At 71.3% G+C, this 110,827-nt stretch carries 113 protein-coding genes, 3 tRNA genes and 1 pseudogene (1 of these 117 running past the window's edge); 85 read left to right on the forward strand and 32 right to left on the reverse strand.

What is annotated here, in order from left to right; genetic code table 11:
* The coding region (locus ABD127_RS00310) for an S-layer homology domain-containing protein (protein WP_344196475.1) at positions 1-1,466 on the forward strand (1,466 nt) is incomplete at its 5' end.
* On the opposite strand, the gene ABD127_RS00315 is transcribed toward ABD127_RS00310, so the two are convergent.
* Positions 1,467-2,606 carry a polysaccharide pyruvyl transferase family protein gene (locus ABD127_RS00315; RefSeq protein WP_344196478.1) on the reverse strand — a complete coding sequence of 380 codons (1,140 nt, stop codon included), beginning with the start codon at positions 2,604-2,606 and terminating at the stop codon, positions 1,467-1,469.
* Between the two features lie 100 nt (positions 2,607-2,706).
* On the opposite strand from ABD127_RS00315, the gene ABD127_RS00320 reads away from it, so the two are divergent.
* The 4 genes from ABD127_RS00320 to ABD127_RS00335 all read left to right on the forward strand — a co-directional run bounded on the left by ABD127_RS00320 (position 2,707) and on the right by ABD127_RS00335 (position 8,290).
* Positions 2,707-4,581, forward strand: coding sequence for an S-layer homology domain-containing protein (locus tag ABD127_RS00320; RefSeq protein ID WP_344196481.1), 1,875 nt, complete (start codon positions 2,707-2,709; stop codon positions 4,579-4,581).
* Positions 4,582-4,646: 65 nt separating this feature from the next.
* Positions 4,647-5,360 (forward strand): HAD family hydrolase, encoded by a 714-nt coding sequence (locus tag ABD127_RS00325; RefSeq protein WP_344196484.1) that lies wholly within the window; start codon positions 4,647-4,649, stop codon positions 5,358-5,360.
* Complete coding sequence (locus ABD127_RS00330; RefSeq protein WP_344196486.1) at positions 5,357-7,843, forward strand: glycoside hydrolase family 65 protein; 2,487 nt, start codon at positions 5,357-5,359, stop codon at positions 7,841-7,843. Before ABD127_RS00325 ends, ABD127_RS00330 begins: the two co-directional genes overlap by 4 nt.
* A gap of 60 nt (positions 7,844-7,903) precedes the next feature.
* Complete coding sequence (locus tag ABD127_RS00335; protein WP_344196489.1) at positions 7,904-8,290, forward strand: hypothetical protein; 387 nt, start codon at positions 7,904-7,906, stop codon at positions 8,288-8,290.
* Between the two features lie 208 nt (positions 8,291-8,498).
* On the opposite strand, the gene ABD127_RS00340 is transcribed toward ABD127_RS00335, so the two are convergent.
* Positions 8,499-10,109, reverse strand: a complete 1,611-nt coding sequence (locus ABD127_RS00340; RefSeq protein WP_344196492.1) for a bifunctional phosphatase PAP2/diacylglycerol kinase family protein — start codon at positions 10,107-10,109, stop codon at positions 8,499-8,501.
* A 132-nt stretch (positions 10,110-10,241) separates the two neighbouring features.
* Here ABD127_RS00340 and ABD127_RS00345 point away from each other — a divergent pair, with 132 nt between their 5' ends.
* From ABD127_RS00345 to ABD127_RS00365, 5 genes are all read left to right on the forward strand, one after another.
* A complete protein-coding gene (locus ABD127_RS00345; protein WP_344196733.1) occupies positions 10,242-10,811 on the forward strand; it encodes an ArsR/SmtB family transcription factor in 570 nt (189 codons plus the stop codon).
* Positions 10,808-11,353: an SRPBCC domain-containing protein gene (locus tag ABD127_RS00350; protein ID WP_344196495.1), complete on the forward strand. Its 546-nt coding sequence runs from the start codon at positions 10,808-10,810 to the stop codon at positions 11,351-11,353. Before ABD127_RS00345 ends, ABD127_RS00350 begins: the two co-directional genes overlap by 4 nt.
* Positions 11,350-11,736 (forward strand): DUF6069 family protein, encoded by a 387-nt coding sequence (locus ABD127_RS00355; protein WP_344196498.1) that lies wholly within the window; start codon positions 11,350-11,352, stop codon positions 11,734-11,736. The genes ABD127_RS00350 and ABD127_RS00355 overlap by 4 nt, the downstream gene beginning before the upstream one ends.
* A gap of 154 nt (positions 11,737-11,890) precedes the next feature.
* A complete protein-coding gene (gene serS / locus ABD127_RS00360) occupies positions 11,891-13,174 on the forward strand; it encodes a serine--tRNA ligase (protein ID WP_344196500.1) in 1,284 nt (427 codons plus the stop codon).
* Positions 13,171-13,956 (forward strand): HAD family hydrolase, encoded by a 786-nt coding sequence (locus ABD127_RS00365; RefSeq protein ID WP_344196503.1) that lies wholly within the window; start codon positions 13,171-13,173, stop codon positions 13,954-13,956. Before serS ends, ABD127_RS00365 begins: the two co-directional genes overlap by 4 nt.
* 32 nt (positions 13,957-13,988) lie before the next feature.
* Here ABD127_RS00365 and ABD127_RS00370 read toward each other — a convergent pair whose 3' ends face one another.
* From ABD127_RS00370 to ABD127_RS00380, 3 genes are all read right to left on the reverse strand, one after another.
* Positions 13,989-14,447: a helix-turn-helix domain-containing protein gene (locus ABD127_RS00370; protein WP_344196506.1), complete on the reverse strand. Its 459-nt coding sequence runs from the start codon at positions 14,445-14,447 to the stop codon at positions 13,989-13,991.
* Between the two features lie 146 nt (positions 14,448-14,593).
* Entirely contained in the window at positions 14,594-15,106 is a 513-nt protein-coding gene (locus tag ABD127_RS00375) for a bacterial proteasome activator family protein (RefSeq protein ID WP_344196508.1), read from the reverse strand.
* A gap of 156 nt (positions 15,107-15,262) precedes the next feature.
* Complete coding sequence (locus ABD127_RS00380) at positions 15,263-16,234, reverse strand: NAD(P)H-quinone oxidoreductase (RefSeq protein ID WP_344196735.1); 972 nt, start codon at positions 16,232-16,234, stop codon at positions 15,263-15,265.
* 72 nt (positions 16,235-16,306) lie between these two features.
* Here ABD127_RS00380 and ABD127_RS00385 point away from each other — a divergent pair, with 72 nt between their 5' ends.
* The 5 genes from ABD127_RS00385 to ABD127_RS00405 all read left to right on the forward strand — a co-directional run bounded on the left by ABD127_RS00385 (position 16,307) and on the right by ABD127_RS00405 (position 19,119).
* Positions 16,307-17,098 (forward strand): carbon-nitrogen hydrolase family protein, encoded by a 792-nt coding sequence (locus ABD127_RS00385; RefSeq protein ID WP_344196510.1) that lies wholly within the window; start codon positions 16,307-16,309, stop codon positions 17,096-17,098.
* Positions 17,095-18,147: a hypothetical protein gene (locus tag ABD127_RS00390; protein WP_344196512.1), complete on the forward strand. Its 1,053-nt coding sequence runs from the start codon at positions 17,095-17,097 to the stop codon at positions 18,145-18,147. Before ABD127_RS00385 ends, ABD127_RS00390 begins: the two co-directional genes overlap by 4 nt.
* A 58-nt stretch (positions 18,148-18,205) precedes the next feature.
* Positions 18,206-18,298, forward strand: a tRNA-Ser gene (locus ABD127_RS00395).
* Between the two features lie 214 nt (positions 18,299-18,512).
* Positions 18,513-18,947 (forward strand): hypothetical protein, encoded by a 435-nt coding sequence (locus tag ABD127_RS00400; protein WP_344196514.1) that lies wholly within the window; start codon positions 18,513-18,515, stop codon positions 18,945-18,947.
* An 82-nt stretch (positions 18,948-19,029) separates the two neighbouring features.
* Positions 19,030-19,119 (forward strand) — tRNA-Ser (locus ABD127_RS00405).
* 583 nt (positions 19,120-19,702) lie between these two features.
* Here the strand turns inward: ABD127_RS00405 and ABD127_RS00410 are convergent.
* The 4 genes from ABD127_RS00410 to ABD127_RS00425 form a co-directional block, all read right to left on the reverse strand.
* Entirely contained in the window at positions 19,703-20,683 is a 981-nt protein-coding gene (locus ABD127_RS00410) for a hypothetical protein (RefSeq protein WP_344196516.1), read from the reverse strand.
* A gap of 214 nt (positions 20,684-20,897) precedes the next feature.
* A complete protein-coding gene (locus ABD127_RS00415) occupies positions 20,898-21,968 on the reverse strand; it encodes a CU044_5270 family protein (protein ID WP_344196519.1) in 1,071 nt (356 codons plus the stop codon).
* On the reverse strand, positions 21,955-22,473 hold the full coding sequence (locus ABD127_RS00420) for an RNA polymerase sigma factor (RefSeq protein ID WP_344196522.1): 519 nt from the start codon (positions 22,471-22,473) through the stop codon (positions 21,955-21,957). The genes ABD127_RS00415 and ABD127_RS00420 overlap by 14 nt, the downstream gene beginning before the upstream one ends.
* A 59-nt stretch (positions 22,474-22,532) precedes the next feature.
* Positions 22,533-22,994, reverse strand: coding sequence for a peptidase inhibitor family I36 protein (locus ABD127_RS00425; protein ID WP_344196737.1), 462 nt, complete (start codon positions 22,992-22,994; stop codon positions 22,533-22,535).
* A 144-nt stretch (positions 22,995-23,138) separates the two neighbouring features.
* Between ABD127_RS00425 and ABD127_RS00430 the strand changes: the two genes are divergently transcribed.
* A complete protein-coding gene (locus tag ABD127_RS00430) occupies positions 23,139-23,555 on the forward strand; it encodes a hypothetical protein (RefSeq protein WP_344196525.1) in 417 nt (138 codons plus the stop codon).
* Between the two features lie 9 nt (positions 23,556-23,564).
* Here the strand turns inward: ABD127_RS00430 and ABD127_RS00435 are convergent, their stop codons facing one another.
* Positions 23,565-23,750: a hypothetical protein gene (locus ABD127_RS00435; protein ID WP_344196527.1), complete on the reverse strand. Its 186-nt coding sequence runs from the start codon at positions 23,748-23,750 to the stop codon at positions 23,565-23,567.
* 261 nt (positions 23,751-24,011) lie between these two features.
* Between ABD127_RS00435 and ABD127_RS00440 the strand changes: the two genes are divergently transcribed.
* Both ABD127_RS00440 and ABD127_RS00445 read left to right on the forward strand, forming a co-directional pair.
* On the forward strand, positions 24,012-24,911 hold the full coding sequence (locus ABD127_RS00440) for a bestrophin family protein (protein WP_344196530.1): 900 nt from the start codon (positions 24,012-24,014) through the stop codon (positions 24,909-24,911).
* Between the two features lie 87 nt (positions 24,912-24,998).
* Entirely contained in the window at positions 24,999-25,859 is an 861-nt protein-coding gene (locus ABD127_RS00445) for a hypothetical protein (protein ID WP_344196533.1), read from the forward strand.
* A gap of 72 nt (positions 25,860-25,931) precedes the next feature.
* Here ABD127_RS00445 and ABD127_RS00450 read toward each other — a convergent pair whose 3' ends face one another.
* From ABD127_RS00450 to ABD127_RS00460, 3 genes are read right to left on the reverse strand one after another with little or no spacing between them, the layout of a single operon-like run.
* Entirely contained in the window at positions 25,932-26,666 is a 735-nt protein-coding gene (locus ABD127_RS00450) for a sugar transferase (protein WP_344196535.1), read from the reverse strand.
* A complete protein-coding gene (locus ABD127_RS00455; protein ID WP_344196538.1) occupies positions 26,663-27,382 on the reverse strand; it encodes a Rossmann-fold NAD(P)-binding domain-containing protein in 720 nt (239 codons plus the stop codon). The genes ABD127_RS00450 and ABD127_RS00455 overlap by 4 nt, the downstream gene beginning before the upstream one ends.
* On the reverse strand, positions 27,379-28,572 hold the full coding sequence (locus tag ABD127_RS00460) for a glycosyltransferase family 4 protein (RefSeq protein WP_344196541.1): 1,194 nt from the start codon (positions 28,570-28,572) through the stop codon (positions 27,379-27,381). Before ABD127_RS00460 ends, ABD127_RS00455 begins: the two co-directional genes overlap by 4 nt.
* A 171-nt stretch (positions 28,573-28,743) precedes the next feature.
* Here ABD127_RS00460 and ABD127_RS00465 point away from each other — a divergent pair, with 171 nt between their 5' ends.
* From ABD127_RS00465 to ABD127_RS00475, 3 genes are all read left to right on the forward strand, one after another.
* Positions 28,744-30,048 (forward strand): MFS transporter, encoded by a 1,305-nt coding sequence (locus ABD127_RS00465; protein WP_344196544.1) that lies wholly within the window; start codon positions 28,744-28,746, stop codon positions 30,046-30,048.
* 35 nt (positions 30,049-30,083) lie between these two features.
* A tRNA-Arg gene (locus ABD127_RS00470) sits at positions 30,084-30,156 on the forward strand.
* 148 nt (positions 30,157-30,304) lie between these two features.
* Positions 30,305-30,514, forward strand: coding sequence for a hypothetical protein (locus ABD127_RS00475; RefSeq protein ID WP_344196547.1), 210 nt, complete (start codon positions 30,305-30,307; stop codon positions 30,512-30,514).
* Positions 30,515-30,532: 18 nt separating this feature from the next.
* On the opposite strand, the gene ABD127_RS00480 is transcribed toward ABD127_RS00475, so the two are convergent.
* Together ABD127_RS00480 and ABD127_RS00485 are read right to left on the reverse strand one after the other, a co-directional pair.
* Positions 30,533-31,507, reverse strand: a complete 975-nt coding sequence (locus ABD127_RS00480; RefSeq protein ID WP_344196549.1) for an isopenicillin N synthase family dioxygenase — start codon at positions 31,505-31,507, stop codon at positions 30,533-30,535.
* Positions 31,508-31,560: 53 nt separating this feature from the next.
* The gene (locus ABD127_RS00485; protein ID WP_344196552.1) at positions 31,561-31,830 is read right to left on the reverse strand and encodes a hypothetical protein; all 270 of its coding nucleotides are present in this window, start codon (positions 31,828-31,830) and stop codon (positions 31,561-31,563) included.
* Positions 31,831-31,876: 46 nt separating this feature from the next.
* Between ABD127_RS00485 and ABD127_RS00490 the strand changes: the two genes are divergently transcribed.
* On the forward strand, positions 31,877-32,449 hold the full coding sequence (locus ABD127_RS00490; protein ID WP_344196555.1) for a GNAT family N-acetyltransferase: 573 nt from the start codon (positions 31,877-31,879) through the stop codon (positions 32,447-32,449).
* Between the two features lie 129 nt (positions 32,450-32,578).
* On the opposite strand, the gene ABD127_RS00495 is transcribed toward ABD127_RS00490, so the two are convergent.
* A complete protein-coding gene (locus tag ABD127_RS00495; protein ID WP_344196558.1) occupies positions 32,579-33,145 on the reverse strand; it encodes a TetR/AcrR family transcriptional regulator in 567 nt (188 codons plus the stop codon).
* A gap of 144 nt (positions 33,146-33,289) precedes the next feature.
* On the opposite strand from ABD127_RS00495, the gene ABD127_RS00500 reads away from it, so the two are divergent.
* The 8 genes from ABD127_RS00500 to ABD127_RS00535 are packed head-to-tail and all read left to right on the forward strand — an operon-like array spanning position 33,290 to position 41,124.
* Positions 33,290-33,694, forward strand: coding sequence for an SCP2 sterol-binding domain-containing protein (locus ABD127_RS00500; protein WP_344196561.1), 405 nt, complete (start codon positions 33,290-33,292; stop codon positions 33,692-33,694).
* Positions 33,695-33,701: 7 nt separating this feature from the next.
* Entirely contained in the window at positions 33,702-35,243 is a 1,542-nt protein-coding gene (locus ABD127_RS00505) for an acyl-CoA synthetase (RefSeq protein ID WP_344196564.1), read from the forward strand.
* Positions 35,240-36,493, forward strand: coding sequence for a cytochrome P450 (locus ABD127_RS00510; protein ID WP_344196567.1), 1,254 nt, complete (start codon positions 35,240-35,242; stop codon positions 36,491-36,493). Before ABD127_RS00505 ends, ABD127_RS00510 begins: the two co-directional genes overlap by 4 nt.
* A gap of 11 nt (positions 36,494-36,504) precedes the next feature.
* Positions 36,505-37,296 carry a coniferyl-alcohol dehydrogenase gene (locus ABD127_RS00515; protein WP_344196570.1) on the forward strand — a complete coding sequence of 264 codons (792 nt, stop codon included), beginning with the start codon at positions 36,505-36,507 and terminating at the stop codon, positions 37,294-37,296.
* Between the two features lie 9 nt (positions 37,297-37,305).
* Positions 37,306-38,721 (forward strand): aldehyde dehydrogenase family protein, encoded by a 1,416-nt coding sequence (locus tag ABD127_RS00520; protein ID WP_344196573.1) that lies wholly within the window; start codon positions 37,306-37,308, stop codon positions 38,719-38,721.
* Positions 38,721-39,713, forward strand: a complete 993-nt coding sequence (locus tag ABD127_RS00525) for an NADPH:quinone oxidoreductase family protein (RefSeq protein ID WP_344196575.1) — start codon at positions 38,721-38,723, stop codon at positions 39,711-39,713. The genes ABD127_RS00520 and ABD127_RS00525 overlap by 1 nt, the downstream gene beginning before the upstream one ends.
* Positions 39,710-39,901: a ferredoxin gene (locus ABD127_RS00530; protein ID WP_344196578.1), complete on the forward strand. Its 192-nt coding sequence runs from the start codon at positions 39,710-39,712 to the stop codon at positions 39,899-39,901. Before ABD127_RS00525 ends, ABD127_RS00530 begins: the two co-directional genes overlap by 4 nt.
* Positions 39,898-41,124: an NAD(P)/FAD-dependent oxidoreductase gene (locus tag ABD127_RS00535; RefSeq protein WP_344196581.1), complete on the forward strand. Its 1,227-nt coding sequence runs from the start codon at positions 39,898-39,900 to the stop codon at positions 41,122-41,124. The genes ABD127_RS00530 and ABD127_RS00535 overlap by 4 nt, the downstream gene beginning before the upstream one ends.
* Before the next feature lie 169 nt (positions 41,125-41,293).
* Here the strand turns inward: ABD127_RS00535 and ABD127_RS00540 are convergent, their stop codons facing one another.
* Positions 41,294-41,860, reverse strand: coding sequence for a TetR/AcrR family transcriptional regulator (locus ABD127_RS00540; RefSeq protein ID WP_344196584.1), 567 nt, complete (start codon positions 41,858-41,860; stop codon positions 41,294-41,296).
* A 76-nt stretch (positions 41,861-41,936) separates the two neighbouring features.
* Here ABD127_RS00540 and ABD127_RS00545 point away from each other — a divergent pair.
* Positions 41,937-42,476: pseudogene (locus ABD127_RS00545) on the forward strand (dihydrofolate reductase family protein); the annotation flags it as partial.
* 129 nt (positions 42,477-42,605) lie between these two features.
* Here ABD127_RS00545 and ABD127_RS00550 read toward each other — a convergent pair.
* Positions 42,606-43,196 carry a hypothetical protein gene (locus ABD127_RS00550; protein WP_344196741.1) on the reverse strand — a complete coding sequence of 197 codons (591 nt, stop codon included), beginning with the start codon at positions 43,194-43,196 and terminating at the stop codon, positions 42,606-42,608.
* Between the two features lie 309 nt (positions 43,197-43,505).
* On the opposite strand from ABD127_RS00550, the gene ABD127_RS00555 reads away from it, so the two are divergent.
* Positions 43,506-45,617, forward strand: a complete 2,112-nt coding sequence (locus ABD127_RS00555) for a DEAD/DEAH box helicase (RefSeq protein ID WP_344196586.1) — start codon at positions 43,506-43,508, stop codon at positions 45,615-45,617.
* 200 nt (positions 45,618-45,817) lie between these two features.
* Here the strand turns inward: ABD127_RS00555 and ABD127_RS00560 are convergent, their stop codons facing one another.
* Positions 45,818-46,507 carry a GAF and ANTAR domain-containing protein gene (locus tag ABD127_RS00560; protein WP_344196589.1) on the reverse strand — a complete coding sequence of 230 codons (690 nt, stop codon included), beginning with the start codon at positions 46,505-46,507 and terminating at the stop codon, positions 45,818-45,820.
* Between the two features lie 97 nt (positions 46,508-46,604).
* On the opposite strand from ABD127_RS00560, the gene ABD127_RS00565 reads away from it, so the two are divergent.
* From ABD127_RS00565 to ABD127_RS00590, 6 genes are all read left to right on the forward strand, one after another.
* On the forward strand, positions 46,605-47,807 hold the full coding sequence (locus ABD127_RS00565; RefSeq protein ID WP_344196592.1) for an NAD(P)/FAD-dependent oxidoreductase: 1,203 nt from the start codon (positions 46,605-46,607) through the stop codon (positions 47,805-47,807).
* A gap of 33 nt (positions 47,808-47,840) precedes the next feature.
* Complete coding sequence (locus ABD127_RS00570) at positions 47,841-47,963, forward strand: hypothetical protein (protein ID WP_344196594.1); 123 nt, start codon at positions 47,841-47,843, stop codon at positions 47,961-47,963.
* Positions 47,964-48,152: 189 nt separating this feature from the next.
* Positions 48,153-48,827 (forward strand): response regulator transcription factor, encoded by a 675-nt coding sequence (locus tag ABD127_RS00575; RefSeq protein ID WP_344196597.1) that lies wholly within the window; start codon positions 48,153-48,155, stop codon positions 48,825-48,827.
* A gap of 7 nt (positions 48,828-48,834) precedes the next feature.
* On the forward strand, positions 48,835-50,151 hold the full coding sequence (locus ABD127_RS00580; protein ID WP_344196599.1) for a sensor histidine kinase: 1,317 nt from the start codon (positions 48,835-48,837) through the stop codon (positions 50,149-50,151).
* Positions 50,152-50,207: 56 nt separating this feature from the next.
* The gene (locus ABD127_RS00585) at positions 50,208-50,942 is read left to right on the forward strand and encodes a PepSY domain-containing protein (protein WP_344196601.1); all 735 of its coding nucleotides are present in this window, start codon (positions 50,208-50,210) and stop codon (positions 50,940-50,942) included.
* A 141-nt stretch (positions 50,943-51,083) separates the two neighbouring features.
* The gene (locus tag ABD127_RS00590; protein WP_344196604.1) at positions 51,084-51,689 is read left to right on the forward strand and encodes a PepSY domain-containing protein; all 606 of its coding nucleotides are present in this window, start codon (positions 51,084-51,086) and stop codon (positions 51,687-51,689) included.
* A gap of 69 nt (positions 51,690-51,758) precedes the next feature.
* Here the strand turns inward: ABD127_RS00590 and ABD127_RS00595 are convergent, their stop codons facing one another.
* Positions 51,759-52,253 carry a hypothetical protein gene (locus tag ABD127_RS00595; RefSeq protein ID WP_344196607.1) on the reverse strand — a complete coding sequence of 165 codons (495 nt, stop codon included), beginning with the start codon at positions 52,251-52,253 and terminating at the stop codon, positions 51,759-51,761.
* Positions 52,254-52,386: 133 nt separating this feature from the next.
* Here ABD127_RS00595 and ABD127_RS00600 point away from each other — a divergent pair, with 133 nt between their 5' ends.
* The gene (locus ABD127_RS00600) at positions 52,387-53,634 is read left to right on the forward strand and encodes an NAD(P)/FAD-dependent oxidoreductase (protein WP_344196609.1); all 1,248 of its coding nucleotides are present in this window, start codon (positions 52,387-52,389) and stop codon (positions 53,632-53,634) included.
* Here ABD127_RS00600 and ABD127_RS00605 read toward each other — a convergent pair.
* Positions 53,582-53,956 (reverse strand): DUF3817 domain-containing protein, encoded by a 375-nt coding sequence (locus tag ABD127_RS00605; protein WP_344196612.1) that lies wholly within the window; start codon positions 53,954-53,956, stop codon positions 53,582-53,584. The two genes, ABD127_RS00600 and ABD127_RS00605, sit on opposite strands and share 53 nt — an antisense overlap.
* A gap of 55 nt (positions 53,957-54,011) precedes the next feature.
* On the opposite strand from ABD127_RS00605, the gene ABD127_RS00610 reads away from it, so the two are divergent.
* Positions 54,012-54,668 (forward strand): ACT domain-containing protein, encoded by a 657-nt coding sequence (locus tag ABD127_RS00610; protein WP_344196614.1) that lies wholly within the window; start codon positions 54,012-54,014, stop codon positions 54,666-54,668.
* 128 nt (positions 54,669-54,796) lie between these two features.
* On the opposite strand, the gene ABD127_RS00615 is transcribed toward ABD127_RS00610, so the two are convergent.
* Together ABD127_RS00615 and ABD127_RS00620 are read right to left on the reverse strand one after the other, a co-directional pair.
* Entirely contained in the window at positions 54,797-55,684 is an 888-nt protein-coding gene (locus tag ABD127_RS00615; RefSeq protein ID WP_344196616.1) for an SDR family oxidoreductase, read from the reverse strand.
* Positions 55,685-55,750: 66 nt separating this feature from the next.
* Positions 55,751-56,299, reverse strand: a complete 549-nt coding sequence (locus tag ABD127_RS00620; RefSeq protein ID WP_344196618.1) for an SRPBCC domain-containing protein — start codon at positions 56,297-56,299, stop codon at positions 55,751-55,753.
* Positions 56,300-56,373: 74 nt separating this feature from the next.
* On the opposite strand from ABD127_RS00620, the gene ABD127_RS00625 reads away from it, so the two are divergent.
* From ABD127_RS00625 to ABD127_RS00655, 7 genes are all read left to right on the forward strand, one after another.
* Positions 56,374-57,318: a 1,4-dihydroxy-2-naphthoyl-CoA synthase gene (locus ABD127_RS00625; RefSeq protein ID WP_344196620.1), complete on the forward strand. Its 945-nt coding sequence runs from the start codon at positions 56,374-56,376 to the stop codon at positions 57,316-57,318.
* A gap of 212 nt (positions 57,319-57,530) precedes the next feature.
* Positions 57,531-58,568 (forward strand): ABC transporter substrate-binding protein, encoded by a 1,038-nt coding sequence (locus ABD127_RS00630; protein WP_344196622.1) that lies wholly within the window; start codon positions 57,531-57,533, stop codon positions 58,566-58,568.
* Positions 58,569-58,644: 76 nt separating this feature from the next.
* A complete protein-coding gene (locus ABD127_RS00635) occupies positions 58,645-59,400 on the forward strand; it encodes an SDR family NAD(P)-dependent oxidoreductase (RefSeq protein ID WP_344196624.1) in 756 nt (251 codons plus the stop codon).
* 35 nt (positions 59,401-59,435) lie between these two features.
* Positions 59,436-60,599: an ABC transporter ATP-binding protein gene (locus ABD127_RS00640; RefSeq protein WP_344196626.1), complete on the forward strand. Its 1,164-nt coding sequence runs from the start codon at positions 59,436-59,438 to the stop codon at positions 60,597-60,599.
* On the forward strand, positions 60,596-62,335 hold the full coding sequence (locus ABD127_RS00645; protein WP_344196628.1) for an ABC transporter permease: 1,740 nt from the start codon (positions 60,596-60,598) through the stop codon (positions 62,333-62,335). Before ABD127_RS00640 ends, ABD127_RS00645 begins: the two co-directional genes overlap by 4 nt.
* A gap of 10 nt (positions 62,336-62,345) precedes the next feature.
* On the forward strand, positions 62,346-63,386 hold the full coding sequence (locus tag ABD127_RS00650) for an ABC transporter substrate-binding protein (RefSeq protein WP_344196630.1): 1,041 nt from the start codon (positions 62,346-62,348) through the stop codon (positions 63,384-63,386).
* Between the two features lie 22 nt (positions 63,387-63,408).
* Positions 63,409-65,364 (forward strand): oxidoreductase, encoded by a 1,956-nt coding sequence (locus ABD127_RS00655; protein WP_344196633.1) that lies wholly within the window; start codon positions 63,409-63,411, stop codon positions 65,362-65,364.
* 16 nt (positions 65,365-65,380) lie between these two features.
* On the opposite strand, the gene ABD127_RS00660 is transcribed toward ABD127_RS00655, so the two are convergent.
* Complete coding sequence (locus ABD127_RS00660; protein WP_344196635.1) at positions 65,381-65,749, reverse strand: hypothetical protein; 369 nt, start codon at positions 65,747-65,749, stop codon at positions 65,381-65,383.
* A gap of 105 nt (positions 65,750-65,854) precedes the next feature.
* Here ABD127_RS00660 and ABD127_RS00665 point away from each other — a divergent pair, with 105 nt between their 5' ends.
* Positions 65,855-66,958 (forward strand): acyl-CoA dehydrogenase family protein, encoded by a 1,104-nt coding sequence (locus ABD127_RS00665; protein ID WP_344196638.1) that lies wholly within the window; start codon positions 65,855-65,857, stop codon positions 66,956-66,958.
* A gap of 158 nt (positions 66,959-67,116) precedes the next feature.
* Here ABD127_RS00665 and ABD127_RS00670 read toward each other — a convergent pair whose 3' ends face one another.
* Complete coding sequence (locus ABD127_RS00670; protein WP_344196641.1) at positions 67,117-68,451, reverse strand: FAD-binding protein; 1,335 nt, start codon at positions 68,449-68,451, stop codon at positions 67,117-67,119.
* A gap of 152 nt (positions 68,452-68,603) precedes the next feature.
* Between ABD127_RS00670 and ABD127_RS00675 the strand changes: the two genes are divergently transcribed.
* The 17 genes from ABD127_RS00675 (at position 68,604) to ABD127_RS00755 (ending at position 84,610) form a co-directional block, all read left to right on the forward strand.
* Entirely contained in the window at positions 68,604-69,389 is a 786-nt protein-coding gene (locus tag ABD127_RS00675) for an enoyl-CoA hydratase/isomerase family protein (protein WP_344196643.1), read from the forward strand.
* Positions 69,390-69,454: 65 nt separating this feature from the next.
* Entirely contained in the window at positions 69,455-69,829 is a 375-nt protein-coding gene (locus ABD127_RS00680) for a Zn-ribbon domain-containing OB-fold protein (protein ID WP_344196645.1), read from the forward strand.
* Positions 69,829-70,977 (forward strand): thiolase family protein, encoded by a 1,149-nt coding sequence (locus tag ABD127_RS00685; protein ID WP_344196647.1) that lies wholly within the window; start codon positions 69,829-69,831, stop codon positions 70,975-70,977. Before ABD127_RS00680 ends, ABD127_RS00685 begins: the two co-directional genes overlap by 1 nt.
* 1 nt (position 70,978) lies before the next feature.
* Entirely contained in the window at positions 70,979-72,181 is a 1,203-nt protein-coding gene (locus ABD127_RS00690; protein WP_344196649.1) for an acyl-CoA dehydrogenase family protein, read from the forward strand.
* Positions 72,182-72,260: 79 nt separating this feature from the next.
* Complete coding sequence (locus ABD127_RS00695) at positions 72,261-73,247, forward strand: phosphotransferase family protein (RefSeq protein ID WP_344196651.1); 987 nt, start codon at positions 72,261-72,263, stop codon at positions 73,245-73,247.
* Positions 73,248-73,270: 23 nt separating this feature from the next.
* Positions 73,271-74,482 carry an acyl-CoA dehydrogenase family protein gene (locus ABD127_RS00700; RefSeq protein WP_344196653.1) on the forward strand — a complete coding sequence of 404 codons (1,212 nt, stop codon included), beginning with the start codon at positions 73,271-73,273 and terminating at the stop codon, positions 74,480-74,482.
* Positions 74,479-75,234 carry an SDR family NAD(P)-dependent oxidoreductase gene (locus ABD127_RS00705; RefSeq protein WP_344196655.1) on the forward strand — a complete coding sequence of 252 codons (756 nt, stop codon included), beginning with the start codon at positions 74,479-74,481 and terminating at the stop codon, positions 75,232-75,234. The genes ABD127_RS00700 and ABD127_RS00705 overlap by 4 nt, the downstream gene beginning before the upstream one ends.
* A gap of 7 nt (positions 75,235-75,241) precedes the next feature.
* A complete protein-coding gene (locus ABD127_RS00710) occupies positions 75,242-75,994 on the forward strand; it encodes an SDR family NAD(P)-dependent oxidoreductase (RefSeq protein WP_344196657.1) in 753 nt (250 codons plus the stop codon).
* Entirely contained in the window at positions 75,991-77,052 is a 1,062-nt protein-coding gene (locus tag ABD127_RS00715; RefSeq protein WP_344196659.1) for an NAD(P)-dependent alcohol dehydrogenase, read from the forward strand. Before ABD127_RS00710 ends, ABD127_RS00715 begins: the two co-directional genes overlap by 4 nt.
* Positions 77,053-77,076: 24 nt before the next feature.
* Complete coding sequence (locus ABD127_RS00720) at positions 77,077-78,588, forward strand: class I adenylate-forming enzyme family protein (protein WP_344196661.1); 1,512 nt, start codon at positions 77,077-77,079, stop codon at positions 78,586-78,588.
* Between the two features lie 45 nt (positions 78,589-78,633).
* Complete coding sequence (locus ABD127_RS00725) at positions 78,634-79,251, forward strand: TetR/AcrR family transcriptional regulator (protein WP_344196663.1); 618 nt, start codon at positions 78,634-78,636, stop codon at positions 79,249-79,251.
* Between the two features lie 72 nt (positions 79,252-79,323).
* The gene (locus ABD127_RS00730) at positions 79,324-79,641 is read left to right on the forward strand and encodes an EthD family reductase (protein WP_344196665.1); all 318 of its coding nucleotides are present in this window, start codon (positions 79,324-79,326) and stop codon (positions 79,639-79,641) included.
* Positions 79,638-80,663 carry an MBL fold metallo-hydrolase gene (locus ABD127_RS00735; protein WP_344196667.1) on the forward strand — a complete coding sequence of 342 codons (1,026 nt, stop codon included), beginning with the start codon at positions 79,638-79,640 and terminating at the stop codon, positions 80,661-80,663. Before ABD127_RS00730 ends, ABD127_RS00735 begins: the two co-directional genes overlap by 4 nt.
* A gap of 91 nt (positions 80,664-80,754) precedes the next feature.
* Positions 80,755-82,359 (forward strand): MFS transporter, encoded by a 1,605-nt coding sequence (locus ABD127_RS00740; protein WP_344196669.1) that lies wholly within the window; start codon positions 80,755-80,757, stop codon positions 82,357-82,359.
* A 25-nt stretch (positions 82,360-82,384) separates the two neighbouring features.
* On the forward strand, positions 82,385-83,179 hold the full coding sequence (locus ABD127_RS00745; RefSeq protein WP_344196671.1) for an SDR family NAD(P)-dependent oxidoreductase: 795 nt from the start codon (positions 82,385-82,387) through the stop codon (positions 83,177-83,179).
* Positions 83,179-84,204, forward strand: coding sequence for an NADP-dependent oxidoreductase (locus ABD127_RS00750; RefSeq protein WP_344196673.1), 1,026 nt, complete (start codon positions 83,179-83,181; stop codon positions 84,202-84,204). The genes ABD127_RS00745 and ABD127_RS00750 overlap by 1 nt, the downstream gene beginning before the upstream one ends.
* A gap of 40 nt (positions 84,205-84,244) precedes the next feature.
* Positions 84,245-84,610 carry a nuclear transport factor 2 family protein gene (locus ABD127_RS00755; RefSeq protein ID WP_344196675.1) on the forward strand — a complete coding sequence of 122 codons (366 nt, stop codon included), beginning with the start codon at positions 84,245-84,247 and terminating at the stop codon, positions 84,608-84,610.
* 16 nt (positions 84,611-84,626) lie between these two features.
* On the opposite strand, the gene ABD127_RS00760 is transcribed toward ABD127_RS00755, so the two are convergent.
* Complete coding sequence (locus ABD127_RS00760) at positions 84,627-85,361, reverse strand: SDR family NAD(P)-dependent oxidoreductase (RefSeq protein ID WP_344196677.1); 735 nt, start codon at positions 85,359-85,361, stop codon at positions 84,627-84,629.
* A 62-nt stretch (positions 85,362-85,423) separates the two neighbouring features.
* Between ABD127_RS00760 and ABD127_RS00765 the strand changes: the two genes are divergently transcribed.
* The 3 genes from ABD127_RS00765 (at position 85,424) to ABD127_RS00775 (ending at position 88,488) form a co-directional block, all read left to right on the forward strand.
* Complete coding sequence (locus ABD127_RS00765) at positions 85,424-86,464, forward strand: zinc-binding dehydrogenase (protein WP_344196679.1); 1,041 nt, start codon at positions 85,424-85,426, stop codon at positions 86,462-86,464.
* 25 nt (positions 86,465-86,489) lie between these two features.
* Positions 86,490-87,638, forward strand: a complete 1,149-nt coding sequence (locus tag ABD127_RS00770; RefSeq protein ID WP_344196681.1) for an acyl-CoA dehydrogenase family protein — start codon at positions 86,490-86,492, stop codon at positions 87,636-87,638.
* A gap of 73 nt (positions 87,639-87,711) precedes the next feature.
* Positions 87,712-88,488, forward strand: coding sequence for an SHOCT domain-containing protein (locus tag ABD127_RS00775; RefSeq protein ID WP_344196683.1), 777 nt, complete (start codon positions 87,712-87,714; stop codon positions 88,486-88,488).
* Positions 88,489-88,504: 16 nt separating this feature from the next.
* Here the strand turns inward: ABD127_RS00775 and ABD127_RS00780 are convergent, their stop codons facing one another.
* Positions 88,505-88,924, reverse strand: coding sequence for a hypothetical protein (locus tag ABD127_RS00780; protein WP_344196685.1), 420 nt, complete (start codon positions 88,922-88,924; stop codon positions 88,505-88,507).
* Positions 88,925-89,007: 83 nt separating this feature from the next.
* On the opposite strand from ABD127_RS00780, the gene ABD127_RS00785 reads away from it, so the two are divergent.
* A complete protein-coding gene (locus ABD127_RS00785; protein WP_344196687.1) occupies positions 89,008-89,895 on the forward strand; it encodes an enoyl-CoA hydratase-related protein in 888 nt (295 codons plus the stop codon).
* A gap of 3 nt (positions 89,896-89,898) precedes the next feature.
* On the opposite strand, the gene ABD127_RS00790 is transcribed toward ABD127_RS00785, so the two are convergent.
* Positions 89,899-90,657 carry an ABC transporter permease gene (locus ABD127_RS00790; RefSeq protein ID WP_344196689.1) on the reverse strand — a complete coding sequence of 253 codons (759 nt, stop codon included), beginning with the start codon at positions 90,655-90,657 and terminating at the stop codon, positions 89,899-89,901.
* A gap of 69 nt (positions 90,658-90,726) precedes the next feature.
* Positions 90,727-91,188 (reverse strand): SRPBCC family protein, encoded by a 462-nt coding sequence (locus ABD127_RS00795; protein ID WP_344196691.1) that lies wholly within the window; start codon positions 91,186-91,188, stop codon positions 90,727-90,729.
* 68 nt (positions 91,189-91,256) lie between these two features.
* Between ABD127_RS00795 and ABD127_RS00800 the strand changes: the two genes are divergently transcribed.
* The 3 genes from ABD127_RS00800 (at position 91,257) to ABD127_RS00810 (ending at position 94,795) form a co-directional block, all read left to right on the forward strand.
* Positions 91,257-92,051, forward strand: a complete 795-nt coding sequence (locus tag ABD127_RS00800; RefSeq protein WP_344196693.1) for an SDR family NAD(P)-dependent oxidoreductase — start codon at positions 91,257-91,259, stop codon at positions 92,049-92,051.
* Between the two features lie 87 nt (positions 92,052-92,138).
* Complete coding sequence (locus ABD127_RS00805) at positions 92,139-94,430, forward strand: SpoIIE family protein phosphatase (RefSeq protein ID WP_344196695.1); 2,292 nt, start codon at positions 92,139-92,141, stop codon at positions 94,428-94,430.
* Complete coding sequence (locus ABD127_RS00810) at positions 94,427-94,795, forward strand: STAS domain-containing protein (protein WP_344196697.1); 369 nt, start codon at positions 94,427-94,429, stop codon at positions 94,793-94,795. The genes ABD127_RS00805 and ABD127_RS00810 overlap by 4 nt, the downstream gene beginning before the upstream one ends.
* Positions 94,796-94,816: 21 nt before the next feature.
* On the opposite strand, the gene ABD127_RS00815 is transcribed toward ABD127_RS00810, so the two are convergent.
* Positions 94,817-95,470, reverse strand: a complete 654-nt coding sequence (locus ABD127_RS00815) for an alpha/beta hydrolase (protein WP_344196699.1) — start codon at positions 95,468-95,470, stop codon at positions 94,817-94,819.
* A gap of 135 nt (positions 95,471-95,605) precedes the next feature.
* On the opposite strand from ABD127_RS00815, the gene ABD127_RS00820 reads away from it, so the two are divergent.
* The 3 genes from ABD127_RS00820 (at position 95,606) to pntB (ending at position 100,529) form a co-directional block, all read left to right on the forward strand.
* Positions 95,606-97,444 carry an S-layer homology domain-containing protein gene (locus tag ABD127_RS00820; RefSeq protein ID WP_344196701.1) on the forward strand — a complete coding sequence of 613 codons (1,839 nt, stop codon included), beginning with the start codon at positions 95,606-95,608 and terminating at the stop codon, positions 97,442-97,444.
* Between the two features lie 84 nt (positions 97,445-97,528).
* Positions 97,529-99,133, forward strand: coding sequence for a Re/Si-specific NAD(P)(+) transhydrogenase subunit alpha (locus ABD127_RS00825; RefSeq protein ID WP_344196703.1), 1,605 nt, complete (start codon positions 97,529-97,531; stop codon positions 99,131-99,133).
* 7 nt (positions 99,134-99,140) lie between these two features.
* Entirely contained in the window at positions 99,141-100,529 is a 1,389-nt protein-coding gene (gene pntB / locus ABD127_RS00830; protein WP_344196705.1) for a Re/Si-specific NAD(P)(+) transhydrogenase subunit beta, read from the forward strand.
* A 124-nt stretch (positions 100,530-100,653) separates the two neighbouring features.
* Here the strand turns inward: pntB and ABD127_RS00835 are convergent, their stop codons facing one another.
* Together ABD127_RS00835 and upp are read right to left on the reverse strand one after the other, a co-directional pair.
* The gene (locus ABD127_RS00835) at positions 100,654-100,974 is read right to left on the reverse strand and encodes a putative quinol monooxygenase (RefSeq protein WP_344196707.1); all 321 of its coding nucleotides are present in this window, start codon (positions 100,972-100,974) and stop codon (positions 100,654-100,656) included.
* Between the two features lie 181 nt (positions 100,975-101,155).
* Entirely contained in the window at positions 101,156-101,797 is a 642-nt protein-coding gene (gene upp / locus ABD127_RS00840; protein WP_344196709.1) for a uracil phosphoribosyltransferase, read from the reverse strand.
* Between the two features lie 101 nt (positions 101,798-101,898).
* Between upp and ABD127_RS00845 the strand changes: the two genes are divergently transcribed.
* The 10 genes from ABD127_RS00845 to ABD127_RS00890 all read left to right on the forward strand — a co-directional run.
* Positions 101,899-102,348: a nucleoside deaminase gene (locus ABD127_RS00845; protein ID WP_344196711.1), complete on the forward strand. Its 450-nt coding sequence runs from the start codon at positions 101,899-101,901 to the stop codon at positions 102,346-102,348.
* 36 nt (positions 102,349-102,384) lie between these two features.
* Positions 102,385-103,350 carry an MsnO8 family LLM class oxidoreductase gene (locus tag ABD127_RS00850; RefSeq protein WP_344196713.1) on the forward strand — a complete coding sequence of 322 codons (966 nt, stop codon included), beginning with the start codon at positions 102,385-102,387 and terminating at the stop codon, positions 103,348-103,350.
* A 35-nt stretch (positions 103,351-103,385) separates the two neighbouring features.
* Positions 103,386-103,706, forward strand: coding sequence for a hypothetical protein (locus ABD127_RS00855; RefSeq protein ID WP_344196715.1), 321 nt, complete (start codon positions 103,386-103,388; stop codon positions 103,704-103,706).
* Positions 103,707-103,743: 37 nt separating this feature from the next.
* The gene (locus ABD127_RS00860) at positions 103,744-104,853 is read left to right on the forward strand and encodes a CE1758 family FMN-dependent luciferase-like monooxygenase (protein WP_344196739.1); all 1,110 of its coding nucleotides are present in this window, start codon (positions 103,744-103,746) and stop codon (positions 104,851-104,853) included.
* A complete protein-coding gene (locus ABD127_RS00865) occupies positions 104,850-105,461 on the forward strand; it encodes a CE1759 family FMN reductase (protein WP_344196717.1) in 612 nt (203 codons plus the stop codon). The genes ABD127_RS00860 and ABD127_RS00865 overlap by 4 nt, the downstream gene beginning before the upstream one ends.
* A 205-nt stretch (positions 105,462-105,666) precedes the next feature.
* Positions 105,667-107,550, forward strand: a complete 1,884-nt coding sequence (locus ABD127_RS00870) for an alkaline phosphatase (RefSeq protein ID WP_344196719.1) — start codon at positions 105,667-105,669, stop codon at positions 107,548-107,550.
* A gap of 96 nt (positions 107,551-107,646) precedes the next feature.
* The gene (locus ABD127_RS00875) at positions 107,647-108,654 is read left to right on the forward strand and encodes a hypothetical protein (protein ID WP_344196721.1); all 1,008 of its coding nucleotides are present in this window, start codon (positions 107,647-107,649) and stop codon (positions 108,652-108,654) included.
* A gap of 30 nt (positions 108,655-108,684) precedes the next feature.
* Complete coding sequence (locus ABD127_RS00880; protein WP_344196723.1) at positions 108,685-109,545, forward strand: aldo/keto reductase; 861 nt, start codon at positions 108,685-108,687, stop codon at positions 109,543-109,545.
* Between the two features lie 140 nt (positions 109,546-109,685).
* Positions 109,686-110,027 carry a PadR family transcriptional regulator gene (locus ABD127_RS00885; protein WP_344196725.1) on the forward strand — a complete coding sequence of 114 codons (342 nt, stop codon included), beginning with the start codon at positions 109,686-109,688 and terminating at the stop codon, positions 110,025-110,027.
* Positions 110,024-110,827, forward strand: the 5' portion of a protein-coding gene (locus ABD127_RS00890; RefSeq protein WP_344196727.1) for a permease prefix domain 1-containing protein. The gene runs 177 nt beyond the window's last position; 804 of the gene's 981 nt are visible here — the first part of the coding sequence; its start codon is at positions 110,024-110,026; the stop codon falls past the right edge of the window. The genes ABD127_RS00885 and ABD127_RS00890 overlap by 4 nt, the downstream gene beginning before the upstream one ends.

Raw genomic sequence — 110,827 nt, forward strand, 5'->3', positions numbered from 1 at the left:
AGGTGTACGGCGCCCGCGCCATCATCACGTCGCCCCAGGTGCAGGCCGACTTCCCGAGCAACTGCCCGATCACCTCGACGTGCGGCGGCCTCGCCTACGTGGGTGTGCTCGACGCCTTCGGTTCGACACGCGACGCGAACGGCAACGCGGTCGCGGCGCACCCGTACTACGAGGGCGCCTTCATCAATGCCGCAGGCATCACCAACCCGCTCGAGGTCACGACGATCGTGAGCCACGAGGTCGGCCACAACGCCGGGCTCAACCATGCCGGGCTGATCCGCCCCAATCAGCCGACGCTGGACTACTACTCCGGCACCGGCAACTGGGGCCCGATCATGGGCACGCCCTACAACCGGGCCCTGAGCCAGTGGACCCAGCACTCGTACTCGGGTGCAAACAACGACAACGGCCCGGACCTGCCGATCCTCGCGAACAACGGGATCGCCTCCCGAGCTGACGACACGGGGCAGACGCTGGGCACGGCGGTGCCGACCGGGTGGACGACGCGAGCCGGCAGCATCACGGCCCCGACCGACCAGGACCTGTGGAGCCTCGGACGATGCACCGGGACCGTGACGATCACCGCGACGCCCTCGACGTACTCGACCAACCTCGACGTGTCATTGACGCTCTACACCGAGGCTGGCGGCACGCCGATCCCCCTGGCATCGGTAGACCCGGCGTCGGGGCAGAGCGGTTCCGGTTCGTCTCTGCGGGCGACCGGAGTGTCAGCGACATTCACGCAGCCCGGGCGAGGTGCGACCTACTACGCCCTGGTCCGCGGCAGTGCCTCGGGCCCCGATGGCGGCTACGGCAATCTGGGTCCGTACACGCTGAACGCGAGCTGCGCGGGCGCGTCGTTGCCCCCGGCGACCTTCGTGCCCCCCGCCGGCCCTTCGTTCACCGATGTACCGACCTCCAGCACCTTCCACGGTCAGATCGAGTGGCTCTCGGCCCAGGGCGTCTCGACGGGCTACGACAACGGCAACGGCACCAAGCGCTTCGAGCCTTCGGCGGCAGTGCTGCGCGAGCAGATGGCGGCGTTCCTCGCGCGGTACGCGGACGCGTCGCTGTCGGTGCCTGAGACCTCGCCGTTCACCGACGTGGCGTCCTCGCACGTGTTCCTGAGCCACATCGCCTGGCTCGCCGGAACCGGAGTCTCGACCGGCTACGCCAACGGTGACGGCACGTTCTCGTTCCGACCGGGTCAGCCGGTGCTGCGCGAGCAGATGGCGGCGTTCCTGTACCGGCTTGCGGGCAGTCCGAGCGTTCCTCCGTCGAGTGCGTGTTCCTTCACCGACGTCCCCTCCAACCATGTGTTTCGGACGGCCATCTGCTGGCTCGCGGCCAACAACATCTCGACGGGCTACGCCGACGGGACCTTCCGTCCCGGTCAGCCGGTGCTGCGTGAGCAGATGGCCGCGTTCCTGTTCCGCTACGACGCGGCCGGGCTCCCGGTCCCGTAGTCAGCGGTAGATGCGGTTCGCGAGGTCGGTGACGGCCTCGGTGTGCTGGCGTGCGCGGTCGGGCAGGTCGCCCGGGCCGCCGGCGTCGACCGGCGTCGATCCGATGCCGACGACCGGCCAGGTCGAGCCCGCGGCCTCGACTGCGCGGTGCTTCACGTCGTAGTAGCCGTCCGAGACGGTGATCGCGACCCCGCTCGCGCCGCCAGCGGCCGCCAGCAGGTGCGGGTGGTACCGCGTCGAGATCCACCGCTGCCCCGGCGCGACGGGCAGGCCGCGCGCGTTGACCTCGACGAACGGGTAGAAGCGGTGCGGTCCGAAACGGTCCTCGAGCGTCTCGCGGACGTGGCCGTCGACCGGCGGGTTCGCCTCGACGACCGAGTACTGCCCGCTCTCGACACCCCACGCCTCCATCTGGGCGACGACCGTGGCGGTCAGCTGATCGTGGCGGTCGTGGCCGTCGCCCTGCGCCAGCACCATGACGTGGTGGGCCGACTCGCGCTGCGCGCCACGGCGGTCGAGGTGCTGCTCGAGCCCGCCGAGCCACACGTCGTCGGGGGCGACCACCGATCCCGGCAGCACGGTCGCGGAGTCCGGGTCGCGCACGGCGGCGACGTCCAGGAGCGGACCCAGCTCGCCGTAGAGCGTGTCCAGCTCCGGTGACGACGGGGTCAGTCCGGCGCCGGTGACGGCAGTGCGGATGTCGGGCCGGGCTGCGGCCCAGAGCATCGCCACCACGACGGACGCGGTGTTCGGGTGGCGGGCGTGCACGAAGCCGCCGCCGATCAGGTGCACCGAGTCGGCGGTGCGGAGGGCGTCGAGCCCGGCGACCCAGCGCGGGGACCGTCCGGGCTCCTCGATCACGCCGCGGGCGTGCGCGGCGACCTCGGCGACGTCCTCGGTCGGGGCCTCCCAGCCGAGCCGGTGCACGGTGTCGACCGTGACCAGGTGCGGGTGCTGGCCGTGGTGCAGCGCCGCCGCACCGCCCGGGTTGGGGACGTCGAGCCAGACCTCGTCGTGCGGCCGGTGCTTCGCCAGCCACCGGAGCCACCCACGCGTGATCGCCTCGTCACCGAAGTTCGGATGCCCCGCGACGCCGATCAGGTAGACGCGGCGAGCGCGTCGACGGAGCGGGCGGGGCATTCGCCGAGCGTATCGGGACCGCCGGGGGTGCGGGTCGGGTCGTCCCTCGATCTGGGGCATTTCCGGGACAGGCTGGTCCGCACCGTGGTCCGATCTGTGCATGTCTGTCGTCCGCCGGACCGTGGCCGTCGTGGCCGCCATCGCCGCCGTTCTCGTCGCCCCTGCCGGTGCCCAGGCCGCGTTCACTGACGTCCCGCCGGGTCACGTGTTCGCCGCCGAGATCGACTGGCTGGCGGAGCAGGGCATCACGACCGGCTACTCCGTGCCGGGCGGGACCGAGTTCCGTCCGTCCGCGCCGGTCCTGCGCGAGCAGATGGCGGCCTTCCTCTACCGCTACGCCAACGCCACGGAGACCGAGACGTCGTGCGGCCTGCTCGACGTGCCGCCGTCGCACACGTTCGCCAAGGAGATCTGCTGGCTCAAGTCCACGGGCATCACCACGGGGTATGCCGTCCCCGGCGGGACGGAGTTCCGAGGCGGGCAGCCCGTGCTGCGCGAGCAGATGGCCGCCTTCCTCGCGCGTCTCGCCGAGGTCGAGGGATCGCTCACGACGCCCGCAACGGCACCGTTCCTGGACGTGCCGACGACGCACACCTTCGCGAAGCAGATCGCCTGGCTCGCCACGACCGGCGTGACCAAGGGCTACGCCGTGCCCGGCGGCACCGAGTTCCGGGGAGCGCAGCCGGTGCTGCGCGAGCAGATGGCGGCCTTCCTCGCGAGGTACGACGGCTTCGTGGGCTGGACGGTCGACTCGTCCACGGCGATTGCCTCCAACCTGAACTTCTCAGGCGCGAACCAGTCGGTGCTCACGCCGTCGACGTCGGCCGACGGCCGCTACGTCGTGTTCTCCTCCCCAGCGACCAACCTCGTCGCAGGCGACTCCAACGGGAACTACGACGTCTTCTGGCGGGACATGACGACGGGGGAGACCCGGCTGGTCTCCCGGGCGGCGACCGCGACCGGCGTCATCGGCAACGGCGCCTCGTTCTCGCCCGACGTCTCCGACGACGGCAGGTACGTGACCTTCGAGTCGTCCTCGAACAACCTCGTCCCCGGGGACACGAACGCCACGGGCGACGTGTTCCTGCGGAACATGGTCACGAACGCGATCTCGGTCGAGTCCGTGAGCTCGAGCGAGACGGTGGCGAACGGACCGTCGACGCAGGCGCGGATCTCGGCGAACGGCCGGTTCATCACCTTCGTGAGCTATGCGGTCAACCTGGTCGCGGTCGACAGCTACGACGGTGCCGACGTGTTCGTCCGGGACACGCAGGGCGGAGGCCTGACCGAACGGGTCGGGCTGGGTCCGAACGGCACGAGCCCGAACCAGACGGCGATGTTCCCCTCGATCTCGAGCGACGGGAAGCTCGTCGCCTTCCAGTCGTCGGCGACGAACATCGTCGCGGGCAACAGCGACGGCCGACCGGACGTGTACCGGTGGAACCGTGACACGAACGTCACGACGCTCGTCTCGCCCGACCCGTTCGGCAACGGGGGCAGCAGCGCGGCGAAGTCCCCCCGGATCTCCGACGACGGCGACTCGATCGCGTTCCACGCCGAGGACCTGACGACGGGTCCGACCCCGCGCAGCGACGTGTTCGTCTGGAGCCGGTCGACCGGCGCGACCACGAAGATCTCGTCGTCGCCGACCGGTGCTGCGGCGAACGGGTCGTCGGTGGAGCCGTCGATCTCGGCCGACGGTCGCTACGTGTCGTTCGGCTCGTCGGCGTCGAACCTCGTCGTGGGCGACACCAACGCGAAGGCCGACGTGTTCTTCCACGACCGCCGCACCCGGATCACGACCTTGGTGTCGAAGAGCGGTGGCACCGGTGCCGGCAACGCCGACTCCTCGGCGGCGGCCGTCAGCGCCGACGGCACGCGCGTGGCGTTCCTGAGCGCCGCGACGAACTTCGTGCTGATCGGCACGAACAACGTGACGCAGGCCTACGTCTGGCGTCGCGACAGCGACGGCTGACCCGGATCACGAGTGTGGGACCACCGGTTCACCCCCGTGACACACGACCCGCCTACGCTCGTGTCGTGGACTGGAGCAAGTACGACGCGGCCCTCTTCGACCTCGACGGCGTCATCACGCCGACCGCCGAGGTGCACATGCGCGCGTGGGCCCAGATGTTCAACGACTTCCTGACGGCGCGGGGGGTGTCCGAGCCCTACACCGACGCCGACTACCACCGGTACGTCGACGGCAAGCCGCGCTACGACGGCGTGCGCTCGTTCCTCGCCTCGCGCGACATCGAGCTGCCCGAGGGCACCCCTGACGACCCGTCGGACGCCGAGACGATCAGCGGGCTCGGCAACCGCAAGAACGACGTCTTCTCGCAGGTCCTGCGCGACGAGGGCGTGCAGGCGTACCCGGGCTCGGTCGCGCTCGTCGCGGCGCTCAAGGAGAAGGGGGTGCGCCGGGCGATCGTCTCGAGCTCGCGCAACGCCCCCGCCGTCCTCGAGGCCGCCGGCATGACCGACGAGTTCGAGCTGATCGTGCACGGCGGGGTCGCCGCCGAGCAGGGCCTGGCGGGCAAGCCGGCTCCCGACACGTACGAGTACGCCGCCGACCAGCTCGGTGTCCCGCACGGCCGCTCGGTCGTCCTGGAGGACGCGCTCTCGGGCGTCGAGGCGGGTGCCGCCGGTGACTTCGGTCTCGTCGTGGGCGTGAACCGTGGCGCTGGTGCCGACGCACTGCGCGAGCATGGTGCCGACATCGTCGTCGACGACCTGGAAGAGCTGCTGTCATGACCCCCTCCCACGAGGCACCCCAGGTGCACGACTACCTCGACCGCACCCGGTTCCCCGTCGACGAGTGGCGCCTCGTCGAGCGTCGCTACGATCCCAGCGACCTGGGCATCACCGAGACGCTCTTCGCCGTCGGCAACGGCTACCTCGGCCTGCGCGGCAACGTCGAGGAAGGCCGCGACTCGTTCGCCCACGGCACCTTCGTCAACGGTTTCCACGAGACCTGGCCGATCCGGCACGCCGAGGAGGCGTTCGGCTTCGCCCGCGTGGGCCAGACCATCGTCAACGCCCCCGACGCGAAGGTCATCCGCCTCTACGTCGACGACGAGCCGCTGCTGCTGCCGATCGCCGACATCCTCGAGTACGAGCGCTCGATCGACTTCCGCGAGGGCACGCTGCGCCGCGAGGTCGTCTGGCGCACGCCGGCCGGCAAGCGCGTGCGCATCAGCTCGACCCGCACCGTCTCGTTCGAGCAGCGCCACCTCGCGATCATGACCTTTGAGGTCACGATGCTCGACGCCAGCGCGCCCGTCGCGATCAGCTCGCAGATCCTCAACCGCCAGGACGGCGAGGACGAGTACCACGTCCGCGCCAAGGCGATGGGCGAAGGCGTCGACCCGCGCAAGTCCGAGAACCTCGACCGTCGGGTCCTCGAGCCGCAGCACTGCCGCGGCAGCGTCGACGACGGCCGGGTGGAGCTGGGCTTCCGCACCCACGACAGCGGCATGACCCTCGCGGTCGCGGCCGACCACGTGCTCGAGACCGCCAACGCGTACTCGACCCAGGTCCGGGTCGAGGACGACCTCGCGAAGATGACGTTCCGCGTCGACGCCCAGCCGAACCAGCCCATCACGCTGACCAAGGTCGTGGCGTACCACTCCTCACGGGGCGTCCCCGTGCGCGAGCTCGTCGACCGCTGCCGCCGCACGCTCGACCGCGTGGTGGCCGAGGGCGGCATCGAGCAGCAGCTCGCCGACCAGCGGGCCTGGCTCGCCGCGTTCTGGGAGCGCTCCGACGTCGAGGTCCCGGGTCACCCCGAGATCCAGCAGGCCGTGCGCTGGAACCTGTTCCAGGTGCTGCAGGCCTCCGCGCGCGCCGAGGGCAACGGCATCCCGGCCAAGGGCGTCACGGGCTCCGGGTACAGCGGCCACTACTTCTGGGACACCGAGATCTATGCCCTGCCGTTCCTGACCTACACGACCCCGCGCATCGCGCGCTCGGCCCTGCGCTTCCGGTACACGCTGCTCGACTCGGCCCGGCGCCGTGCCACCGAGCTCGCCCAGCAGGGTGCGCTGTACGCGTGGCGCACGATCAACGGCGAGGAGGCCTCCGCCTACTACGCGGCCGGCACCGCGCAGTACCACATCGACGCCGACATCTCCTACGCGCTCGACAAGTACGTCCGGGCCACGGGCGACACCGACTTCCTGGCCCGTGAGGGCATCGACATCCTGGTGGAGACCGCCCGGATGTTCGTCGACCTCGGCTTCTGGCGCTCCGAGGAGGACGGCTCGTTCCACATCCACGGCGTCACCGGCCCCGACGAGTACACGACCGTCGTCAACGACAACCTCTTCACCAACGTGATGGCGCGCTTCAACCTTGCGCGGGCCGCGGCCTCGGTGCGCGAGCTCGCCGAGCGCGACGGTCTGCAGTACGAGCAGGTGCTGAAGCGGCTCGACCTGACCGAGGACGAGGTCGAGTCGTGGGAGCAGGCCGCCACCGACATGGCGATCCCGTTCGACGACCACCTCGGCATCCACCCGCAGGACTTCCACTTCCTCGACCGCGAGGTGTGGGACCTCGACAACACGCCCCTCGACAAGCGACCCCTGCTGCTGAACTACCACCCGCTGGTGATCTACCGGTTCCAGGTGCTCAAGCAGGCCGACGTCGTGCTGGCGCTGTTCCTGCAGGGCGACCAGTTCACCGACGAGCAGAAGCGCGCCGACTTCGAGTATTACGACCCGATCACGACGGGCGACTCCACGCTCTCGGCCGTCGTGCAGTCGATCATCGCGGCGGAGGTGGGCTACGCCGACCTGGCGTACCGCTACTTCCTCTCCGCGCTCTACGTCGACCTGGCCGACCGTCACGCCAACACCTCCGACGGCGTGCACGTCGCGTCCACGGGTGGCGTCTGGAGTGCGCTGGCCTGCGGCTTCGGCGGCTTCCGCGACCACGGCGGCGAGTTCACGATCGACCCGCGGCTGCCCGAGGCCTGGAACGAGCTGACCTACCGGATCACGCTCCACGGCACCCGGGTCCGGGTCACGGTGCGGGTCGACGAGGTCGAGCTCGTCGTCGAGGACGGCGACTCCGCCGAGCTCGCGGTGCGGGGCGAGAAGGTGACGGTGAAGGACGGCAGCCCCGTCACGGTCGCCCTCGACGGGCAGGGTCCGCGCCTCGCAGGGCAGCCCGTGCCGGTTCCCGGACGCCAGCGCGGCGACGGCTCGGTCATCACCGCCACCGTCCCCGGGACCTGAGTCCCTGCAATTTCAGTCGAAGTACCGGACACAGCGCAGGAAATCCACGAGAATCGTGGCATGTTCACGGTGTCCTGGCGTCTGGCCGACGGGACGGCCGGCGACGTCGAGGTGCGCGGTCGCGACCGCTTCAGCTTCGGCAGGCACGGCTGCACCGTCGACCTCGACGTGCCCGGACTCAGCCGAGAGGCCCTCGTCATCCGTGACACGGCACCGGGGCCGATCGTGTTCCGGGGTCAGCGCGACAACGGCGCGTTCGTCGCGCTCGTGACCCTGATCGGGTACCGCCGCTGGCTCGAGGAGGGCACGGCGGCCAACCTCACGGCCGACGCCAACCGGGTCGAGCTGCACCTGGGCGGTGAGGTCGTCTTCACCGCCGACATCTCCTTCGGCATCCGCCCGCGCCCGTTCCAGCGCCTCCTCCCCGAGTCCGCCCCGACCGTCTGAGCTTGGCTCGTGGGACGGTGGATCTGCCACCGAATGGGCGGAGTGAGGGCCCGGTCGGTGCCTCAGCCTCCGAATACGGCCACGTACGGTGGCAGATCCACCGCCCATGCCGGAACGGGCCTGTTTCGGTGGTGATCCACCGCCCCGAGGACCGTCGGCAGGCCAGCCCTCGGCCCGCTGCTCGCGTCGGTCCGGCAGGCGCGGACGGTCAGGCGGTCGCGATGGGCACGACCGGGACGCGCACGAGCACGACGCCCGGACGGATCTCGGCGGTGATCTCGGTGCCCTCGCCCACGGGGTCTCCATCGAGCTGCATCGGCGTTGACGACCCGGCCACGACGTGCACCGTGCGGCCCGTGAAGCGGGCGAAGCGGGCGGTGTTGCGCTTGCGGCGCGTGATGACCTTCCACGCGATGCCCAGCCAGCCGAGGAACCGGCGCGGCGCAAGCACCACGACGTCGAGCTCGCCGTCGTCGATCAGGGCCTCCGGCAGCAGAGGGATGCCGGCCTGCAGGAACCCGACGTTGCCGATCACGACGGTGCGGGCGCGCATCTTGACCGGCTCGGCGTCGTCGACCGTGATCGTGACCTTCATGCCCGGGAAGCGCAGGGCCTTCACGCCCGAGACGAAGTAGGCGAGGTAGCCGACGCGCTTCTTCAGGTCGTCGTCGACGCCGGTCATGATCATGGCGTCCATGCCGAGACCCGCCATGACCAGGAACGAGGTGTCGACGCCGGAGTCGGTGCGGTAGCGGGCGAGGTCGATCGCCTTGTCCTGCCCGCCGAACGCGACGTCCAGCGCGTCGCGCCAGTTGAGCGGGATGCCGAGGTTGCGCGCCAGCAGGTTGCCCGTGCCGTGCGGGATGACGCCGATCGCGACGCCCGTGCGCGCGGCCTCCTCGCACACGGCGCGCACCGTGCCGTCGCCGCCGGCGGCGATGATCAGGTCGACACCGGCCGCGAGCGCCGACAAGGACTGGCCGTAGCCCGGGTCTTCGACCGTGGTCTCGAACCACAGCGGCTCGCTCCACCCGTGGGCCGTGGCCGCCACGCGCACGCGCGCCTTGAACTCCTCGATGTCGCCGACCTTCGAGGGGTTGAGCACGACGGCTGCCTGCCGGGCGCCGGTGCCGGTCAGCATCGCGAGCTCGGACGGCAGGCGGGTCGCGTCGGTCGCGATCAGGAGCCACAGGGCCAGCGTCGCGCCCGCGCCGAAGGCCAGGCCCGCGACGACGTCGGTGGGGTAGTGGACCCCCAGGAAGACGCGGCTCGCGGCGACCGCCACGGCGAGCACCGACCAGACCGTGATGAGCAGGCGGCGCTTGAACCCGCGTCCGGTGGTGATGATCGTCAGCAGCACGGCGATGACGAGCAGGAGTCCCGCTCCGGCGGCGTGGCCTGACGGGAAGGACCAGCCGCCGATCTCGTGCAGCGTGCCGTTCCACCGGGGCCGGGGACGCTCGACGATCGCCTTGATCGCGGGGTTGCCGAGCAGCACGACCAGACCGCTCGTCGCGAGCCAGGTGGCGATGCGCCACTCGCGTCGCCAGATCGCCCAGGCCACGACGGCCAGGACCACGGCGACGACCGGGATCGTCGCGAACGCCTCGGCGAGGGCTTCGCACGCCCTCAGCAGCCAGGTGTGGTCGGAGGCCGCGGCGACGGCGTCGTCGGAGAGGGAGCGGTCGAAGTTGCCGAACGGGTCCCATCCCGAGACGACCTCGACCGTCAGCAGGACGAGCAGCAGGGCCAGGCATCCGAGCACGACCGAGAGCACGCCTCGCCGACTCGGCTCGGCTCGTCGCAGGTCGACCGACACGGTGCCCCTCCCCTGGACGCACGCCCTGCGCGCCCGGGCCAGCGTACGGTGAGCGGCTCTCGCGTCGCCACATGCGAGGCGTCACCCTTGACAGTTTTTCTTGTCAAGAGTTACGTTCGTCCGGTGGACGAGATGCTGCTGCTGACCGAGACGGCGACGATCGAGACGGCCCTCGACCCGGTGCGCGCCGCGATCCTCGACGCGCTCTCCGAGCCGGGTTCGGCCACGACGATCGCGGCGGCGATCGGCTCGACGCGCCAGAAGGTCAACTACCACCTCAAGGCGCTCGAGGCCCACGGCCTGGTCGAGCCCGCCGAGACGCGTGCGTGGGGCGGCATCACCGAGCGGTTCGTCCGTCGGACCGCGCGCCACCTCGTCGTCGCGCCGGACGTGCTGCAGTCCGCGGGCATCGATCCGGAGCAGATCGACGACCGTCTCTCGGCCGACTACCTCGTGGCGGTCAACGCCCGCGCGGTCTCCGAGCTGGGCCAGGTCGTCAGCCGCGCCGCCGAGCAGCGGGTGCCGACCCTGACCGTCGACACCGTGGTCGGGTTCCGCTCCGCCGAGGACCGGGCGGCCTTCGCCGACGAGCTGCAGGCCGCCGTGGCGACCCTCGTCGCCCGCTACCACCACGACGACGGCCGGCCCCACCGCGTGACCGTCACGTCCTACCCCCGACCGTCGACCCAGGAGTCGTCATGAGTGAGTCCGACCAGCCCGACCGCGTCGAGCACCGCATGGAGCGCACGTATTTCGTTCCGGCCACCCCCGAGCAGGCGTGGGAGGCCATCGCGACCGCGCAGGGCATCTCGGCCTGGATGATGCCGACCCGCCTGGACCCGCAGGTCGGGGGCGAGGTCGCGTTCGTGATGGACGACTTCACCTCGACCGGCGTGGTCACCGACTACACCCCGCACACCCGGTTCGCCTACGAGGAGCCGTGGCCCATCGCGGCGCGGGAGGAGGACGTGCCCGCAGGGATGCGTGCGTGGTTCGACTCGATCGGCGTCTCCCTGGCACGGGTGCACGCCGACCTCGCCTCGGTCAGCCCGATCGCCACCGAGTACCTCGTCGAGGCGGAGTCCGGCGGCAGCTGTGTCGTCCGGGTCGTCACGAGCGCCTACGGCTCCGGCGCGGACTGGGAGAACGAGTTCTTCGACCAGATGGCCGCGAGCCTCATTCCGATCCTCGACCACCTGGCCACCCACCTGGGTGCGCCCCTCACGACAGGAGCACAGCGATGACCACCACCAGCCCCACCTTCCGCAACCTCGCACCGACGGGCCTGGTCGCGGGCGTCGTCGCGGCGGTCGCCACGACCGCCGTCGCCGCGATCGCCCAGGCCGCTGACGTCGACCTCGAGGTCGACGGCACCGCGATCCCGCTGGCCGCCTTCGCCTGGTGGACCGTCGTCGGAGCGGTGCTGGGCATCGTGCTGGCCCGGGTCCTCGGGAGCGCCCGACGGTTCGCGGTCGTCGCGGCGGCGATCACGGTCGTGTCGCTCGTCCCGGCGATCGCGCTCCCGGACGACGGCGCCACGAAGGCGGTGCTCGTCGGCGTGCACCTGCTCGCCGCCGTCATCGTGATCCCCGCCCTCGCCCGCAAGCTCCCCACCACCACTGGTTGAGGTGCCCCCTTCGAGGCTCGTTCCTCGCACCTCAGGGGGCGGGAACGCGCACGCTCCGTTGGTTGAGGTGCGACGAGCTCTAGCGAGGAGCCTCGAAACCTCGGCCACCTCCACCACCGGGGGCGCGGGTTCCACCGGCCGATACGCTGGCGGGGTGATCGATCCCCGCCTTCTCCGTGACGATCCGGACCTCGTCCGCACCTCCCTGCGCCGCCGCGGCGAGTCGCCCGACAAGGTCGACGCGCTCGTCGCCGCCGACGCCGCCCGCCGCACCTCGATCGCCTCCTTCGAGGCGCTCCGCGCCGAGCAGAAGCAGATCGGCCGACAGGTCGCCCAGGCCTCGGGCGACGAGAAGACCGCGCTGCTCGAGCGCACGAAGGCCCTCAGCGCGCAGGTCAAGGAGGCCGACGCCACGCAGAGCGCCGCCGGCGCCGAGTTCGACGGCCTGCTGCGTGCACTGCCCAACCTGGTAGCCCCCGAGGCGCCCGAAGGTGGTGAGGAGGACTTCACGGTGCTCCACACGGTCGGCACGCCGCGCGACTTCGCCGCCGAGGGCTTCGAGCCCCGCGACCACCTCGAGCTCGGCACGCTGCTCGGCGCGATCGACATGGAGCGTGGCGCCAAGGTCTCCGGCTCCCGCTTCTACTACCTGACCGGCGTCGGCGCGCAGCTCGAGCTGGCCCTCGTGCAGCTCGCGATGAGCACCGCGGCGAACTGGGGCTTCACGCCGATGATCCCGCCGGCACTCGTGCGCTCGCGCGCGATGGAGGGCACCGGATTCCTCGGCCAGGCGGCCGACGACGTCTACCACCTCGAGGACGACGACCTCTACCTCGTCGGCACGTCGGAGGTGCCGCTCGCGGCGTACCACTCCGACGAGATCCTCGACGCGGCCTCGCTGCCGCGCCGGTACGCGGCGTTCAGCCCGTGCTACCGCCGCGAGGCGGGCTCGCACGGCAAGGACACCCGCGGCATCTTCCGCGTGCACTGGTTCGACAAGGTCGAGATGTTCACGTACACGACGATCGAGGAGTCCTACGCCGAGCACGAGCGACTGCTGGGCTGGGAGCGCGAGTGGCTCGACGCCCTCGAGCTGCCGTACCGCGTCATCGACGTCGCCACGGGCGACCTCGGCTCGTCGGCCATCCGCAAGTTCGACTGCGAGGCGTGGATCCCGACGCAGGAGCGCTACCGCGAGGTCAGCTCCACCTCGAACTGCACCGAGTACCAGTCGCGTCGCCTCGACATCCGCGTGCGCGGGCTCGACGGCGACAACGGCACGGTCCCGGCGGCCACGCTCAACGGCACCCTGTGCGCCATGACCCGCACGATCGTCGCGCTGTTCGAGAACGGCCAGCAGGCCGACGGCTCGGTCGTGCTCCCGAAGGCGCTGCACCCCTTCCTCGGCCCGGTCCTCAAGCCCCTGGCTTCCGCATGAGCGACTGGGTTCCGAAGCTCGTCGCGCTGGACGTCGACGGGACGCTGGTCAACGGCCGCAACGAGATGACCGATGCCGTGCGCGAGACGGTGCGGGCCGTCCGTGACGCCGGCATCGAGGTCGTGATCTCGACCGGTCGCTCGGTGCCCGGGGTCATGGACACCGCCGACAAGCTCGGCTTCGACGACGGCTACGCGATCGGCAGCAACGGCTCGCTCGTGTTCACGTACCGCCCGCTCGAGCTGCTGCGCGCGGTCACGTTCGACGCCTCCGAGGCCGTCCGCTCGATCCTCGAGCGCATGCCCGACGTGCTCGTGGCGGTCGAGGAGGTCGGCGTCGGCTACCGCGTGAACCGGGCCTTCCCGGCTGACGAGCTGGGCGGCACGATCACGGTGCAGAGCGTCGACGAGCTGATCGGCGAGCCCGTCACGCGCGTCATCGTGCGCTCGCCCGAGCACAGCACCGAGGAGTTCCGTGAGGTCGTCGCCGACCTCGGGCTCACCGACACCAACTACTACATCGGCTACACGGCCTGGCTCGACATCGCGCCGGTCGGCACGTCGAAGGCCTCGGGCCTGGACTTCCTGACCCAGCACCTCGGCATCGAGCAGGCCGACGTCCTCGCGATCGGTGACGGCAACAACGACGTCGAGATGCTCGGCTGGGCCGGCCTCGGCGTCGCGATGGGTCAGGCGCTCCCCGAGGTCGCGGCAGCGGCCGACGAGGTCACGGGCTCGATCGACGACGACGGTGTCGTCGACGTCCTCCGCCGCTACCTCTGACTCCCGCGCACCTCAACCCCCGGTGGTTGAGGTCAGCCGACCTGCATGAGGCGGCGGCCGGACTCCATCTCGCTGAACACGTCGAGCACCTCGTCGAGGCTCGGCAGGATCGTGACCTCGGCCGACGCGGCGTCGATCAGGCCCTGACGCGCGCGTCGCAGGTGGCGCTTGATCGTCGACGTCGAGCAGCCGAGGCGCTCGGCGAGCTGCTGGCACGTGTCGCCCGGGTGCGCCTGGCGGGCCGCGAGCACCGACTCGTGGTCGACCGGGCCGTTGCCCAGCCGAGCCGCGCCGAAGCTCGCGATCTCCGTGTCGGCGACCGAGATGGCCAACCGGCGACGCAGGTCGTTCCGGTCGGACTCGGTCGTGCAGGCGACGAAACCGGAGACATTGACCTCCACGACCGCCCGGTACAGGCAGTCGGTGAAGAGCGGGCACGCCGCACAGCGGCGGTGTGCCTCGGCACGCTTGCGCGTGACGTCACGGCGCATGGCCGCCGTCAGGCCGTGTCTCCCGAGTGGCGTCTCCAGCGCGTCATCGAGAAAAGTGGTCGGATCATCTGCGCACGCAGGTACGACAGAATTATCGACGATGGTCATGGGCTCCCTCTTCCCTGAACCGATCGAACGACGCGATCCTACAAGTACATTCCCCCTGGGGTGCCGTTTTGACCGGATTGCCCCTCTTCACCACTTTGGGCGTCGTTTGATGACGGCAGGGCCAGCCTCATGTTCTGGAGCTGCGACTGTGCCTGGACCTGCTGGGCGTAGAGCGCGGCCTGGATGCCGTGGAACAGTCCCTCGAGCCAGCCGACGAGCTGGGCCTGGGCGATCCGCAGCTCGCCCTCGGACGGCGACTCCGCCTCGAACGGACGGCTGAGCCGCGAGAGCTCGTCGACGAGCTCGGGCGCGAGGCCCTCCTTGAGCTCGGCGATCGACTGCTCGTGGATCTCGCGCAGGCGCGAACGGCTCGGGTCGTCGAGCGGAGCCGCCTTCACCTCCTCGAGGAGCTGGCGGATCATGCCGCCGATGCGCATGACCTTCGCGGGCTGCTCGACGAGCTCGGTCAGCGGGGTCTGACCCGCGTCCTCCGGCTCGGGCACCTCGACGGGCGTGCCGTCCGGGCCGATCGTGATGGGGCTGTCGCTCATGGGTCCAGCCTAGGAGGTCGCGCCCACACCACCGGTGGCTGAGGTTCCCCCTTCGAGGCTCGCAAGCTCGCACCTCAGGGGGCGGTCGGCTTCCGCGCCCTGAGGTGCGACGAGGAACGAGGAGCCTCGAAGGGTGTTCGCGCGCCCCCGGCCTCCTCAGGGGAGGAGGACGAGCTTGCCGATGTGGGTCGAGGCCTCCATCGTGCGGTGGGCGTCGCCGACCTGGTCGAGCGCGAACGTCTCGTGCACGATCGGGCGGAGCTGGCCGCTCTCGACCCACGGCCACACGTGCTCGACGACCTCGGCCATGATCGCGGCCTTCTCCTCGGACGGGCGGGCGCGCAGCGAGGTCGCGGCGACCGAGGCGCGCTTGGTCAGCAGTCGGCCCAGGTCGAGCTCGCCCTTCACACCGCCCTGCATGCCGATCACGACGAGGCGGCCGCCGGTCGCCAGGGCGCGCACGTTGGCGTCGAGGTACTTCGCGCCCATGTTGTCGAGGATGACGTCGGGGCTGACGCCCGCGTCCTTGAGCACGTCGACGAACTCCTGCTCGCGGTAGTTGATCGTGATCTCGGCGCCCAGCTCGCGGCAGAACTCCGCCTTCGCCTCCGACCCGACGGTCACGGCGACGCGGGCGCCGGCCGCGACCGCCATCTGGATCGCGGTGGTGCCGATGCCGCTGCTGCCGCCGTGCACCAGCAGCGTCTCGCCCTCGCGCAGGCCCGCGTGCATGAACACGTTCGACCACACGGTCGCGGCGGTCTCGACGAGTCCGCCTGCAGCCGCGTCCTCGAGCCCGGCGGGGCGGCGCACGACCTGACCCGCGGGGGCGGCGACGTGCTCGGCGTACCCGCCACCGGCGAGCAGCGCCACGACCTCCTCGCCGACGCGCGAGGCGTCGACGCCCTCCCCGACCGCGACGATCGTGCCGGCGGCCTCGAGCCCGAGCACGTCGGTCGAGCCGGGCGGCGGGTTGTAGAAGCCCTGCCGCTGCAGCACGTCGGCGCGGTTCACGCCGGCGGCGACGACCCGCACCAGCACCTCGCCCGCAGCGGGTTGGGGCACGGGGTGGTCACCCGTGATCAGAGCCTCGGGTCCTCCCGGGTCGGGGGTGGTCACGGCACGCATCGTGGAGGGAGCAGTCACCCTCGCGACGATAACGGGCCTCCGCGCGCTCGCACGCCCGCTAGCGTGGACACCATGGACGTCCGCCTGGTGCAGCTCGCGGCCGGCATCGACCCGGCCGAGAACCGTGAGCTCGTCGACGCACGCCTCGGGGCTCTCGATCCCGGGGCGCAGCTCGTCGTGCTGCCCGAGGCGACGATGACCGACTTCGGTCCGACCGACCTCGACCTCGGCCGGTTCGCGGAGCCGCTCGACGGCCCGTTCGTCGAGCTCCTCGCGGGTCACGCCCGCCGGCTCGGCAGCACGATCGTGGCCGGCACGTTCGAGCCCAGCGGCGACGACCTGCCGTTCAACACCCTCGTCGTGGTGGGTCCGTCCGGCGAGCTCACGGCCACCTACCGCAAGATCCACCTCTACGACTCCTTCGGCTACCGCGAGTCCGACCGACTCACGGCGGGCGAGCTGACGCCGGTCACGGTCGAGGTCGCGGATCGCACGATCGGCCTGATGACCTGCTACGACCTGCGGTTCCCCGAGCTCGGGCGGCTCCTGGTCGATGCCGGCGCCGACACCTTCGTGATCCCGGCGGCGTGGGTCGCGGGCGAGGGCAAGCTGCACCACTGGCGCACGCTGCTCGCGGCGCGCGCGATCGAGAACACGGTCAACGTCGTCGCCACGGCGCAGGGTGGTCGCCGCTACACGGGACACTCGCTGGTGCTCGATCCGTCGGGCTCTATCGTGGTCGAGGCGGCCGAGGGCGACGAGACGCTGTCCGCGACGCTGGACCCGGCCGAGCCGGGTCGCACGCGCGCGACCAACCCGTCGCTGGCCAACCGACGCATCGCCCCACGAGGAGCCCGGACATGAGCGGATCTGCCACCGGTCGGCGTCGTCTCGACGCCTCGGTGCCGCCGGAGTACGAGCAGCAGGTCCGCCCGCCCCGCCTGGAGTCCCGCAGGTCCGCCGCGTCGATCGGGGCGATCGTCGCGCTCGCGGCGTTGGCCGGCACGATCGGCAGCGTCCTGTCGATCGTCGCGATCGACGTGCCGAGCGCGGTCTACCGCCCGTCGGCCGCGCTGCTGACGATCGCGCTCACGACCGCACTGGTGCACCGCGCCGGTGGGCACATGCGGATCTGGGTGAGCCTCATCGCGCTGCTCAGCGTCGCGGCCGCGGTCACCGAGCTGGCGGGCCTCATCGCGGCGGCTGCTGCCACGACCGGGGTCGTGGGTGCGGTGCTCGCGGTGGTCTTCACGCTTCCGTCCGAGGGTGTCCTGCCGACGTTGCGCGAGTACGTCATCAGCGTCGCGATCGCCCTCAGCGGGGCGGCGGGCGTGGCGGCCTGGAACGCCCAGGTCAACGTCGTCACGTTCAGCGTCACGGTCGTCGGTGTCTCGCTGCTCGTCGTGCTCGGACTGGTGTGGGCGCTCGGCGAGGGCCTGCACGGCCTCGGCCGCAACCACCTCGCGATCCTGGCGGCCGTCGCGGTCGTGCTGCTCCTGCTCGTCGTCTACACGTACGCGGTGCGCAGCTACGGCTCGACGTCGGTCATCAACACGATCGACAGCGCGATCTACTGGATGCGCACGACGATCGGTGGCGTGCCGCGACCCGTGCAGGCGTTCGCCGGGTTCCCGGCCCTGGTCGTCGGTCTGCGTCTGCGCTCGCAGCGCCGTGAGGGCTGGTGGATCCTCGTCTTCGCGGTGCTCGCCACGAGCTCGGTCACGACGGCGCTCGTCTCGCCGCTGGCCTACCCGACCTACATCGGGCTCTCGATCCTCTACTCCGCGGTCATCGGCTTCGTCGTCGGCTGGCTCGTGTCGCTGTTCGTGCTCGCCCCGAGCACCAAGCGTGCGGCACGCCGCGTCGAGTCCACGCGGCGCGTCGAGCCGTCCCGCTGGGAAGGCCTGCGCTGACGCTGCGCCCTCCGAAGTGACAGACTGTCCCCGTCCTGTTGCTGCGGCACCAGGGCGAGGAGGGGTGCCGGAGCGGCCGATCGGAACCGCCTTGAAAGCGGTCGCTGGGTCTCAAGCCCAGCCGCGGGTTCGAATCCCGCCCCCTCTGCCACTCCGCCGCGAAGCGGCGCACCGTAGAGGGCGCCGGATTCGGGGAGGAGCGTGCGACGGAGTCCCGCCCCCTCTGCCACTCCGCCGCGAAGCGGCGCCACCAGATGTGCGCACTTCTTCGGGTGATTCGGCCCGAATCGGCCGAACAAGTGCGCAGATCTGGTGGGCTACGCCGGTTGGGGGGCGGCTCCGGGTGGCCTTCTATGCTGGAGCCCATGTCGTCGTCCAGCTCGGTCTACCGTCTCGGCCGTGGCCCGGCGCTCGTCGCGACGGGAGCCCTCGTGATCGCGACCGGCGTGCTCGTGTTCGCCGCGTTCCTCCTGGCCGACGACGCCACGCCTCGCCTGATCGGCGCGATCGTCGCCGGCGCGCTCGCCTTCGTGACGCTGGTCCAGGCCCTGCGGTTCGCGTTCCGTCCGCCGGTCGTCGCCCGCTTCGACGAGCGGGGCTTCATGGTCGCCCGCCCCCGCACCCGCGCCTCCTGGAAGCAGGTCGACGACGTCACGCTCGACGGGGGCCACCTGATCCTGACAGGCGAGGGCACCGCCCGCGTCGACCTCAGCATGATCGATCCGGCCTCGCGCGAGCCGTTCCTGCGTGAGGTCTACGACCGCCTGAACACGGCTCACGGCTACACCCGCTTCGGCTGAGCGCCGCCTGCCCGAGCCCGATTGGTCCTGACGCGCCCGCGCCCGGTATCGTGGCCGAGTTGCCATCTCCGGGTGGCAGCGAGGAGATGTCGCATAGTGGCCTAGTGCGCCCGCCTGCTAAGCGGGTTGAGGTTTAAACCTCTCGCGAGTTCAAATCTCGCCATCTCCGCCAAATGTGTCAGGTTGGAACCCTCGCCGTGTTTAAACGCGGCGGGGGTTCTTTCGTGTCCCGCCGTAGGGGCGGTTTTCGGACTTGTGTGGGCCCCGTCGCCCAGGACGGCGGCCAGGACGGGAGTGAGGGGCGCGTCGGCCACGATGGGCCCGGGAACGCCGTCCGTGAGCTCGGTGTCGAGGTAGAACCCTTCGAACACGGCGCTGGTGAGGATCTCGCGGGCCTCGCCCCCGCAGGAGGCGTAGAGCCGATCAGCGTGGGTCAAGAGGTCAGTGACCTGCGCCAGCCGCCCGAACAGGCTGTCGCTGTGGGTCTGGGTGCTCGCGATGAGCCGCTTGGCGTCGGTCGGTGCGCAATGGACCGCGACCACCGGGCAGGGGAGTGCTCTTGGAGGTTGCCCCTGCCCGGCGGTCGTCGGGCTCCTACCTCGCCTGGCGCCAGCGGACTACTGCGCCCACGACCGTGATCCCTACAAACATGGCACCGGCCATCACCCAATCCGCGGTACTGCGGTCGGAGAACAACAGAACGACTGCGAGCAGAGTGACCAGTACGGCCAGATCAGCGATCACGCTCGTCCGGGTCAACATGACACCACCTTCCAGCCCCGAAGGAAGGCTTGTCCAATGTAGTTGAACTTCAGCTCGACGCACCTACCCTGCGCCTTAGCGCTCTTGAAGGTTCCCTTGAGCGCGACGTAATACGCTGCAACCACCCCGGCGCACGTCATCCGGATGGGAATACCCCAACCGGCCATAGGAATCAGGCCGCACAGTGACCCGATGGCGGCACTCACGCCAGCAAGCATCGCGTCATTGACTCGGCGAGTTTCGGACTTGGAGAACTTGACGCAGATGGCGGTGCCCCAGTCGCACATCTTCAGACTGGGGTCGGCCACGATCGGGTAGGCGTAGTCGCCGCCGAGGTGGTCGACAACCTGTGTCACCGTCGCACCCTCGACCTGGAAATAGGTGGGGACGGGCTGTCCGTTGGCGTCGACCGCCCACGGGGTCTCGATGTGACCGGCGAGGAATCCGTCAGCGTCGACCAGGTCGACGCCGCCGTCCTCGGTCAGTGTGGGGGCGAAGCCCTCGGGGACGGTGAGGCCGAAGTCGTAGGTGGTCGGCGACTCCGGGCCGTCGATGCCGATGATCACCTGGGCTCCCTCATCGGTCGGGTTGACCGCGAGAGCCGAGCCGTCGGTGTTCTCGATGACGTGGCGTCCGTCGACGTCGGACGACTCGGCCGCGTCGGTGGTGGGGAGATCGATGCTGATCTCGGTCGCCTCCGGGTCGCCGAGCGTCACGGTGCCGTCAGCGCTGATCTCGGTGACCGGCGTCGCGTCGGCGGTGACTGCATCGGCGACCTCGGGAACCTGGGCGAGTTGCTCCTCGAAGGAGGGAGTGTCGGCCGGGTCCGCGCTGGCGGCCGAGATCGACCCTGATGCGACGAGTGCAAGGGTCGTCAGGGTGACGATCGACCGGGTGGCGATTCGATTCGCATTCCGGGCTCTGCGTGACGGGTCCTGATCGAGCCGAGTCGCCCGACGATGAATGAGTGGCATGTTCGGATCCCTTCTGTGACGGTTATCGAGTCGGCCGACGTCTGCCACCCCCGTGCTTCACAAGCGCCGGCCTCACCACCTGATGTCCGCCAAAGACGCGAATCTCACACCGCATCTCAGAAAAGTGCCTCCGCCACACGAGACGTCTATTCACGCGTAGATCGCGACGATGCGAGAGGGCCTGCGCAGCCCCCGTCCCAGCCATCCGATGAGGTCAGTTGACGCGTTCGCTGGTGACGATCGCGCTGTACGAGAGCACCGCTGGCGGATCGAAGCTGTACGCCGGTGAGCGACGGATCAGGATCGTCTCCTCGCCGCTGTACAAGCCCGTCTCGGGGTCGACCAGGATCACGGTCTGCGTGTCGCTCCCCGGTGCGCTGCGAGCGGTGAACGCTAGGGCGGGGCGGCCGAGCCGGTCTGTAGTTTCTCCGAGGTAGCTGATGTCGGGGGAGGTCGCGAGCACCTCCCAGAAGGCGGCGGTCACAGCCGGGGGAACGACCCAGTTCGTGTTGAGGTCGACAAGATCCTGCACGAGGCATGCGCCGCGGGCCTCCTCGCAATTGGCCGGGTCTTGCCGAGACTCCACGAGAGAGGCGAGCTCTGGAGCAGTTGTGGGCAGCGAGTCGGCCCAGCCCGGTCCCGGATCGAGTGAGGGGAAAGTGTCCTCGGACGTGATGGGTTGGCTCGACCAGTCGACCTGGGTGTCGATGCGGCCGTTCTTGTCGAGTGCCGGGCCCCGCCGCTCGACGGCTTGGACTGTGCCGTCAGGCGAGTAGAGCGCGTCCCGCTGGACGGGGACCAGCTCGCTCGACAGGTCGCCGTCGTACTCGTCGGGACCGGAGCTGGAGTACCAGGCATCGACGACGATGTGCTGCACAGCACCCGCTGACACAGGCTGGGACCGTGCGCGTGCGGCCAAGTCGGCCAGCTCGTCGTCAGGACTAGAGCCGTAGGCCGGCAGGGTGCCGGGCTCGGCGGAGTGGAACGCCAGCAGGGGGACTTCTGCCGCCTGTGCCGCGTTCTGCTCTCCGCTCAGTCCCACTACGGTCGCGGTGCCGGCGATCAGCGCGGCGACGGCTGCTGCGGCCAGCAGGAGAGGAAGCTTCCGCGTGCGACGGGGCGAGTGCGAAGGGATCTGCTCCGCACCGACGATCCGCGCGAGGTGCTCGCGTGCTCGTCTGGACTGACCGTCGAGAGGTTCAAGGTCCTTGGGCGTGACGCCGTGGAGCAGGAGGTCGCGGCGGATCTCCTCGGCGAGCTGTTCGTCGTCGTCAGGAGTCGTCATGAGTCCCCACCCTCCGATCGAACAACAGGCGAGCGTTCCGTTTGGCGCGGCGCAGCCGCATCGTCACGGCTCCCGGGCTGCAGTCCAGGATGATCGCGATCTCGGAGACGCGGTAGCCGTCGACGACGAGCTCCAGCACATCACGGTCCGAGTACGACAGCGACTCCGCCCACTCCGGCCAGCTGTCAGTGGTGACGACCTCTGCCACATCGGGATCGTGGGGCCTAGCCAGGACTTCGTCAGCGACTGCCTCGACCACCCGGGAGCGGCGGGCGGCGCCCCGAACTCCGTTGCGCAGATGCCCCTCGAGTACTCGGTAGGCGAGGCTTTGCAGTTTCCGGTGGGCCACATCGTCGGCTGGTGTGTCGACGTCCTTGTTCCAGATCGTCTCCAGTGCCGCCGCAGCCAGATCTTCAGCGGCCATGGGGTCCACGCGCCGCTGCGCATACCGGGAGAGCCTGGGGAACATCAGATGGAAGAACGCTTCGAAGCTCGGCTCGTCCACCCACCACACCCCCCTGTCCAGTCGCACCCACAAGGTAGGGGACAAGGGGAAACCTCGTCCTAACAACTCGACGATGACGACAGGAAAACCTTGGCCGGGTTGTAGTAGCTCGACCCGATCGTCGCCCGAGACTCACCCGGCGCGAAGCAGGTCGACGCCGACGACGTGCTGTTGTAGAGCCGTGCGCCTTGCGACCGGTTGTTGCTGTAGGAGCGGGCCGTCCACGACAGCGAGCGCGTGATGCCCGTGCCGGTCGTGTAGACGAAGCTTCCGGTGTAGTTCGAGCTGGACCATCCGCAGAAGCGCCCACTCGTGCACTGCGAGAGCGACAGCACGCCAGCTTCAACGGCGACGAAAGTCGTGCCATCGCGGTACCGGACCTCGTTGCCCGCCACAGTGCCTCCAGGCTGGCGCTGCAGCTGAGACGACACGATCTCTCGCTGCTCCTGAGACAGCGATGATCCGATTGGCTCGGGGCTCTTCATCTCGGCAGTGGCGGATTGCGTAGTGGTTGTGGTCATCGCCAGCACGGCAAGAAGCATCACTGCGAGGCGGCACAGGAATGGGCGCATACCTACATCTGTCCGGATACCTCGAAAATCCCACGATGCGACTAGCGTGCTGCCGGAGCGCTTCGGCGCTCCGCGCCTGGAGAGGACGACGCCGTGACCGATCAGCCCAGCGAGCGCCCCGCCGGCAGGACGTGGGTGTCCGTGCTGATCGTGCTCGCGTGGATCGCGTGGCTCGTCTCGCCGTTCTTCTACTTCAGCGGCCTGTTCGCGACGGCCAGCTTCTTCGGCGGTACCGAGCCGTCGGCGGCCGACGAGCGGGCCCAGGACACGGCGTTCCTCGTCGCTGGGCTGCTGGGCCTCGGCGGACCGGTGATCGGACTGGTCGCCGCGGCGGTGGACCGCCGTCGCGTCGCCGCGTGCTTCCTGGGCGGGGCGATCGTGCTGTCGCTGGTGCCGCTGGCCGTGCTCGCGATCGACGCGGCACAGCACGCGCCACCGCCGGAGCGGGACGACGGACCCGTGCAGTGTCAGGAGCGCAGCGGCACCGGGAACGACTGCCCGGGCGGCTGACCGCCGGACCTACTCGCGGTCCTTGCGGCGCTCGGCGATGCCCTGCGCCAGGTCGAACAGGCCGACGACCACCAGGACGATGCCGAGCGGGCGGCCCTGGAACCAGCCGAACTCGTTGTCGCCGAAGGCGAGGGCCAAGGCCGCGCCCACCACGACCAGCAGCGTTCCGGTGAAGAGGTGCATCGTGGAGCTCATGGTCCAACGGTAGGGCGCGGGTCGGCGGCGGGCATCGGTCGATGGGCTGGACGTGGGTGGGCCGAAAGGTGGGGCGGGGGTTCCGTGGCTGGCCTTCCCCCTTCGCCCTTCGAGGCTCGCTCGTGCCTCGCTCACACCTCAGGACCCGGCTCCTCGTTCCTCGTCGCACCTCAGGGCGCGGACGGTGGGAACGCGGTGACGTGGCGGGAGACACCCCGGTTCTCGCGTGCCGTCCGACGGACCAGCCAGCAGAGTTGAAGCATGATCACCTCGCGCCTGCCCCGGACCGTCACGGCCTGGCGACCGCTGCTGGTGCCGCTGGTCGTCCTGCTCGCGTGGGACGTGCTGGTGACGGTGGCCTTCAAGGCGGGCTGGATCGAGTTCCGCGGCATCACGATCCAGTACACGCTCTACGGCACGGCGATCGCGCTGTTCCTCGGCTTCATGGTCAACGCCTCGTACGCGCGCTGGTGGGAGGCCCGCACGCTGTGGGGCAGCATCGTGAACCACTCCCGCAACCTCGGCCGTCAGGCCACGACCCTCCTCGACCGGACGGTGCCCGACGCGCGAGCCGACCTGCCCGGCGAGATCGTCCGCGCCCAGGTCGCCTACGTCCACGCCCTCCGCACGTCGCTGCGCGAGCAGCCGTCGCCGCCCGAGGTCGCCGACTACCTGGCCGCCGAGCCGCTCGCGCGGGTGCGGTCGTCGACCAGCTCACCGACGGCGGTCCTGTCCCACGTCGGTCGGCTGCTGGCGGAGGCGCAGCAGCGCGGCATGGTGGGCGACATCGCCCGGGTGCAGATCGAGTCGACGCTCAGCGTCCTGACCGACGCGCAGGGCGGGCTCGAGCGCATCAAGAAGACGCCGCTGCCGGTCCAGTACCGGTTCCTGCCGTCGTTCTTCGCCCGCGCGTTCTGCCTGATCCTGCCGTTCGCGGTCTTCAAGGACCTGCAGTGGTGGACGCCCGTCGGCTCGGGCCTGATCGGCATGATGTTCCTGCTCGCGGTGCAGGTCGGCCGCGACCTCGCCGATCCGTTCCTGGACCGCGTCCACGACGTGCCGATGACCGCGATCTGCCGCTCGATCGAGATCGACCTGCTGGAGATGATCGGCGCCGACACCCCCGAGGCGGTCGGTCCGGTCAAGCAGGTCCTGTGGTGACACCATGAGCGGGTTCCCGGCAGTTCACTGCTGAGGCGGCCCCCGTCGGCTAGCCTGCGGTTCGAGGGACTGGACCGCGAGGACGAGATGACGACGCAGCGCACGTGGCGGTTGCTGGCCCTGTTCCTGCTCGTCGACGCCGTGCTGGTCGTCATCATGCTGCGGCACGTCTCCGGCGACGGGAGCTCGACGTCGCCGACGACAGCGCCCACGACGGTCGCCACCGACGAGCCGACCGAGGCGCCGGCCCCGGCCGCTGCGCTCCCGGGTCTGATCGACGTCGCCGACGGTCTGGTCGTCTGGGGCCCGCGCGGCTCGTGCGCCGACGGCGTCCCGATCACCCTCGGGCGCTCGACCGGCGACTCCCGCGCCGAGCTGGACCCCGGCGTGACCGAGCTGCTGCGGGTCGACGTCAACGCCGACGGCGACGTCTACGTGATCGGGGCCGACGCCGAGTGCGCACCGGTCGAGCGGCTGCTCGCGGCGGGTGAGGCGGAGTGGGTCGATCCGCCCGGTGGCATCCGCCGGTGGCACCTCACCCCGAGCCAGCCGACGTTGACGACGCCCGCAGGCGCGAGGGACCCCGGCTGCGCACCGGTCGGGTTCACCTCCGACGGCGCCGCCGGAGTCGTGGCGTGCGCCGACGGCACGGTGCGCACGTCCGGCGACGACGGTGCGACGTGGGAGACGCTGGCGACGGTGTCGGGACTGACCGGCGTGACGCAGACCGACGACGGCGTCGTGGTGCTCGCCTCGGCTGCGGAGTGCCCGCTGGCGGCCGAGCGGATCGAGGGTGGTGCGCCCGTCGTGCTCGGCTGCATCAGCGAGGTACCGACGCAGGGACTCGCCCTGATCGGTTCAGGCGGCGGCAGCTACGCAGCGGTGGTCGGCGACGCCGTGGTGATCTCCGGCGAGCCGATCGGCCAGGGCCCCAGCGTCAGCGGTTAGCGGGGTGAGAGGCTTCGAGGCTCAGGCGCCAGAGCGCCTTCGCACCTCAGCCAACGGTGCTGAGAGCGAGCGTCAGCTCGCCTGCTCCTGCGGGAGGTCGGCGGTGACGGGAGCCGGATCGGCCGACGTCTCGAGCACGATCGTGCGCACGCGGCTGTGGCGGTTGATCATCGCCTCGACCTCGAGGTAGCTCATCGGCTCCTTGAGGTGCAGGACGATGAAGACCGTTGAGAAAAGGATCGACAGGTCCAGGCGGATCGAGTACCCGCGCATCGCGGCCCGGCAGTACGCCGTCTCGATCGTGAGGCGCTCGTCGTCGGTCAGGGCCTGACGGCCGACCAGCTGCGCCGGACCCGTGAGGCCGGACGGCGTCAGGAACCGGTCGTCGGCGTGCGGAAACTCCTCGCGGAGCATGTTCTGCACGTTCTCGGGCAGCGGGCGGTTGCCGATCAGCGACATGCTGCCGCTGATGACGTGGACCAGCTGCGGGATCTCGGTGAGGCCGAAGCGCTCGAGGATGCGGCCGACGCGCGTGTAGAGCGGCGAGTCCGGCGGGATGTTGAGGAAGCGGACCTGGCCCTCGACGGGGACGGTGTCGCGGTTGACGAGCTTGTCGGCGTTGCGCACCATCGTGCGGAACTTCACGACCCGCATGACGCGGTCGGTCGACACGCGTCGGTTGGAGCGGTAGTAGACCGGTCGACCCTCGGTGATGAGCACGGCCAGCGTGGCCGTGAGCAGGACGGGGATCCACACGACGGCCGAGAGCGCGACCAGTGCCAGGTCGAGAATGCGCTTGCGAATCATGGGGTTGCCTCTGGTCGATGGGGGGTCGAGGTGGAGGGCGACGTCGTTGTCAGCTCAGGTGTGCGCGAGGGGCGCACGGTAAGCACAACGAGCGACAGTGCACGAAGTGCCGACCAAATTTTTGCGTCGACTCCGATGATGGCCCGGCGCGGTGAACGCGAGGTTTCACGGAGCATTTTTTTCGCGACGTTCTCGAAGGTCGAGGAGAGGCGATCGCCGAGTCCCTGACGCTCGGAGGGGGCGATGATCCGGCCCGGATAGAGGACCGAGACGGTGCAGCGATCGCCGTGGTGCAGCGCGATCCGGTCGAGGCGCTCCTCGGCGAGGTTCTTCCAGCCGCCGTACAGTCGGCGGTCGGCGGTGGGCGCCAGGGCGATGACGGTCGAGACCAGCACGATGCGGACCTGGCCGGTCGTGGCGCCGACGAGCGCGTCGATCGCGGCGAGCTCGGCCTCGAAGCGGTCGGCGTCGTCGGGCAGCGGGTCCTCGGGGTGGATCGGTCCGAGCGCGCACACGTGCAGCACGAGGTCGGCGACCGGGGCGACGACCCCGGCAGCGTCGGCGGCCAGGACGACGCGGGCGTCAGCCAGGCCGGCCAGGGCCTCGACGTCGCGCTCGTGACGGGCCACGGCCACGACGTCCTGCCCGGCGAGCAGCTCGAGGAGTGCGGACCCCACCTGCGTGCGGGGACCGATGACGACGTGGACGGGGCTCATCGGGATCCGATCCCGGTCAGCAGGGTCTCGAAGCGGTCGATGCAGCGCTCCGCCGTGAACTCCGCCTCGGCGAGCTGGCGGCTGGCCACGCCCACCTGCGCGCGACGCTCCGGGGCGGCGAGGATCTCGGCGACCCAGGCGCCCGCCGCGGGGATCGAGCCGGCCTGCGGCGTGAACACCGCGCCGCCGGCTCGCTCGACGAGCGAGGAAGCGGCGTTCTCGAGCGGCATCAGGCCGAGGATCGGACGACCGGCGCAGAGGTAGGAGAGCGTCTTGGACGGCACCGAGAAGGCGCCGGCGCGCTGGTCGAGCAGCACCAGCAGGACGTCGCCCGACCCGAGGACCTCCGGGAGGCGCTCGTAGGGCTGGTAGGGCAGGAGCTTCACGGGGACGTCGAGCCGCTGGGCCTCGGCGGCGATGACCTCGACCGCGGGACCCTCGTTGACCACGACGAGCTCGGCGTCGACGCCCGCGTCGCGGACCTGTCGCGTCAGCGCCACGAGCAGCGACGGATCGTGCTTGAGCCCGAGGGTGCCGGAGTAGAGCAGCGTGAGCGTCTCCTCGACGCCCTGCTCGACCGACCAGTCGTTCTTGCGCTCGACCGGCACGATCTCGTCCAGCGGCGCCCAGTTCGGGATGACCGTGACCTTGTCGGCGGTGCCCCACTTCGCGTGCACCGGCACGAAGGCGTCGGAGATCGCGACGATCGCGACGGCACGGCGTGAGCACCACTTCTCGGCGATCTCGAACACTGACGCGACGGCGGTGAAGCCGCGCGACAGCTTGTCGCCGGCGAAGGACCGGACCGCGACGGCGTACACGTCCTGGTGCCAGAGGACCCACGGGATCCGGACGAACAGCATCGCGAAGGCGAAGATCACCAGCGTCGGGATCTGCACGTTGGAGAGCACCGCGACGTCGGGGCGGTGCGAGCGGACGTGGCGCACGAGCTCGAACCCGAGCCGGACCTCGACGAGGAGCCTCTTGGCGAAGCGGAGCTTCTCGAACTTCAGGCCGTCGCCGATCGTCTCGAACACGATCGACTCGCCCGGCTCGGCGACGAGGGCGCCCTTGCCGGAGACGTAGGCGTCGCAGCTGGAGTGCACGACGTCGTGGCCCCTGCGGGCGAGCTCGCGGCTGAGCTGGACCTGGAACGGGTGCCCGCTGAAGTCGTGGACGAGCAGCTTCACGGTGATCGTCCTCCCAGGTGGTGTCGTCGTGGTCCGATCGGACCGGATCAACGCTAGGAGCAACGATCGTCCAGCCGCAGCGTTATGTGAACCCTGGGGCCGGTGAGACTCGTCATGTTGCGGTCCGGTCGGACGGTGGGGCCGAAGGTCCCGTCGCCGTAGGCTGTCGCGGTGGAGTCGCCGTGGGCCCGGGGGCCGTTGAAGCCGTTCCGGCACGGCCAGTACCGCTGGCTCGCTGCCGCGACCGCGCTGTCGCTGCTGGCCGACGGCATGTGGATGATCGCGACGGTCTGGCAGGTCATCGACCTCGACGGCGGTCCGAAGCAGCTCTCGTTCGTCGCCGTCGGATGGTCCGCAGGCGTCGTCGCGACGACCCTCGTCGGAGGGGTCCTGGCCGACCGGATCCCGCAGCGACGCATCATCGTCGGCGTCTCGGTGGTCCGGGTCCTGACCGCGTCGGTCGTCGGAATCGCTGCAGTGGCAGGCCTGGGCGCGATCTGGCACCTGGCCGTGGCCGGGCTCGTGTTCGGCATGACGGCCGGCGTCTTCTTCCCGGCCTACTCAGCGATCCTGCCCTCGATCGTCGACGCCGACGACCTGCTGGCCGCCAACGGCATCGAGGGCGTGCTCCGGCCGATCATGCTGCAGGCCGCAGGTCCCGCGGCCGCCAGCGTGATCGTCGCGACGATCTCCCCGGGGCACGCGATCGTGGCGGTGGCCCTGGCGGAGCTGGCGTGCCTGCTGCTCCTGATCGGCCTGCGCCCGGTCCCGCTGCGGCGTGACCTGGATGCTGCCGAAGGTCACGGCGTGGGGCACCTGCTCGGCGACCTGCGGGAGGGTTTCGGCTACGTCGCGCGCACCCCGTGGCTGCTTGCCACGCTGCTGCTCGCGACGGTCCTGGTGATGGTCTCGATGGGGCCGATCGAGGTGCTCCTGCCGTTCGTCATCAAGGACGACCTCGGCGGCGACGCGACGAGCCACGCATGGGTCATGGCGGCGTACGGCATCGGTGGCGCGATCGCGTCGCTGGTGGTCTCGTCGCTCCCCCTGGCCCGCCGCTACCTCTCGGTCATGGTGCTGATGTGGGGCGCGGGCGTCCTGCCGCTGGCCTTCGTCGGCATCGCGCCCGACGTCGTCACGCTCGCGGCGCTCCTGTTCGTCGTGGGTGGGCTCTTCAACGCCCCGAACGTCATCTGGGGCACGCTCCTGCAGCGCCGCGTCCCGCCCCCGATGCTGGGGCGTGTCTCGAGCCTGGACTTCTTCGTCTCGCTGACCTTCATGCCGGTCTCGATGGCGGTCGCCGGGCCGCTCGGCGTGGCGGTCGGGACGGACGTGGTCTTCCTCGTCGCGGCCCTGATCCCGCTGCCCCTGGCGTTCGTCGCGATCGCCTGGGCCCGCATGCGCGTCGACGAGATCGCCCACCCCCTGCGACCCTCGGACCGACCTGATTCGAGGGATGCGCACACCCTGGGCTAGACTCTCGGAGTCCTCGCGCGTGACGCGCAGGACGGGCGCCCGTAGCTCAACGGATAGAGCATCTGACTACGGATCAGAAGGTTAGGGGTTCGAATCCCTTCGGGCGCACAGCACAGCACGACGCGAAAGGCCCCCAGGACCACGTCCCGGGGGCCTTTCGCGTTCGCGGGGCGTCCGTGGCCGCGCCGTTGCCCCGTGACGACGATCACTCCCATCCAACTCGGCGGTAACTGAGAGTTACCGGTACGTTTCCGGCATGGATCGCAGCGGATGCCCCGAGCTCGAGCGGTTCTTCGCGCTCATCTCGGTGGGTATCGTCGCCGGCTCCGTCACGGAGCTGCAGTCGCGGGTCAAGTGGGAGACGGTGCGTCGCGTCCTCAAGTACGTGGAGTCCGGAGCGCTCGAGGTCGACGACGCGATCGACGACCAGCTCCGCGCCCACGGCATCGACCCGAAGACCCCGTAGGACCGCTGCCGGCTCCGCTCAGTCGAGCAGGTCGGCGTGGTGCGCGGCGGCGACGTCAGGGTGCGCCCGAAGTCTCGCCTTGAGCAGGTTCTCGCCGTAGCGCGAGCCGATGACGTTGTCGGCGTCCTGCTCGACGCCCCGAGCCTGGGCGGCGAGATCCGCCGGAAGCGCGATCCGCGGCACCTCCGCGTCCAGGCCGGGGTTGAAGAAGAACGGGATCGACAGCCGCTCGGTGCCGGGTGCGGGTGAGACGACGCGGTGGTTCGTGGCGCGGAGGTAGCCGTCCGTCGCGACCTCGAGCAGCTCGCCGATGTTGACGACGAAGGCGTCCTCGGCGGGAGGCACGTCGAACCAGCCGTCGTCGCGCTGGACCTGCAGCCCGGCGCTGCCCGGCTCGATCAGCAGGAGCGTCAGGATGCCGGGGTCCTTGTGGGCCCCGACGCCCTGGCCAGCATCCTCGCGGCCGGGGTAGCGGACGAGCTTGAGCAGCGTCGACGGCTCGGCGAACGCCGCGTCGAAGTGATCCGGACCTGCGCCGAGCGCCACGGCCCACTCGGCGAGCAGACGGTGCCCGAGGTCGGAGAGCCGTGCGGTCCAGGCCTCGATCACGGTGCGCAGCTCCGGCAGCGCGGCCGGCCACTGGTTGGGACCGTCGAGGCGGAGGTACGCCGGGTCGCGCCGGGCGCTGGGTGCACGCTCTGGGCCGACGTCGATCTGCTCCCGCCAGTCGACCGCGCCCTGGGTGCGCTCGCCGCCGACGCGGGTGTACCCGCGGAACCAGGGGCTCCGCGTCATCTCGATCGCGAGCTTGTCGGCCTCGGGGAGCGCGAAGAACCGGCGCGCCACGGTGAAGAGCTCGTCGGTCACCGCCGTCGGGATCCGGTGACGCAGGTGGAAGAAGCCCACCTCGTGCGTCGCGTCTCGGAGCGTGCGGCGGAACGCCTCGGTGCCGAGGTCGTCGAGGTCGAGCGCGGGCAGGTCGCGGGTCGTCACGCGCTCCACGCTAGGACGGTGAGCGCCACCCGGTCCCGGTTCTCACGACGTGGTCAGTCGGCGGGTCCGGGCAGCCGCTCGCGGAACCAGGTGGTGGTGCCCTCCGGAAGGTACTTGAGCTTCGGCCGCTCCGACAGCACGGATACGAGGAGGGCGGCGTCGTCCGGGAGTGACCACTTCACCTCGTGGTAGACCCGCGATAGCGACTCGGTGCTCTCGACCACGGCGAGGTCGTCGGCCAGGGGACGCAGCTCGGTCCACGGTCCGGGGAGGTCGTGGGGGATCGGCGCGGACGCCCACACCAGGTAGACGGTCGTGGCCATCGTTCCTCCTCGCGCGGTTGTCAGTGCCTGGTGCCATCGTGGACGCATGACCTGGGAGACGCATCCGGTCACGGCCGACCGCTTCGACGACCTCGCCGACGTCATCAACCCGAATCGTCGCGCGACGCACTGCTGGTGCCTGTCGCACCGCCTCGGCGCGAAGGAGATCGAGGAGCGCGGGGGCGGCAGCCGCGAGCGGGCGATGCGCAGCCTGTGCGAGCGCGACGTTCCACCGGGAGTCGTGACCTACCGCGACGGCACGCCGGTCGGATGGTGCAACATCGGCGCTCGCGACGACATCCCGCGGCTCGTGCAGAGCAAGCTCATCCGCCCGGTCGACGACGTCCCGGTGTGGAGCATCGTGTGCGCCGTGGTGCGCAGCGGCCACCGCAAGCAAGGCGTCACGCAGCAGCTCATCGAGGGCGCCGTGCAGTGGGCGAAGTCCCAGGGCGCGCCCGCGGTGGAGGTGCACCCCGTCGACCCGAAGGGCCGCATGGACCTCACGATGGCGTTCGTCGGCACCCGGGCGATGTACGAGAAGGCGGGCTTCGAGGTGATCGGCCAGACCGACGCGATGGCCTCGAAGATGCCGCGCCTCGTCATGCGCCGCACGCTCTGACCGACGGTGGTGGACGAACCCCGTTCGAGGCTCCTCCGTCGCACCTCAGGGGGCGGAAAGCTACCCGCCCCTTGAGGTGCGAGCGAGGAACGAGCGAGCCTCGAAAGGGGCACCTCGACCGCGGAGCCCTCAGGCTTGGCGGTCGGCGAAGCGCTGGGCGTAGATCGGGAGCAGGTTGAGGCCCGTCTCGAGCGCCTCGCGGTCGCGGGCTCCGGAGGCCTGCTCGTAGCCGACGAGCATGTAGAGCGCGGCGCCGGCGAGCTTCCGCGCGGCCTCCTCGTCGCCCATGACGCCGGCGAACGCGCGGGTCACGGTGTCGAGGCGCAGCCGGTCGACCTCGTCCTGCAGCTTGCGCACCTCGGGGTCGACCCCGGCCCACACCCGGATCGCGGACTCCGAGGCGTGCGGCAGCCGCAGGCTCACGTCGAGCAGCAGGTCGACCTGCTCCTGTGCCGTGGCGACGGTGTCGGTCAGCTCGACGATGCGGAGCGTGCGCTCCTGGAACCAGTGCGCCAGGAACGCCTCGGTGAAGCCCTGCCAGCCGTCGAACGCGTGGTAGAACGACCCGCTCGTCACCCCGACCTTGCGGCACAGCGGCGCGAGCTTCAGGGCGCCATAGCCGTCCTCGGCCAGGATCTCCATGGCCGCGTCGAAGAAGCGTCGCTGGACGGGACTGATCTCGGGAGTTGCGGTCACGGTCACCCCTCTCTCGACGGTCGCAGGGCCGGGCCAGTCTAGGCCTCGCCTCGGTGAACCCACGGGACTTGCATCCGACCATAACGTAACTTATGTTATGTTTCGTGACCCAGACCACATTTGCAAGATCAGCAGGAGGACACCATGGGCTTTCGTGACTCGACCGAGGTCGTGACCTACATCGGCGGCATCTTCGAGAAGGCCTACGAGGACCCGGCGCTCGCCGAGAAGCTCAAGGCCGCCGGCATCGTGCTGAAGTTCGACTTCAAGGACCCCGACGTCGTGATCGTGATCGACATGGCGAACGGCACCGTGACCGAGGGCCTCGGCGGGCTCGACCCCGACGCCGAGATGACGATGTCGTCCGACACCGGCAACGCCTACTGGCAGGGCAAGGTCAACCTCCCGCTCGCGATGGCCAAGGGCAAGATCAAGGTCGGCGGCAACGTCGCGGCGATGCTCAAGGTCGCCCCGCTCTCCAAGCAGCTCTTCGGCACCTACGTCGAGCGCCTCCAGGCCGACGGCCGCGACGACCTCCTGGTCGCCTGAGTCACGCATGTATCCCGGAACCTTCGCGGCGACCACGCCCGACAAGCCCGCCGTCATCATGAGCGGCAGCGGCGAGACCCTGACCTACGGCCAGCTCGACGACCGGTCCGCACGGCTCGCGCGCGTGCTGCACGACCGCGGCCTGCGCCGCGGCGACGTCATCGCGATGCTCGTCGACAACTCGCCGGAGGCGCTCGTCGTCTACTGGGCGGGCCTGCGCTCGGGCCTCTACGTCACGGCGATCAACCACCACCTCACGGCGGCCGAGATCGCCTACATCGTCGACGACAGCGACGCGACGGCGCTGATCGCGTCGGCGACCCTGGGCGTGGTGGCCGAGTCGATCGTCCCCGACACCCCGCGTGCCACGCACCGGCTCGCGTTCGGCGGCTCGGTCCCGGGCTACGAGTCCTATGAGGAGGCCCTGGCCGGAGCGGGCGACCGCCTGGCCGAGCAGCCGCGCGGTACCGACATGCTCTACTCCTCCGGCACGACCGGCCGGCCCAAGGGCATCAAGGCGCCGCTCCTGCCGATCCAGGTCGACGAGCCCGGCGATCCCGTCTACGGTCTGCTCGGCTCGGCGTTCCAGATGAGCACCGACACGGTCTACCTCTCGGCCGCCCCGATCTACCACGCGGCACCGCTGCGGTGGTGCGGCGTCGTGCAGGCCAACGGCGGCACCGTCGTCATGATGGAGCGCTTCGAGCCCGAGGCCGCGCTCGCCGCGATCGACCAGCACCACGTGACCCTGCTGCAGATGGTGCCGACGATGTTCGTGCGCATGCTGCAGCTGCCCGACGACGTGCGGGCCCGCTACGACATCTCAAGCCTGCGCATGGCCGTGCACGCGGCCGCCCCGTGCCCGCCGGACGTCAAGCAGGCGATGATCGACTGGTGGGGCCCGAAGCTCGTGGAGTACTACTCCTCGACCGAGGCGAACGGGCTGACGCTGATCAGTTCCCAGGAGTGGCTGACCAAGCGCGGCTCCGTCGGTCAGTCGAAGCTCGGTGTCCCCCACATCTGCGACGAGACCGGGGCCGAGCTGCCCGCGGGCGAGATCGGCACGGTCTGGTTCGAGCGTGAGCAGGTGCCGTTCCGGTACCACAAGGACGACGCCAAGACCGCCGAGGCGACCCACCCCGACCACCCGCTGTGGACCGCGGTCGGCGACCTGGGCTACCTCGACGACGACGGCTACCTGTTCCTGACCGACCGCAAGAGCTTCATGATCATCAGCGGCGGCGTGAACATCTACCCGCAGGAGGTCGAGAACGTCCTGACCCTCCACCCCGCGATCCACGACGTCGCCGTGATCGGCGTGCCGCACGCGGAGATGGGCCAGGAGGTCAAGGCCGTCGTCACGCTGCGCGAGGGCCACGAGCCGTCGCCCGACCTTGAGGCGGCGATCATCGCCCACGTCCGCGACCGCATCGCCGCGTTCAAGGCACCGCGCTCGGTCGACTTCGTCGACGAGCTGCCCCGCACCCCCACCGGAAAGCTCGTCAAGCGTCGGCTCGAGGAGCGCTACGCGCAGGAGGCCAGCGCATGACCACGATCGACGACCGCACGTTCGACCAGGAGAACCGCGTCACGAGCCTGGACTTCTGGGCCCGGAGCTTCGAGGAGCGCGAGGAGACGTTCCGGCACCTGCGCGACCACGCCCCCGTGTCGTGGCAGCCGCCGATGCAGGGCGGCATCATGCCGTCGGACTCCGAGGGCCTGTGGGTCGTGACGCGTCACGAGCACATCGCCGAGGTCAGCAAGGCCCCCGAGCGGTTCCGGTCCGGCGACGGCGTGCAGTTCGAGGACGTGCCGCAGGACCTCCTGGAGGCCTCGCACTCCTTCCTCGGCATGGACGCGCCGCGTCACCAGCAGCTGCGCCGCCTCGTCAGCGCGGCGTTCACGCCCAAGCAGGTCGCCCGCATCGACGACCAGATCCAGGCGCAGGCCGTGCGCATCGTCGACGGCCTGCTGGAGGCGGGCGAGGGCGACTTCGTCGAGCTCGTCTCCAAGCGCCTCCCCATGTGGACGGTCTACGAGATGATGGGCCTCGACGGCTCGCTGCAGGAGGAGGCCGCCCACCTCGCCGACGAGATGGTCGCGTTCAACGACCCGGACGTCGCGAACGGGCGCGAGCCCGGCGAGGTGCTGAACAACTCGCTCGTGAACCTGCTGACGATCGGGCTCGAGTTCGCCGACCTGCGTCGGCGCGAGCCGGCCAACGACCTGATGACCAACCTGGTCCAGTCCGAGGTCGACGGCGAGCGGCTGAGCGACGACGACATCGCCGCGTTCTTCGTGCTGATCTCGGTCGCCGGCAACGACACGACCCGCAACACGATCTCGCTCAACACCCACGCGCTCCAGCAGCACCCCGACCAGAAGGCGTGGCTGCTGGAGGACTACGACGCGCGCATCAAGACCGCGACGGAGGAGTTCGTGCGGTGGGCGTCGCCGGTCATGACGTTCCGGCGCACGACCGTGGTGGACACCGTGCTGGGTGGTCAGGAGATCAAGGCCGGCGAGTGGGTCGCGATGATGTACGCCTCGGGCAACCGTGACGAGCGCGTCTTCGACCGCCCCTACGCCTACGACCTGTCCCGCGACCCGAACCCTCACCAGGGATTCGGCGGCGGCGGTCCGCACTTCTGCATGGGCAACTTCGTGGCCAAGATGCAGATCCGCCACCTGTTCCGCGAGCTGCTCACGCGCGCGCCCGGCCTGGAGGTCGGCGAGCCGGAGTACCTCGTCGGCAACTTCGTCCGCGCCGTCAAGCGCATGCCCGTCACCGTTCGCTAGAGGAGAGAACCATGTCCCGCTACGCAGGCAAGCGCGTCGTCGTCACCGGCGCCGCCTCCGGCATCGGCCACGCCACGGCCGAGGCCCTGGTCGCCGAGGGTGCCGAGGTGTTCAGCCTCGACCGCAACGAGCCCACCGCGGCCGTCGCCGGCCACGTCAAGGTCGACCTGTCCGACCCCGACAGCATCGACGCCGCCGTCGCCGAGCTCGACGGCACCTTCGACGTGCTGTTCAACGTCGCGGGCCTTCCGGGCACGGCTCCGGCCGACGTCGTGTTCAAGGTCAACGCGCTCGCGGTGCGTCACCTCAGCGAGGCGTTCCTCGAGCGGCTCAACCCGGGTGGTTCGGTCGTCGTGGTCTCCTCCACCGCCGGCTTCGGCTGGCCCGACCGGCTCGAGACGATCAAGGACCTGCTCGCGACCGACACGTTCGCCGAGGGGGTGCAGTGGATCGCCGACCACCCGCAGGAGGGCAACGCCTACAACTTCTCCAAGGAGGTCGCGACGGTCTACACGATGCTGATGGCGCTCGTGTTCGCCGAGGCCGGGTTCCGCATCAACGCGGTCCTGCCGGGCCCGGTGGAGACCCCGATCCTGGCCGACTTCGAGGAGACGATGGGCCACGACAACCTTGACGGGCTCAAGGAGCTGCTGGGTCGCCACGCCCAGCCCGAGGAGATCGCGAAGGTCGCCCTGTTCCTCGGCTCCGACGACGCGAGCTGGGTCAACGGACACCCGCTGCTGGTCGAGGGTGGCGCGTTCGGAGCCGTCTACACGGGCCTGGTGCCCGCGCCCGAGATCTGAGGAGCAGCCATGACCGACACGACCTCCAGCACCCCGCCCACCCTCGCGACGCGAGACGTGACCGACCTCGGTGACCTCCTCGACCGCCTGCGCGAGGCGCACGCCTCGGGCCGGACCCGGTCGGCCAGCTGGCGGGTCACGCAGCTCAAGGCGCTGCGCCGACTCGTCGACGAGAACGAGCCGCGCATCGTGCAGGCGCTGGCCGACGACCTGGGTCGGACGCCGACCGATGCCTGGCTCGGCGACATCGTGTCGACGACGGGCGAGATCGACTACGCGATCAAGCGCGTACGCTGGTGGATGCGCAAGCGCCCGCGCCCGCTGCCGCTGAACCAGCAGCCGGCCCTCGCGTGGGTGCAGTACGAGCCGCTCGGCGTCGTGCTGGCCGTGGGGCCGTGGAACTACCCGTTCTACCTCGCGCTCGGGCCGCTCGTCGCGGCGCTGGCGGCCGGCAACTGTGCCGTCGTCAAGCCGTCGGAGCTCGCGCCGGCGACCTCCGCGCTGATCGCCGAGCTCGTGCCGCGATACCTCGACACGAGTGCCGTCGCGGTCGTCGAGGGTGACGGCGCGACGACCCAGACCCTGCTGTCGCTCGGTTTCGACCACGCCCTCTTCACGGGCGGCACGGAGGTGGGACGCAAGATCATGGCCGGCGCCGCCGCCACGCTGACGCCCGTGACGCTCGAGCTCGGCGGCAAGAGCCCCGTCTACGTCGCGGCCGACGCCGACCTCGACGTCGCCGCGCGCCGCGTCGCGTGGGTCAAGCTGCTCAACTCCGGTCAGACGTGCATCGCCCCGGACTACGTGCTGGTCGACCGCGAGGTGCGGGACGAGTTCGTGCACAAGGTCTCGGACGCGCTGCGGGCGTTCCGGGGTGCCGACGCCGAGCAGGGTCAGCCGATCGTGAACGACCGGCAGTTCGAGCGCCTCGCCGGCTACCTGCGCTCGACGAAGGGCCTGATCGTGCACGGCGGCCTCAGCAACGCGGCCGACCGCACGATCCTGCCGACCGTCGTGGTCGACCCCGGCCCGCACGACCCGGTCATGACCGACGAGATCTTCGGTCCGATCCTGCCGATCCTCGCGGTCGACTCCGTGGACGAGGCGATCGCGTTCGTGACGAGCCGGCCCAAGCCGCTCGCGCTCTACGCCTTCACGTCGTCGCGGCACACCCGCAAGCGCCTGGCCGACGAGGTGCCCGCGGGCGGCGTCGTGTTCAACCACATCGCGATGCACGTGCTGGTGCCGCAGCTGCCGTTCGGTGGCGTGGGCGACAGCGGCATGGGCGCGTACCACGGCGAGTGGGGCTTCCAGGCGCTCAGCCACCGCAAGTCCGTGCTGAGCAAGACGACCTCGCCCGACCCGCGCTTCGTCTACCCGCCCTACACCGACAAGGCGCTCAAGCTGATGCGGAAGATCTTCTGATGCGAGCCCTGCTGCTCGCCGAGCACGGCGGCGCCGAGGCGCTCCGGCTCAGCGAGCTGCCCGATCCGGACGGCGACGGTCTCGTGCACCTGGACGTGCTGACGGCCGGGCTCTCACGCCCCGACCTCCTGCTGATGCGCGGCGAGTACCAGACGCCCGTGCCGCTGCCGTTCGTCCCTGGATCGGAGCTGTGCGGTGTCGTGACGGCGGCCCCGGCGAGCGCCGGGGTGCAGGTCGGCGACCGCGTGCTGGCGCTGACGCCGGGCGGAGGGGCGTGGGCCGAGAAGGCCGTCGTTCCTGCCGGCCTGGTGGTCCCGGCGCCGCCGGAGCTCGACGACGCGGAGGCCGCTGCGCTTCCGGTCAACTTCCTGACGGCGTGGTTCGCGATCGAGGAGCGGGGCGGACTGCGCGAGGGCGAGACGGTGCTGGTGCTCGGTGCGGCGGGGGGCCTCGGCTCGGCCGCGGTCCAGGTCGCGCACGCGCTGGGCGCGAAGGTCGTCGCGGTCGTGCACCGTGACGGTGCCGACGAGACGCTGCGCGAGCTCGGTGCCGACGCGGTCGTCCGCCTGACCGAGGGCTGGGCGGCGCAGGTGCGCGAGGATCACGGCGCCGTGGGCGTGGTGATCGACCCGGTCGGCGGGCCCGCGTTCGACGACGCGGTGCGGGTGCTCGCCCCCGGCGGACGGCTCGTCGTCCTCGGCTTCAGCGGCGGCGGCATCCCGACGGTCGCCGTCAACCGCCTGCTGCTGCGCAACGTCGCCGTGGTCGGCGCCGGTTTCGCCGAGTTCCTGCGCCACGACGCTGGCGCGTTCCCGCGAGCGCTGGCCGGCATCACCGGCCTGGTCGCGGCCGGGCTGCGACCGCACGTCGGCCGGGTCGGCTCGCTCGACGAGGGCGTCGCGACCGTCGCGGCCCTCGACACCGGCGACGTGATCGGCAAGGCCGTCATCCGCGTCGCCCCCGACGCCACGACCCCCGGGAGGACCCCATGAAGATCTGCGTCGACATGAACAAGTGCACCGGACTCGGCATCTGCGAGTCGGTCGCGCCCGACTACTTCGAGGTCGGCGACGACGGCGAGCTCCGCGTGCTGCGCGAGGAGATCGCGCTCGAGGACGTCAGCGACCTGGAGGAGTCGGTCACGAGCTGCCCGACCGAGGCTCTCTGGATCGAGCCGTGACCCGACTCGTCGTCGTCGGTGCGTCGCTCGCGGGGCTGCGGGCCGTCGAGGCCGCCCGCAAGGCCGGCCACGAAGGACCGATCACCCTCGTCGGCGACGAGGCGCACGTGCCGTACGACCGGCCGCCGCTGTCGAAGGCCTACCTCGACGAGGGGGAGCCGGAGTCCACGACGTTCCGCGAGGAGTCGCACCTGACGGGCGAGCTCGGCGTCGAGCTCGTGCTCGGGCGCGGCGCGACGGGGCTCGACACGGAAGCGCGCGAGGTGCTGGTCGGAGACGACCGGGTGCCGTACGACGCGCTCGTCGTGGCGACCGGCGCGCGGGCCCGCACGCTGCCGCAGGGCGGCGACCTGGCCGGCGTCCACGCGCTGCGCACGCTCGACGACGCCGTCGCCGTGCGCCGCGAGCTCGACCGCGGGGTCAAGGTCGTCGTCGTGGGAGCGGGGTTCATCGGGTCCGAGGTCGCCTCCGGGGCCCGCAAGCGCGGCCTCGACGTCACGGTGGTCGAGGCGCTGGAGACCCCGCTGGTGCGTGCGTGCGGCGAGGCGCCGGGCCACTGGATCGCCGGGCTGCACGAGAAGCACGGCACCCGCCTGCTGTGCGGCAACGGCGTCGCGGCGCTGCACGGGTCCGGCAGGGTCGAGGCCGTCGAGCTCGCCGACGGAACGGTGCTGCCCGCCGACCTGGTCGTGGCAGGCATCGGCGCGATCCCCAACACCGAGTGGCTCGAGGGCTCCGGCGTCGAGCTGGACAACGGTGTGGTGTGCGACGCGACCCTCGCCTCGTCGGCACCGGGCGTGTACGCCGCGGGTGACGTCGCGAGCTGGATCAACCCGGTCTTCGACCGCCGCCAGCGCCTCGAGCACTGGACCAGCGCGGCCGAGCAGGGGGCGACAGCAGCGCGCAACGCCCTCGACCCGACGAACCCGACGGCCTACCGGACCGTGCCGTACTTCTGGTCCGACTGGTACGACGTGCGCATCCAGTTCGTCGGGACCCCGCAGGCCGACGAGGTCGTGCTGGTCGACGGTGACCCGGAGGCCGGCGAGCGGTGGGTCGCGCTCTACCGCGCCGGTGATCGTCTCGTCGGCGCCCTGACGGTCAACGGGCAGACCGAGGTCATGAAGTACCGCGGCAAGATCCTCAAGGGCGCCGCCTGGGACGACGCCCTCGCCTTCGCCGAGCAGCGCCAGCAGGCCCGGAGCGTCACCACCGCTGGGTGAGGTGCGAGGAGCCCCAGCGACGAGCCTCGAAACCTCGGTCGGCTCGACCCGAAGGGTCACCAGGGTTTCGAGGCTCGCGCCCTAGCGGGCACTCGCACCTCAACCACCGGTGGTTGAGGTGCGAAGGCGCTCTGGCGCCCGAGCCTCGAAACCTTCCGCACCTGAAGCCCTACGGCAGCAGGCCCGCCACGAGGTCGGCGACGACCTGGTCGAGGTCGGTATCCGGCGCGATCGAGACCGTGAGGCGGTCGAGGACCAGGCCGTCGATGGCGTAGTGGAACAGCGCGATCTCCCGCTCGCCGCCGGGCAGACCCGCCGCCGTGTTGTACGCGACGTCGCCGCGGAAGCCGGCGACCAGGACCTCCTGCATCAGCGTCGCGACCTCGGGCCGCCGTGCCGCCTCGAGTCGCATCTCGAACCAGGCGAGCGTGACGTCGCGGTCGGCCAGGAGCCGGCGCACGATGTCGCGCAGGTGCCGGGTGAACGACTCCCGCCCCGGCGGCAGTGCTGTCAGCTCGGCTAGCACCTCGGGCGACGGCGTCAGCCGCTCGACGATCCGCTGCAAGAGCCCCTCGAGCAGCTCGGCGCGCGAGCGGAAGTAGTTCGAGGCGGTGCCGGTCGGGACGTCCGCCTCGCGATCGACCGCTCGGTGCGTCAGACCTCGCGAGCCCTCGCGGGCCAGCACCGCGATGGCGGCGTCGGCCAGCTCGTCGCGGCGGGACTCGTTGCGGGCCATGACGTCACCCTAGCCGAACCACGACAGGTGTTGTACTTTAGTACAACCACAACACCTGTAGTGATCGGAGCACCTCATGCGCGAACTGACCTACTACGTCGCCGTCTCCCTCGACGGATTCATCGCCGGACCCGACCACGACGTCAGCGGCTACCTCTACGAGGGCGACCACATCGCGATGATCTTCCGCGACTACGTCGACACGATCCCCAAGGTCGGCCTCGACGCGATCGGCCTGACCGCCACGGGGGAGCGCTTCGACACGACGCTGATGGGCTGGACCACCTACGCCGCCGGATTCAGCCACACGCACGACCCCTATCCGCACACTCGGCAGCACGTGTTCTCTCGATCGCACGGGCAGGACGAGGCTCCGGCGACGATCACGGTGACGGCCGAGGACCCGGTGCAGGTCGTCCGCAGGCTCAAGGCGGAGCCCGAGGGCACCGGCATCTGGCTGTGCGGCGGCGGTGACCTGGCGGGTCAACTGGTCGACGAGATCGACCAGCTCGTGCTCAAGGTCAACCCGGTCGTGCTCGGGTCGGGCACGCCGTTGTTCGCGAACCTCGGGGCGTCGCGCCCGTGGCGGCTGACCGCCAGCACCGCCTACGAGAGCGGCGTCGTCGTGAACGAGTACGTCCCGGGCGCCGGTGGTTGGGGTTCCCGTTTCGAGGCTCCTCGTTCCTCGTCGCACCTCAAGGGGCGGGAAGGTTGCCGCCCCCCGAGGACCGAGGAGCCTCGGGGGCTACGCGGCCTTGTTCTCGACGGCGGCGCGGATCTGGTCGCACGCGGCGAACGCGACGTTCGGGTCGTCGAAGCCCCAGAAGTGGCAGCGCAGCGCACCGTCCGGGGTCAGCAGGGTGAGCCAGCTCGACGTGAGGATCTGGATGATCGGGACGGTGCTGGTCATGCCGTACGACCAGCCGTGCTCGCCCGGGCGGAACTGGTCGGCGGGGAACGGCTCCCCGCCCGTCACGTCGGCCCACTCGGCCTGCGCGTAGGCCAGCACGCCCGCCTCGGACAGGTCGGTGTTCTCGACGACCGTGACCTTGGCGCGCAGACCCACGTCGTCCGCGACGGGCTCCCACGCGCAGCCGCGGGTCGAGCCGATCGAGGCCGCGCTGGGCGGCTGCGCCGGGTCCTGGCCGCCGAAGGCGTCGAAGACCGGGCCGATGTCGATCGAGTTGCACGCCGGCACCGGATCGAGTGCCGGGCCCGCGTCGGCGGAGTCGTCGGACCCGCCGGACGCGGAGTTCTCCTCGGGCAGCAGGCCGCACGACGCGACGAGCGTGAGGGCCAGCAGCAGGGCTGCGGCGAGGGGGCGCCGAACGCGCATCGCAAACCTCCCGGGACGGGGATCGTCAGGGCCCGCGACGGACGTCGGAACCCCGGGTCAGCGTAGTCCGCTGGTGAGATCCTGCCCGGGAATCGTGCACACGGGCCCGTCTGACGTACACTCGTCTGCGGTGCTCGGCCCGTCGGGGGTCCAGCATCAGTCATGGCGCTCACGACGTGATCGCAGCCGGCTCTCGGCCCCGATCGCCTCCGTGGCGTACGTCAGCCCCTGGCGTACCAGCACCGTGACGCACGTTCCGTTCACGATGCGACGAGCACGGTGCTCATCGCATCCTCCGAGGAGGAGTCCGTGGCCAATCGAGGTCAGGGTCGCTCCGGGGGTGCACGCACCTCCGGTGGCCAGCGTCGACGCGAGATCGACAACCAAGGCATTCTGCCCGTGCTCGCGCGCGGCGTCCGTGAGGTCGAGGCCGCCGTCCAGCGTGGGCGCGGCACGTCGATCCGGTCGCGCTACCAGGCGATCGCGCTGCTCGTGCGCGTCGAGCGCCAGCGCGTCAAGGGCGACACCGAGGTCAGCGAGGGCCAGCGCGCCGAGCTGCTCAAGCGCCTCGACGGCGTGGCCACGATCCTCGCCAAGACGGCCGCCCGTGAGCCGCAGCTGTTCGACCTGCTCGCCGACGACGCCGTGCCGTCCGACGAGGTCAAGATGCTGATGCGCGAGATGACCCAGGCCGCGGGCCTCGAGGTCGCGCCGGAGCCCGAGCCCGTCGTCGACGAGGTCGCCGCCCGCACGGAGCGTCGCGTCCTGCCGCAGTCGGTCGTCGCCCGTCAGCTCGCCAACCCCTTCATGGCACCGGACTTCTCCGCGCCGCCCGCGCCGCAGCCCCAGACGCAGCGCCTGTCGACGTGGGAGCTCATCGGCCCCCTCCTGTCGGCGTTCGAGCGGGCCAGCGTCGGCTCGTCGGCCTGCATGGAGCTGCCCGAGCCCGCCTCCACCATGACCCCCGGCGGCATCCCGCTGATGCACCACCAGGCGGAGGTCGTCGAGGCCGCCCGCCAGGGCCACCGCACCTTCCTGCTTGCCGACGAGCCGGGCCTGGGCAAGACCGCGCAGTCGCTGCTGGCCGCGCACGCCGCCGACGCGTTCCCGATGCTCGCGGTCGTGCCGAACGTCGTGAAGGCGAACTGGGCGCGCGAGGCCGAGATCTGGACCCCGCACCGCAAGGCCACCGTGATCCACGGCGACGGCCAGGACATCGACGGCTTCGCCGACATCGTGATCGTCAACTACGAGGTGCTCGACCGTCACGTGGGCTGGCTGGGCGACCTCGGCTTCCGCAGCATGGTGCTCGACGAGGCGCACTTCATCAAGAACAAGTCGTCGCAGCGCTCGCAGCACGTGCTGCAGATCGCCGACCGCCTGCGCCAGCGTGTCGCCCGCCCCCTGATGCTCGCGCTGACCGGCACGCCGCTGATCAACGACATCGAGGACTTCCGCGCGATCTGGGAGTTCCTCGGCTGGATCGACGAGAAGCAGCCGCGCGCCCAGCTCATGGCCTCGCTCGAGGAGACGGGCCTGACCCCGCTCGACCCCGGCTTCTACCCCGCCGCACGCAGCCGCGTGATCGACCTCGGCATCGTGCGTCGCCGCAAGATCGACGTCGCCGCCGACATCCCCGACCGCCGCATCGCCGACATCCCGGTCGAGCTCGAGGGCGAGGCCGCCCGCTCGATCCGCGACACGCAGCGCGAGCTCATCCGTCGGCTGGTGTCGCGCTACGACCACGCGGTCGCGGCGCGCTCGGAGAAGCCCGAGGGCATCGACGAGCAGCTCGTCGAGCACGTCGCGATCCTGGTGCGCGACGAGACGCCGGCCGACGACGCCGAGAACGTCTTCACGATGATGCGCCGCATCGGCCAGGCCAAGTCGGCGCTCGCCGCCGACTACGCCGTGCAGCTCGCTCGCCAGGCCGGCAAGGTCGTGTTCTTCGCCAAGCACATCGACGTCATGGACACGGCGCAGGAGGTGTTCGAGCAGCGCGGCCTGCGCTACTCGACCGTCCGCGGCAACCAGTCGTCGACGGCCCGCCAGGAGAGCATCGACGCCTTCGTCAACGACCCCGACGTCAAGGTGATCGTCTGTTCGCTCACCGCCGCCGGCGTCGGCCTGAACCTTCAGGTCGCCTCGAACCTCGTGCTGGCCGAGCTCTCGTGGACCCACGCCGAGCAGACGCAGGCCATCGACCGGGTGCACCGCATCGGTCAGGACGAGCCGGTCACCGCGTGGCGCATCATCGCCGCGCAGACGATCGACACGAGCATCGTCGGGATCATCGACCGCAAGGCCGGCCTCGCCGCCCGCGCGCTCGACGGCCTGGACGAGGAGACCACGTCGGCCGACCTGCAGCTCGAGACGCTCACGGCTTTGCTGCGCACAGCGCTTCAGGACCGCACCGCCTGAGCACCGGTGGTTGACGTGCCCCCTTCGCCCTTCGAGGCCGCTCGTTCCTCGCGGCACCTGAGGACCCGGCTCCTTCGTCGCACTGGGGGCACCTCCCACGACGAAGTCGTAGGGGGACAGGGGACGGTCACGTCTCCGCCCCTTGAGGTGCGACGAGGAACGAGGAGCCTCGAAAGGGGTGCCGCCACCCAGCTGGACCCTCAGCCGGGGAGCTTGAAGAGCTCGGCGTCGGCGCGGTTCGCGACGAGGTCCTCGGCGAGCGACCGGAGCTTGATGTTGCGCTGCTGCGACACGCGGCTCAGCACCGCGAACGCGCGGTCGGCGTCGATGTCGAAGCGCTCCATGAGGATGCCCTGCGCCTGGCCGATCAGGTTGCGCGTGTCGGCGGCGACCTTGAGCCCGTCCTCCTGGTGAGAGGTCGCCACCGCGACGGAGGCGTGCCGGGCGAAGACGCGCGCGACGTCGACGTCGCCGTCCTCCCACGCGTGGGTGCGGTGGGAGTACAGGTTGAGCGATCCGTAGCGGCGGTTCTGGCTCGCGAGGCGGACGCTGATGACGCTGCGCAGGCCGAGCGGCGCGACCTCGGCACCCCACCGGGGCCACCGACCGTCGGCCTCCACGTCGCCGGAGACGTACACCGGGTCGCCCTCGATCGCGTCGAGGCACGGGCCCTCGTCGAGCTTGCGCTGCAGGTCGTGCGAGCGCTCCACCGCGTCGTTCGTGGCGAGCATCGTCTCGAGCCGTGACCGGCTGTGCACGAGGAGGATGCCGGCCTGGTCACACGCCAGCGCCTGCTGCGCGAACTCGACGATGCGCGCCAAGGTGTCGGCCATCGTCGCTTCGGCATGAAGCTCGAGGGCCATCTCGGCGAAGAAGGACGAGTCCGGCACGTGCCACCTCCTCAGGTGTGTCGTGGGGTGAGAATACGGCCTGCTGGTCCATCGGATGACCCGACCTCGCGGGGCGGACGCGTGATTGGATGACGGCGTGAACGCAGATCAGGCCCAGGTCCCGTCCAACCAGACCGGATCGGTCGTCGTCGTGGGTGCCGGGGTCGCCGGATGGCGCGCGGCGCGCGACCTGCGCAACGCCGGTTTTGCCGGCTCGGTGACGGTCGTCGGCGACGAGGCCCCGTACGACCGCCCGCCCCTGTCGAAGCAGTACCTCGCGGGCGAGTTCGACGACGCCCGCATCAGCCTCTACCGCGGCGAGGAGCCCGGGTCGATCGACGTGACGGTGCGGGAGGCCCGCGTCGCCTCCGTGCGGTCCGGCGTCGTGACCCTGGCCGACGGGGAGACGATCGAGGCGGACGCGATCATCGTCGCGACCGGGTCGACGGCCCGTCGCCCGGCGATGCTCGAGGGACACGACGTGCACACGCTGCGCACGCGCGAGGACTCCCAGGCGCTGCGCGCCGCGATCGCCGACGCCGGGTCGCTGCTCGTGCTGGGCGGCGGGTTCATCGGCGCGGAGGTCGCCGCGACCGCGCGGACCGCGGGTCTCGAGGTCACGATCGTGGAGCTCCAGCCGCAGCTCCTCGGCGCTGCCCTGGGTGACGCGTGCGGCGAGCGGGTCGAGCGGGTGCACCGCGAGCACGGGGTGGAGCTCGTGACCGGCGTCGGTGTCGACCGGCTGGAGGATCGCGACGGCGCGACGGTCGCGGTGCTGACCGACGGGCGCGAGCTGACCGCCGACGTCGTCGTCGCCGGGTTCGGTGCCTCGCTCAACCTCACGGTGTTCGACGGCGCTGGCCTCGACCTGTCGAACGGGGTCGTGTGCGACGCGTCGGGCCGGGTCGCCGGGCTCGACGGCGTGTTCGCCGTGGGCGACATCGCCGCCTGGCACGACCCCGTCCTCGACCGCCCGGTGCGCCGCGAGCACTGGCAGGTCGCGGGCGAGCAGGCCTCGTTCGTGGCGCGCACCATCGCTGGCACGGTCGACGAGACCACCAAGCGCAACCCGCCCTACTTCTGGTCGGACCAGTACGACGTCAAGGTGCAGGTCTTCGGCCGCCCCGAGCTCGCCGATCGTGCCGGCTGGCTCGAGGAGGACGGCGTCGACCCCGAGAGCGTGTGGGCGTACCACCGCGGTGACGCGCTGGTGGGCGTCGTGACGTTCGGCATCCCGCGACTGCTCGGTGCTTACCGGCCGCGGGTCACCGAGGGCCTCGCCACGGTGACGGCTTCGTAGACTGGGGACCCACGGCATCGAGAGGGGCACGCCATGTGTCAGAAGGTCACCTGTTCCGACTGCGGCAAGGCCACCTGGGTCGGCTGCGGCGAGCACGTCGAGGAGGCGCTCGCGGGCGTCCCGGACGACCAGCGCTGCGCGGGCCACGCCGCCTGACCCAGCCATCCCGGTAGTTGCGGTACCCCTTTCGAGGCTCCTCGTTCCTCGTCGCACCTCAAGGGGCGTCGAGGCACCCGCCCCCTAAGGTGCGAGGAACGAGCCTCGAAAGGGGCACCGCCCCCACACCTCGGTCGGTCGCGGCCCGTCTTCAGCGCGGGTTCAGGCGTCGTCCTCGATACTGAGGCGGTGCGCGTACTGGTGGTCGACGACGAGGTCCAGCTGGCCGACGGCATCCGACGTGGTCTGGAGGCCGAGGGCTGCGCCGTCGACGTCGCGCACGACGGGATCGACGGCCTCTGGTACGCGACCGAGCACCCGTACGACGTCATCGTGCTCGACGTCATGATGCCCGGTCACTCCGGCTGGACCGTCGTGAAGAAGCTCCGCGAGGAGGGCAACTGGACCCCGGTCCTCATGCTCACCGCGCGTGACACCGACGCCGACCAGGTGCAGGCGCTCGACGGCGGCGCCGACGACTACCTCACCAAGCCGTTCTCCTTCACGGTGCTCGTCGCCCGTCTGCGGGCGCTCGCCCGCCGCGGCGCCCCGGAGCGCCCGGCGGTGCTCGAGATCGGCGACGTCGTCCTCGACCCGGCGGCGCGCACGATCACCCGCGCGGGCACCCTCGTCTCGCTGACCACGCGGGAGTTCGCGGTGGCCGAGTTCCTGCTGCGCCGCGCGGGCCAGGTGGTCTCCAAGCTCGACGTGCTCGCGGGCGTGTGGGACGAGGCCTTCGACGGCGACCCCAACATCGTCGAGGTGTACGTCGGCCACGTGCGCCGCAAGCTCGACCGCCCCTTCGACCGCGCGAGCCTGCAGACCGTGCGCGGTGCGGGCTACCTGTGGAACGTCCAGGGCTGAGGCGGCGATGGCGCTCCCGCTCGTGAAGGGCCTGTCGGTGCGGGCGCGATCGGCGATCGCGTCGTCCCTGGCGATCGCCGTCGTCCTCGGTGTCGTGATCGTGGGCTTCACCTGGGTCATGCGGTGGAGCGCCGAGGGGCAGACGCGCGAGCTCGCCCAGACGACGGCCGAGGTGCTGGTCGACCGGGTCGCGATCGACGGGATCGCGGTGGTGACCCAGTACGACGGCGAGTCGCTCGTCCAGGTCCTCGACGCCTCCGACCGGGTCGCCGCGGCCAGCAGCGGCGCCGCCAACCTGACGGTGCCCAACGTCACGGGTCCCGCCACGATCGACGGCACGCGGTACTACGTCGTCGACCAGCGTGTCCCGAGCACCGACCTGCACGTCCGCGTGGCGCGGGCGTACGGCGACGACACCGAGACGCGGCGGACCGCGCAGACGGTTCTCGTCGGCGTCGCGCCGACCCTGCTGGTGCTCGTCGCGATCCTCGCCTGGGTCGCGACGTCCCGTGCCCTGCGGCCCGTCGCCGACATCCGCCGCGAGGTCGAGGCGATCGGCGCGGGCGACCTGCACCGCCGCATCGAGGTCCCGCCGACGCGCGACGAGGTCGCCGACCTGGCGGGCACGATGAACGCCCTGCTCGACCGGTTGGAGGCGGGCTCGGAGGCCCAGCGCCGCTTCGTCGCCGACGCGTCGCACGAGCTGCGTTCGCCGTTGGCGACGCTGCGGCAGTACGCCGAGCTCGCCCGCGCGCACCCCGACGACCTGCCGCCGGGCGAGCTGGCCGAGGTCGTCGACACCGCGAGCCGCCGCCTGCAGGTCCTCGTCGACGACCTCCTCGTGCTGGCCACGGTGGCCGAGGACGCCGCAGCCCCGCGCGAGGAGATCGACCTCGACGACCTGGTGCTGACCGAGCTCGCCGCGTTCCGCTCGACCGAGGTCGCGATCGACGCGTCCTCGGTGCGCCCCACGAAGATCGCCGGCCAGGAGCGACGCCTCGCGATGGTCGTGCGCAACCTGCTGGCCAACGCGATGCGGCACACGACCTCGCGGGTGCGGATCGCGACGGGCAGCGACGCCGACGGCGCCTACCTCGTGGTGGCTGACGACGGGCCGGGCGTGCCGGAGGCCCAGCGCGAGCGCATCTTCGACCGCTTCGTTCGTCTCGACGACGGGCGGGCCCGCGACGAGGGCGGCTCCGGGCTCGGTCTGGCGATCGTCGCTGCGGTCGTCGAGGAGGCCGACGGCACCGTCGTGGTCGACGAGGCGCCCGGAGGCGGTGCGCGGTTCACGGTGCGCCTGCCCGCCTGGACCGACGCCTGAACGGGGCTTCAGGTCGCTTCAGGATGCCTTCAGCGTCCGGCAGCCAGAGTGGAGTCATGAGCAACGACGACACGAACCCTACGACCCCCGAGCCCACCGACTCGACCCCCGCCTCGCAGGAGCCCGAGCAGCTGACTCCGGCCCCCGCGCCCGCCGCGCCGCCCGCCCCGGCCCCGCGCCGCCGCACGGGTCTGGTCGTCGCAGGCGTCGCCGCCGCCGTGATCCTCTCGGCCGGCGTCGGCGCAGCCTTCGCCCTGGCGCTGTCGGACGACGACGATGACGACGTCACCGGATTCAACACCTCGAGCAACGGTCAGACCAACGGCGGAGGCAACGGCTTCGACGGTCCGGACGGCGGCGGCCCGACCGCCGCGAACGACGAGACGGACCTCGACGGGATGCTCGCCGCCGCGAGCCAGGCCGTCACGGTCGCGCAGGGCGACGTCGTCAAGATCGAGGAGCGCTCGCCCGGCACCTGGAAGGTCGAGGTGCAGGGTGGCGGACGCGAGTACGAGGTCGTGGTCGACGGCTCGGGCGCCCGCGTGGTCGAGGAGGACGATGACGACGACGGCGACGACCTCCCGCTGACGGCCGACTCCGTGTCCGCGATCGTCGAGGCCGCGAACGCGAACACCGCGGGCCGCGTCGTGCAGGTCGAGTCCGACGACAACCGCTACAAGGTCGAGATCCGCACGAGCTCGGGCTCGACGGTCGGGCTGGACCTGGACACGAGCTTCCAGGTCGTCGGCAGCGACCGCGACGACGATGACGACGACGGCTTCGACGACTGAGCACCGCACCCCGCGAGCGCACGACGAAGGGCCGCACCCGCCACGGGTGCGGCCCTTCGTCGTGCGCTCACCCGGCTGTACCTGAAGGCACCTTCAGGTTGCTTCAGGGTGGCTTCAGCACCCGGACGCGAGGGTAGAGACATGAACAACGAGACCCCGAACCCCACGTCCCCGAACCCCTCCACCGAGACGGCCACGGCACCCCGCCGCCGCAAGGGCCTGGTCATCGCGGGTGTCGCCACGGCGGTCGTCCTGGCCGTCGGCGCGGGCACCGTGCTGACGCTCGCCCTGACCGGTGACGACGACCCGGTCGCCTTCCAGTCGGCCTCGAGCAACAGCGGATCGTCGAGCAGCACGGGCGACACCGACGTCGACGCCATGATCGCCGCCGCCGACGAGGCGCTGACCGTCGCGGACGGCGAGGTCGTCGGGATCGAGCAGCAGGCGGACGGGGCCTGGCGCGTCGAGATCGAGGGCGACGGCCGCGAGTACGACGTCTTCGTCGACGCGTCCGGTGCGCGCATCGCCGAGCAGGACGGCGACGGTGACAGCGACGGCCTGGGCCTGACGGCCGACTCGCTCACCGCGATCGTCGAGACCGCGACCGCCACGGTCGACGGCGAGGTCGTGCAGATCGGCTCCGACGACAACCGCTACACCGTCGAGGTGCGGCCCGCGACCGGTCCCGCGATCGAGCTCGAGCTGGACGAGTCGTTCCAGGTCGTCGGGTCCGAGACCGACGACTGACACCGACACGACACGGACACGACGAAGGGCCGCACCCATCGGGTGCGGCCCTTCGTCGTGCTCAGGTGCTTACTTGACCGCGTCGGGCGCGGCGCCGTCGGCGAGCTCGTCGACAGCGTCCGGCACCGGCGTGGGGCCGGGCTTGGTGACGTCGACCTTGGGTCCGGCCGGCGGCGGGGTGTAGGTCGGCGCCGGCGATCCGCCGCCCTTGAGCTTGGAGTAGGCGAAGCCACCGGCAGCGGCGATCAGGCCGACGATCGCGACCTTCTTGAGCTTCGACTTCTTCTTCTTGGGCTTGGCGCCCTCGGGCAGACGGTCGGTGACGTCGTCCGGCAGTCGCTCGTAGAGGCTGGCGTGCAGCTCAGGCAGGCGGGTGCGGAGCTCGTCGGCACCGTCGTGGAGCTTGGAGACGACCTGGTCGCGAACGATCGGGGCCTTGGTGCTGACCTGGTCGACGACCTGGTCACGCAGGATCGGGCCCTTCTCGGCGGCGAGCGCGCGCAGGTCCTCGTACGTGCTCTCGATCTGGTCGCGCACGGTCTTCTTCTTGCGGCGCAGCGGCATGGGTTCCTCCTCGTGGTCCTGCTTCGACCCTAACCGGACCTTCCGCATCCGCATCCGGACCGATCTCGCGGGCCGTGTCCGTCACTGCGTCCGGCTGCCCGCGCGAGTAGCCTCGCCGGAAGGGGAGGTGCTCATGACGGAACGGTCGGACCACGTCGTGGTCGTCGGTGCAGGCATGGTCGGACTGGCCACCGCGTGGTTCCTGCAGGAGCACGGCGCCCGGGTCACGGTCGTCGACCGCACCGGGGTCCTGGCGGGCTCGTCGCGTGGCAACGCGGGCTGGTTGGCACCGGCGCTGACGCTTCCTCTCCCGGACCCGGCGATCCTGGCCAGCGGCGCGCTCGCGACGCTCAAGCCGTCGTCGCCCGTGTACGTGCCGCCGACCCTGAACCCGCGCCTGCTGCGCTGGTTGCTCGACTTCACCCGGCACTGCACGCCGGGGCGGTGGCGCGCTGCGATGGAGGTGTTCGCGGTCGCGAACGCCCGTGCGCTCGAGGCGTTCGACGCGATGGCGATCGAGGAGCCCACCAAGCAGGCCGACCCCTTCCTGGCGGCGTTCCGCAGCGAGAGGGACCGGGCCGTCCTGGTCGAGGAGTTCGAGAACGTCGCGACGCTCGGCGGTGCGACCGACTTCGAGCTGCTCGACGAGTCCGGCGTGCACGGTCTGGAGCCCGCCCTGGGTGAGGCCGTCACGTGCGGGCTGCGCATCTCGGGCCAGCGGTTCATCGACCCGGTGCGGTTCGTGTCGTCCCTGGCCGCGGCGGTCGAGTCACGCGGTGCGGAGCTGGTGGTCGACTCGGTCGACCACGTCGCCTCGAACGGCCGGGGAGTCGTCGTCCGCACCGCGACCGACCACCTGCACGCCGACGCCGTGGTGCTCGCGAACGGTGCGTGGATCTCCGGGCTCGCCCGGCCGCACGGGGTCACGGCCTTCGTCCAGGCGGGGCGCGGCTACTCGTTCACGGTGCGCCCCGAGAGCCAGCCGCGCGGGCCCGTGTACTTCCCGACGCAGCGCGTGGCGTGCACGCCGCTGGGCGCGCCGGGCTCCGAGGACGCGTTCCGGGTCGCGGGGATGATGGAGTTCCGGAAGCCCGACGCGCCGCTCGACCCCCGTCGTGTCACCGCGATCGTCGACGCGGCCCGCCCGATGCTGAGCGGGGTCGACTGGGACACCCGCACCGACGAGTGGGTGGGTTCGAGGCCCTGCACCGCCGACGGGCTGCCGCTCGTCGGTCCCACGCGCACGCCGGGCGTGCACGTCGCGGGCGGTCACGGCATGTGGGGCATCGCCCTGGGTCCGCTGACGGGTCGGCTCGTGGCCGACCAGATCATGCAGGGCCGGACGGACCCGCTGCTGACGGCGTTCGATCCGCTGCGCTGACGCCCAGCTGGCCCTTGCGGTCGGCGCGGCGCTCGAACCAGATCGTGGCGAACGGCGGCACGGCGGACGCGAGCGACAGCAGCAGGGTCTTCCAGTGCCACCGGAAGGTGAAGTACGCGAAGACGCTGACGATCACGAAGAGCACGAAGACGCCACCGTGGATGGGCCCCATGATCGGCACCCCGCCCTCGGCGCCGGCGTGGGGATCCTCGGCGACGACCCACTTGAAGAACATCGCGACGAGCAGTCCCGCCCAGCTGATGGCCTCGGCCACGGCGACGAAGCGGAAGGTGGAACGGGTGGCGGCCTGAACGGGAGTCACGCCGTCACGGTACCTGCGACACACACACGTAACGGCGGTGAGTGAGAATGCGCACATGGCTTTCCTGCTCCGCGTCGAGCTCCCGGACGTGCCCGGTTCGCTGGGCGTCCTGGCGACGGCTCTCGGCTCGGCGGGTGCCGACATCGAGGCGATCGAGATCGTCGAGCACCGCGCCGACGGGAAGGCGCTCGACGACGTGCTGCTCGAGCTGCCGCCGACCGTCATGCCCGACACGCTCGTGACCGCGTGCCACGAGCTCGAGGGCGTGCGGGTGCACTGGATCTCCCGCTACAACGCGGGCGTGAACCTCAGCATGGACCTCGAGGCGGTCGAGGAGTTCACCGAGGACCCGTCGCGGGCGATCGCCCGGCTCGTCGAGGTCATGCCCGAGACGTTCCGCGTCGACTGGGCGCTCGCGCTGGGTGCCGGCGACGAGCGCCCGGAGGTGCTGGGCGCCTCGCCGACGGCGCCGCGGATCGACAACGGCGACGTCCCGCAGGCCGGCGAGTGGCTCGAGCTGGCCGAGTCGTCGACGCTCCCGGACGTCGAGGCCTGGGCCTCCACGGTCCTGGCTGCCGCGCCGGGCCGTCTGCGCGACGGCCGTGGCGTCACGATCGTCGTCGGCCGCCACGGCGGCCCCGACTTCCTCGCCTCCGAGCTGGCCCGCCTCGGCCACATGGTCTCGCTCGCCTCCAGCGTCCAGCTCCCCTGACGGACGACCGCTCGCGAGTGAATTCCCGCCCCGTCAGGAGTGGATTCCCGCCCTGCCAGGAGTGAGTTTCCGCCCCTCCGAGGGGCGGAAACTCACTCGCGGAGGGGCGGGAATCCACTCGCGAGCGGTCAGTCGGCGGGCTTGGCCTCGGTGAGGGGGACGTGCGCGTGCTGGAAGCGGCCCAGCGCAGCGACCTCGGCCTCGAGGTCCGGCACGTGCTTCTTGGCGATGCGCAGCACGATCGCCGACCCGAACGGGGAGTTCACGAGCGACTTCGTCCAGTTGGCCACGATCACGCCGCGAGGGATGTAGACGCGGGTCTTGCGCTTGGCGAACCCGCGGATGATGCCCGCGACGCAGTCGTCGAGGTCGGTCGTCGAGTTGGCCGGGTACGGCAGCTTCTTGCGGATCGTGCGAAAGGTCGGCAGGTCGTGCTCGGCACCGCGCACGATGTCGGTGTCGATCCAGCCCGGGTGCACCACGCCGACGCGCACGCCGAGGTGCGCGACCTCCTGGTTGGTCACGAGCGCGAGCGACTCGGCGCCGGCCTTCGACGCGTTGTACGAGGCGAGCCCGGCGAGGTTGCCGAACGACGCGAGCGACGCGACCACGAGGGCGTGACCCTTCGTCTCGATCAGGTGGGGGATCGACGGGTGCAGGGTGCGGAAGACGCCGTTGATGTTGATGTCGACGACGCGCTCGAACGACGCCTCGTCGATCTGGCGGACGGTGCCGTACGACGCGATGCCGGCGTTGGCGAGGACGTGGTCGATGCGACCGAAGTGCGCCGCCGCGGCGTCGATCGCAGCGGTCATGGCGGCGCCGTCGCGCGCGTCGGCCTCCCACCAGGCGGCGGCGTCACCGATCTCGCCGGCGACGGCGGCCAGCAGCTCGGGCTCCAGGCCCAGCAGCGCGACCTTGCCGCCCTCGGCCGCGTAGGCCCGGGCGACGCCGGCGCCGATGCCTCGTGCTGCTCCGGTGACGACCAGGACCTTGCCTGCGAAACGTGTGCTCATCCCGTCAAGATACCGACGGTATGTGAACGTGTCACTCCCGGTGTCACATGGGCCTCGTCACGGCCGTCATCCCTGCGGCGGTCCGAGGCGCTCGCGGATACCGGGCTCCAGCGTGTCGGCCAGGGCGACGTAGTGCTCGCGCTGGGCCGGGTAGTAGTCGTCCCACGCGGCGCCCGCGACGTCGCCGCCGGTCTCGGCCAGCACGAGCCGGTCGAGGTAGTACTCCCATCCGGGGCCGATGTTCTCGATCGCGGCGACGTCGTTGACGAGCTGGGTCATGGTCAGCGTCGTGACGCCGTCGGCCTCGGCCAGCTCGAGGCCGAGGTTCCACGTGCCCCAGTCGGAGACGCAGTCGACCTTCAGCAGACGCGGTTCGTCACATGCCGGGATGTCGTAGCGCATGGGCGTGGACCCCTCGTCGCCCTCGGCGTTCATGGAGAACATCACGAAGCCGTCGGCGGGGTCGCCGGTCCAGGTGCCGATCCAGGGTGCGAGTCGCTCCGACACGGTGATCGCCGCCCACACCTGCGATGCGGGAGCGTCGAACGTGCGGTCCCATGCGAGGTGGTCGGCGTCGCCGCGACGCGTCAGGTATCCGGTGGGGGTGGCGCTCATGCGATCTCCTCGAAGGTGGCCTGAGGTCAGGTCAGCAGTCCGGCGCCGATCTGGCAAGCACTAGGTTCAGACCCATGAGCGCGCTGCCCTTCGTGTCCGACACCTTCGACGCCGAGCAGTGGGACGAGGTGCCCGGGTTCGACGACCTGACCGACCTGACGTACCACCGCGCGAAGGCCCACGGCACGGTGCGCGTCGCCTTCGACCGCCCCGACATCCTCAACGCGTTCCGGCCGCACACGGTCGACGAGCTGCTGCGGGTCCTGGAGCACGCCCGCACGTCGGCCGACGTCGGCTGCGTCCTGCTGACGGGCAACGGCCCGAGCGAGAAGAACGGCAAGCACTCCTTCTGCACCGGTGGTGACCAGCGCATCCGCGGCAAGGTCGGCTACCAGTACGAGGACGGCTCGTCGGCGAGCAGCGACACGGGTGCCGAGGAGCCGAGCCCGATCGACAAGGCCCGCCTCGGCCGCCTGCACATCCTCGAGGTGCAGCGACTGATCCGCTTCATGCCGAAGGTCGTCATCTGCGTGGTGCCCGGCTGGGCCGCGGGCGGTGGACACAGCCTGCACGTCGTCGCCGACCTCACGCTCGCCAGCGCGGAGCAGGCCCGCTTCAAGCAGACCGACGCCGATGTCGGCAGCTTCGACGGCGGCTTCGGCTCGGCCTACCTGGCGCGCCAGGCGGGCCAGAAGTTCGCGCGCGAGATCTTCTTCCTCGGCCAGGAGTACTCGGCCGCCGCCGGCGTCGCGATGGGCGTCGTCAACCGCGCGGTGCCGCACGCCGAGCTCGAGGCGACCGCGCTCGAGTGGGGCCGACTCATCAACCGCAAGAGCCCGACCGCGCAGCGCATGCTCAAGTACTCGTTCAACATGATCGACGACGGTCTCGTGGGCCAGCAGGTGCTGATGGGCGAGACCACGCGCCTGGCCTACATGACCGACGAGGCGCAGGAGGGGCGCGACCAGTTCCTCGAGAAGCGCGAGCCCGACTGGTCCGACTACCCCTGGTACTACTGACGCGATTCTGACGCGACTGCCCGGCGCGGTTGACCGCGAGGGCCAGCACCGGCTGCGCGTGCCCGAACAGCGTGAACTGAATTCGGGTTGGGCGAGGCACCAGCGTCACGCCTCCGTTTCCGGGATCGTCCTGAGAACTCGGACGAAGTGATTGACCTCACATGAATCGTCGTCTACCTTGAACTGAGATCAGTTCAACTAAGGAGTACGGCATGGTCAAGGCAAGAGTGCGACTCGGGGCGCTTGCGACTGGCGTGGTGCTGGCACTGTCGGCGTGTGGCGGCGGTGGTGGCAGCAGCAACGAGGCGGTCGACGGCGACTGGGACGAGGTCGTCGCCGCGGCGAACGAGGAGGGCAGCGTGCTGCTGTACTCGAGCCACAACCCGGTGAACCTCGAGGCGCTCAAGGCCGCCTTCGAGGCCGAGTACCCGGACATCACGATGGAGTTCGTGCGCGGTACGGACGCCGAGCTCAACCCCAAGGTCGAGGTCGAGAACCAGACCGGCCAGGGTGCCGCCGACGTCCACATGGTCACCGACCGCGCGTGGATCAACTCCGCGATCGAGACCGGCGCGTACTCCGAGAAGCTCCGCGGACCGGAGTTCGAGACGGAGAACTACCAGAGCGAGGACATGGTCCTGGACGACACGTTCGCGCTGATGAGCATCGCCGTCTTCGGCCTCGGCTGGAACACCAACGGGTACCCGGCAGGGCTGGAGGACGTCCCCGACGTCCTGGACCCGAAGCTCGACGGCAAGATCGGCATCGTCAACCCGGCGGGCATCGCGGTCTACGTCGACCTGTACCGGTACCTCGAGGACACCTACGGCGAGGACTTCCTCACCGACCTGGCGGACCTGAACCCGCGCATCTACCCGAGCGCGCTCGGCATCGCGCAGGCCCTGACGTCGGGCGAGATTGCTGCTGCACCGATCGTCAGCCCTCTGGTCAACGACATCGCGGCCGGAGCGCCGGTCGACTTCCAGCTCGCTCCGAAGCCGTGGGGCGCGCCCTGGTACACCCACGTGCTCTCGGCGGCGGCGCACCCGAACGCGGCGCAGGTCCTGGCCAACTTCATGGCGACCGAGGCCGGACAGACCGCCCTCAGCGCCGGCTACGGATCGACGCTGCCGGACATCGAGGGTGCGATTGCGACCGCCGACGACGTGACGCTGGCCGACTCGGCCGACCTCTCACCGGAGGACGTCGCGGAGTACACGGCGAAGTTCGAAGAGCTGTTCGTCAACTGACACGTCGCTGCGGGCGCCCGGCCGTGCCGGGTGCCCGCAGCGATTCCCCCACCCGTCCACGAGACACGAGGTCGACATGAGCACGCAGTTCGAGGGGCGCCGGGCCCTCGTCACCGGCGCCGGCAGCGGGATCGGTGCCGCGACGGCACGGCTCCTCCACCGTCGAGGTGGCGAGGTCGTGCTGAGCGACCTCGACCTCGAGTCCGCGACCGCCGTGGCGACCGACCTCGGTGAGCGTGCGTCCGCCGTGCGTCTCGACGTCACCGACGAGAACGGCTGGGAGCAGCTGTCCTCGTCGGCTCCGTTCGACCTCCTCGTGCACTCCGCCGGCGCGGCAGCGTCGTCGCACCTCGCCGACACCTCGCTCGACGACTTCCGCCGCATGGTCGACGTCAACCTGACGTCGACCTTCCTGGCCCTCCGCTTCGCGGCCCGGCACCTGAACGACGGCGGGTCGATCGTGACCCTCTCGTCGCTGCGCGGTGTGCTGGCCACCGAGGGCCTCGGGTCCTACGGCGCGGCGAAGTTCGGCGTCCGGGCGCTCTCCCGGGTCGCCGCGCTGGAGCTCGCCGCTCGCGGCATCCGCGTCAACTCGGTCTGCCCCGGCAGCATCGACACCCCGATCACGCAGACCGGATCGGGCTTCGAGCAGGTGGACATCACGGCCTACGTCCGCTCGATCCCGCTGCAGCGCCGCGGCGGTCCCGACGAGGTGGCCGCCTCGATCGCCTTCCTCCTCAGCCAGGATGCCGCGTACGTCACCGGCACCGACTTCCTGATCGACGGCGGGACCGCGGCCGGCCGGCTCGCACCCGCCTCCACGACCTCCTGACCACCTTCCCTCCCCCCGTTACCCGAGGTGACCGCATGTCCCAGATCCGCGTCGACCAGCTGACCAAGCGCTTCGGCTCGAACACGATCGTCGACGAGCTCGACCTGACCATCGAGGAGGGCGAGTTCGTCGTCCTCCTCGGCCCCAGCGGCTGTGGCAAGACCACGACGCTGCGCTGCCTGGCCGGCCTCGAGTCGCCTGAGGGCGGCACGATCTCCTTCGGCGACAAGGTCATGTACGGCGGGCCCAAGCACGCCGACGTGCCGAGCCACAAGCGCAACATCGGCATGGTCTTCCAGTCCTACGCCCTGTGGCCGCACATGAAGGTGCGCGACAACATCGCCTACCCCCTGAAGGTGCGTCGACAGAAGGACGCCCTGCGGTCCGGGGCGGTCGAGAAGGCCGCCGAGATGGTCGACTGCGGGGCCCTGCTCGACCGGTACCCCTCACAGCTCAGCGGTGGCCAGCAGCAGCGCGTCGCGGTGGCCCGCGGTCTGGTCTCCGAGCCCGACCTCGTGCTGTTCGACGAGCCGCTCAGCAACCTCGACGCGCGTCTGCGCGACCAGGTGCGCACGCAGATCCACCAGCTGCACCAGCGGCTCGGGTTCAGCGCCGTGTTCGTGACGCACGACCAGTCCGAGGCGTTCGCGCTCGGCGATCGGCTCGCCATCATGAAGGGTGGCAAGCTCGAGCAGTTCGAGACGCCGCAGAGGGTCTTCGACGAGCCGGCCTCCGACTACGTCGCGGCCTTCATCGGCATGGGCAACAAGCTCGAGCTGACCCGGCACGCCGACGGCTGGCGCACCTCGAACGGCGACCGCATCGACCTCGGCACGCGCTCCCCGGAGCGCGGCGGGGTCGAGAAGGTCACGGCCCGCCTGCGGGCGGCCGACCTGCGGCTGCACCGGGCCGCCGAGGAGGTGCCGCAGGGCTCGGTCCTGCTGCACGCCACGGTCGTCACGACCGAGTTCGGTGGACGTCACCACGACGTGCTGGTCGACGTCGACGGCGAGAAGCTGACGCTGCAGGCCGACACCCGCGAGCACGGCTCGTGGCTGCCGACGGCTCCCGAGGGGACCCCCGTCGTGGTGAGCCTGCGCCCCTCCGACGTCCGCGTGTTCGGCGAGGACGGCTGGGCGATCGCCGACAGCCAGTCACCGCTGCAGGTCGGCGACACGGCGGGGGCGAACGCCCGATGAGCACGACACTCGAGCGTCCCGCCACCGAGCCGAGCGGCTCGGGCCCGAGCCTGCGTGACCGCACCTTCGGTCGGGTCACCGCCCGCGGCTGGCGGGCGCGGCTCGGCTACGGTCTGGTCGTCGCGGCGCTGGTCTACCTCATCGTGATGCCGCTGTACCGGTTGCAGTCGCGCGCGTTCGAGGACGGTGCCCGCGGCTACCAGGCTCAGTACGGCCGCGCCGACACCGGTGACGTCATCTGGACCACGGTCCAGCTCGCGGTCATCTCGCTGGTCATCGCGCTGGTGCTCGGCACGATCCTGGCCTACGCGACGAGCCGGCTCCCCGCGCGCTGGTCGTTCCTGCGGGTCGTGCCGGTCCTGCCGATCGTGATGCCCGCGGTCGCGAACGTGGTCGGCTGGGCCTTCCTGCTCTCGCCGGGCCCTGGCTACCTGAATGCGGCGATGCGCAAGCTGCCGTGGTGGGACCACCTGGAGTCCGGCCCCATCGACATCTACACGCCGACCTGGATCATCATCCTGACCGGCTTCGGCCTCACGTCGTTCGTCTACCTCTTCGTCAGCGCGGGCATGTCCGCCATCAGTGCCGAGCACCTCGAGGCCGCGCAGATGAGTGGCTCGTCCCAGCTCGGCGTGTTCTTCCGGGTCGTGCTGCCGCTGCTGCGTCCGTCGCTGATCTACGGAGGCGGCGTCGCGCTGCTGCTGGGGCTCGGTCAGTTCACCGGGCCGCTGCTGCTGGGCTCGAACACCGGGGTCAAGGTGCTCACGACCGAGATGTACCGGCGGGTCTCGGAGTCGCCGGCCGACTTCGGCGCCGCCGCGGCGGCGGGCGCTCCGCTCGTGATCCTCGGTCTCGTCGTGGTGCTGAGCCAGAAGCTGCTGCTGGGCGACCAGAAGCGCTTCGTGACGCACGGCGGCAAGGCCTTCAAGTCGCCGCCGAAGCGCTCGTGGTGGGCCGTCACGACCGTCGTGGTCTACGGCTTCGTCGCGCTGCTGCTGCCGCTCATCGGCCTGATCCTCGTCTCGTTGTCGCCGTTCTGGTCGTCGACGATCAGCTGGGACCTGCTGACGTTCGACAACTTCCGGACGCTGTTCCAGACCCGCGACATCGTCGACTCGATCATCACGAGCCTCGTGACCGCGTCGATCGCGGTGGCGTTCTGCGTGCCGATCGGTTTCGTGCTGGCGACGCTGCTGGTGCGGGGTCGCCGGTACCCGGTCATCCGACTGGTCGGCGACCTGGTCTCGGCCCTGCCGCTCGGCATCCCGGCCGTCATCTTCGGCGTGGGCTTCCTGCTGACGTACACGCAGCCGCCGTTCATCCTCTACGGCACGCGGACCGTCATCATCCTGGTCTACATCGTGCTGATGATCCCCTTCGCGACGCGGCTGCAGATGACGGCGCTGCTCGCGCTGGGCGAGACGTACGCGGAGGCCTCGGCGACCAGCGGGGCGAACTCGCTGGTCACGAACCTGCGCATCATCCTGCCGCTCATGCGACCGGCGGTGCTGAGTGCCGTCGCGCTGATGTTCATCCTGCTGACCCACGAGTTCGCGGCATCGCTGCTCGTCAGATCGGCGACGACCCAGGTGATGGGCACCCGTCTGTTCGACCTGTGGGCGAACGGGTCGTACCCGCTCGTCGCCGCCATGGCCATCGTCATGACGGTCGTGACGGGCCTGGGCGTCGTCGTCGCGATGATCATCGGCGGCCGCAACGTGCTCGACAACCTCTGAGGAGATCGTGATGACGAGACGACGCACGGCGATCGGTGCGGCCGCCCTGGCCCTGCTCCTGGCCGCGGCCGGCTGCGGCTCGGGGTCGACCTCCGGGTCCGCCCCGGTCGACGGCACGTGGGACGAGGTCCTGGCGGCGGCGAACGAGGAGGGCGAGGTGCTCCTCTACTCGACGCAGCACCCGGAGAACCTCGCGGCGCTCAAGACGGCCTTCGAGGCGGAGTACCCCGAGATCACGATGGAGTTCGTGCGCGGCACCGACGTCGAGATGACGCCGCGCGTCGAGACCGAGCAGCAGACGGGTCGCGGCGAGGGCGACGTGCACATGCTGTCCGACCCCAGGTGGGCCCTCGACGCCGCCGCGTCGGGCACGTTCTCGACCGAGGTCGTCGGTCCGGCGTTCGACCAGCCGGCCTACGACCGCGCGAGCAGTGTCGTCGAGGACCGCATGTTCCTGACCAGCGGCGCCGTGGGCGTGCTCGCCTGGAACGAGGACCAGGTTCCCGAGGGTCTCGAGACGCCCGAGGACCTGCTGGACGAGCGCTTCCGGGGCAAGATCGGCATCACCGATCCCGCCGGGTTCTTCGCGGTCGTCGACCAGTACCTGTTCCTCGACGAGAACTGGGCGGGCGGGGACGAGTTCCTCGACGAGCTCGCCGAGCTCGAGCCCCGCGTGTACCCGGGGTCGCTCGCGATCGCGCAGGCGCTCGCGTCCGGGGAGATCTCCGTGACGCCCATGACCCACCCGCTCGTGCGCGAGCAGGCAACCGGGGCGCCCGTCGGCTGGGCGCTGCCCGAGCAGGCCTGGGGCACGCCCTGGTACTCCCACGTCCTGCAGACCGCGCCGCACCCCAACGCCGCGCAGGTGCTGGCGAACTTCATGGTCACGCCGGCCGGCCAGGAGGCGCTCTCGACCGGGTACGCGAGCGTCCTGCCCGACACCGAGTCGGCCGTCTACCAGGCCCAGGACATCGCGACGCCCAACGTCGAGGGCCTGACGCCGGAGCGCATCGCCGAGTTCCAGGCGCGCTGGGAGTCCCTCTACCGCTGAGCCGTTCCCCCAGGAGGCCGCCATGTCCGAGCACTTCCCCCACGCGTTCTCCGGGTTCACGCTGGGACGTCACGAGCTGAAGAACCGGCTCGTGGCGCTCCCGGCGGGCACGAGCATGGCCGACGACGGGATCCCCACCCACGCCGACGTCGACCACTTCGACCGGCTCGCTGCCGGTGGCGTCGGCATGATCGTGGCAGGCGCCTCGATCGTGGACCCGTCGTCGTGGCCGCGCAGCGGCAAGCTCGTCGCGGCGTTCCGGGAGGAGGTCGTGCCGGCCATGGCCGACAAGGCGGAGGTGGTGCACCGGCACGGAGCGCTGCTCGTCGGGCAGCTGGCGCACCTCGGGCGCGAGACGATCGGGTCCGAGTACGACGTGCCGGCCCTCGCCGCCGCCGCCTCACGGACGCCGCGCGACGCCCACCCGCCGCACGTCGCCAGCACGGACGAGGTCACGGCCCAGCTCGCCTGGTGGGGCCGCTCGGCGCGCCACTTCGACCTGGCCGGGCTCGACGGCGTCGAGGTGCACGCGGCCCACGGCTACCTCGTCGCGCAGTTCCTGTCGCCGACCGTCAACACCCGGACCGACCGCTACGGCGGCGACCTGGTGGGCCGCCTGCGCTACCTCGACGGCGTGGTCGACGCGATGCGTGCGGCGACCCGCGACGACTTCCTCGTGGGGGTGCGCCTGACGGCCGAGGAGGAGATCCCCGGCGGCATGGGGATCGAGTCGTGCCTGCAGGTCGCCGAGCACCTCGCGGCCCGGGGGGACGTGGACTACCTGAGCATCACGCACGGCGTGCGCGGTGCCTACGTCAAGGACGCGACGAACCCGGACGCCGTGGCCGTGCCGTCGGCCGCGCGCGTGCGTGAGGTCAGTGGGCTGCCGGTGCTGGTCGGGCAGCGCATCCGCGACGTCGCGACCGCCGACCACGTCGTGCGCACGGGCAAGGCGGACCTCGTCGGCATGGCCCGCGCCCTGATCGCGGACCCGGAGCTTCCGAACAAGTCGCGCGACGGCCGGGTCGAGCAGGTCCGGGGGTGCCTCGGCGTCAACCAGGACTGCCGGGCCTTCGACCCCCACCTGCACTGCGCGGTCAACGCGGAGGTCGGGCGAGGACGCCACCCGGGTCTGGCCGCGAAGGTCGCGCGGGGGCGTGAGGTCTACGTCGTGGGCGGCGGGCCCGCAGGCCTCGAGACGGCGCGGGTCGCGGCCGAGCGCGGACACCGGGTCACGCTGTTCGAGCGGGCTGGTGAGCTCGGGGGAGCCGTGCGGGTCGCGGCGCGGTCGCCGCACCGCTCGACCCTGGTCGACGTGGTCGACTACCTCTCGCGGGAGGCCAGGCGCCTCAAGGTCGACGTCAACCTCGGCGCCGAGATCGCGGTCGACGACCTGACCGACGTGCTCGGTGTCGCCGACGTGCTGGTGCTGGCCACCGGGTCCCGGCCCGGAGCGGTCGACGTGGCGTCGGCCGTGCCGGTGCTCTCCGTCGACGACGTCCTGCTGGGTCACGGCCTTCCCGCGACGCCGGGCACGGTCGTGGTGCACGACGAGTCCGACGGCTTCTGGCCCGCCTACAGCGCGGCCGAGGCGCTCGCCGCTGCCGGCTGGGACGTGCGGATGACGACCGCGATGGCCGGGCTCGCCGCACGGGTCCCGCACGAGAGCGTGGGCCCGCTTCTTCGCCGCCTGGGAAGCGCCGGCGTTCGTCTCGACGTCGCACAGCGACTCACGTCCGAGGCGGGTGGTTGGACGCTGCGTCCGGTCTTCGGTGGGGCGGACGAGCCGGTCGCCCCGGACCTGGTGGTGATGCATCGCGACCGCGTCGCGGTCGACGAGCTGCACCGAGCGGCGCCCGACGGTGTCGCCCTGGTCGCGTCACCGACCGCACGCGTCCTGGCGGTGGGCGACAGCGTCGCGCCGCGTCGCATCAGCCACGCGATCGCCGAGGGCTACCGGCTGGGTGCCGAGATCTGAGGCGGCGCCGCGGCCGTCAGGCGAAGCTGATCTCGGGCGTGCGGCAGATCAGGAGGCGACGGACCTTGCCGCTCGCCTCGTCGATCTGGGCGACGGCCGTGAACTGCGCCTCGAACTCGCCGTCGCGGGTCGTGCGCCCCAGGCACAGCTCGTGGCCCTCGGACGTGGAGGAGACCTGCACCTCGTGGACCAGCGCACCCTTCTCGCGCTGGGCCAGGTAGCCCTCGAGCCCGGCGCGGTCGCCGCGGAACTCGGCGCTGTCTCCGCCGCCCTTGGAGAACTGCACCGACATCACGAAGTCGTCGGTGATCTGGTTCAGGACGTCGTCGGGGTCGTCGGAGTCCATCGAGGCGAACCAGCGGTCGAGGTGCGGGGTGGCGCTCACGGGGTCCTTCTTTCCGATCGAGGCTTGTGACCCACGACACTAGCAGTTAAATTGAAGTCAGTTCAATATGCTGGACGTCCTGCCCCACCCCCGAGAGGTGTCTCCGTGAGCTCCATCGTCGTCGACCCGTGGCCCGCGGGCGACCCCGCCCTGCTGGCCCCCTCCGCCGAGCACGAGGAGCTGCGCGCGATCGTCCGCTCGCTGCTCGAGCGCGCGGGCGGGACCGAGGGGGTGCGGGGGGTGCTCGACGGCGACCTCGGCTACTCGACGGACCTCTGGACGCGCCTGCACCGCGAGCTCGAGGTGAGCTCGATGGTGGTGCCGGAGACGCTCGGCGGTGCCGGGTTCGCGCTCGCCGACGTCGCGGTGGTGCTGGAGGAGGCCGGTGCGGTGCTGCGGCCCGAGCCGCTGCTCGCGTCGTCGGTGCTCGCGGCCGCGGCGCTCGGCGCGGCAGACGACCCGGACGCGATCGCCGGTGAGCTGCGTGGCGTGATGGCGGGCGAGCTCGTCGGCACGCTCGCGCTGGCGGTCGAGGGGCTCGAGGTCGTGGATGGTCGCGCCTCCGGCGTGCTCCACCGCGTCCTCGCCGGAGCCACGGCCCACCTCGTCGTGCTGGGGGACGACCGCGGCCTCTGGCTGCTCGACACGGCCGGCGACGGCGTCGAGGTGCGGGCGCTCGAGGTGCTCGACGAGACGCGTCGCCAGGCCGACCTGGTGCTGACGGGTGCCGCCGTGACGGCGCTGGTCGGCGTGAGCGGCGCGGCTGCGGCCTGGTCGCGCCTGCGACGCGCTGCCGCCGTCGGCGTGGCCGCCGAGCACGTCGGCATGATGGCCCGGCTGCTCGACGACACCGTCGCGTACGTGTCGACGCGCGAGCAGTTCGGTCGGAAGATCGGGTCGTTCCAGGCGGTCAAGCACCGCCTGGCCGACGTGCTGGTGGACCTCGAGCGGTCCCGCTCGGCCGTCGCCTACGCCGCTGCCCTGCACGACGCCGATCCGGCCGACGAGCTGGCTGCCGCCGTGGCCGCGTCCGTCGCGACCGACGCCGTCGTCCGCACCGTGCACGAGGCCGTGCAGCTGCACGGCGGCATCGGGTTCACGTGGGAGCACCCCGCGCACCTGTACGTGAAGCGCGCGCTGGGCGACGAGGGCCTGTTCGGCTCCGCCGCCGCCCACCGCCGACGCATCGCCGACCTCGTCGGCCTCTGACCCGCGGGCGGTGAGCTAGGGACCTGTCGGGCCGGTGGGCGGTGAGTGAGGGACGTGTCGAGCAGCTCGACACGTCCCTCACTCACCCCTCGGGCCTGGGACACGTCCCTCACTCACCGCTCGGGCGGGGGACAGGTCCCTAGCTCACCGCCCGGCGGTCAGGTGAGCGACGTGCGGGCGGCGGCGAGACCGAAGACGGTCGCGGAGGCGAGGCCGCCGGCGTAGGCGCGGTTCCACAGCCCGCCGGTGTCGGAGCCGGCCGCCAGGAGGCCGGCGATCGGGGCGCCGCCCTCGTCGAGCACCCGCGCCTGGGCGTCGATGCGCACGCCCGTGAAGGGGAACGTGATCGCCGGGATCGTCTCGATGACGTAGTACGGCGGATCCAGCAGTGGCGCCGGATCGAGGCGGCGTCCGGGGGTCGCGCCCTCGTCCGTCACGGTGGCGGCGTTGAACTCCTCGACCGCGCGCCGGATCGTGGCGCCGTCGTAGCCCCACTCCTCCGGCAGGTACTCGAGCTCCTCGAGCGACTCCGCCAGGCCCACGCGGCCGCCGCGCCGGCTCGCGATCGCGAACTTGTCGGCCCCGATCGCACCCTCGACGTACGCCGGCACGATCCAGTCGCGGTGCACGCGGGCGTCGGCGATCAGCAGGCCGCGGGCCTCCGGCTGCTCGGCCAGCGCGAGGGTCGTGAGGTGGTCGCCAAGGGTCTCGTCGACGAAGCGCTCGCCGTGCAGGTTGAAGAGCAGCGCGTGCTCGCTGTAGTACAGCGACAGCTCGACGAAGTCGGAGGAGTCGGCGAACGGCACGCCGCTGGGGATCAGGTGACCGTAGAAGCCAGCGCCCTCGGCGCCGACGGCCGCACCGACGGCACGAGCGAGGCGCAGCCCTGCGCCCTGGCTGTGCGGGTTGGACCGCAGGGGCAGCGTTCCGACGAGCGGCCCGATCAGCTCCTCGCGCAGCTCGGGGTCGCCCTGGAAGCCGCCGGTCGCCAGGAGCGTGTGGTCGGCACGAATCTCGCGCGACTCGCCCCCACCCGTGCGCACGCGCGCCCCGACGACGACGCCCTCCTCGAGGAGGAGCTCCTCGGTCTGCGTCTCGAGCAGGACCGTTCCGCCGTGCTGCACGACGAGGGCGCGACACGTGTCGAGGTAGTGGTTCGTGTCGAACTGGTGGCCCCGGCCGAACGGCAGGATGCGCTGCGCGTCGCCGACCTCGACACCGGTGCTGCGGATCCACTCCACCGCATCGGCGAACCCGTCGACCAGGGCGTCGCGCAGGACGGGATCGCCGTCGGGGTTCTCCGTCGCCATCACCTCGCGGGTCGGGGCGGTCCAGATGTAGCCGGCGAATCGCGCCGAGCCGCCGGGCTCGCGGCTGACCTCGAGGACCGTGACCTCGGCGCCGCCGACCGCCGCCCGCGCAGCGGCCGTCAGGCCGGCCTGTCCGCCGCCGATGACGAGCAGGCGGGGGCGAGGGGTGCGGGTGTCGGTCATGAGGTCCTCATTCGAAAGGCATCGGGGTTGTGATGTGGGTCTCAGCGAGTCTAAACTAAACTCACTTCAGTTCAATGGTTGACACGGGCACACGTCCTCCGCATACTGAACTGAATCCAGTTCAACTCATGCTTCTGCGAAAGGACCACACCATGGTCTCCGATCACGTACTCCTCGAGAAGGACGGCGACGTCGCCCGTGTGTGGCTCAACCGCCCGCACAAGATGAACTCCGTCACGGTCGAGCTGCTGCACCGCCTGGACGAGATCATCAAGGAGGTCGACGAGGACCCCAACCTCAAGGTCCTGGTCCTGCGTGGCGTCGAGAACCAGTTCTGCTCGGGCTTCGACCTCGACGAGCTGCTCTCGGACTTCATCGGCACGACCACCGCGATGGACGTCGCCGTCCTGTCGGCCGAGGTCTGCGACCGCCTGTACTCGATGAAGACCCCGTCGGTCGCCGTGCTCGAGGGCTACGTCACCGCCGGCGGCTTCGAGCTGATGATCTCGTGCGACTTCGCGATCGCGTCCGACGACGCCAAGATCGGCGACTTTCACATCCGTCGCGCGCTCTTCGGTGGCGCCGGCCCGATCTACCGCCTGCCCCGCATGATCGGTCTGCGCAAGACCAAGGAGCTCATGCTCACCGGCAAGCTGCTGTCCGGCCAGGAGGCCAAGGACTTCGACCTCATCAACGAGTCGGCCCCGGCCGACCAGCTCGACCAGGCCGTCGCCGACTTCATCGCGCCGCTGATCGACAAGAGCCCGTACATGATGCGCCTCACCAAGATGGCCATCAACCAGGGTCTCGACGCCGACGTCCGCTCGCTCATGGTCATGGAGCACCTCGCGGTCGGCAACGCGCTGCAGTCCGAGGACGGCAAGGAGGGCGTCCAGGCGTTCCTCGAGAAGCGTGAGCCCAAGTGGGTCGGTCGCTGAGCGACCCCCACCCAGCGCCAACGACCGGCGCTGACCTGAGCCGCCGACCGGACGAGGAGCCCGACGTGACCGAGGTGCCTACGCAGACCCCCCTGCTGCAGGGGAGTCGCTGCACGAGCTGCGAGAACGTGGCGTACCCGGTGGCCCGCGGCTGCCAGCGCTGCGGCGCCGAGGCGATGACGACCATCGACCTCGGCCGCCGCGGCACGGTCTGGGGCTTCACGGTCCAGCGCTTCGCCCCCAAGTCGCCGCCGTACGTGCCGCCCGCGGACGGGTTCGTCCCGTTCGCGGTCGGCTACGTCGAGCTGCCCGAGGGCGTCAAGGTCGAGGCGGTCCTCGACTGCGACGACCCGATCAACCTCGAGGACCACGCCGAGGTCGAGCTCGTCGCGAGCCGACCCGTGCCGCGGTTCGTCCGCGTCGTCCCCCAGGAGTCCTGATGTCCGACGTCTCGATCATCGGGGCCGGTCTGTCCCCGTTCGGCCGCCAGCCCGGAATCACCGGACGCGACATGGCCCTCACGGCGATCCGCACCGCGCTCGCCGACGCCCGGCTGGCCTGGGAGGACGTGCAGGTCGCCTTCGGCGGCAGCGACGGTGCCGGCCTGGCCGACACGCTCGTCGCCGACCTCGGTCTGACGGGCATCCCCTTCACCAACGTCAAGAACGGCTGCGCGACCGGCGGCAGCGCCCTGGTCTCCGCGATCAACGCGATCCGCTCCGGGCAGGCCGAGGTCGCCCTCGCGGTCGGCTTCGACAAGCACCCGCGCGGTGCCTTCGACCCGCGCCCGGAGGACTGGGGCCTGGACGCCGGCTTCGGCGAGGCGGGCCTCATGGTCACCACTCAGTTCTTCGGCATCAAGATCGCGCGCTACATGCGCGAGCACGGCATCACCGACCGCACGCTCGCCCGCGTGGCCGCCAAGGCCTACCGCAACGGCGTGCTGAACCCCAACGCCTGGCGCCGCGAGGCGATCGACGAGGACACGATCCTCGCGGCCGACATGGTCAACGACCCGCTCACGCGCTTCATGTTCTGCTCGCCCGGCGAGGGCGGCGCAGCCGTCATCGTCGCGAGCGAGGCCGTGGCTCGTGAAGCAGGTCGCCGCCCGGTGCGGCTGCTCTCCGTCGCCGCGCGCACGCGTCGCTTCGGCTCGTTCGAGGTCTTCGCCCCGGCGATCCAGGGCACGGGCGTGCCGTCGAGCGTGAGTGCCGACGCCGCTGCAGCGGCCTTCGCCACGGCCGGGGTGCGCCCCGACGAGATCGACGTCGCCCAGCTGCAGGACACCGAGAGCGGCGCCGAGGTCATGCACCTCGCCGAGTGCGGGTTCGTCGAGCACGGTGCCCAGGAGGAGCTCATCGCCGCGGGCGAGACCGAGATCGGTGGCCGCCTCCCGGTCAACACCGACGGCGGGTGCATCGCCAACGGCGAGCCCATCGGCGCGTCCGGCCTGCGCCAGGTCCACGAGGTCGTGACGCAGCTCCGCGGCGAGGCCGGGGACCGGCAGGTCCCGGGCGGCCCGCGCCTCGGCTTCACCCACGTCTACGGTGCGCCCGGCATCAGCGCCTGCACCGTCCTGGGGGTCTGAGATGACGGGAGTGCTGTCGCTGGACGACTTCGTGACCGAGGCGCGCGCCTGGCTCGCGACCGTGGCGAAGCCCCGCACCGAGACGGTCTGGGGCGAGGGCGACGACTCCGTGGCGGTCTTCGAGAACTGGACCGAAGACGAGGAACGCGCCGAGACGGACCGCATCCGCGCCTACGAGCAGGCCAAGTTCGACGCCGGCTTCGGCCCGATCACGTGGCCGGCCGAGCACGGCGGCCGCGGCCTGCCGACGGCCCACCTCCTGGCGTTCCGCCGGGTCGAGGCCGAGTTCGACGTCCCGCGCCGCACCGAGATGTTCCCGGTCACGCAGCAGCTCATCGCCCCGACGGTCGCTCAGTGGGGCACGCCGGAGCAGAAGGACCAGTACGTCCGCGCGATGCTGCGGACCGACCTGATCGCCTGCCAGCTCTTCTCCGAGACCGAGGCCGGCTCCGACCTGGCTGCCGTGCGGACCAAGGCGACTCGCCGTGAGGACGGCCGGTGGGTGCTCGACGGGCACAAGGTCTGGACCTCGGGCGCCCGCATCGCCGATCTCGGCGTGGCCGTGACCCGGACCGAGCCGGGCTCGGTCAAGCACGCGGGACTCACGGTCTTCCTCGTGCCGATGGGCGCCGAGGGCGTCACGGTGCGACCGATCCGCCAGATGACCGGCGGCAGCTCGTTCAACGAGGTGTACCTCGACGGCGTGGTCCTGGACGACGCCTACCGTCTCGGGCCGGAGGGGGCCGGTTGGAAGGTCGCGCTCACGGTGCTCGCCTCGGAGCGGCTCGACTCGGGCAACCTCGGCCTGGAGAACGCCGACCACGCTGTGGAGCTGGCCCGCAACCTGGGCCGCCCGCTCGGCGAGCTCGAGCGGGACCGCGTCGCGGACCTCGTGACGCGCAGCTACGTGCAGCGCCTCACGGGCATGCGCGTCGCCGCGGCCGTCGTCGCCGGGGAGGACCCCGGTCCGGAGGCCTCGCTGGGCAAGCTGCTCGCGACCGACACGATGGCCCGCACGTCCGAGGTCGCTCGCGAGCTCCTCGGCCCGACCCTCACGACCCGCACCGGCGGCTGGGGCACCTGGGCCTGGACCGAGCACGTCCTCGGCGCACCCGGCTACCGCATCGCCGGCGGCACCGACGAGATCCAGCACAACATCGTCGCCGAGCGGGTCCTCGGCCTTCCGCGGGAGCCCAGGGCATGAGTGAGCGCAGCGAGCGAACGACGAGGGTCGTCTCGTGCCGCCGTCGACCTACCGTGTTCTTCCTTGAGGTGGCGGCGGCATGAGTGATGCGACCGACGACCTCCCGTACGAGGCGGAGCTCGGGCCGCGCGTCGCTGCGGGCCTGCGCGCCGCGCTCGGCGAACAGACCCGCGTGGGCGAGCTCGTCGTGCTCCCGGGCGGCCACTCGGGTCTGACGTACCGCGTCGCCGTCGACGACCGCGAGGTCGTGGTCAAGGCCGTGCCGCGCGGACAGCGCTCGGTCGGCCGCCACGACATGCTCAAGCAGGCCCGCATCATGGCGGCGCTCGCCGGCACGGACGTCCCCGTGCCCGCCGTGGTCGCGGTCGACGAGGTGGAGCCCGCGTGGTTCGCCGTCGAGTTCGTGAAGGGCGAGTCGCTGGAGCCGGTCCTGGACGACCCGGAGGTCGATCCCGACCTGGCCGCGGCCCGCATGCGTCGCGCCGCCGAGATCCTGCCCCGCCTGCACGCCGTGCCGGTCGACGCCCTGCCCGCCGGCGCCGAGACGCTCTCGCCCGCCGAGGAGCTCGCCCGCTGGTCGCGCACGATGGGGGCGGTTCCGCCCGAGCTCGTGCCCGGCGCGGAGGACCTGCGCTCGGCGCTCGAGGCGTCGGTGCCGGACGCGTCGGAGCCGACGCTCGTGCACGGTGACTACCGGCTCGGCAACATCATGTCCGACGGCGTCGACCCGCTCGCGGTCATCGACTGGGAGATCTGGAGCATCGGCGACCCACGGGTCGAGCTCGGCTGGTTCCTGGTCTTCGCCGACGGCGCGAACTTCCCCGGTGTGGGCCGCGAGGTGCCCGGTCTGCCGACCGAGGACGAGCTGCTCGCGCTGTACGCGGCGGGTGGACCCCTGCCTGTGGAGATGGCCTGGTTCAACGCGCTGGGCCGCTACAAGATGGCCGCGATCATGGGCCACAACCTGCGTCGGCACCGTGAGGGACGCCACGAGGACCCGGACCAGGAACGCCTGCCCGAGACCATCATCCGCCTGATCACCTCAGGACTCGCGCGGCTCGGCTGAGCCCCGCCCGACGAAGGAGAGACATGGACTTCGCCCTGTCGCCCCGCACCGAGAAGCTGCGGATCGAGCTCGAGGCCTTCATGGACGAGCACGTCTACCCGGCCGAGGCCGTCTACGACGCCCAGATCGCCGCGAACGAGAACCCGCACGAGCAGCCGCAGGTCATGCGCGACCTGCAGGCGATCGCGCGTGAGCGGGGGCTGTGGAACCTCTTCATGACCCACGGCGACCGTGGCGCCGGGCTGACCAACCTCGAGTACGCGTCGCTGGCCGAGGTCGTCGGGCGCTCGATGATCGGCAACGAGGCCATCAACTGCTCCGCGCCGGACACCGGCAACATGGAGATCCTGGCGATGTTCGGCACACCCGAGCAGCAGGCGCAGTGGCTGGACCCGCTGCTCGACTGCCAGATCCGGTCGGCCTTCGCGATGACGGAGCCCGACGTCGCGAGCTCGGACGCCACCAACATCACCTCGACCATCACGCGCGACGGCGACGAGTACGTCCTCAACGGCCGCAAGTGGTACACCTCGGGCATCCTCGACCCGGACTGCAAGCTCATCATCTTCATGGGCAAGTCCGACCCCGACGGCCCCACGTACCGGCAGCAGAGCATGATCCTGGTCCCGGCCGACGCCCCCGGCATCGAGGTGCTGCGCGACCTGCCGATGTTCGGCTTCAAGGACCGCCTCGGTCACGGTGAGGTGCAGTTCACGGACGTGCGCGTGCCCGTCACGAACATGCTGGGCGAGGAGGGCGGGGGATTCGCGATCGCCCAGGGTCGCCTCGGCCCCGGCCGCATGCACTACGCGATGCGCGCGATCGGCTTCGCCGAGCGAGCGCTGCAGCTGCTGTGCGAGCGCGCGGCCACCCGCGTCGCGTTCGGCGAGCCGCTCGCCAAGCGCGGCGTGGTGCGCGAGGCGATCGCGCGCAGCCGGATGGAGATCGACCAGATCCGCCTGCTGACGCTGCGCGCCTCGTGGCTCATGGACACGCAGGGCAACCACGCCGCCCGCTCCGACGTCGCCGCGATCAAGGTCGCCGCGATGGAGGTCGCGCACGACGTCGTGAACCGCGCCGTGCAGGTGCACGGCGCGGCGGGTGTCAGCGACGACACCGTGCTCGCGCGCCTCTTCGCGATCACGCGCGCGCTGCAGATCGCCGACGGTCCCACGGAGGTCCACCTGCGCACGATGGCCCGTCTCGAGATGAAGAAGTACGAGGTGAGGGCATGAGCCAGGAGCTGACCGGCAAGGTCGCGCTGGTCACGGGCGCGACCCGCGGACTGGGCCGGGCCATCGCGCACGCGCTGGCCGCCGAGGGCGCCACGGTCGTCGTCTCGAGCCGCAAGCTCGAGCAGTGCGTCGAGGTCGCCGACGCGATCACGGCCGAGACCGGGGCCGAGACGATGCCGCTCGCGCTGCACGTCGGCCGCTGGGACGACATCGACGGCGCGGTCGACGCGATCTACGAGCGCTTCGGGCGCCTGGACGTCGTGGTCAACAACGCCGGCATCGCGCCGCTTGCGCCCTCGCTGATGGAGGTTTCCGAGGGCCTGTTCGACAAGACCGTCGAGGTCAACCTCAAGGGCCCGTTCCGCCTCATGGTCGTGGCGGGCGCGCGGATGGCCGAGGCCGGATCCGGCTCGATCATCAACATCTCCAGCATCGGTGCCGTGCGCCCGAGTCCGGCCGAGGCGATGTACGCCGGGGCCAAGAACGGGCTCAACGCCGTGACCCAGGCCGTGGCGCAGGAGTATGCGCCGCACGTGCGCGTCAACGTGATCATGCCGGGCGCGTTCGCGACCGACATGGCCGAGGACTGGGACGAGGACTTCCTCCACCTGGTGACCCGGGGCCTGCCCGCGGGCCGCCTCGGTCGCCCCGACGAGCTGACCGGCATGGTGGTGCACCTGGCGAGCGACCGCTCGACCTACACGACCGGTGCCTTGATCGCGGTCGACGGCGGCCGGACGGCGGTGTACTGAGGTGAGTGTGCGCGACAGCTTCGACCTGACCGGACGGACGGCGATCGTCACCGGGGCCTCCTCCGGCCTCGGTGAGGGCTTCGCGCGCACGCTGGCCGAGGCCGGCGCGACCGTCTACGCCGCGGCCCGACGGGTCGACCGGCTCGAGGCGCTCGCGGACGAGGTGCGCGGCGTCGTCCCCGTCGTCTGCGACGTCACCGATGCCGACGCTCGGGCCCGACTCGTCGAGCGGGCCTCGGCCACGGGCCCGATCGACGTGCTGGTCAACAACGCCGGCCGGCCCGGCCCGCCGGACGCGCTGACCGAGACGAGCGAGGAGTTCGACGGTCTGATCGAGCTCAACCTCGCCGCCGGGTTCCACCTGGCCGTCGCGGTCGTCTCGTCCCTCCCGGAGGGACACCGCGCCTCGGTCGTCAACGTCGCCTCGGTCATCGGTCTGGTCTCGACCGCGCCGATCGGGGGAGCCGGGTACGCCGCCTCCAAGGCCGGCACGCTGGGCCTGACCCGCGAGCTCGCGGGGCAGTGGGGCCGGCGCGGGGTGCGGGTCAACGCGCTCGTCCCGGGGTGGTTCGACACCGAGATGACCGACGGCCTGTTCACGAACGAGAAGTCGGCCACCTGGGTGCGTCGCAACACGATGCTCAACCGGGGCGGGACGGCTGGCGAGGTCGACGCGCCTCTGCTGTTCCTGGCCTCGGACGCCTCGTCGTACATGACCGGCCAGGCGCTCGTGGTCGACGGCGGGTGGACGGCCCGATGAGCGGCACGATGCTGGCCGTCGTGCTCGAGGCCTGGGGCACCGAACCGGTGCTGCGCGAGCTCTCCGTGCCCGAGCCGCCGCCGGGTGGGGTGCTGCTGCAGGTCACCGCTGCGGGCATGTGCCACTCCGACCTCCACGTCGCCGACGCTCCCGCGGGACGGCTGCCGTTCGAGCCGCCGTTCGTGCTGGGGCACGAGGTCGCCGGCACCGTCGTCGCGACCGGCGCCGGCGTCGACCCGGCCTGGGAGGGGCGGCCCGTCGTCGTCCACGGGGTGTGGGGCTGCGGCGACTGCCGCCGCTGCCGACAGGGGCGGGAGAACTACTGCCTGCTGCGCGGCGCGCGGATCGGGTGCGGGCTCGGGTTCGACGGGGGGCTGGCCGAGTACATGGTCGTCCCCGCGACCCGGCACCTCGTCCCTGCGGACGGCCTCGACCCCGTGCTCGCGGCTCCGCTCACCGACGCGGCCCTGACGGCGTTCCACGCCACCGCGCCCTACCTGGCCGACCTCGACGCGGAGTCGCGCGTGCTCGTGGTGGGCGCGGGCGGCCTCGGCCACTTCGCGGTGCAGCTCCTCGCGCCGACTCCCGCGACGGTGGTCGTGGTCGACCCCAAGACGGAGGCGCGCGACCTCGCGGCGAGCCTCGGGGCGGACTCGGTCCTGCCCGACCTGGACGCTGCGGTCGCCGGGGCTCAGGACCCGGAGCAGCGCTTCGACCTCGTGCTCGACTTCGTGGGAGCGACCCCGACCATGACCGGTGCTCTCGACGTGCTCGCCCACGGTGGCGACGCGGTGGTGGTCGGCGGCGCGGGTGGGGAGCTGATGGTCGGCAAGCTGCTCGGGTTCCCGCACGGCTGGTCGGTGGCGGCTCCGTTCTGGGGCTCCCACCGCGACCTCCAGGCCGTCGTGGACCTCGCGCGCCGTGGTTCGCTGCACGCCCACACCCAGACCTTCGCACTGACGGACACGCTCGACGCCTACGCCCGCCTGCGGGCCGGCGAGATCAGCGGCCGAGCCGTCGTGGTGCCGACACCGGCCGGCGCCACTGCCGGCGCCTGACCAGGAACCAAGGAGACAACGACGATGCGACTGCTCGCCCAGGAGTTCGAGGCCCGCGCGGCGGACCGTCCGTGGGAGGAGGCCGTCATCGATGCCGACGGCACCCACTCGACCGGTGCGATCTGGTCGGCTGCCGTCGAGCTCGCGCACACGATCGGTGGTCTCGTCGACGGTGCTCCGACCGTCGTGGTGCAGGCCGACAACTCGTGGCGCACGCTCGTCACGGCGCTCGCGGTCGGCCGCCTCGGCGGTTTCGTCACGGTCCTGAGCGGTCATGCGACCGAGCAGGAGATCGACCTCGCGCTCGAGGACGTCGAGCCGGAGGTGGTCCTCGCCTCACCGCACGCCCTCGGGACCTGGCGCCTCGCGAGCAAGGGGTTCACGGCCGAGGTGACGGTGCTGGACGGCTGGACCGTCGTGGCGCGGCCCGGCACGACCCGCGGCGTCGAGCGCTGGAACGGCGGCGCCGCGATCGCGATGACGTCCGGCTCGACGGGGCGGCCCAAGTGCGTGGTCCAGTCCGAGGAGGCGATCCGCTTCGCCGGCCAGGCCACGATCACGGCCGTCGGGCTCGAGCCCGGCGACCGGGTCGGTGCGTTCGTGCCGCTGTCGTCCGTCGCCGCGTTCTGCTTCGGCCTGTACCTCCCGGCGATGCTCGGCGGAGTCATGGTCTGCCTGCCCCGCTGGGATCCGGCCCAGGCGCTCGCCCTGATCCGGGAGCGCCAGGTGCGCTGGACGATGCTCGTGCCGACGATGGCCCTGCAGTTCGCCCTCGTGGACGACGCCGAGGGCGGTCTCGCCTCGATGCGCGCGATGACGGTCGGCGGTGGTCCGATGGACGCTGGGGCCCTCGGCCGCGCGGAGCAGCTGCTCGGCACGAAGATCCTGCGGGTCTTCGGCATGTCGGAGTGCCTCGGCCACACGACGCCGCTGCCGTCCGACCCGCCCGAGATCCGTCTCGGTCGTGACGGTCGTCCGTTCCCCGGCATCGAGGTCCGGGTCGTCGGCGAGGACGGCGCGCCGCTGCCGGTCGGCGCGCTGGGTCGTGCGCAGGTCAAGGGACCGTCGCTGTTCACCGGGTACGCCCGCGGTGGCGCTCCGACGCCACCGGACCTGACCCCCGACGGCTACCTCGTGACCGGCGACCTCGCGCGCCTCAACGAGGACGGCACGATCAGCATCACGGGCCGCGAGAAGCAGATCATCATCCGCGGCGGTCGCAACATCGACGTCAACGAGGTCGAGGCCGCGGTGGCGGCCGTCCCCGACGTCGTGCAGGTGTGCGTGGTGCCGGTCCCGGACGAGATCCTGGGCGAGCGGGCAGCTGCGCTCGTGGTCTCGACCGACCCGGGGCTGGATCTGGCGCGGGTCAAGGCGCAGCTCGCTCAGGACGGCGTGCCGAAGCACCAGTGGCCCGAGTTCGTGTTCGCCGTGCCGAGCCTCCCGCAGAACCGCGTCGGAAAGCTGGCGCGCAACGATGCGATCCGGCTCGCCGAGGACCTGGCACGGACTTCGGGCTCGACCGCCCTGAACTGACGTCAGGTCGACTACGATGTCGGGAAATCGCAGGTGAGGGGAATCATGGCGCGACAGGTGACGACGACCGAGGGTCCGCGATCCAAGCGGGGGCTCATCCTCAGCGCGGCCATCGAGAGCTTCGGCGACGACGGCTTCGAGCTCACCAAGTGGGCCTCCGTGGCCGACAAGGTCGGCATCGGACAGACCGCGCTCTACCACTACTTCGAGTCCAAGGTGCACTGCCTGCTGACGATCATGAGCACCGAGCTGGAGCGCTCGATCGCCCTGTTCGAGGAGGCGGTCGCCGACCAGGAGTCGCCGGCCGACGAGCTGCGGGCCGCCGTGCGCGCGGCCTACGACGTCGGTCCGCGGGAGGTCCTGCAGATGCACATCCTGCAGAGCCACATGGACCTGCTGGCCACCCCGCGCCAGTCCGAGCGCGAGGAGGCGGAGCGTCAGCACGCCCGCGAGCTCGTGCGGGGTGTCGAGGAGCGCTGGACGAGCCTGGTCGAGCGGGGCATGGCCTCGGGCGACTTCGCCCGGCGCGACCCCGTGCAGACCAGTCGCATGCTCCTGGCCATGGTCGTCAGCGTCTGGCGCTGGTACCGCCACGGCGGCCCCACCTCGCTCGAGGACATCCGCGACTTCGTCTCGGCGTCCGCCCTGCGCGTCGTGGCCTGACCTCGTTCTCGCGGGTGCCCCCGGCACCCGTTCGTCCTGCTTAACCGAACCGAACTCAGATTGGTAGGTCCGATGTACAACCTGATCCTGATGGCCTCGCGGCCCGACGACTGGACGCACGAGCAGTTCATCACCTGGTGGCGTGGCGAGCACGCCGACCAGACCTACGGCCTCCCGGGTCTGCGCCGCTGGCTCCACACCGACGTCCAGGGCGCGTTCGAGGAGCGCTCGGAGGGCTGGGACGGCGTCTCGATCCTGAGCTTCGACGACAAGGCCGCGCTCGATGCCGCGCTGGCGAGCGAGGAGTGGGCCGCTGCGGTCAAGCACGTCGGTCGCATGCGTGGCAGTCGCATCGCGGTGACCGGCGAGGAGATGGTCATGGTCGGATGACCGCCCCTGACGCCTGGTGGGGCGATCTCGGGTGCCACCAGGCGGCGCGAGGCGTGCACCGCATCCCGCTCACGATGCCGAACGACGGGCTGCGCGCCGTCAACGTCTACGCGATCGAGGTCGCGGACGGGCTGGTGCTGGTCGACGGCGGCTGGGCCGTCGACTCGGCGTTCGAGGAGCTGCGCGCGGCCCTCGCCCGGATCGATCGCACGCCGCGGGAGATCTCCGACGTCTACGTGACCCACGTGCACCGCGATCACTACACGTTCGCGGTGCGCCTGCGGGAGCGCTACGGCACCCGGGTGCACCTCGGCGCTCCCGAGGCGCCGGGGCTGGCCGCCGTGCGACGGCTCGCGAGCAACGTGCCGGCCAGCTCCCTGCGCGAGCTCGCGCGCTCCGGCGCCGCCGACCTCGGCGCGCGCGTCGAGGCGGCGACGGCGCCGCTGCCGTTCGACACGGGTGACTGGAGCGACCCCGACGGCTGGGTCGAGCCGGGGCCGATCGACCTGGGCGGTCGGGTGCTCGAGGCCGTCGCGACGCCAGGGCACACCAAGGGGCACGTGGTCTACCACGACCTGGAGCACGGTCTCCTGTTCTCCGGCGACCACGTGCTGCCGACCATCACGCCGTCGATCGGCTTCGAGCTGGGTCCGTGGGACCTTCCGCTCAAGCACTTCCTGACCTCGCTGGAGCTGCTGCTCGGCCGGCCGGACGCGCGTCTCCTCCCGGCCCACGGGTACCCGACCGACAGCGTCCACGAGCGCGTGCGAGCGCTGCTCGAGCACCACCGCGCGCGGTTCGACGAGGTGCAGGCCGCCGTGCGCGAGGCGGGCGGTCGCGCGTCGGCGCTGGAGGTCGCCCAACGGCTCCGGTGGACGCGACGCCTGACGCCGTTCCAGGACCTCGACGACTTCAACTCGATGATCGCGGTGTGCGAGACGATCGCCCACCTCGACGTGCTGGTCGACCGCGACGAGCTGGACTCCGGGCTCACCGGCGGCGTCGAGATCTTCCGCGCCTGACGCGAGTCCGAGGGTCTTGGCGGAACGTGTGATCCACGCTACATTGACATGAATTCAGTTTGTTAGCGCGAGCACGGACCAGGAGGCGGCGGTGCCGAACGCCTTTCCCGCCCTGACGTCGCGGTGGTTCCGCTTCATGCTGCTCCTGCAGCTGGGCAACGCGCTGGGCGTGTGGTCGCAGGTCGTCGCCGGCCAGTGGGTGCTGGTCGAGGGCGGGTCCTCGGCGCTCGTGGTCTCGCTCGTGCCCGCGGCCGTCAGCCTGCCCTTCGTGCTCCTGGCCGTGCCGATGGGATCGGTCGTCTCCCATCGGCGTCGCGAGCACCTGATGGCCACGGCGATGACGGCGTCCGCCCTCGCCAGCGGCGGGGTCGCCGTGCTCCTCCGCCTCGACGGCGGCGGGCCCGTGGTGCTGGTGGCCTCCACGGCCGTCGTCGGCGTAGCACTCGTCGTGATCGGCATCAGCTGGCAGACCATGCTCCCCGAGACGGTCGAGCGGACCCACATCTCCTCGGCCACCGTGCTGGACGGAGCCATCTTCAACGCGGCGCGTGCCCTCGGGCCCGTCCTGGCCGGCGTCGGGCTCGTCGCAGTGGGGCCGCAGTGGGTCTTCACGCTCAACGCGGCTCTCTTCGGTGGAGCGGCCGTCGCCGTGCTGGTCAGTGGTCGCCGGTGGCCGAGCCAGGTCGGCACGCGCGAGCCGCTGTGGCGCTCGATGCGTTCGGGCCTGTGGTTCGTCCGCCACTCGCCGTGGACCCGGCGCATCCTGTTCCGGATGGCGGCGTTCGGCATCCCCGCGGCGAGCCTGTGGGCCCTGCTCCCCGTCGTCGTCCACGACCGCCTGCAGCTGACCTCGGTCGGACTCGGCGTCGCGACCGGCATGCTCGGTCTCGGTGCCGTGGTCGGCACGGTCGTGATCGCCCCCCTGCGCGACCGGCTCACGGTCAACGTGTTCGTGGCCGGCGGGTCGGCGGTCTACGGGATCGCGCTGCTGGTGCTCGCCTCGTCCACCTGGCCGCCGCTGGTGATCGCCGCGATGGTGCCGGCCGGCATGGCGTGGGTCGGGGTCCAGAGCACGTGGATGATGCTCGCGAACCAGGCGCTGCCCGGCTGGATCAGGCCGCGTGTCATCGCGCTGATGCTCTGCGTGTTCCAGGGGACGCAGGCCATCGGGGCGATCGCGTGGGGGGTGCTGGCCGACTGGATCAGCCCGTCGGGCTCGCTCGCCGTCGCGGCCGGGTGCCTCGCGCTGACCGTGCTCGGGTTCCGTCGCCGCGGGCTGCCGCCCGTCGACGGGCTCACTCCCGACCCGGCGAACCGTGCCGGTCCCGCGCTCGTCGACATCGAGGGACCCGTGCAGGTCGAGCACTCGTACGTCGTGGCCAAGGAGAACCGAGAGGCCTTCGTCGCGGCGGCGCGCGACCTGCGGATGTCCCGGCTCCGGCTCGGCGCGCAGGCATGGGTGCTGCTCAACGACCCCGCGTCACCCGAGCTCTACGTGGAGCGGTTCCGGTTGGCGGTCGCCGCCGACCTCGCCGCCCACGGGGGCGAGCGGCTGACGGTGCCGGAGGACCGCGTGCGCCGCCGGCTCGAGGACCTGGCCGAGGTGGTCTCGGCCGCTCAGGTGCTGTCCGTCGTCGATGTCGGCACGAACCCCCGCACGACCGCGGCGCGGCCGTGGACCACGAGGACGCCGTGAGGCGCCGAGACGAAGGAGACGCAGGATGACGCAGCACGTGACCGACCGGTTCGCCGGACAGGTGGCCGTGGTGGTCGGGGCAGGCTCCGGGATCGGCGCCGCCGTCGCCCGTCGGGTCGCCGCCGAGGGTGCGACGACGGTCGTCGTCGACGTGGTCGCCGAGAACGTGGCCTCCGTCGCGGACTCGATCGGCGGCGCCTCGGGACACGCGGTCGACGTCGCGGACCCGGCAGCGGTCGAGGCCCTGTTCGACGCGGTCGTCGCGCAGCACGGGCGGGTCGACGTCGTGGTCAACACCGCAGGCGTGGACGACCCGGTGGCCAAGGACAGCATCCGCGCGGCGGGCGAGAGCGGACAGCCGGTCGACGTCCTGCGCGAGCTCGACGACGCCCGCTGGCGCCGGGTCATGGCGATCAACCTCGACGGCACCTTCCACGTGGTGCGGGCCGCGGCCCGACGCATGGTGCCGCAGGGCTCCGGCAGCATCGTGCTGATCGGGTCGTCGGCCGCCTTCGATACGCTCGTCGGCTACCCGCACTACGCCGCCTCGAAGGCGGGCGTGCACGCCCTGGCGCAGGCGGCGGCCAAGGAGCTCGCGCCGCACGGCATCCGGGTCAACGTGGTGGCCCCGGGCCCGGTGGACACCCCGATGGCGGGACGCACCCCCGCGTCGGTGCGCGAGGCGATGGCGGCCTCCGGCGCCGTGGGCTACGCCAGCCCGGAGGAGCTCGCCGACAACATCCTGTACCTCGCGTCGCCGGGGGCGTCCAACGTCATCGGCGCCGTGCTGCTCAGCAACGGTGGAAGGTTCACGGTCTGATGGTCGACAGCCACGCCTGGCAGGTCCGCCAGTACCCCGACCCCCACGTGACCGAGGACTGCTTCGAGCTCATCCCCGTGGCGCTTCCCGACCCGGGCCCTGGGCAGGTGCTGGTGCGCAACACGTGGACCTCGGTCGACCCGGGCCTGCGCCTGCGGCTGCGACCGGACGCGCCCTCGGGCTACTTCGCGGCGTTCCCGCTCGGGCGGCCGATGGACGGCATCTTCACGGTCGGCGAGATCGAGCACAGCGACGACCCGGACTTCGGTGTCGGCACGACCGTGTGGCACTCCCAAGGCTGGCGGACGCACTCCGTGGTCGATGTCGCGGAGGAGGCCATGAACGGCGTGGCGCGGCTGCGCGCCCTCGACGTCAGCGCGATGACGCCGCAGTCGTACCTCGGTCCACTGGGCGCCATGGGGCTCACGGCCTACGCGGGCCTGCACGTCGTCGACGGACTCTCGGGCGGCGAGACGATCTGGGTCTCAGCAGCGGCCGGTGCGGTGGGCTCGCTCGTCTGCCAGGTCGCGAAGCTGCTGGGCCACCGGGTCGTCGCCAGTGCCGGCACCGACGACAAGGTGCGGTGGCTGCTCGACGACCTCGGGGTCGACGCGGCGTTCAGCTGGCGCGACGGACCGGTCGTGGAGTCGCTGCGGCGCGCCGCCCCGGACGGCATCGACCTCTACTTCGACGGCGTCGGTGGCGACCATCTCGAGGCTGCGCTGGAGGTCGCCAACCCGTTCGCGCGCATCGCACTCTGCGGCGCGATCTCCGACTACGAGCGCGAGCCGACCGGTCCGCGCAACCTCTTCCTCGCCACGTCGAAGAACCTCACGCTCCGCGGCTTCCGTGGCAGCGCGCACGTGTCGCTGCTCGACGAGATGCAGACGAGGCTGGGGGCGTGGCTCGCCGACGGAAGCCTGCAGTCGCGCGAGGCCGTCTTCGACGGGCTCGCCTCCGCGCCCACCGCGCTGGCGGACATGCTGGCGGGGCGCACGGTGGGCAAGACGATCGTCCGACTCTGAGTGCTGGACCACCGACATGAACTGAACTAAGGTCGGTTGGGTGACTGACTCGATCCTGACCCGCTACTACGGCCACGTCGACGCGGGCGACGACGCCGGCGCGCTGGCGCTCGTGGCCGATGACGCCGCGCTGTCGATGACGATCTTCGACTCGACCACGCAGGGCGAGGGCAAGCAGGCCTTCGTCGACTACCTGGCCGGGCGGGGAGCCGTCTCGCGCACGCACGAGGTGGCCCGGGTGCAGGTCGACGGCGACGTGGAGTTCGTGGCCGGTGCGGTCGTGAACGAGGACGACAGCGTGCCGGGCTACTTCCTGGCGGCCGCCACCGTGCGCGACGGCCTGATCGTGCGCTACCAGGTCATCATGGACGCGACCTTCCAGCTCGCGCCTCGCCCCGGCCTCTGACGCGGCCGGGCGCCGGTCAGCGGGCGGTGTACCCGCCGTCGGCGTAGACCTCGGAGCCCGTCATGAAGCTCGACTCCTCGCTGGCCATGAAGGCCACGACCGCGGCGATCTCGGCGGCCGTGCCGAGCCGGCCCATCGGGGTGTGCGCGAGCATGGACTGGTGACGCTCGGACCCTTCGTGACGCTCGAGCAGCTGGCGGGTGCCGATGAACCCCGGGTGCACCGAGTTCACCCGGACCCCGCGCTCGGCCCAGTGCAGCGCGGCGTTCTTGGTCAGCGTGCGGACCGCGCCCTTGGCCGCGTGATAGGCCGCGCTGTTGCCGAAGCCGCCGACGGTGCCGAGGATCGAGCTGATGTTGACGATCGACCCGCCGCCGGCAGCCTCGATGACGGGTCCGACGTGCTTCATGCCGAGCCACACTCCGGTGACGTCGATGTCCATGACCCGATTCCAGTGCTCGACGTTCTCGTCCTCGACCGTCGCGAGGCTGCCGATGCCGGCGTTGTTGACGAGGGCGTGCACCGTGCCGGCCTCGGCGACGACGCGGGTCCAGGCGTTCTCGTCCGCGACGTCCAGCGCGAGCGCGACGTGGTCGCCCTCGGGGAGCTCGGCGACGAGCTCGCGGCACGACGTGGCGTCGACGTCGGTGACGACGAGGCGGGCGCCCTCCGCGGCGAGCCGGCGGCAGATCTCGTCACCGAGGCCTCCCGTGGAACCCGTGACGAGGACGGTGCGGTGGGCGAAGCGCATGGAGGACCTCCGGGTTCGGACGCGTCTTGTCGCATCGGCTCGACCATCGTAGGGTAACTGAAATGAACTCAATTCGTGAGGACCACCATGAGGTCCGGCTCGTCCGGCACCCGGACGGCGGTCTGCGCGAGTCCGACCTGGAGGTCGTCGGCGCTCCGATGCCGGTGATGCGACCCGGGTGCGTGCTGGTGCGCACGACCCACCTCTCGATCGACGCGGCCGTCCGTCTGCGTCTCGACCCGGTGTCACCGCCCGGCTACCTGCCGGCGTTCGCACCGGGCGACGTCCTGGCGGGCCTCGCGGTCGGGGTCGTGGTCGAGTCCGACGCCGCCGGGTTCGCCCCCGGCGACGTGGTCCAGCACGCCCAGGGCTACCGCACGTTCGCCGTGGTCGACCCGTCCGACGCCGCGCTCGGCGGCGCTGGCTCGCTCACCCTCCTGGACCCCGCGCTCGCCCCGCCCGAGGTCCACCTCGGACTCCTCGGCGGGACCGGCCTCACGGCGTGGGCCGGTCTGCACGCCGTCGCCGCGATCCGACCCGACGACACGGTCTGGGTCTCGGCCGCCGCCGGCGCCGTCGGCAGCGTCGCGGCTCAGCTCGCTCGTCTGCACGGCTGCCGGGTGATCGGCAGTGCCGGTGGCCCCGAGAAGGCGGCCCACCTGGTCGACCGGCTGGGACTCGCTGCCGGGGTCGACCGCCGCGGAGACCTCGCCGCCGCGATGGCCGCGGCGGCACCTGACGGCATCGACGTGTACTTCGACAACGTCGGCGGCGACCACCTGCGGGTCGCGCTGGACCTGATGCGCCCCTTCGGCCGGATCGCCTTGTGTGGCGCGATCGACGGCTACGACGACGGCGCCGCCGCGACGCCCGACAACCTGTTCCTCGCGACGTCGAAGAACCTCACGCTGCGAGGGTTCCGGGCCGGCGCGTTCGCCGACCGGTTCGACGAGGCGCGCGCCGAGCTCGCTGCCCTCTGGCGCTCCGGCGACCTGGAGCTCGAGCTCGCGGTGCACCACGGGCTGGACGCCGCACCGCGGGCGATCGTCGACCTGCTGGCCGGTCGCAACACCGGCAAGTGCGTCGTGACCCTCGACGCCTGACCCCTTCCCCTCCCAGGAGACCTCCATGACGCAGGACCTCGTCGCGCGCACGCGCGACTTCATCGCCGAGCACGTGATCCCGGTCGAGGAGGAGTTCCGCGGCGACGTCACCGCCGCGGGCGGCGACGCCGCGCGCATCCGGCTGCAGGCGCTGGCACGGGACGCCGGAGTCTTCGCGCCGCACGTGCCGGTGGAGCTCGGTGGCCACGGGCTCGGGATGGTGGACCGTGCCCCGGTCTTCGAGGAGGCGGGGTACTCGGTGCTCGGGCCCGTCGCCCTCCACATCGGCGCGCCCGACGAGGGCAACGTGCACCTCCTGAACGAGGTGGCGACGGCCGAGCAGCGCCTCAGGTTCCTCGAGCCGCTGGCGCGCGGCGACGTGCGCTCCGGGTTCGCGATGACCGAGCCCGCGCCCGGAGCCGGCTCGGACCCCGCGGCCCTGCGCACCGAGGCGCGTCAGGTCGAGGGTGGGTGGGTCGTCAACGGCGAGAAGAAGTTCATCACGGGTGCGGACGGTGCCGGCTTCTTCATCGTCATGGCCCGCACCCCCGGCGGAGCCACGATGTTCCTGACCGACGCCGACGCCGAGGGCGTCGAGGTGGGTCGTCACGTCCCCACGATGGATCGCTCCATGGTGGGCGGGCACTGCGAGATGACGTTCCGCGACGTCTTCGTGCCCGACGCCGGCGTGCTCGGGGCGGTCGACGAGGGTTTCCGCTACGCGCAGGTGCGGCTCGGTCCGGCGCGGATGACGCACGTGATGCGGTGGCTCGGCGCTGCGCGGCGCGCCCATGAGGTCGCGGTCCGGTACGCCGCCGGGCGGGAGGCCTTCGGCACGACGCTGAGCGAGCTCGGCATGGCGCAGCAGGCCATCGCGGACAACGAGATCGACCTCGAGGCCTCGCGGGCGCTGCTGATGCGTGCCTGCACCCTGCTCGACGCGGGGGAACGCGCGTCGCGCGAGACGTCGATCGCCAAGACGTTCGCCGCGGAGGCGATCGACCGCGTCGTCGACCGGTCGATGCAGCTGTGCGGCGGCATGGGGGTCAGCGACGACCTGCCGATCGCCTGGATCGCTCGCGAGGTGCGGCCGTTCCGGGTCTACGACGGGCCGTCCGAGGTGCACCGGTGGTCCATCGCCCGCCGCGCGGTCCGCCGCATCACAGCTGGCTGACGGGCGCGTCGGCCAGCCCGGTCCCCGCCGCGGTGCCGAGACAGGCGCGGCCGCCGGTGAGTACGCTCCGCAGATGAAGCTGGCTGCTCTCGGCGCCGTCACCGTCGTGATCGGCCTGTGGCTGGGGATCGCCGGCCTGATCGGCACCGGCCTGTACTGGGTCCTGCTGGGCCCGCTCGTGCGCCGGCACCGCGCCCGTCTTCTGGCAGCGGTGTCGGCCGGAGACGGGGCGACGCCGGCCGTGGACGGACGCACCTTCGCGCACGGGTCGCTGATCTGGGCCCTCATCGGCGTGCCGTCCCTGGTGGTCGGCACCCTCCAGATCGGCATCGCTGCGGAGGACGAGAGCTGGAGGTGGCTGCCGATCGCGATCGGCGGCACGGCGACGGCCATCGGACTCGTCGCCGGTGTGCTCTACCTGCTCGGCAGTGCGGCACGTGCGGGCACGAGCGGGGGCGGCGCGGCGAAGACGCCGGCGACCATCTGGATCCGAGCGGTCCGCGAGACCGGCACGTTCATCAACGAGCGGCCGCGCCTGGAGTTCGAGCTGCAGGTCGAGCCGGACGCGTCAACCGCGATGGAACCCTACGGCGTCACGAAGAAGGCGACCGTCCCGTTCACGGCCATCGGCGCGCTCCGCGTGGGCGACGGGTTCCGCGCCCTCGTCGTCGGCCCGCAGGACCCGACCGCGATGGAGATCCTGTGGTCCGAGCCCGTGAGCACCCCTGGCGCCGGTGGTGCAGAGGGCGTGACGGCGCGACTGGCGACGCTCGACGAGCTCCGGGCAACCGGCGCGGTCGACGACCAGGAGTACGCCGAGCAGCGCAGGCGGATCCTCGACTCGCTGTGACCCCGCTGACCTCCGGTCAGCAGACGCCGGCGAGGTCCTCGGCGGCGGCGTCGTACTCCGCCTGGGCAGACTGCACGACCTGCTCGTCGACGGTCGTCCCGTCGGCGGCGGCCTCGGCCTGGGTGCGCAGCTCGTCGACGGCGTCCGAGGCCCGGGCGACCAGGTCGCGCACCTCGCCGCTGAGTCCCTGCTCGGCGATGCCGAGCGCCTCGCCGGCGGCGGCCAGCTCGGTCCGGACCGACTGCGGGTCGGCGTCGATGCGCGCGGTCACGTCGTCGACGAGGGTGCGGCCCTGGTCGATCGCGGGCTGTGCGAGCTCGCAGGCCACGCGGGACCCGGCGTCCGACGCCGCGTCGCTCGCGGCGTCCTCGACCGCGGAGCACGCGCCGAGCGCGAGGACGGGGAGCAGCAGGAGAAGCGGCAGTCGGCGGGTCATGCTGGTGATCGTGCCAGCCCGTCACAAGCGCTACGGTCATCACTGACTGTGCCGTGACCGGCGACCGAACCCGAGGAGCCCCCATGAGCGAGAGCCTGCGTCTGGCGAACCTGGACTACGATGTGGCCGACCACGTCGCGACAGTGCGGTTCAACCGGCCCGAGAAGCGCAACACCTTCACCAAGCAGATGGCGCTCGACATCGTGCAGGCGATCGCCGCCGCCGATGCCGACGACGACGTGCGGGTCGTGGTCGTCGCCGGGAGCGGGGGGCACTTCTGCGCGGGCGCCGACCTGGAGGCCGCGATGTCGGGCGAGCTCGGCGGCACCGACGAGTTCGCCGAGGCGGCCGGTGACATCACCGGGGTCGAGCGCGACTCCGGCGGCTACGCGGCCCTCGCGATCGCGGCGTCGCTCAAGCCCGTCATCGCCGCGGTCTCGGGGTCGGCCGTCGGCATCGGTGCGACGCTGACCCTGCCGATGGACGTACGCGTCGTGGGGGAGTCGGCGCGCTACGGCTTCGTGTTCAACCGCCGGGCCCTCGTGCCCGAGGCGGCGTCCACCTGGTTCCTGCCGCGCGTCGTCGCGCCGGGCAAGGCGCTCGAGTGGGTCCTCACCGGTCGGCTCGTGGGCTCGGCCGAGGCACTGGCCTCCGGGCTCGCGAACCACGTGGTCGCCGACGACGAGGTCGAGACGAAGGCGTTCGAGATCGCCCGCGAGATCGCGGAGAACACCTCGCCCGTCTCCGTCTCGCTGTCGCGTCAGATGCTGTGGCGCGGCCTCGAGGTCGACTCCCCGTGGCACGCGCACGCGGCCGAGTCGCGCGCCCTGGCCGAGCGGTTCCAGAGCACCGACCTCGTCGAGGGCATCACGTCGTTCTTCGAGAAGCGCACGCCGAGCTTCCCGATGGGCGTGCCCTCGCAGCTGCCCGACACCGTCGAGCGCCCGGCGCAGCGCCCCTCGGACGTCTGATCCTCAGCCTGTCGCGGCGTCCTCCGGTCGGTGGGCACCGAGGACGGGCCCGAGTCCACGGGCCGTGACGACCCCCGCGACGCACTCGGCGACGAGCAGCCCGACCAGCACGAGGACCTGCACGAACGCGGCCTCGGCCGGGGTCGCTCCGCCGAGCAGCAGGCCGACGAACGCGCCGGGCAGCGTGACGAGCCCGGCGCTGCGCGTCTGGTCCACCGGCGGCGCGAGGGCTGCCCCGATGGCGGTCCTGCCGTACGGGGCGACGGCCTGTGCCGGCGTCGCGCCGAGCGACAACCACGCCTCGACCTGGTCCCATCCGGAGCGGACGTCGTCGCGCAGGCGGGCGCCCGTCAGTGACGAGCCGATCATCGCGCCGCCGACGATCTGTGCCGCGAACGGCACGAGCGCCTCGGGCGTCGTCTCGAGCGCGCCCGACAGCCACACCGGCACCACCGTGACGACGGCGCCGGCGGCGATCGCAGTCCCGATGACCGGCACCGTCGCGCGCCCGCAGGCGACGCGGCGGGTCGCCGTCGCCGTGGCCGCGACCAGCATCACGACGACGTAGACGACGATCCCCTCGGGGTGTCGGAACACCCACGCGATGACGAGCGCGACGACGGCCAGCTGCGCTCCCGCACGCGCCGTGGCGACCAGTGCGTCACGGCGGATCCGCACCCCGGCGACCGTGAGCACGACGACGAGGATCACCAGCAGCACCGCGATCGCCGCGACCACGCGCCACGGGTCGAGGGACGTCATCCCAGCAGTGTCGCCCATCGGACGTGCGAGACCCCCGCGCGAACGGCGCGGGGGTCGAGCGTGGCGACGTCAGGCGACGGCGGCGGCGAGGAGGTTGAGCGACTGCTCGAGGCCTTCCTGCGGCACGAGCGGGAAGGAGACCTGCTTCAGCAGGTCGGGGTCGTCGACCTTGCCCCAGTCGTACGTGAGACGGACCTCGGTCTGGTCGGGCCCCTGGGCGTCGAGCTCCCAGACCCACTCCCAGCCGGGCGGCTCGGCGCCGGCGGGCGCGGTCTTCCACGCGAGCAGGTGGTTCTTGTCGTAGCCCGTCACGTGGTTGTCGGTCTGGTACTCACCGCCCATGTGGTCGCCGGCCATGTTCATCGTGAACACCTGCCCGGTCGCGGTGATGCGGTCGGAGACGGCGTCGCCTCGGACGAAACCGGAGCCGTCGAGCTCGGCGTGACGCTCCGGGTTGGACAGGACGTCGAACACGGCGTCCGCCGAGGCGTCGATCGTGCGGGTCACGGTCAGCTGTGTCGTGTCAGTCATGCTTCCACCGTGCGTCGGCCGTGGTGAGCCCGCAAGCCGAGTCGCACCCGAGGGCTACCGTGGCGAGCATGCAGATCGACCTCAGCGGACGCACCGCGCTCGTGACCGGATCGACCCAGGGCATCGGCCTGGCGATCGCGATCGGCCTCGCTCGCGCGGGCGCCGTGGTCGCGGTCAACGGTCGCACCCCCGAGAAGGTCGCCGAGGCTGCTGAGACGGTGCGCAGGGAGAGCGGCGCGACGGCCGTCATCGAGGCTCCGGCCGACGTCACGACCGACGAGGGCACGGCCGCCCTGCTCGCCTCCGTGCCGGACGTCGACGTGCTGATCAACAACCTCGGCATCTTCGAGGCGCGCCCCGCGCTCGAGATCGACGACGCCGAGTGGCGCCGGTTTCTCGAGGTCAACGTGCTCACCGCGGTCCGCCTGATCCGCAGCTACCTGCCGGGCATGATCGAGCGCGGCTGGGGCCGCGTGCAGAACATCGCCAGCGACTCCGCCGTCGCGATCCCGGCCGAGATGATCCACTACGGCACCAGCAAGACGGCGCTCCTCGCGGTGTCGCGGGGCTTCGCCAAGGAGGCCGCCGGCACGGGGGTCACGGTCAACTCGGTCATCGCAGGACCCACGCACACCGGCGGCGTCGAGGAGTTCGTGCGTCAGCTCGTCGGCGACGACCTGCCGTGGGACGAGGCGCAGCGCGAGTTCATGCGCACGCATCGTCCGGCGTCGCTCCTGCAGCGCCTCATCGAGCCGGAAGAGATCGCCAACCTGGTCACCTACCTGGCCTCGCCGCTCGCGTCGGCCACCACCGGAGCGGCCGTGCGAGTCGACGGCGGGTACGTCGACGCGATCCTGCCGTAGGCGCGTCGCTGGTCCCTGATCCGCGTTTGGCTAGAATTGGGACGAACCGGTCGAGCATGCGGGCGGATCCGCTCGTGAAGGGACCCCGTGACGCTGTCCGCGCCTGATCACACGCCTGCTTATGAGACCCCCAGTCTCAGCACGTGCGACCGCGAGCCGATCCACGTGCCGGGCGCGATCCAGCCGCACGGACTCCTCCTGGCCACGTCGATCGACGAGCGCGTCGAGGTCGTCTCGGCGAACGCCCCCCGGATGCTCGGCACCTCGGTCGAGGAGATCCGCGGTCGCCTCCTGCACGACGTGATCGGCCGCGAGGCAGCCGCCGCCGTGCGTCAGGCGGTCGCCGACGACGACCTCTTCGTCGCCCGCCGCGTCCGCGTCCCGGGCGAGGGTCTGCTGGGCCGCTCCCCGGTCGACGTCGTCGTGCACCACTCCGGTGACCGGGTCGTCGTCGAGCTCGAGCCGGTCGGCGGCGCGGGGCAGGTCGTCTCGTACCGCACGGCGCGCACCGCGGTGGGCCGCCTGACGCAGGCCGGCTCGGTCACCGAGCTGTGCGACCAGCTCGCGACCGAGATCCGCACGCTGACGGGCTTCGACCGCGTCATGGTCTACCGCTTCGACGAGCTGTGGAACGGCGAGGTCGTGGCCGAGGACCGCCGCCCCGACCTCAACTCCTTCCTCGGTCTGCACTACCCGGCGACCGACATCCCGGCCCAGGCGCGGCGCCTCTACACCGTCAACTGGACCCGCCTCATCGCCGACATCGGGTACACGCCGGTCGCCCTGGACCCCGTGCTCGACCCGGACACCGGGCAGCCGCTCGACCTGTCGCACTCGACGCTGCGCAGCGTGTCGCCGATCCACGTCGAGTACCTGACCAACATGGGCGTCACGGCGTCGATGTCGGTCTCGATGATCGCGGACGGCCAGCTCTGGGGGCTCGTCGCGTGCCACCACTACTCCGGCCCGCACCACGTCTCCTTCGACGTCCGCAGCGCGACCGAGTTCCTCGGCCAGACCGGGTCGCAGCTCATCGTCGACCGCCAGCGCGCCGACAGCCAGCTCGACGAGCTGCGCGCGACGACCGCCCTCTCCGCGCTCGTCACCCGACTGGGCGCCGACAGTGGCCCGGTGCACGACGCGATGATGGCCGACCCCGCGACCCTTCAGCTCGTGGGCGCCGGCGGTGCCGCGGTGTGGGTCAACGACCGGCTCCTCACGGCGGGCTCCGTGCCCGAGCCGGAGGTGCTGCACCGCATCGCAGGCCTGCTCCGTTCCGCCGACGGCACGGCCACCGCCTCGCACCACCTGGCCGACCTCGACCCCGAGCTGGCCACCGCGGCGGAGACCGCCGCGGGAGCGCTGGTCATCAGCAACAGCGTCGACCGCTGGATGATGTGGGTCCGTCCGGCGCAGCTGCACGTCGTCGACTGGGGCGGGGACCCGCGCAACAAGGAGCTCGCCGCGGCGGAGGGTCCTGATGTCCGGCTCAGCCCGCGCAAGTCCTTCGACCGCTGGCGCGAGGTCGTGCGCGACCACAGCCAGCCGTGGGAGCCGTGGCAGCTGAGCGTCGCCAACCAGCTGCGCAGCAGCGTGTCGCACGAGCTCGTGCGTCGCTCCCGCGAGCACGCGGCGGTGGCCGAGTCGCTGCAGCAGGCGCTCGTGCCCGACGAGGCGCCCTCCGTGCGCGGGCTCGACCTGCTCGCGCGGTACCGCCCCGCAGCCGACATCCAGCTGGGTGGCGACTGGTGGGACGTATTCGACCTGCCCGACGGCCGCGTGGGCGTGACCGTCGGCGACGTCGCCGGACACGGGGTCGAGGCGGCGACGGCGATGGCGCAGGTGCGCACCGCGCTGCGCGCCTACGCGATCGACGGCCACGCACCGGGCACGACCCTCGACCGCCTCGACCATTTCGTCGCGGAGGTGCTCCCCGGGCGCACCGCGACCGTCGTGATGGCGGTCGTCGACCCGACCACCGGCGAGGTCGAGGTGGCCAACGCCGGTCACCCACCGCCGCTGGTCGTGACCGCAGCGGGCGCCGCGGAGCAGCCGCTCGCCGGTCGACCGCTGCTGGGCGCGGACATCGGTCACGCGCGCACCGACCGCGTGGCCCTCGGGCCCGGCGACCTGGTGCTCCTCTACACCGACGGCCTCGTCGAGCGCCGCGGCGTCGTGCTGGACGAGTCCGTCGACCAGCTGCGCGCCGCTGCCGCCGCCCTCCCGCTCGACCGCCCCCTCGGCGATTGGATCGCTGGACTCCTCGAAGCCGTACCCGGCACGATGGACGACGACCTCACGCTCGTCGCCCTGCGTCGCGCCCCCGCACCACCCGACCGCACCACGCCTGACACGCCCGACCTGAAGGACCGCTCATGAGCTCGACACCCTCCGACGACACACGTCGGTCCCCCCTGTCCGTCTCGCGCGAGGACCGGGAGGGCCGGGTGGTGTTCAGCCTCGTCGGCGACATCGACCTGGAGACGTCGCGCCGCCTGCGCACCGAGCTGCTCGAGAGCCTGCCGACCGGTGGCGAGGACGTCGTGATCGACATGACCCGCGTCGACTTCATGGACTCCTCCGGCCTCGCGGCCCTCGTCGGGGCCTGGAAGGTCGTGCGCGACGCCGGCTCGTTCCGGGTGGCCGGCCCCAACTCGGTCGTGCACCGCGTGCTGACGATCACCGGCATGGAGGACGTCTTCGAGATCTTCCCGGACGTCGAGTCGGCCCTGCGCCCCGCCTGACCCGGGTCGCGCCTCGGGCGGTCAGTCCTGGTCGGCGAGCAGGCTCGTGAGCCAGCTCGCCAGGACGTCGATCGTGTCGGGCGTGAGCCCGTGCCCACCTGGCGTGCGGTGGGCCGTGACCTCCGCGCCGGACCCTGCGTGCAGGTACGACCAGGTGCGCCCGAGGAGCTCGGCCGGGATGACGTGGTCCTGGTCGCCCTGGGCCACGAGGACGGGCAGACCCGTCAGGCGCTCGTCGGTGACGGGAACGCCCGCCTCGAACGGGAGCGTGCCGAACATGACGGCGGCGCCGGCGTAGCGCTGCGGCTCGGCCAGCACGAGCCCGCCCGCGAACGCGGCGCCACCGCTGAAGCCGATCAGGACGACGGGTCGACCCGCGGGCGCCTGGGTGTCGAGCCACGACCTGAACCACGCCATCGTCTCGGCGAGCGACTCCGCGACCGGACGTCCGATGCCGCGGTTCGCGAACCACGCGAACCCGCCGCCCTCGGCGATCGGCGCGCGGACCGCGACGTAGGACGCTCCGGCCGGGAGGTGGGCAGCGAGCGGGAGGATCTCGCGCTCGTTCGAACCACGCCCGTGCAGCAGCACGACGAGCGGGGAGGCGTCGTCGTCACCACCGAACGTCGCGGTGACGGGAAGGGTGGTCGCGGCCCAGGAGGGGGTCGTGGTCATGAAGGTCCTGCCGGGACGAAGGTAGTTGAGGAGTCAACCATAGCTGCGAAGAGTGATTTCTCGGAAACGGCCCCGGGTGACCTCGTCGTCGCCTAATCTCGCCGCGTCACTCGGGACACACAACGGAGGCACAGCATGCGTCGACTCATCGCTCTTGGCGCGGCGGTGGTGCTGCTCGCCGCCGGGACACCGGCGCCGACGTCTGCCGCGAGTGCCACGTTCGTTGACGTCCCCCGCTCGCACGTCTTTCTCGACGAGATCACGTGGCTGGCCGACGAAGGCATCAGCCGCGGGTATCCCGGCCCTGGAGGCACGCGGTTCGACCCCTCGGCCCCGGTACTGCGCGAGCAGATGGCGGCCTTCCTCTACCGCGTCGCCGGCGAGCCGGAGGTCGAGGTGCCAGTGGTGTCGCCCTTCGTCGACGTCTCGCCGCAGCACGTCTTCTTCAAGCCCATCGTGTGGCTGGCGTCGACCGGCGTGTCGACGGGGTACACCGAGCCTGGCGGCAAGAAGAGCTTCCGCCCGTCGCAGCCCGTGCTGCGCGAGCAGATGGCCGCGTTCCTGTATCGCCTGCGAGATGCCGACATCGGCGTGACCGATGTTCCGCCGCTGTCGAGCGACCTCGAGCTGTTCACCGACGTCGCGGGAAGCCACGTCTTCTTCGACCAGATCCTCTGGCTCGCCTACGTCGGCATCACCACGGGGTATGAGGAGGAGGACGGGATCTCCTTCCGCCCGTCGCAGCCGGTGCTGCGCGAGCAGATGGCCGCGTTCCTGCACCGCTACGAGCGACCCGTCTTCGGGGGCACCTTCCGACTCGTTGCTCCCACGGAGACCATGCTGTCGATGTCCGACGACGGCCGAACCGTCGTGCACGGGGCCAGCTACACCCTCCCGGACACGTCGGTCGTCGGCGGGGTGAGCGTCTGGGACCGAGATGCCGGCGAGTCGACGCCGGTCGTGGACCTCGACGGCGAGGCCCACTACGTCGACGGCGGGCTCCTGTCGGGCGACGGACGGTGGCTCGCGGTCACCTCCGCGAGCGCACGGATGGCTCCGGGCGATGTCCAGGACGACGACATCGACGTGTTCCTGATCGACCGCGCCACCGACGAGCGCGTCAAGGTGAGCCAGGGATCGACGAGCCGGTGGTCCAGCACCGATGCCGGACTTGCGAGCCTCTCGGCGGACGGACGCTACGTCGTGTTCTCGTCGTGGGCGAACGACGTCGTCGATCACGACCTGCCCTCGGGCGTCAACCTCTATCGATGGGACCGCGAGACGGGCGAGACGATCGCGATCAACCACGCTCCGTGGCCGCAGTTCACGAGCGGTGTCGGGGGCGGTCAGGCCTCCGCTGACGGATCGCGCATCGTCTTCTGGTCCGCCGGCGCGGAGGTCCCCGAGGACGACAACGGCCTGGCGGACGCCTACCTCTGGGACGACGGCGACATCACCCTCCTGTCGCGCGCTGTGGGCGGAGGACCCGGCAACGCCGCATCGTACGTCGACCTCATCTCGCCGGACGGTCGGTTCGTCAAGGTCCGGTCGTCGGCGACGGACCTCGTGGCCGAGCACGACCCCTACGTCGACGAGTATCTGTGGGACGCCGAGAGCGGCTCGCTCGAGAAGGGCCCACGGGCCACGCACTTCGGTGGCACCGGTGAGGAGATCGTCGGCTTCCAGCGGCTGTTCTCCTCGCACCCCGACTACTTCGCCTTCGCGTGGGATCGCAGCGACCTCATCCCCGACGCGAACGGAGGCACCCAGGTCCTGATGCTCGACGAGACCACGGGATCGATCGACGTCATCACCCGCATGCCCGACGGCAGCCTGCCGTTCAACGGGTTCCACAGCTCGCCTCGGATGTCGGCCGACGGACGGTACGTCGTCTTCTCGGCGCGGAGTTCGGCGCTGATCGACGGACACGAGCAGGACGGGCTGTTCTCCTGGGACCGCTTCGGGATCGACTGACGTCAGGCAGTGCTCGTGACCTCGGTGTGTGACGCGCGTCGCACCGCCGTCCAGGCCGGATTACAAACGGGTAACGTTCGCCGAATGACAGACGAGATCGAGTCGCAGGAGACCGTGCTCGACACGGCACCTAGCGCAGCACCCGATTCCGGTCCTGGCTCCGTGATCGGCGTCGTGACCGAGACCGCCCCCGGCGAGACCCGCGTGGCTGGGACGCCCGCCACGGTCGCCCAGCTGATCAAGCTCGGCTACCGCGTGGTCGTGGAGTCCGGGGCCGGCGCCAAGTCCGCCTTCACCGACGAGGCGTACGCCGAGGCCGGGGCCGAGGTCGCGGACACCGCCACGGCGTGGGGCGCCGACGTCGTCCTGAAGGTCAACGCGCCGAGCTCGGGCGAGATCCCGCAGCTCACCGACGACGCGGTCGTCGCCAGCTTCGTGTCCCCCGCGCTCAACCCGGACCTGTTGGCCGAGCTCTCGCAGCGCAACCTCACGGTGCTCGCGATGGACGCCGTCCCGCGCATCTCGCGGGCGCAGTCGATGGACGTGCTGAGCTCGATGGCCAACATCGCCGGCTACCGCGCCGTCGTCGAGGCCGCACACGAGTTCGGTCGCTTCTTCACGGGTCAGGTCACGGCCGCCGGCAAGGTGCCGCCGGCCAAGGTCCTGGTCGCCGGAGCCGGTGTCGCCGGCCTCGCCGCGATCGGTGCGGCCTCGAGCCTCGGCGCCGTCGTGCGCGCGACCGACCCGCGCCCCGAGGTCGCCGACCAGGTCAAGTCGATCGGCGGCGAGTACCTCAAGGTCGACGTCGAGGTCGAGGAGTCGACCGACGGCTACGCCAAGGCCACGAGCGAGGACTACGACCGCCGCGCCGCGGAGATCTACTCCGAGCAGGCCGCGGACGTCGACATCATCATCACGACCGCGCTCATCCCGGGCCGCGCTGCGCCGGTGCTCATCACCGAGGCTGACGTCGCGAGCATGAAGGCCGGCAGTGTGTTGGTCGACATGGCGGCGTCGAACGGCGGCAACATCGCCGGATCGGTCGCGGGCGAGAAGGTCGTCACCGCGAACGGCGTGACGATCATCGGCTACACCGACCTCGCCGGCCGTCTGCCCACGCAGGCGTCGCAGCTGTACGGCACGAACCTCGTGAACCTGCTCAAGCTGCTGACCCCCGAGAAGGACGGACACCTCGTCCTGGACTTCGAGGACGTCGTCCAGCGAGGCGTCACGGTCGTGCGGGACGGACAGACCACCTGGCCGCCGCCCGCCGTGCAGGTCTCCGCCGCCCCGGCCGCTCCCGCGAAGGCCCCCGAGCCCGCGCCGGAGCCGAAGGCCAAGGCGACCCCGCTCGCCAAGGGCCTGCTCATCGCGGCCGGCATCGCCGCCCTGTTCCTCGTCAACGCGTTCGCGCCGGACCCGCTGCCGCAGCACTTCACGGTGCTCGTGCTGGCGATCGTGATCGGCTACTACGTGATCGGCAAGGTCCACCACGCGCTGCACACGCCGCTCATGAGCGTCACCAACGCGATCAGCGGCATCATCGTCGTCGGCGCGCTCCTGCAGGTCGCCACCGACGACGTGGCCATCCAGCTGCTCTCGTTCGTCGCGATCCTGCTCGCGAGCATCAACATCTTCGGCGGATTCGCCGTGACCCGTCGCATGCTCGCGATGTTCTCGAAGGGCTGATCACCACATGACCACCGAATCCGCCGCTGGCGCGGCGTACATCGTCGCTGCCCTCCTGTTCATCCTCAGCCTCGCGGGGCTGAGCAAGCACGAGACCGCCAAGTCGGGTGTCGTCTACGGCATCGCCGGCATGGTGATCGCGCTCGTCGCGACGATCACGCTCTCGGTCGAGAACGCCGACACCCTGGGCATCATCCTGCTGTTCGTCGCCGTCGCGATCGGCGGTGCGATCGGGCTCTGGCGTGCGCGCATCGTCGAGATGACCGGCATGCCCGAGCTCATCGCCCTTTTGCACAGCTTCGTCGGCCTCGCCGCGGTGCTGGTCGGCTGGAACGGCTACCTCGAGCACCCGGACTTCGCGCTGCAGTCGCTCGAGGACATCCACAACGCCGAGGTCTTCATCGGCGTGTTCATCGGTGGCGTCACGTTCACCGGCTCGATCGTCGCGAACCTCAAGCTCAGCGCCAAGATCAGCTCGGCGCCGCTCGTGCTGCCGGGCAAGAACCTGCTCAACCTCGGGGCGCTCGCGCTGTTCGCGATCCTCACGACCTGGTTCGTCATCTCGCCCGCACTGTGGCTGCTGATCCTCGTCACGCTCGTCGCCCTGGCGCTCGGCTGGCACCTGGTGGCCTCGATCGGCGGCGGCGACATGCCCGTCGTCGTGTCGATGCTCAACAGCTACTCGGGCTGGGCCGCGGCTGCGGCGGGCTTCCTGCTGAACAACGACCTGCTGATCGTGACCGGCGCGCTCGTCGGCTCGTCGGGTGCGTACCTGAGCTACATCATGTGCAAGGCGATGAACCGTTCGTTCATCTCCGTCATCGCCGGCGGCTTCGGCATCGCGCCCACGGGTGGCGACGACACCGAGTACGGCGAGCACCGCGAGATCAACGCCCCGGACACCGCCGAGCTGTTGAAGAACGCGACCAGCGTCATCATCACCCCGGGCTACGGCATGGCCGTCGCGCAGGCGCAGTACCCGGTCGCGGACCTCACCAAGAAGCTGCGCGAGCGCGGCGTCGAGGTGCGGTTCGGCATCCACCCCGTCGCGGGTCGCCTGCCGGGCCACATGAACGTGCTGCTGGCCGAGGCCAAGGTCCCGTACGACATCGTCCTCGAGATGGACGAGATCAACGACGACTTCGCGTCGACGTCGGTCGTGCTCGTGATCGGCGCCAACGACACGGTCAACCCGGCCGCGGCGGACGACCCGAGCAGCCCCATCGCGGGCATGCCCGTGCTGCACGTGTGGGAGGCCGAGAACGTCATCGTGTTCAAGCGCTCGATGGCCGCCGGCTACGCGGGCGTGCAGAACCCGCTGTTCTTCCGCGAGAACACGCAGATGCTGTTCGGCGACGCAAAGGACCGCGTCGAGGACATCATCCGCGCCCTCTAGCCCCGGTTCTGGGCCGGCAGGGTTTCGAGGCTCGTCGCGAGAGCTCCTCGCACCTCAACCACCGGTGGTTGAGGTGCGAGGCCACCCGCGGCCGAGCCTCGAAACCTCGAGTCAGCCAGCGGGGTCAGTCGACGGCGAGCTCGCCGAGCTCGGACCAGCCGTCGATCGGCAGGACGCCGTTGATGATGCGGGGCGTCTCCTCCAGGTGCGGCGGCAGGTCGGCCTGCGCCTGACGGAAGTGGTCGGAGTTCACGTGCGCGCCGGCCGCGTCGTCGTCGAACGCCTCGAGGAGCACGTACTCCTGCGGGTCGTCGAGACTGCGCGACCACTCGTACCAGTGGTTGCCGGGCTCGGCGCGGGTCGCCTCGGTGAACGCGCGGGTGATCTCGGGCCAGGCGTCGACCGACTCGGCCTTGACGCGGAACTTGGCGGTGATGACGATCATGGGGAGCCTTTCGTCGGAGGGATGTCCGTCCTCAGACTCTCAGGCGGTTGGTGCGGCGGCACGCGGGGCTGGTGGGGTGCCGTGGCCGGTGGGTCCCGTCAGGTGCGGGGGTCTCGACGACGGCGCGACTTCGTCGCGGGACGCTCGACCTGCCGTCGACGTACGCGCCCTAGAGGGCGCTTTAGTCGACGACACCGTACAGGCGATCGCCGGCGTCGCCGAGGCCCGGGACGATGTAGCCGTTCTCGTCGAGGCGGTCGTCGACACCCGCGACGACGAGCGTGACCGGCACGCCGATGCTCTCGAGCTCGCGCTCGATCCGCTCGATGCCCTCAGGCGCGGCCAGCAGGCAGACCGCCGTGATGTGGTCGGCACCGCGCTTGACCAGGAAGCCGATCGCGGCCGCGAGCGAGCCACCCGTGGCGAGCATCGGGTCGAGCACGTAGCACTGGCGGCCCGACAGGTCGTCCGGCAGACGCTCGGCGTAGGTGTCGGCCTCGAGCGTCTCCTCGTTGCGGATCATGCCGAGGAAGCCGACCTCGGCGGTCGGCAGCAGCCGCTGCATCCCCTCGAGCATGCCCAGCCCGGCGCGCAGGATCGGGACGACGAGCGGTCGCGGCTCGGAGAGCCTGACCCCGGTCGCCGCAGCGACCGGCGTGCGCACCTCGACCGGCTCCACGCGCACGTCGCGGGTCGCCTCGTAGGCGAGCAGCGTCACGAGCTCCTCGGCCAGGCGGCGGAAGGTGGGGGAGTCGGTGCGCTCGTCGCGCAGCACGGTGAGCTTGTGCGAGATGAGCGGATGGTCGGCGACGTGGACCTGCATGGGTCCGAGGGTAGTGGCTGGCGAGGCTTCGAGGCTCGCGCCGCAGGCGGCACTCGCACCTCAGCCACCGGACAGGCCGGGGTTCTGGGACGATCGAGGGCATGGACCACCTCGCGGCGATGCGCCTCGCGCTCGACGAGGCGCGCGCCGCGCTGGCGACGGGTGACGTGCCCGTGGGGGCCGTGGTGCTCGATCCGTCGGGCGAGGTCGTCGGCCGAGGACGCAACACGCGCGAGCGCGACGCCGACCCGACCGGGCACGCCGAGGTCGTGGCGATCCGCGAGGCCGCGGCCACGCGGGGGCGGTGGCGGCTCGAGGACTGCACGCTCGTCGTCACGCTGGAGCCGTGCACGATGTGCGCCGGCGCCGTCGTCACGTCCCGCGTCGGCACGCTGGTGTTCGGGGCGTGGGACGACAAGGCGGGCGCGGTGGGCTCGCTGTGGGACGTCGTGCGTGACCGGCGCCTCAACCACCGGCCGGAGGTCGTGTCCGGTGTCCTCGCCGACGAGTCGGGCGCGATGCTGCGCGCGTTCTTCGCCACCCATCGCTGAGGGAACAGTCGCCGACCGGGGGCCGTTGGACCTGACGTGAGGCTCTCGCTGCTCGACCGCTCGCGCACCCGCGACGGACTCCCGGAGTCCGAGGGGCTGACCGGTTCGGTCGAGCGGGCCGTGCACGCCGAGCAGGTCGGGTACCAGCGCTTCTGGGTCGCCGAGCACCACGCGGTGCCCGGCATCGCCAGCGGCTCGCCCGCGGTCCTGCTCGCCGCGATCGGTGCGGCGACCTCTCGCATCCGTCTCGGCTCCGGCGGCGTGATGCTGCCCAACCACCAGCCGCTCGTGGTGGCCGAGCAGTTCGCGATGCTGCAGGCGCTCAACCCGGGACGCGTCGACCTCGGCATTGGTCGCTCCCTCGGCTTCACGGCTCCCGTGCGCACCGCGCTGCGGGCCACCGGCTCCGACACGTACGAGGACGACCTGGCGGAGCTGCGCGACCTGCTCGACGGCACGGCAGCGGTCACGCCGCACCCGGTCGTCGACCCGCCGGTGCGCCTGTCGCTGCTCGCGACGGGTCGCGGGACCGAGGTCGCCGCACGCTTCGGTCTGCCCCTCGTGATCGGCGGGCCCGTGCTCCACGGGGAGGAGATCGGCGAGCTGCTCGCGGCCTACCGACGCGAGTTCCGTCCGAGCCGGCACGCTGCGGACCCGTACGTCACGATCTCGCTCGACGTGACGGTCGCGGACGACGCCGCGACGGCCCGCGAGCTCGCGCTGCCCGAGGCCTGGGCGATGGCGCGATCGCGGCAGTCGGGGGAGTTCCCGCCGCTGGAGTCGGTCGCGGCGATTCGGGCGCAGTCGTGGCCCGACCAGGTGCGCCGCCGGGTCGAGAGGTCGCTCGACGGCGCCGTCGCCGGCACCCCCGCTACGGTCGGCGCCGCGCTCGAGGAGCTGCAGGCCCGCACAGGCGCCGATGAGCTCATGGCCTCGACCTCGACCTACGACCGCGCGGCGCTGCTCGCGTCGGACCGGCTGCTGCGCGACCTCGTCGTCTGACGGCCGGGGTCAGCCTGCGCGCGGGCACCCAGGCTGTGCTCGAGCTGGTCGATGCGGGCGCCGAGGCTCTGCTCGACCTGGTCGATGCGGGTCTCGACCTCGACATGGGCGCGAACCCAGGCATCTCCCCGGCCGAAAGTGAGACACTGGCGTTGCAGACCATCGCCGACGACGGAAGTCGAGGAGTCGTGACACCGCTGATCCGGCCGGTCGAGCCGTCGGCTGCTGCGGGCTCCGCCGTCGTGACCGTGACGTGGGACCGAAAGCCCGGAAGCAGGGCGCGATCGGTCTCGGCGGATGCTGGCCGAGACACCGGGAATGAATGGGCCTCGCGCCCGGTTGCACCAATTAATTGAACGGTAAACTAGTGCGAGAGGCGACGACATGAGCAGCATGCAGTTCGGCATCTTCACCGTCGGCGACGTGACCCACAACCCGGTCGACGGCGTCACGATCAGCGAGCACGAGCGCATCAAGAACACCGTCGAGATCGCGAAGAAGGCCGAGGAGGTGGGCCTCGACGTCTTCGCGACCGGCGAGCACCACAACCCGCCGTTCGTCCCGTCGAGCCCCACCACGACGCTCGCCTACATCGGCGCCCAGACCGAGAAGATCATCCTCTCGACGTCGACCACGCTGATCACGACCAACGACCCGGTCAAGCTCGCCGAGGACTACGCGACGCTGCAGCACCTCGTCGACGGCCGCATGGACCTGATGCTCGGCCGCGGCAACACCGCGCCCGTCTACCCGTGGTTCGGCTACGACGGCAGCAAGGCCGTCGAGCTGACCATCGAGCACTACCAGCTGCTGCGCCGCCTCTGGGAGGAGGACGTCGTGACGTGGGAGGGCAAGTTCCGCACGCCGCTGCAGAGCTTCACCGCGACCCCCCGCCCGCTCGACGGCGTCGCGCCGTTCGTGTGGCACGGCTCGATCCGCACGCCCGAGGTCGCCGAGCTCGCGGCGTACTACGGCGACGGTTACTTCGCGAACAACATCTTCTGGCCGAAGGAGCACTACATCCGGCTGATCAACTTCTACCGCCAGCGCTACGCCCACTACGGGCACGGCGAGCCGCAGCAGGCGGTCGTCGGTCTGGGTGGTCAGTTCTTCATGCGCAAGAACAGCCAGGACGCGGTCAAGGAGTTCCGCCCGTACTTCGACGTCGCGCCGGTCTACGGCCACGGCCCCTCCCTCGAGGAGTTCTCGGCGCAGACGCCGCTGACGGTCGGCAGCCCGCAGCAGTTCATCGAGAAGACCCTGACGTTCGCCGATTTCTTCGGCGACTACCAGCGCCAGCTGTTCCTCGTCGACCACGCGGGCCTGCCGCAGAAGGTCGTGCTGGAGCAGCTCGACCTGCTCGGTGAGGTCCTGCCGACCCTGCGCGCCGAGTTCGACGCGCGACGGCCGGCCGACGTGCCGGACGCCCCCACGCACGCCGCTCGTGTGGCCGCTCGCGACGCGGCGAACGCGACCGAGGGTGCGGAGCAGGTGTCCGCGTGAGCCGTGTCGTGGTGGTCTCGGCGGGGGTGAGCGACGCGTCGAGCAGCACGTTGCTCGCGCAGCAGATCTCGGCGGCCATCCGCCGCTCGGACCCGTCGGTGTCGATCGAGACCGTCGAGCTGCGCCCGTTCGCGCACGACGTCATCGACGCCTCGGTGACGGGCTTCGTGTCGCCGCGGCTGCAGCACGTGCACGACCTGCTGGTGCACGCCGACGGCGTCGTGGCGGTCACGCCGATCTACAAGGCCTCGTACACCGGGTTGTTCAAGGCGTTCTTCGACGCGATCGAGCAGGACGTCCTGGTCGGGAAGACCGTCCTGCTCGCCGCCACCGGCGGCACCGCGCGGCACTCCCTCGCGCTGGACTACGCGATGCGTCCGCTCTTCGCGTACCTCCAGGCGGTCGTCGTCCCGACCGGGGTCTTCGCCTCCCCGCACGACTGGGGCAGTGAGGGTGCCGGCGCGCTGACCTCGCGCGTCGAGCGTGCAGTGCGCGAGCTGCTCTCGCTCGTGCAGGGCTCCGGCTCCGGCCGGTCCGCCAGCGACGAGATCGACCTGTTCAGCGAGACGATGCTCAGCATCTCCGACCCGCTGCGCCAGCAGGACTGACACCCCCGCCACTGGTGCCGCGCCGATGGTTGCGTGCTGGTTCACAGGTGACAGCCGCTACCCACAGGTAGTTCACCCCTCGGTCACCGACCGGGGGGTTCTGCTTTGCCGTTCCTCGACAGCGTCGGACGTGCGCGTTTCGGGGGAAGTGCGGTTGGGAGGCCCCGGAGTCGTGCCGGAAGCCAACCCCACAGAAGAGGACAAGATGAACCACAGCGCGTTCGGGCGGAACACCCGCCGGATCGTCCTGACCAGCATCGCCGGGCTCGCCGTCGGCGCCGCCCCGCTGGTCTCCGCCACCGCCCAGGAGGCGCCCGTCGCCCCCGCCGCACCCAAGAACGTCATCGTGCTGATCTCCGACGGCGCCGGCTACAACCAGTTCGACGCCGCCCGTCTGTACGAGACCGGTCAGGGCTACCAGCAGGTCGCCGTCGACCCGTCGACCGGCTCGATCGAGCACGTCGAGGGTCAGGCCAGCCAGGTCTACGACTCCTACCCCGTCCAGGTCGGCCAGTCGCACTTCGCGGCCAACGGTCGTGCCGACTACGTCACCGAGTCGGCGTGGGGCGACTTCACGTGGGTCGCCTCCGGCGCCACGGACTCCGCGGCCGCTGCCACGGCACTCGGCACCGGCGTCAAGACCAACAACGGCGTCATCGGCTTCGACCCGCAGGCCAACCGCCTGACCACGCTCGGGGAGCAGGCCAAGGCCGTCGGCAAGAAGGTCGGCGTCGTCACGGACGTGCCGTTCAACCACGCCACGCCCGCCGGGTTCATCGCCCACAACTCCAACCGCAACGACTACCACGGTCTCGCGACCGAGATGATCGACAGCGGCATCGACGTCATCATCGGCGGCGGCCACCCGAACTTCACCGACGCGGGCACCTCGCGCTCGTCGCACTTCGGCTCCGGCTCGTGGATCTCGCAGAACGACTTCAACCGGGTGTCCGGCGGACAGACGCCGTTCAGCTACGTCGAGTCGAAGTCGCAGTTCGAGCAGATCGCGGCCGGCCAGAACGTGCCCGACAAGCTGTTCGGCCTCGCGCAGGTCTCGCAGACGTTCCAGTACAACCGTCCGGGCCTGGCCAACACGCAGGTCACGCCGTTCACCGACCCGCAGCTCACCGGCGTCCCGGCGCTGTCCACGGCGGCCGAGGCTGCGCTGAACGTGCTCGAGACCGACGAGGACGGCTTCTTCCTGATGGTCGAGGCCGGTGCCGTCGACTGGGCGGGGCACGCGAACCAGACCTCGCGCGTCGTCGAGGAGCAGGTCGCCTTCAACCAGGCGGTCGAGTCCGTCAACGCGTGGGTCGAGGAGAACAGCAGCTGGGACGAGACGCTCGTCGTTGTCACGGCCGACCACGAGACCGGCTACCTGGCCGGCCCCGGCGCAGGACCCGGCACGGGCTGGACGCCGCTGACGGGTGAGGCCGGCGAGCTGCCGAACGTCTCGTGGCACTCGGGCAACCACACCAACGCGCTCGTGCCGCTGTACGCCAAGGGCGCGGGGTCGGAGGTCCTGCAGGACCGGGCGTCGAGCTGGGACGTCGTGCGCGGCGCCTACCTCGACAACACCGACGTGGGCCAGACGGTCTTCGACCTGCTCGGCCACGCGAGCTCGACGAACCCCGCGGGCTACGGCCTCGAGGCGACGATCCCGCTCACGCCGGCAGGCCAGCTGAGCCTCGCGCTCCCGGGTGCCGGCTCGACGATCGCGTTCGAGGGTGACGGCACCCAGCAGAGCGCCAAGCTGCCCGAGGTCCTCGTCAACGACTCGCGGAACGAGGCGCAGGCGCAGGGCAAGGGCTGGACGCTCTCCGGATCGGCCACGTCGTTCGTCGCCGGCAACCGGGAGTTCGGTGCCGAGGCGCTCTCGTGGCTGCCGCGCGTGCTCGCGTCGCAGGGCGGCGCCACCGCCGGTGGCACCGCGACCCTCGAGGCGCCGGCCACGCTGGCCGAGTCCGATCGTCTGACCCGCGTGGGCTCCACGTCGGTCGAGGCCGACCTCGACCTGTCGGTCCCGGCCGACGCCGAGGCCGGTCGCTACGGCAGCGAGATCACGCTGACGCTGTTCGCGAAGGACTGACCCAGAAGGTCTCGTCCCTCGGGGCGCCGGGGTGGAGCCGCACACGGCTCCGCTCCGGCGTCCGCCCCGTTCCGCCCTCCTCGTGAAGGACCCCTGATGACCCGCACGACCTCGACCGCCCTGGCCCTCCTGCTCGCCCTCGTCGGCGTCGGGTGGAGCGCCGCGCCGTCCCACGCCGACACCGAGTGGAGCGTCGGACCCGCCACCGCAGCGGGTCCCGACCAGCGGATCTCGTTGCGTCACGTCGTCGACCCGGGCGCGTCGGTCCAGGACCACGTCGCGGTGACGAACCTCGGGTCCGAGGCGGCGACCTTCACGGTGGTCGCGGGCGACGGGCTCCTCGGCGACAACGGCGCCTTCGACATCGCTCCTGGCGAGCCGGTCGACTCAGGTGACTGGATCACGATCGACGGGCTCGCCGCCGACGGCACCGTCGCGGTCGCCGCCGGTGAGACCCGGGTCCTGCCCGTCACGGTCACGGTGCCGGCGGACGCCGTTCCGGGCGACCACCCCGCCGGGATCGCGGTCGCCCTCAGCGCCGGGGGCGACGACCTGACCGTGACGCACCGGGTCGGCGTGCGGCTGCACCTGCAGGTCGCGGGAGAGATCGAGCCCGCGCTGACGGTCGACGTGACCGAGACGGACTACCGCTCGTCGTGGATCCCGTTCGGTCCGGGGACGCTGACGGTGCGCTACGAGATCGAGAACACCGGCAACACGCGGGTCGGCGCCGGCACGCGGGTCGAGGCGGCCGGTCTGCTCGGCGTCGGCGGCTCGGAGGAGCTCGTGACGGTCGACGAGCTGCTGCCGGGCGACACGACGACGGGCGTCGTCGAGCTCGACGCCTGGCCCGTGATGGTGCTCTCAGGGAAGGTCGAGACGGCTGGGCTCGTCGTCGGGGAGGACCAGATCACGGCTCCCGGGGCGACCACGGCCGACTTCCGCAGCCCTGCGATCCCGTGGACCGGCCTGCTGCTCGTGGCCCTCGTCGTCGCCGCGGTGGTGTGGCGGCGGCGCGGGGCTGCGCCGGCGGAGGCACCGGCCGTCGAGGCCGAGCCTGAGAAGGTCCTGACCGGGGAAGGTTCGCCGCCTGCGGCTCGTTGACCCAGAGGTACCCCAGACACAGGAGTGTTCATGAACCAGCCCACCGCGTCCGCCGCAGGAACCTTCGCCCTGGGAGGAGACCTCCCGGTCCACCGTCTCGGTTACGGCGCCATGCAGATCACGGGCGACGGGGTGTGGGGGTGGCCGAAGGATCGCGACGGTGCCGTCGCCGTGCTGCGCCGCGCCGTCGAGCTCGGCGTGACCCTTGTCGACACCGCCGACTCGTACGGGCCGACGGTCTCCGAGGAGCTCATCCGCGAGGCCCTCCACCCCTATGCCGACGACGTCGTCATCGCGACCAAGGCCGGCCTGACGCGCACGGGCCCGGGCGAGTGGATCCCCGTCGGCCGCCCGGCCTACCTCAAGCAGCAGGTCGAGCTGAGCCTGCGCCGCCTCGGCCTGGAGCGGATCGACCTGATCCAGCTGCACCGCATCGACCCGGAGGTGCCGATCGCCGACCAGGTCGGCGCGTTCAAGGAGCTGCAGGACGAGGGCAAGGTGCGCCACATCGGCCTCAGCGAGGTCGACGTCGCGCAGCTCAAGGAGGCGCAGCAGACGGCGGAGATCGTCTCGGTGCAGAACCTCTACAACCTCGCCCACCGCGACGCGCAGGAGCTGCTCGACCACTGCACGGCCGAGAACATCGCGTTCATCCCGTGGTTCCCGCTCGCCACCGGTGAGCTCGCGGCCAGCGACGGACCGCTCACCGAGCTCGCCGGCCAGCACGGCACGAGCCCGTCGCAGCTCGCGCTGGCCTGGCTGCTGCACCGCTCGCCCGTCGTGCTCCCGATCCCGGGCACGAAGAGCGTCGACCACCTCGAAGACAACGTGGCCGCCGCCGCGCTGCAGCTCAGCGACGACGAGGTCGAGGCCCTCACCGCCGCCGTCTGACCCACCTCCCACGAAAGCCCCGGCCGCCGGCCGGGGCGTTCGCGCGTTCCGCCCCCTGAGGTGCGACGAAGGAGCCTCGAAGGGGGAACCGGTACCCACCGTTCTTGTCATACTGTGTGACGCACAGTAATGTCCTACACATGACAAAGGACGACGTACTTCCCGGGCACCTCCAGGAGCTCCGCCGTGGCACCGCCGTGATGGCGAGCCTCGCGGCGCTCCGCGAGCCCGGGTACGGCTACGCCCTGCTGCAGACGCTGAGCCAGGCCGGTATCGCGGTCGACGCCAACACGCTCTACCCGCTGCTGCGCCGCCTCGAGGAGCAGGGCCTCCTGACCGCCGAGTGGGACACGACGGCGTCGCGTCCGCGCAAGATCTACCGCACCGGGCCGGAGGGGGAGCGCGTCCTGGCGGCGATGCTCGCCGACCTCGACGCCCTCCGGACCTCCGTGAACCGACTGACCGAGGGGACTGCCTCATGACCACGACGACCACCACGCTGACCGATCGCTACGTCCACGCGACGACGCGGTGGATGGGCGAGGAGAAGCGCACCGACATCGCCCGCGAGCTCACGGCCACGATCGACGACATGGTCGCGGGCCGGGTGGAGGCCGGGGAGGACCCGGTCGAGGCCGAGCGAGCCGTGCTGGCCGAGCTCGGCAACCCAGCGGCGCTCGCCGCCCAGTACGCGAACCGTCCGCTGCACCTCATCGGTCCGCGCTACTTCCTGCTCTGGTGGAAGATCCTGCTGATCGGCCTGATCTGGGTGCCCGTGCTGGCCGGAGCGGGTGCGGCGATCGGCAGCCTCGCCAGCGACGGCGACGCGGGGGACGTCATCGGTGCCGGCATCGGCACGGCGATCGAGGCGGCGTTCCAGGTGGCCTTCTGGGTGACGCTCGCCTTCGCGATCCTCGAGCGCGTGGACGTCGACGCCAAGCTGCCTCGGTGGACGGTCGACCAGCTGCCGGAGCTGCCGAAGCGCCAGCAGGTCTCGCTGGCGGACGCGATCGGCGGCGTCGTCACGATCGGCGTCATCATCGCGGTGCTCGTGCTGCAGCACTTCCGCAGCTGGATCGACGGGCCCGACGGCGACGACGTCGCCGTGCTGAACCCCGACCTGTGGTCCTTCTGGTTGCCGTTCCTGATCGGCGTGCTCGTGCTCTGCATGGTGCTCGAGGTCGCGAAGTACCGCGTCGGTTCCTACTCGTGGGGCATCGTCGCGGGGGTCGTGATCACGTCCCTGGCGTGGATCGTTCCGGTGGTGTGGCTCGCGACGCAG

Source organism: Aeromicrobium alkaliterrae (assembly GCF_039529015.1).
GTDB lineage: Bacteria > Actinomycetota > Actinomycetes > Propionibacteriales > Nocardioidaceae > Aeromicrobium > Aeromicrobium alkaliterrae.

Bases quoted from the DNA above. Each gene is read 5' to 3' on its own strand.
- ABD127_RS00365 (WP_344196503.1), top strand. From the start codon at position 13,171: ATGAGCGACTGGGTTCCGAAGCTCGTCGCGCTGGACGTCGACGGGACG.
- ABD127_RS00690 (WP_344196649.1), top strand. From the start codon at position 70,979: ATGACGGGAGTGCTGTCGCTGGACGACTTCGTGACCGAGGCGCGCGCC.
- ABD127_RS00635 (WP_344196624.1), top strand. From the start codon at position 58,645: ATGAGCACGCAGTTCGAGGGGCGCCGGGCCCTCGTCACCGGCGCCGGC.
- ABD127_RS00500 (WP_344196561.1), top strand. From the start codon at position 33,290: ATGGGCTTTCGTGACTCGACCGAGGTCGTGACCTACATCGGCGGCATC.
- ABD127_RS00590 (WP_344196604.1), top strand. From the start codon at position 51,084: ATGAACAACGAGACCCCGAACCCCACGTCCCCGAACCCCTCCACCGAG.
- ABD127_RS00530 (WP_344196578.1), top strand. From the start codon at position 39,710: ATGAAGATCTGCGTCGACATGAACAAGTGCACCGGACTCGGCATCTGC.
- ABD127_RS00730 (WP_344196665.1), top strand. From the start codon at position 79,324: ATGTACAACCTGATCCTGATGGCCTCGCGGCCCGACGACTGGACGCAC.
- ABD127_RS00715 (WP_344196659.1), top strand. From the start codon at position 75,991: ATGAGCGGCACGATGCTGGCCGTCGTGCTCGAGGCCTGGGGCACCGAA.
- ABD127_RS00790 (WP_344196689.1), bottom strand. From the start codon at position 90,657: ATGACGTCCCTCGACCCGTGGCGCGTGGTCGCGGCGATCGCGGTGCTG.
- ABD127_RS00765 (WP_344196679.1), top strand. From the start codon at position 85,424: ATGAACTCAATTCGTGAGGACCACCATGAGGTCCGGCTCGTCCGGCAC.
- ABD127_RS00355 (WP_344196498.1), top strand. From the start codon at position 11,350: ATGACCACCACCAGCCCCACCTTCCGCAACCTCGCACCGACGGGCCTG.
- ABD127_RS00515 (WP_344196570.1), top strand. From the start codon at position 36,505: ATGTCCCGCTACGCAGGCAAGCGCGTCGTCGTCACCGGCGCCGCCTCC.
- ABD127_RS00720 (WP_344196661.1), top strand. From the start codon at position 77,077: ATGCGACTGCTCGCCCAGGAGTTCGAGGCCCGCGCGGCGGACCGTCCG.
- ABD127_RS00390 (WP_344196512.1), top strand. From the start codon at position 17,095: ATGAGCGGATCTGCCACCGGTCGGCGTCGTCTCGACGCCTCGGTGCCG.
- ABD127_RS00775 (WP_344196683.1), top strand. From the start codon at position 87,712: ATGAAGCTGGCTGCTCTCGGCGCCGTCACCGTCGTGATCGGCCTGTGG.
- ABD127_RS00735 (WP_344196667.1), top strand. From the start codon at position 79,638: ATGACCGCCCCTGACGCCTGGTGGGGCGATCTCGGGTGCCACCAGGCG.
- ABD127_RS00510 (WP_344196567.1), top strand. From the start codon at position 35,240: ATGACCACGATCGACGACCGCACGTTCGACCAGGAGAACCGCGTCACG.
- ABD127_RS00520 (WP_344196573.1), top strand. From the start codon at position 37,306: ATGACCGACACGACCTCCAGCACCCCGCCCACCCTCGCGACGCGAGAC.
- ABD127_RS00800 (WP_344196693.1), top strand. From the start codon at position 91,257: ATGCAGATCGACCTCAGCGGACGCACCGCGCTCGTGACCGGATCGACC.
- ABD127_RS00445 (WP_344196533.1), top strand. From the start codon at position 24,999: ATGACGACGCAGCGCACGTGGCGGTTGCTGGCCCTGTTCCTGCTCGTC.
- ABD127_RS00630 (WP_344196622.1), top strand. From the start codon at position 57,531: ATGGTCAAGGCAAGAGTGCGACTCGGGGCGCTTGCGACTGGCGTGGTG.
- ABD127_RS00485 (WP_344196552.1), bottom strand. From the start codon at position 31,830: ATGGCCACGACCGTCTACCTGGTGTGGGCGTCCGCGCCGATCCCCCAC.
- ABD127_RS00595 (WP_344196607.1), bottom strand. From the start codon at position 52,253: ATGCCGCTGCGCCGCAAGAAGAAGACCGTGCGCGACCAGATCGAGAGC.
- ABD127_RS00375 (WP_344196508.1), bottom strand. From the start codon at position 15,106: ATGAGCGACAGCCCCATCACGATCGGCCCGGACGGCACGCCCGTCGAG.
- ABD127_RS00780 (WP_344196685.1), bottom strand. From the start codon at position 88,924: ATGACCCGCCGACTGCCGCTTCTCCTGCTGCTCCCCGTCCTCGCGCTC.
- ABD127_RS00505 (WP_344196564.1), top strand. From the start codon at position 33,702: ATGTATCCCGGAACCTTCGCGGCGACCACGCCCGACAAGCCCGCCGTC.
- ABD127_RS00795 (WP_344196691.1), bottom strand. From the start codon at position 91,188: ATGACTGACACGACACAGCTGACCGTGACCCGCACGATCGACGCCTCG.
- ABD127_RS00650 (WP_344196630.1), top strand. From the start codon at position 62,346: ATGACGAGACGACGCACGGCGATCGGTGCGGCCGCCCTGGCCCTGCTC.
- ABD127_RS00335 (WP_344196489.1), top strand. From the start codon at position 7,904: ATGTTCACGGTGTCCTGGCGTCTGGCCGACGGGACGGCCGGCGACGTC.
- ABD127_RS00580 (WP_344196599.1), top strand. From the start codon at position 48,835: ATGGCGCTCCCGCTCGTGAAGGGCCTGTCGGTGCGGGCGCGATCGGCG.
- ABD127_RS00385 (WP_344196510.1), top strand. From the start codon at position 16,307: ATGGACGTCCGCCTGGTGCAGCTCGCGGCCGGCATCGACCCGGCCGAG.
- ABD127_RS00810 (WP_344196697.1), top strand. From the start codon at position 94,427: ATGAGCTCGACACCCTCCGACGACACACGTCGGTCCCCCCTGTCCGTC.
- ABD127_RS00875 (WP_344196721.1), top strand. From the start codon at position 107,647: ATGACCCGCACGACCTCGACCGCCCTGGCCCTCCTGCTCGCCCTCGTC.
- ABD127_RS00725 (WP_344196663.1), top strand. From the start codon at position 78,634: ATGGCGCGACAGGTGACGACGACCGAGGGTCCGCGATCCAAGCGGGGG.
- ABD127_RS00670 (WP_344196641.1), bottom strand. From the start codon at position 68,451: ATGACCGACACCCGCACCCCTCGCCCCCGCCTGCTCGTCATCGGCGGC.
- ABD127_RS00415 (WP_344196519.1), bottom strand. From the start codon at position 21,968: ATGACGACTCCTGACGACGACGAACAGCTCGCCGAGGAGATCCGCCGC.
- ABD127_RS00425 (WP_344196737.1), bottom strand. From the start codon at position 22,994: ATGACCACAACCACTACGCAATCCGCCACTGCCGAGATGAAGAGCCCC.
- upp (WP_344196709.1), bottom strand. From the start codon at position 101,797: ATGCAGGTCCACGTCGCCGACCATCCGCTCATCTCGCACAAGCTCACC.
- ABD127_RS00410 (WP_344196516.1), bottom strand. From the start codon at position 20,683: ATGCCACTCATTCATCGTCGGGCGACTCGGCTCGATCAGGACCCGTCA.
- ABD127_RS00440 (WP_344196530.1), top strand. From the start codon at position 24,012: ATGATCACCTCGCGCCTGCCCCGGACCGTCACGGCCTGGCGACCGCTG.
- ABD127_RS00600 (WP_344196609.1), top strand. From the start codon at position 52,387: ATGACGGAACGGTCGGACCACGTCGTGGTCGTCGGTGCAGGCATGGTC.
- ABD127_RS00435 (WP_344196527.1), bottom strand. From the start codon at position 23,750: ATGAGCTCCACGATGCACCTCTTCACCGGAACGCTGCTGGTCGTGGTG.
- ABD127_RS00675 (WP_344196643.1), top strand. From the start codon at position 68,604: ATGGTCTCCGATCACGTACTCCTCGAGAAGGACGGCGACGTCGCCCGT.
- ABD127_RS00610 (WP_344196614.1), top strand. From the start codon at position 54,012: ATGGCTTTCCTGCTCCGCGTCGAGCTCCCGGACGTGCCCGGTTCGCTG.
- ABD127_RS00835 (WP_344196707.1), bottom strand. From the start codon at position 100,974: ATGATCGTCATCACCGCCAAGTTCCGCGTCAAGGCCGAGTCGGTCGAC.
- ABD127_RS00455 (WP_344196538.1), bottom strand. From the start codon at position 27,382: ATGAGCCCCGTCCACGTCGTCATCGGTCCCCGCACGCAGGTGGGGTCC.
- ABD127_RS00685 (WP_344196647.1), top strand. From the start codon at position 69,829: ATGTCCGACGTCTCGATCATCGGGGCCGGTCTGTCCCCGTTCGGCCGC.
- ABD127_RS00760 (WP_344196677.1), bottom strand. From the start codon at position 85,361: ATGCGCTTCGCCCACCGCACCGTCCTCGTCACGGGTTCCACGGGAGGC.
- ABD127_RS00825 (WP_344196703.1), top strand. From the start codon at position 97,529: ATGACAGACGAGATCGAGTCGCAGGAGACCGTGCTCGACACGGCACCT.
- ABD127_RS00540 (WP_344196584.1), bottom strand. From the start codon at position 41,860: ATGGCCCGCAACGAGTCCCGCCGCGACGAGCTGGCCGACGCCGCCATC.
- ABD127_RS00885 (WP_344196725.1), top strand. From the start codon at position 109,686: ATGACAAAGGACGACGTACTTCCCGGGCACCTCCAGGAGCTCCGCCGT.
- ABD127_RS00860 (WP_344196739.1), top strand. From the start codon at position 103,744: ATGCAGTTCGGCATCTTCACCGTCGGCGACGTGACCCACAACCCGGTC.
- ABD127_RS00620 (WP_344196618.1), bottom strand. From the start codon at position 56,299: ATGAGCGCCACCCCCACCGGATACCTGACGCGTCGCGGCGACGCCGAC.
- ABD127_RS00475 (WP_344196547.1), top strand. From the start codon at position 30,305: ATGGATCGCAGCGGATGCCCCGAGCTCGAGCGGTTCTTCGCGCTCATC.
- ABD127_RS00370 (WP_344196506.1), bottom strand. From the start codon at position 14,447: ATGCGCCGTGACGTCACGCGCAAGCGTGCCGAGGCACACCGCCGCTGT.
- ABD127_RS00750 (WP_344196673.1), top strand. From the start codon at position 83,179: ATGGTCGACAGCCACGCCTGGCAGGTCCGCCAGTACCCCGACCCCCAC.
- ABD127_RS00640 (WP_344196626.1), top strand. From the start codon at position 59,436: ATGTCCCAGATCCGCGTCGACCAGCTGACCAAGCGCTTCGGCTCGAAC.
- ABD127_RS00330 (WP_344196486.1), top strand. From the start codon at position 5,357: ATGACCCCCTCCCACGAGGCACCCCAGGTGCACGACTACCTCGACCGC.
- ABD127_RS00585 (WP_344196601.1), top strand. From the start codon at position 50,208: ATGAGCAACGACGACACGAACCCTACGACCCCCGAGCCCACCGACTCG.
- ABD127_RS00785 (WP_344196687.1), top strand. From the start codon at position 89,008: ATGAGCGAGAGCCTGCGTCTGGCGAACCTGGACTACGATGTGGCCGAC.
- ABD127_RS00655 (WP_344196633.1), top strand. From the start codon at position 63,409: ATGTCCGAGCACTTCCCCCACGCGTTCTCCGGGTTCACGCTGGGACGT.
- ABD127_RS00845 (WP_344196711.1), top strand. From the start codon at position 101,899: ATGGACCACCTCGCGGCGATGCGCCTCGCGCTCGACGAGGCGCGCGCC.
- ABD127_RS00700 (WP_344196653.1), top strand. From the start codon at position 73,271: ATGGACTTCGCCCTGTCGCCCCGCACCGAGAAGCTGCGGATCGAGCTC.
- ABD127_RS00625 (WP_344196620.1), top strand. From the start codon at position 56,374: ATGAGCGCGCTGCCCTTCGTGTCCGACACCTTCGACGCCGAGCAGTGG.
- ABD127_RS00615 (WP_344196616.1), bottom strand. From the start codon at position 55,684: ATGAGCACACGTTTCGCAGGCAAGGTCCTGGTCGTCACCGGAGCAGCA.
- ABD127_RS00770 (WP_344196681.1), top strand. From the start codon at position 86,490: ATGACGCAGGACCTCGTCGCGCGCACGCGCGACTTCATCGCCGAGCAC.
- ABD127_RS00550 (WP_344196741.1), bottom strand. From the start codon at position 43,196: ATGCGCGTTCGGCGCCCCCTCGCCGCAGCCCTGCTGCTGGCCCTCACG.
- pntB (WP_344196705.1), top strand. From the start codon at position 99,141: ATGACCACCGAATCCGCCGCTGGCGCGGCGTACATCGTCGCTGCCCTC.
- ABD127_RS00525 (WP_344196575.1), top strand. From the start codon at position 38,721: ATGCGAGCCCTGCTGCTCGCCGAGCACGGCGGCGCCGAGGCGCTCCGG.
- ABD127_RS00705 (WP_344196655.1), top strand. From the start codon at position 74,479: ATGAGCCAGGAGCTGACCGGCAAGGTCGCGCTGGTCACGGGCGCGACC.
- ABD127_RS00380 (WP_344196735.1), bottom strand. From the start codon at position 16,234: ATGCGTGCCGTGACCACCCCCGACCCGGGAGGACCCGAGGCTCTGATC.
- ABD127_RS00400 (WP_344196514.1), top strand. From the start codon at position 18,513: ATGTCGTCGTCCAGCTCGGTCTACCGTCTCGGCCGTGGCCCGGCGCTC.
- ABD127_RS00870 (WP_344196719.1), top strand. From the start codon at position 105,667: ATGAACCACAGCGCGTTCGGGCGGAACACCCGCCGGATCGTCCTGACC.
- ABD127_RS00350 (WP_344196495.1), top strand. From the start codon at position 10,808: ATGAGTGAGTCCGACCAGCCCGACCGCGTCGAGCACCGCATGGAGCGC.
- ABD127_RS00745 (WP_344196671.1), top strand. From the start codon at position 82,385: ATGACGCAGCACGTGACCGACCGGTTCGCCGGACAGGTGGCCGTGGTG.
- ABD127_RS00345 (WP_344196733.1), top strand. From the start codon at position 10,242: ATGCTGCTGCTGACCGAGACGGCGACGATCGAGACGGCCCTCGACCCG.
- ABD127_RS00570 (WP_344196594.1), top strand. From the start codon at position 47,841: ATGTGTCAGAAGGTCACCTGTTCCGACTGCGGCAAGGCCACCTGGGTC.
- ABD127_RS00450 (WP_344196535.1), bottom strand. From the start codon at position 26,666: ATGATTCGCAAGCGCATTCTCGACCTGGCACTGGTCGCGCTCTCGGCC.
- ABD127_RS00815 (WP_344196699.1), bottom strand. From the start codon at position 95,470: ATGACCACGACCCCCTCCTGGGCCGCGACCACCCTTCCCGTCACCGCG.
- ABD127_RS00320 (WP_344196481.1), top strand. From the start codon at position 2,707: ATGTCTGTCGTCCGCCGGACCGTGGCCGTCGTGGCCGCCATCGCCGCC.
- ABD127_RS00490 (WP_344196555.1), top strand. From the start codon at position 31,877: ATGACCTGGGAGACGCATCCGGTCACGGCCGACCGCTTCGACGACCTC.
- ABD127_RS00645 (WP_344196628.1), top strand. From the start codon at position 60,596: ATGAGCACGACACTCGAGCGTCCCGCCACCGAGCCGAGCGGCTCGGGC.
- ABD127_RS00820 (WP_344196701.1), top strand. From the start codon at position 95,606: ATGCGTCGACTCATCGCTCTTGGCGCGGCGGTGGTGCTGCTCGCCGCC.
- ABD127_RS00315 (WP_344196478.1), bottom strand. From the start codon at position 2,606: ATGCCCCGCCCGCTCCGTCGACGCGCTCGCCGCGTCTACCTGATCGGC.
- ABD127_RS00695 (WP_344196651.1), top strand. From the start codon at position 72,261: ATGAGTGATGCGACCGACGACCTCCCGTACGAGGCGGAGCTCGGGCCG.
- ABD127_RS00880 (WP_344196723.1), top strand. From the start codon at position 108,685: ATGAACCAGCCCACCGCGTCCGCCGCAGGAACCTTCGCCCTGGGAGGA.